Source organism: Clostridium sp. DFI.5.61 (assembly GCF_024462915.1).
Classification (GTDB): domain Bacteria; phylum Bacillota; class Clostridia; order Oscillospirales; family Oscillospiraceae; genus Lawsonibacter; species Lawsonibacter asaccharolyticus.
In genome coordinates this window covers 1-91527 of record NZ_JANGBZ010000009.1, presented here as the reverse complement: position 1 = coordinate 91527, position 91527 = coordinate 1, and the positions used below count along the sequence as shown (strand labels likewise).

The 91527-nt window shown below is 53.7% G+C and carries 127 protein-coding genes and 1 tRNA gene; 9 read left to right on the top strand and 119 right to left on the bottom strand.

Annotation, left to right across the window (positions count from 1 at the left end; all coding sequences use genetic code 11):
- The 20 genes from NE584_RS06990 to NE584_RS06895 all read right to left on the bottom strand — a co-directional run.
- Window positions 1-6301 (bottom strand): tape measure protein (locus NE584_RS06990; RefSeq protein WP_256182420.1); only part of this gene is annotated, 6301 nt, incomplete at its 3' end.
- Window positions 6298-6675 carry an HK97 gp10 family phage protein gene (locus tag NE584_RS06985; RefSeq protein ID WP_024723656.1) on the bottom strand — a complete coding sequence of 126 codons (378 nt, stop codon included), beginning with the start codon at window positions 6673-6675 and terminating at the stop codon, window positions 6298-6300. The genes NE584_RS06985 and NE584_RS06990, both read right to left, overlap by 4 nt.
- Before the next feature lie 21 nt (window positions 6676-6696).
- The gene (locus NE584_RS06980; protein WP_024723657.1) at window positions 6697-7002 is read right to left on the bottom strand and encodes a hypothetical protein; all 306 of its coding nucleotides are present in this window, start codon (window positions 7000-7002) and stop codon (window positions 6697-6699) included.
- Between the two features lie 12 nt (window positions 7003-7014).
- On the bottom strand, window positions 7015-7368 hold the full coding sequence (locus NE584_RS06975) for a hypothetical protein (RefSeq protein ID WP_024723658.1): 354 nt from the start codon (window positions 7366-7368) through the stop codon (window positions 7015-7017).
- A complete protein-coding gene (locus NE584_RS06970; protein WP_195324451.1) occupies window positions 7368-8669 on the bottom strand; it encodes a phage tail tip lysozyme in 1302 nt (433 codons plus the stop codon). Before NE584_RS06970 ends, NE584_RS06975 begins: the two co-directional genes overlap by 1 nt.
- A gap of 4 nt (window positions 8670-8673) precedes the next feature.
- A complete protein-coding gene (locus tag NE584_RS06965) occupies window positions 8674-9216 on the bottom strand; it encodes a hypothetical protein (protein ID WP_256182417.1) in 543 nt (180 codons plus the stop codon).
- 21 nt (window positions 9217-9237) lie between these two features.
- Window positions 9238-9627 carry a hypothetical protein gene (locus tag NE584_RS06960; RefSeq protein WP_256182415.1) on the bottom strand — a complete coding sequence of 130 codons (390 nt, stop codon included), beginning with the start codon at window positions 9625-9627 and terminating at the stop codon, window positions 9238-9240.
- Window positions 9628-9703: 76 nt separating this feature from the next.
- Complete coding sequence (locus NE584_RS06955; protein WP_256182413.1) at window positions 9704-10738, bottom strand: hypothetical protein; 1035 nt, start codon at window positions 10736-10738, stop codon at window positions 9704-9706.
- A gap of 15 nt (window positions 10739-10753) precedes the next feature.
- Window positions 10754-11059 (bottom strand): hypothetical protein, encoded by a 306-nt coding sequence (locus tag NE584_RS06950; RefSeq protein WP_256182412.1) that lies wholly within the window; start codon window positions 11057-11059, stop codon window positions 10754-10756.
- The gene (locus tag NE584_RS06945; RefSeq protein WP_024723663.1) at window positions 11052-11366 is read right to left on the bottom strand and encodes a hypothetical protein; all 315 of its coding nucleotides are present in this window, start codon (window positions 11364-11366) and stop codon (window positions 11052-11054) included. Before NE584_RS06945 ends, NE584_RS06950 begins: the two co-directional genes overlap by 8 nt.
- A 14-nt stretch (window positions 11367-11380) precedes the next feature.
- On the bottom strand, window positions 11381-13327 hold the full coding sequence (locus NE584_RS06940; RefSeq protein WP_195308472.1) for an HK97 family phage prohead protease: 1947 nt from the start codon (window positions 13325-13327) through the stop codon (window positions 11381-11383).
- Entirely contained in the window at window positions 13311-14558 is a 1248-nt protein-coding gene (locus tag NE584_RS06935; RefSeq protein ID WP_256182411.1) for a phage portal protein, read from the bottom strand. Before NE584_RS06935 ends, NE584_RS06940 begins: the two co-directional genes overlap by 17 nt.
- A 114-nt stretch (window positions 14559-14672) precedes the next feature.
- Entirely contained in the window at window positions 14673-14891 is a 219-nt protein-coding gene (locus NE584_RS06930; protein WP_195308473.1) for a hypothetical protein, read from the bottom strand.
- A 15-nt stretch (window positions 14892-14906) separates the two neighbouring features.
- Entirely contained in the window at window positions 14907-15788 is an 882-nt protein-coding gene (locus tag NE584_RS06925) for a hypothetical protein (protein ID WP_256182410.1), read from the bottom strand.
- A gap of 16 nt (window positions 15789-15804) precedes the next feature.
- Window positions 15805-16362, bottom strand: coding sequence for a hypothetical protein (locus tag NE584_RS06920; RefSeq protein WP_119345248.1), 558 nt, complete (start codon window positions 16360-16362; stop codon window positions 15805-15807).
- A gap of 20 nt (window positions 16363-16382) precedes the next feature.
- Window positions 16383-18131, bottom strand: a complete 1749-nt coding sequence (locus tag NE584_RS06915) for a terminase TerL endonuclease subunit (protein WP_119345247.1) — start codon at window positions 18129-18131, stop codon at window positions 16383-16385.
- An 18-nt stretch (window positions 18132-18149) separates the two neighbouring features.
- On the bottom strand, window positions 18150-19034 hold the full coding sequence (locus tag NE584_RS06910) for a hypothetical protein (protein ID WP_130849670.1): 885 nt from the start codon (window positions 19032-19034) through the stop codon (window positions 18150-18152).
- 11 nt (window positions 19035-19045) lie between these two features.
- Complete coding sequence (locus NE584_RS06905) at window positions 19046-19561, bottom strand: hypothetical protein (RefSeq protein WP_024723671.1); 516 nt, start codon at window positions 19559-19561, stop codon at window positions 19046-19048.
- Window positions 19551-19934, bottom strand: a complete 384-nt coding sequence (locus NE584_RS06900; RefSeq protein WP_256182409.1) for a hypothetical protein — start codon at window positions 19932-19934, stop codon at window positions 19551-19553. Before NE584_RS06900 ends, NE584_RS06905 begins: the two co-directional genes overlap by 11 nt.
- Window positions 19935-19944: 10 nt before the next feature.
- Window positions 19945-20175 carry an SH3 domain-containing protein gene (locus NE584_RS06895; protein WP_024723673.1) on the bottom strand — a complete coding sequence of 77 codons (231 nt, stop codon included), beginning with the start codon at window positions 20173-20175 and terminating at the stop codon, window positions 19945-19947.
- 113 nt (window positions 20176-20288) lie between these two features.
- Between NE584_RS06895 and NE584_RS06890 the strand changes: the two genes are divergently transcribed.
- Entirely contained in the window at window positions 20289-20411 is a 123-nt protein-coding gene (locus tag NE584_RS06890; RefSeq protein WP_256182407.1) for a hypothetical protein, read from the top strand.
- Between the two features lie 38 nt (window positions 20412-20449).
- Here the strand turns inward: NE584_RS06890 and NE584_RS06885 are convergent, their stop codons facing one another.
- The 70 genes from NE584_RS06885 to NE584_RS06540 all read right to left on the bottom strand — a co-directional run bounded on the left by NE584_RS06885 (window position 20450) and on the right by NE584_RS06540 (window position 60309).
- Window positions 20450-20866 carry a hypothetical protein gene (locus NE584_RS06885; protein WP_024723674.1) on the bottom strand — a complete coding sequence of 139 codons (417 nt, stop codon included), beginning with the start codon at window positions 20864-20866 and terminating at the stop codon, window positions 20450-20452.
- Window positions 20856-21194, bottom strand: a complete 339-nt coding sequence (locus tag NE584_RS06880) for a hypothetical protein (protein ID WP_024723675.1) — start codon at window positions 21192-21194, stop codon at window positions 20856-20858. The genes NE584_RS06885 and NE584_RS06880 overlap by 11 nt, the downstream gene beginning before the upstream one ends.
- Window positions 21195-21633: 439 nt before the next feature.
- Window positions 21634-21891: a hypothetical protein gene (locus NE584_RS06875; RefSeq protein ID WP_243264037.1), complete on the bottom strand. Its 258-nt coding sequence runs from the start codon at window positions 21889-21891 to the stop codon at window positions 21634-21636.
- Window positions 21892-21915: 24 nt separating this feature from the next.
- Window positions 21916-24636 carry a winged helix-turn-helix transcriptional regulator gene (locus tag NE584_RS06870; RefSeq protein WP_256182403.1) on the bottom strand — a complete coding sequence of 907 codons (2721 nt, stop codon included), beginning with the start codon at window positions 24634-24636 and terminating at the stop codon, window positions 21916-21918.
- A 3-nt stretch (window positions 24637-24639) separates the two neighbouring features.
- The gene (locus NE584_RS06865; protein ID WP_195308475.1) at window positions 24640-25194 is read right to left on the bottom strand and encodes a DUF2800 domain-containing protein; all 555 of its coding nucleotides are present in this window, start codon (window positions 25192-25194) and stop codon (window positions 24640-24642) included.
- A complete protein-coding gene (locus NE584_RS06860; protein WP_034565728.1) occupies window positions 25166-25465 on the bottom strand; it encodes a hypothetical protein in 300 nt (99 codons plus the stop codon). Before NE584_RS06860 ends, NE584_RS06865 begins: the two co-directional genes overlap by 29 nt.
- Window positions 25466-26025: 560 nt before the next feature.
- Entirely contained in the window at window positions 26026-26607 is a 582-nt protein-coding gene (locus NE584_RS06855) for a hypothetical protein (RefSeq protein WP_256182399.1), read from the bottom strand.
- 719 nt (window positions 26608-27326) lie between these two features.
- Window positions 27327-27596 carry a hypothetical protein gene (locus NE584_RS06850; protein ID WP_256182397.1) on the bottom strand — a complete coding sequence of 90 codons (270 nt, stop codon included), beginning with the start codon at window positions 27594-27596 and terminating at the stop codon, window positions 27327-27329.
- A gap of 217 nt (window positions 27597-27813) precedes the next feature.
- Window positions 27814-28011, bottom strand: coding sequence for a hypothetical protein (locus NE584_RS06845; protein WP_256182395.1), 198 nt, complete (start codon window positions 28009-28011; stop codon window positions 27814-27816).
- Between the two features lie 222 nt (window positions 28012-28233).
- Entirely contained in the window at window positions 28234-28572 is a 339-nt protein-coding gene (locus NE584_RS06840) for a hypothetical protein (RefSeq protein ID WP_024723684.1), read from the bottom strand.
- A gap of 48 nt (window positions 28573-28620) precedes the next feature.
- Complete coding sequence (locus tag NE584_RS06835) at window positions 28621-28944, bottom strand: nucleotide modification associated domain-containing protein (RefSeq protein ID WP_256182384.1); 324 nt, start codon at window positions 28942-28944, stop codon at window positions 28621-28623.
- Window positions 28945-28968: 24 nt separating this feature from the next.
- Window positions 28969-29499, bottom strand: coding sequence for a hypothetical protein (locus NE584_RS06830; protein WP_256182380.1), 531 nt, complete (start codon window positions 29497-29499; stop codon window positions 28969-28971).
- A complete protein-coding gene (locus NE584_RS06825) occupies window positions 29496-29792 on the bottom strand; it encodes a hypothetical protein (protein WP_130849661.1) in 297 nt (98 codons plus the stop codon). The genes NE584_RS06830 and NE584_RS06825 overlap by 4 nt, the downstream gene beginning before the upstream one ends.
- Before the next feature lie 19 nt (window positions 29793-29811).
- Window positions 29812-30138 carry a hypothetical protein gene (locus NE584_RS06820; RefSeq protein WP_256182377.1) on the bottom strand — a complete coding sequence of 109 codons (327 nt, stop codon included), beginning with the start codon at window positions 30136-30138 and terminating at the stop codon, window positions 29812-29814.
- On the bottom strand, window positions 30131-30307 hold the full coding sequence (locus NE584_RS06815) for a hypothetical protein (protein ID WP_256182374.1): 177 nt from the start codon (window positions 30305-30307) through the stop codon (window positions 30131-30133). The genes NE584_RS06820 and NE584_RS06815 overlap by 8 nt, the downstream gene beginning before the upstream one ends.
- Window positions 30308-30419: 112 nt before the next feature.
- Window positions 30420-31466: a hypothetical protein gene (locus tag NE584_RS06810; RefSeq protein ID WP_256182371.1), complete on the bottom strand. Its 1047-nt coding sequence runs from the start codon at window positions 31464-31466 to the stop codon at window positions 30420-30422.
- A 23-nt stretch (window positions 31467-31489) separates the two neighbouring features.
- Window positions 31490-31714: a hypothetical protein gene (locus NE584_RS06805; protein ID WP_256182368.1), complete on the bottom strand. Its 225-nt coding sequence runs from the start codon at window positions 31712-31714 to the stop codon at window positions 31490-31492.
- A 79-nt stretch (window positions 31715-31793) separates the two neighbouring features.
- Window positions 31794-32996: an RtcB family protein gene (locus tag NE584_RS06800; protein WP_256182365.1), complete on the bottom strand. Its 1203-nt coding sequence runs from the start codon at window positions 32994-32996 to the stop codon at window positions 31794-31796.
- A 24-nt stretch (window positions 32997-33020) separates the two neighbouring features.
- Window positions 33021-33257 (bottom strand): hypothetical protein, encoded by a 237-nt coding sequence (locus NE584_RS06795; RefSeq protein WP_024723692.1) that lies wholly within the window; start codon window positions 33255-33257, stop codon window positions 33021-33023.
- Window positions 33254-34150 carry a DUF5662 family protein gene (locus NE584_RS06790; RefSeq protein ID WP_256182362.1) on the bottom strand — a complete coding sequence of 299 codons (897 nt, stop codon included), beginning with the start codon at window positions 34148-34150 and terminating at the stop codon, window positions 33254-33256. Before NE584_RS06790 ends, NE584_RS06795 begins: the two co-directional genes overlap by 4 nt.
- A 10-nt stretch (window positions 34151-34160) precedes the next feature.
- Window positions 34161-34361 (bottom strand): hypothetical protein, encoded by a 201-nt coding sequence (locus tag NE584_RS06785; RefSeq protein ID WP_024723694.1) that lies wholly within the window; start codon window positions 34359-34361, stop codon window positions 34161-34163.
- 16 nt (window positions 34362-34377) lie between these two features.
- The gene (locus tag NE584_RS06780) at window positions 34378-34569 is read right to left on the bottom strand and encodes a hypothetical protein (protein WP_024723695.1); all 192 of its coding nucleotides are present in this window, start codon (window positions 34567-34569) and stop codon (window positions 34378-34380) included.
- 14 nt (window positions 34570-34583) lie between these two features.
- On the bottom strand, window positions 34584-34748 hold the full coding sequence (locus NE584_RS06775) for a hypothetical protein (RefSeq protein WP_165449802.1): 165 nt from the start codon (window positions 34746-34748) through the stop codon (window positions 34584-34586).
- A gap of 11 nt (window positions 34749-34759) precedes the next feature.
- Window positions 34760-35374 (bottom strand): nucleoside triphosphate pyrophosphohydrolase family protein, encoded by a 615-nt coding sequence (locus NE584_RS06770; RefSeq protein WP_256182359.1) that lies wholly within the window; start codon window positions 35372-35374, stop codon window positions 34760-34762.
- Window positions 35375-35378: 4 nt separating this feature from the next.
- Window positions 35379-35549, bottom strand: coding sequence for a hypothetical protein (locus NE584_RS06765; RefSeq protein ID WP_256182356.1), 171 nt, complete (start codon window positions 35547-35549; stop codon window positions 35379-35381).
- Window positions 35550-35560: 11 nt separating this feature from the next.
- Entirely contained in the window at window positions 35561-35752 is a 192-nt protein-coding gene (locus NE584_RS06760; protein ID WP_024723697.1) for a hypothetical protein, read from the bottom strand.
- Window positions 35739-35918, bottom strand: coding sequence for a hypothetical protein (locus NE584_RS06755; protein WP_130849654.1), 180 nt, complete (start codon window positions 35916-35918; stop codon window positions 35739-35741). The genes NE584_RS06760 and NE584_RS06755 overlap by 14 nt, the downstream gene beginning before the upstream one ends.
- 2 nt (window positions 35919-35920) lie before the next feature.
- Window positions 35921-36088, bottom strand: a complete 168-nt coding sequence (locus tag NE584_RS06750; protein WP_195308489.1) for a hypothetical protein — start codon at window positions 36086-36088, stop codon at window positions 35921-35923.
- Between the two features lie 69 nt (window positions 36089-36157).
- Window positions 36158-36361: a hypothetical protein gene (locus tag NE584_RS06745; RefSeq protein WP_009258481.1), complete on the bottom strand. Its 204-nt coding sequence runs from the start codon at window positions 36359-36361 to the stop codon at window positions 36158-36160.
- A 235-nt stretch (window positions 36362-36596) separates the two neighbouring features.
- A complete protein-coding gene (locus tag NE584_RS06740) occupies window positions 36597-37442 on the bottom strand; it encodes a hypothetical protein (protein WP_256182345.1) in 846 nt (281 codons plus the stop codon).
- Complete coding sequence (locus NE584_RS06735; protein WP_256182343.1) at window positions 37429-37812, bottom strand: hypothetical protein; 384 nt, start codon at window positions 37810-37812, stop codon at window positions 37429-37431. Before NE584_RS06735 ends, NE584_RS06740 begins: the two co-directional genes overlap by 14 nt.
- Window positions 37813-37824: 12 nt before the next feature.
- Window positions 37825-38001, bottom strand: coding sequence for a hypothetical protein (locus NE584_RS06730; protein ID WP_256182340.1), 177 nt, complete (start codon window positions 37999-38001; stop codon window positions 37825-37827).
- A gap of 173 nt (window positions 38002-38174) precedes the next feature.
- Entirely contained in the window at window positions 38175-38360 is a 186-nt protein-coding gene (locus NE584_RS06725; protein WP_024723704.1) for a hypothetical protein, read from the bottom strand.
- Window positions 38360-38644, bottom strand: a complete 285-nt coding sequence (locus NE584_RS06720) for a hypothetical protein (protein WP_256182336.1) — start codon at window positions 38642-38644, stop codon at window positions 38360-38362. The genes NE584_RS06725 and NE584_RS06720 overlap by 1 nt, the downstream gene beginning before the upstream one ends.
- Before the next feature lie 36 nt (window positions 38645-38680).
- On the bottom strand, window positions 38681-39073 hold the full coding sequence (locus NE584_RS06715) for an FUSC family protein (RefSeq protein WP_256182335.1): 393 nt from the start codon (window positions 39071-39073) through the stop codon (window positions 38681-38683).
- 12 nt (window positions 39074-39085) lie between these two features.
- Window positions 39086-39271 carry a hypothetical protein gene (locus NE584_RS06710; protein ID WP_130849648.1) on the bottom strand — a complete coding sequence of 62 codons (186 nt, stop codon included), beginning with the start codon at window positions 39269-39271 and terminating at the stop codon, window positions 39086-39088.
- A 65-nt stretch (window positions 39272-39336) separates the two neighbouring features.
- Window positions 39337-40122, bottom strand: coding sequence for an ADP-ribosylglycohydrolase family protein (locus NE584_RS06705; protein ID WP_256182334.1), 786 nt, complete (start codon window positions 40120-40122; stop codon window positions 39337-39339).
- A 40-nt stretch (window positions 40123-40162) separates the two neighbouring features.
- The gene (locus tag NE584_RS06700) at window positions 40163-40780 is read right to left on the bottom strand and encodes a hypothetical protein (RefSeq protein WP_256182332.1); all 618 of its coding nucleotides are present in this window, start codon (window positions 40778-40780) and stop codon (window positions 40163-40165) included.
- Window positions 40781-40793: 13 nt separating this feature from the next.
- Window positions 40794-41120, bottom strand: a complete 327-nt coding sequence (locus NE584_RS06695; protein ID WP_243260597.1) for a hypothetical protein — start codon at window positions 41118-41120, stop codon at window positions 40794-40796.
- Window positions 41089-42363: a DEAD/DEAH box helicase family protein gene (locus tag NE584_RS06690; RefSeq protein ID WP_024723711.1), complete on the bottom strand. Its 1275-nt coding sequence runs from the start codon at window positions 42361-42363 to the stop codon at window positions 41089-41091. The genes NE584_RS06695 and NE584_RS06690 overlap by 32 nt, the downstream gene beginning before the upstream one ends.
- 6 nt (window positions 42364-42369) lie before the next feature.
- Entirely contained in the window at window positions 42370-42564 is a 195-nt protein-coding gene (locus NE584_RS06685) for a hypothetical protein (protein ID WP_256182331.1), read from the bottom strand.
- A 221-nt stretch (window positions 42565-42785) separates the two neighbouring features.
- Window positions 42786-43751, bottom strand: coding sequence for an N-6 DNA methylase (locus NE584_RS06680; protein ID WP_256182330.1), 966 nt, complete (start codon window positions 43749-43751; stop codon window positions 42786-42788).
- 118 nt (window positions 43752-43869) lie between these two features.
- Window positions 43870-44361: a hypothetical protein gene (locus tag NE584_RS06675; protein WP_024723714.1), complete on the bottom strand. Its 492-nt coding sequence runs from the start codon at window positions 44359-44361 to the stop codon at window positions 43870-43872.
- 14 nt (window positions 44362-44375) lie between these two features.
- Window positions 44376-44612, bottom strand: a complete 237-nt coding sequence (locus tag NE584_RS06670; RefSeq protein ID WP_130849642.1) for a hypothetical protein — start codon at window positions 44610-44612, stop codon at window positions 44376-44378.
- A 5-nt stretch (window positions 44613-44617) separates the two neighbouring features.
- Window positions 44618-48766: a DUF5906 domain-containing protein gene (locus tag NE584_RS06665; protein ID WP_256182328.1), complete on the bottom strand. Its 4149-nt coding sequence runs from the start codon at window positions 48764-48766 to the stop codon at window positions 44618-44620.
- Between the two features lie 8 nt (window positions 48767-48774).
- Window positions 48775-49023, bottom strand: a complete 249-nt coding sequence (locus NE584_RS06660; protein WP_119345237.1) for a hypothetical protein — start codon at window positions 49021-49023, stop codon at window positions 48775-48777.
- 1 nt (window position 49024) lies between these two features.
- The gene (locus NE584_RS06655; RefSeq protein WP_256182327.1) at window positions 49025-49582 is read right to left on the bottom strand and encodes a hypothetical protein; all 558 of its coding nucleotides are present in this window, start codon (window positions 49580-49582) and stop codon (window positions 49025-49027) included.
- 16 nt (window positions 49583-49598) lie between these two features.
- A complete protein-coding gene (locus tag NE584_RS06650; RefSeq protein ID WP_256182325.1) occupies window positions 49599-50210 on the bottom strand; it encodes a hypothetical protein in 612 nt (203 codons plus the stop codon).
- Complete coding sequence (locus tag NE584_RS06645) at window positions 50203-50367, bottom strand: histidine kinase (RefSeq protein ID WP_256182323.1); 165 nt, start codon at window positions 50365-50367, stop codon at window positions 50203-50205. Before NE584_RS06645 ends, NE584_RS06650 begins: the two co-directional genes overlap by 8 nt.
- Window positions 50368-50482: 115 nt before the next feature.
- Window positions 50483-51061, bottom strand: a complete 579-nt coding sequence (locus NE584_RS06640) for a cell wall hydrolase (protein WP_256182321.1) — start codon at window positions 51059-51061, stop codon at window positions 50483-50485.
- A gap of 10 nt (window positions 51062-51071) precedes the next feature.
- Window positions 51072-52037, bottom strand: a complete 966-nt coding sequence (locus tag NE584_RS06635; protein ID WP_256182319.1) for a DUF6353 family protein — start codon at window positions 52035-52037, stop codon at window positions 51072-51074.
- Between the two features lie 2 nt (window positions 52038-52039).
- Complete coding sequence (locus NE584_RS06630; protein WP_256182317.1) at window positions 52040-52564, bottom strand: hypothetical protein; 525 nt, start codon at window positions 52562-52564, stop codon at window positions 52040-52042.
- A complete protein-coding gene (locus NE584_RS06625) occupies window positions 52554-52679 on the bottom strand; it encodes a hypothetical protein (protein WP_256182315.1) in 126 nt (41 codons plus the stop codon). The genes NE584_RS06630 and NE584_RS06625 overlap by 11 nt, the downstream gene beginning before the upstream one ends.
- A gap of 15 nt (window positions 52680-52694) precedes the next feature.
- Window positions 52695-53309 carry a hypothetical protein gene (locus NE584_RS06620; RefSeq protein ID WP_130849639.1) on the bottom strand — a complete coding sequence of 205 codons (615 nt, stop codon included), beginning with the start codon at window positions 53307-53309 and terminating at the stop codon, window positions 52695-52697.
- A complete protein-coding gene (locus tag NE584_RS06615; RefSeq protein WP_256182312.1) occupies window positions 53309-53674 on the bottom strand; it encodes a hypothetical protein in 366 nt (121 codons plus the stop codon). Before NE584_RS06615 ends, NE584_RS06620 begins: the two co-directional genes overlap by 1 nt.
- A gap of 79 nt (window positions 53675-53753) precedes the next feature.
- On the bottom strand, window positions 53754-54041 hold the full coding sequence (locus NE584_RS06610; RefSeq protein ID WP_024723726.1) for a hypothetical protein: 288 nt from the start codon (window positions 54039-54041) through the stop codon (window positions 53754-53756).
- Window positions 54042-54113: 72 nt separating this feature from the next.
- Complete coding sequence (locus tag NE584_RS06605; RefSeq protein WP_256182309.1) at window positions 54114-54878, bottom strand: DUF6353 family protein; 765 nt, start codon at window positions 54876-54878, stop codon at window positions 54114-54116.
- A gap of 32 nt (window positions 54879-54910) precedes the next feature.
- Window positions 54911-55213 (bottom strand): hypothetical protein, encoded by a 303-nt coding sequence (locus tag NE584_RS06600; RefSeq protein ID WP_024723728.1) that lies wholly within the window; start codon window positions 55211-55213, stop codon window positions 54911-54913.
- 34 nt (window positions 55214-55247) lie between these two features.
- The gene (locus NE584_RS06595) at window positions 55248-55424 is read right to left on the bottom strand and encodes a hypothetical protein (RefSeq protein WP_256182307.1); all 177 of its coding nucleotides are present in this window, start codon (window positions 55422-55424) and stop codon (window positions 55248-55250) included.
- Window positions 55425-55487: 63 nt separating this feature from the next.
- On the bottom strand, window positions 55488-56306 hold the full coding sequence (locus tag NE584_RS06590; RefSeq protein ID WP_256182306.1) for a DUF6353 family protein: 819 nt from the start codon (window positions 56304-56306) through the stop codon (window positions 55488-55490).
- 13 nt (window positions 56307-56319) lie between these two features.
- On the bottom strand, window positions 56320-56892 hold the full coding sequence (locus NE584_RS06585; protein ID WP_195308509.1) for a hypothetical protein: 573 nt from the start codon (window positions 56890-56892) through the stop codon (window positions 56320-56322).
- A 21-nt stretch (window positions 56893-56913) separates the two neighbouring features.
- Window positions 56914-57378, bottom strand: a complete 465-nt coding sequence (locus NE584_RS06580) for a hypothetical protein (protein WP_256182302.1) — start codon at window positions 57376-57378, stop codon at window positions 56914-56916.
- Between the two features lie 17 nt (window positions 57379-57395).
- Window positions 57396-57707 carry a hypothetical protein gene (locus NE584_RS06575; protein WP_256182301.1) on the bottom strand — a complete coding sequence of 104 codons (312 nt, stop codon included), beginning with the start codon at window positions 57705-57707 and terminating at the stop codon, window positions 57396-57398.
- 4 nt (window positions 57708-57711) lie between these two features.
- Entirely contained in the window at window positions 57712-58170 is a 459-nt protein-coding gene (locus tag NE584_RS06570) for a Bro-N domain-containing protein (protein ID WP_024723733.1), read from the bottom strand.
- A gap of 15 nt (window positions 58171-58185) precedes the next feature.
- Window positions 58186-58749 carry a DNA-directed RNA polymerase subunit alpha C-terminal domain-containing protein gene (locus NE584_RS06565; protein ID WP_256182300.1) on the bottom strand — a complete coding sequence of 188 codons (564 nt, stop codon included), beginning with the start codon at window positions 58747-58749 and terminating at the stop codon, window positions 58186-58188.
- A 46-nt stretch (window positions 58750-58795) separates the two neighbouring features.
- Window positions 58796-58866, bottom strand: a tRNA-OTHER gene (locus NE584_RS06560).
- Between the two features lie 170 nt (window positions 58867-59036).
- The gene (locus NE584_RS06555) at window positions 59037-59252 is read right to left on the bottom strand and encodes a hypothetical protein (protein WP_024723735.1); all 216 of its coding nucleotides are present in this window, start codon (window positions 59250-59252) and stop codon (window positions 59037-59039) included.
- A 97-nt stretch (window positions 59253-59349) separates the two neighbouring features.
- Entirely contained in the window at window positions 59350-59499 is a 150-nt protein-coding gene (locus tag NE584_RS06550; protein ID WP_165449855.1) for a hypothetical protein, read from the bottom strand.
- A gap of 48 nt (window positions 59500-59547) precedes the next feature.
- Entirely contained in the window at window positions 59548-59907 is a 360-nt protein-coding gene (locus NE584_RS06545) for a hypothetical protein (protein ID WP_024723736.1), read from the bottom strand.
- Between the two features lie 66 nt (window positions 59908-59973).
- The gene (locus NE584_RS06540) at window positions 59974-60309 is read right to left on the bottom strand and encodes a hypothetical protein (protein ID WP_130850836.1); all 336 of its coding nucleotides are present in this window, start codon (window positions 60307-60309) and stop codon (window positions 59974-59976) included.
- A 142-nt stretch (window positions 60310-60451) separates the two neighbouring features.
- Between NE584_RS06540 and NE584_RS06535 the strand changes: the two genes are divergently transcribed.
- Window positions 60452-60658, top strand: a complete 207-nt coding sequence (locus NE584_RS06535; RefSeq protein ID WP_024723739.1) for a hypothetical protein — start codon at window positions 60452-60454, stop codon at window positions 60656-60658.
- A 39-nt stretch (window positions 60659-60697) separates the two neighbouring features.
- Here NE584_RS06535 and NE584_RS06530 read toward each other — a convergent pair whose 3' ends face one another.
- The 15 genes from NE584_RS06530 to NE584_RS06460 form a co-directional block, all read right to left on the bottom strand.
- The gene (locus tag NE584_RS06530; protein WP_130849631.1) at window positions 60698-60886 is read right to left on the bottom strand and encodes a hypothetical protein; all 189 of its coding nucleotides are present in this window, start codon (window positions 60884-60886) and stop codon (window positions 60698-60700) included.
- Between the two features lie 116 nt (window positions 60887-61002).
- Window positions 61003-61443 (bottom strand): hypothetical protein, encoded by a 441-nt coding sequence (locus tag NE584_RS06525; protein WP_024723741.1) that lies wholly within the window; start codon window positions 61441-61443, stop codon window positions 61003-61005.
- A gap of 394 nt (window positions 61444-61837) precedes the next feature.
- Window positions 61838-62005 (bottom strand): hypothetical protein, encoded by a 168-nt coding sequence (locus NE584_RS06520; RefSeq protein WP_165449854.1) that lies wholly within the window; start codon window positions 62003-62005, stop codon window positions 61838-61840.
- 27 nt (window positions 62006-62032) lie between these two features.
- Complete coding sequence (locus NE584_RS06515; protein WP_176927430.1) at window positions 62033-62254, bottom strand: beta-lactamase induction signal transducer protein; 222 nt, start codon at window positions 62252-62254, stop codon at window positions 62033-62035.
- A gap of 118 nt (window positions 62255-62372) precedes the next feature.
- Window positions 62373-62546: a hypothetical protein gene (locus tag NE584_RS06510; RefSeq protein ID WP_256182297.1), complete on the bottom strand. Its 174-nt coding sequence runs from the start codon at window positions 62544-62546 to the stop codon at window positions 62373-62375.
- An 82-nt stretch (window positions 62547-62628) separates the two neighbouring features.
- On the bottom strand, window positions 62629-62841 hold the full coding sequence (locus NE584_RS06505; protein WP_024723743.1) for a hypothetical protein: 213 nt from the start codon (window positions 62839-62841) through the stop codon (window positions 62629-62631).
- A 28-nt stretch (window positions 62842-62869) separates the two neighbouring features.
- Window positions 62870-63067 carry a DNA-directed RNA polymerase gene (locus NE584_RS06500; protein WP_334260280.1) on the bottom strand — a complete coding sequence of 66 codons (198 nt, stop codon included), beginning with the start codon at window positions 63065-63067 and terminating at the stop codon, window positions 62870-62872.
- An 11-nt stretch (window positions 63068-63078) separates the two neighbouring features.
- Window positions 63079-63501, bottom strand: a complete 423-nt coding sequence (locus tag NE584_RS06495) for a hypothetical protein (protein ID WP_195324380.1) — start codon at window positions 63499-63501, stop codon at window positions 63079-63081.
- Window positions 63498-63749, bottom strand: coding sequence for a hypothetical protein (locus tag NE584_RS06490; protein ID WP_024723746.1), 252 nt, complete (start codon window positions 63747-63749; stop codon window positions 63498-63500). The genes NE584_RS06495 and NE584_RS06490 overlap by 4 nt, the downstream gene beginning before the upstream one ends.
- Before the next feature lie 113 nt (window positions 63750-63862).
- Entirely contained in the window at window positions 63863-64060 is a 198-nt protein-coding gene (locus NE584_RS06485) for a hypothetical protein (RefSeq protein ID WP_024723747.1), read from the bottom strand.
- 80 nt (window positions 64061-64140) lie between these two features.
- Complete coding sequence (locus tag NE584_RS06480) at window positions 64141-64329, bottom strand: hypothetical protein (protein WP_130849626.1); 189 nt, start codon at window positions 64327-64329, stop codon at window positions 64141-64143.
- A 316-nt stretch (window positions 64330-64645) separates the two neighbouring features.
- Window positions 64646-64864 carry a hypothetical protein gene (locus NE584_RS06475; protein ID WP_024723749.1) on the bottom strand — a complete coding sequence of 73 codons (219 nt, stop codon included), beginning with the start codon at window positions 64862-64864 and terminating at the stop codon, window positions 64646-64648.
- Window positions 64865-64946: 82 nt separating this feature from the next.
- Window positions 64947-65183, bottom strand: coding sequence for a hypothetical protein (locus NE584_RS06470; RefSeq protein ID WP_256182293.1), 237 nt, complete (start codon window positions 65181-65183; stop codon window positions 64947-64949).
- A gap of 19 nt (window positions 65184-65202) precedes the next feature.
- Window positions 65203-65529 (bottom strand): DUF6431 domain-containing protein, encoded by a 327-nt coding sequence (locus tag NE584_RS06465; RefSeq protein WP_024723751.1) that lies wholly within the window; start codon window positions 65527-65529, stop codon window positions 65203-65205.
- A 139-nt stretch (window positions 65530-65668) separates the two neighbouring features.
- Window positions 65669-65869, bottom strand: a complete 201-nt coding sequence (locus NE584_RS06460; RefSeq protein WP_024723752.1) for a hypothetical protein — start codon at window positions 65867-65869, stop codon at window positions 65669-65671.
- A gap of 51 nt (window positions 65870-65920) precedes the next feature.
- On the opposite strand from NE584_RS06460, the gene NE584_RS06455 reads away from it, so the two are divergent.
- Together NE584_RS06455 and NE584_RS06450 are read left to right on the top strand one after the other, a co-directional pair.
- A complete protein-coding gene (locus NE584_RS06455; protein ID WP_256182287.1) occupies window positions 65921-66130 on the top strand; it encodes a hypothetical protein in 210 nt (69 codons plus the stop codon).
- Window positions 66124-67356, top strand: a complete 1233-nt coding sequence (locus NE584_RS06450; RefSeq protein ID WP_256182286.1) for a tyrosine-type recombinase/integrase — start codon at window positions 66124-66126, stop codon at window positions 67354-67356. The genes NE584_RS06455 and NE584_RS06450 overlap by 7 nt, the downstream gene beginning before the upstream one ends.
- 184 nt (window positions 67357-67540) lie before the next feature.
- Here NE584_RS06450 and NE584_RS06445 read toward each other — a convergent pair whose 3' ends face one another.
- The 9 genes from NE584_RS06445 to NE584_RS06405 form a co-directional block, all read right to left on the bottom strand.
- A complete protein-coding gene (locus tag NE584_RS06445) occupies window positions 67541-68656 on the bottom strand; it encodes a UvrD-helicase domain-containing protein (protein WP_256182285.1) in 1116 nt (371 codons plus the stop codon).
- Between the two features lie 14 nt (window positions 68657-68670).
- Window positions 68671-70659, bottom strand: a complete 1989-nt coding sequence (locus NE584_RS06440) for an ATP-dependent endonuclease (protein WP_256182284.1) — start codon at window positions 70657-70659, stop codon at window positions 68671-68673.
- Window positions 70660-70691: 32 nt separating this feature from the next.
- The gene (locus NE584_RS06435; RefSeq protein ID WP_256182282.1) at window positions 70692-71798 is read right to left on the bottom strand and encodes a restriction endonuclease subunit S; all 1107 of its coding nucleotides are present in this window, start codon (window positions 71796-71798) and stop codon (window positions 70692-70694) included.
- A complete protein-coding gene (locus tag NE584_RS06430; protein WP_256182281.1) occupies window positions 71785-73698 on the bottom strand; it encodes a class I SAM-dependent DNA methyltransferase in 1914 nt (637 codons plus the stop codon). The genes NE584_RS06435 and NE584_RS06430 overlap by 14 nt, the downstream gene beginning before the upstream one ends.
- 92 nt (window positions 73699-73790) lie before the next feature.
- On the bottom strand, window positions 73791-74942 hold the full coding sequence (locus NE584_RS06425; RefSeq protein ID WP_256182279.1) for a hypothetical protein: 1152 nt from the start codon (window positions 74940-74942) through the stop codon (window positions 73791-73793).
- 61 nt (window positions 74943-75003) lie between these two features.
- A complete protein-coding gene (locus NE584_RS06420; protein ID WP_256182277.1) occupies window positions 75004-76353 on the bottom strand; it encodes an ATP-binding protein in 1350 nt (449 codons plus the stop codon).
- 250 nt (window positions 76354-76603) lie between these two features.
- Entirely contained in the window at window positions 76604-77911 is a 1308-nt protein-coding gene (locus NE584_RS06415) for a plasmid recombination protein (RefSeq protein ID WP_256182276.1), read from the bottom strand.
- A 190-nt stretch (window positions 77912-78101) separates the two neighbouring features.
- Window positions 78102-80414, bottom strand: a complete 2313-nt coding sequence (locus tag NE584_RS06410) for a DUF3987 domain-containing protein (RefSeq protein WP_256182275.1) — start codon at window positions 80412-80414, stop codon at window positions 78102-78104.
- 145 nt (window positions 80415-80559) lie between these two features.
- Entirely contained in the window at window positions 80560-80793 is a 234-nt protein-coding gene (locus NE584_RS06405; protein WP_076917386.1) for a hypothetical protein, read from the bottom strand.
- A 159-nt stretch (window positions 80794-80952) separates the two neighbouring features.
- On the opposite strand from NE584_RS06405, the gene NE584_RS06400 reads away from it, so the two are divergent.
- Together NE584_RS06400 and NE584_RS06395 are read left to right on the top strand one after the other, a co-directional pair.
- A complete protein-coding gene (locus NE584_RS06400; RefSeq protein WP_076917385.1) occupies window positions 80953-81579 on the top strand; it encodes a helix-turn-helix domain-containing protein in 627 nt (208 codons plus the stop codon).
- Between the two features lie 98 nt (window positions 81580-81677).
- A complete protein-coding gene (locus tag NE584_RS06395) occupies window positions 81678-82694 on the top strand; it encodes a tyrosine-type recombinase/integrase (RefSeq protein WP_368670711.1) in 1017 nt (338 codons plus the stop codon).
- Between the two features lie 254 nt (window positions 82695-82948).
- Here NE584_RS06395 and rpsI read toward each other — a convergent pair whose 3' ends face one another.
- Together rpsI and rplM are read right to left on the bottom strand one after the other, a co-directional pair.
- On the bottom strand, window positions 82949-83353 hold the full coding sequence (rpsI, locus tag NE584_RS06390) for a 30S ribosomal protein S9 (RefSeq protein ID WP_050623262.1): 405 nt from the start codon (window positions 83351-83353) through the stop codon (window positions 82949-82951).
- Between the two features lie 18 nt (window positions 83354-83371).
- Window positions 83372-83800 (bottom strand): 50S ribosomal protein L13, encoded by a 429-nt coding sequence (gene rplM, locus NE584_RS06385; RefSeq protein ID WP_050623261.1) that lies wholly within the window; start codon window positions 83798-83800, stop codon window positions 83372-83374.
- Between the two features lie 266 nt (window positions 83801-84066).
- Here rplM and NE584_RS06380 point away from each other — a divergent pair, with 266 nt between their 5' ends.
- From NE584_RS06380 to NE584_RS06370, 3 genes are all read left to right on the top strand, one after another.
- A complete protein-coding gene (locus NE584_RS06380; protein WP_108980340.1) occupies window positions 84067-84831 on the top strand; it encodes an ATP-binding protein in 765 nt (254 codons plus the stop codon).
- Between the two features lie 155 nt (window positions 84832-84986).
- Complete coding sequence (locus NE584_RS06375; protein WP_256182272.1) at window positions 84987-85694, top strand: coenzyme F420-0:L-glutamate ligase; 708 nt, start codon at window positions 84987-84989, stop codon at window positions 85692-85694.
- A gap of 202 nt (window positions 85695-85896) precedes the next feature.
- Complete coding sequence (locus tag NE584_RS06370) at window positions 85897-88248, top strand: stalk domain-containing protein (RefSeq protein WP_256182271.1); 2352 nt, start codon at window positions 85897-85899, stop codon at window positions 88246-88248.
- A 151-nt stretch (window positions 88249-88399) separates the two neighbouring features.
- On the opposite strand, the gene NE584_RS06365 is transcribed toward NE584_RS06370, so the two are convergent.
- The 3 genes from NE584_RS06365 to NE584_RS06355 all read right to left on the bottom strand — a co-directional run bounded on the left by NE584_RS06365 (window position 88400) and on the right by NE584_RS06355 (window position 91356).
- Complete coding sequence (locus tag NE584_RS06365; protein WP_050623257.1) at window positions 88400-89725, bottom strand: hypothetical protein; 1326 nt, start codon at window positions 89723-89725, stop codon at window positions 88400-88402.
- Between the two features lie 2 nt (window positions 89726-89727).
- Window positions 89728-90636: a PstS family phosphate ABC transporter substrate-binding protein gene (locus NE584_RS06360; RefSeq protein ID WP_050623256.1), complete on the bottom strand. Its 909-nt coding sequence runs from the start codon at window positions 90634-90636 to the stop codon at window positions 89728-89730.
- A gap of 147 nt (window positions 90637-90783) precedes the next feature.
- Window positions 90784-91356, bottom strand: a complete 573-nt coding sequence (locus tag NE584_RS06355) for a prolyl-tRNA synthetase associated domain-containing protein (protein WP_050623255.1) — start codon at window positions 91354-91356, stop codon at window positions 90784-90786.
- Between the last annotated feature and the right edge of the window lie 171 nt (window positions 91357-91527).

The following is a 91527-nucleotide window of genomic DNA, read 5'->3' as shown; positions in this document are numbered from 1 at the left end:
CAAGGTCGTTGCCTCCGTTGAAGAATGCCATGACCCCGCCCACATTGGGCAGGTCGGTTTGCAGCTGTGCCAGCGCCTGGGCCGCCACAGCGGAGGCCGTGACCGCGTCGGCGTTGATGCCGGAAACCGCTTCGGCATAGGACTTCATAGCGGCCCCAAAGGGCACGATGCCCTCCGAGAATACCCCAAGGTCATTGCCGCCGGTAAAGAACTCCATAAGCCCGCCCACCTGGGGAAGGGCCGCCTGGAGCTGTGCCAGGGATTGAGCGGCAGTGGCAGAGGCCTCTACCGCGCTGGAGTCGATGCCGGCCACCGACTCGCCGTAGGCTTTCATCGCTTCGCCGAAGGGGATGATGCCCTCGGAAAATTTCCCAAGGTCATTCCCGCCGGTGAAGAATTCCATGATGCCGCCTACATTGGGGAGGGACGCCTGGAGCCGGGACAGCGCCTGAGCCGCAGTAGCGGAGGCGGATACCGCCCCGGCATCGATGCCGGATACGGCGTTTCCGTAGGAATTCATGGCCTCGCCGAAGGAGAGAATCCCCTCCGCGAACAGGCCAAGATCGTTGCCCCCGGTAAAGAAGCTCATCACCCCTCCCACATGGGGAAGAGATGCCTGGAGCTCTGCCAGGGCCTGGGCGGCGGTAATAGAGGCGGATACCGCCCCCGCGTCCATTCCGCTCACCGCGTCGGCATAGGCCTTCATGCCCTCTCCAAAGGGGAGAAGGCCGTTTGCGAAGGTCTCCAGGTCGTTGCCGCCGGTAAAGAAATCCACCACGCCGCCAATATTGGGCAGCGAGGCTTGCAGCTCCGCAAGGGCCTTCGCCGCAGTGGCGGAGGCGGTTACGGCTGCGCTGTCCATGCCGGTCACGCTGTCGGAGTAGGCCTTCATCGCCTCCCCGAAGGGCACCAGCTGTTCCCCGAAGGTCTCAAGGTCGTTGTCGCCTGTGAAGAAGGCCACCAGGCCCCCGGTGTTGGGCAAGGTGTTTGCCAGCTCCACCAGGGTCTGTCCGGCGACCGCCGAGCTGGCGACCGCGTCGGTATCTAGCCCCGTCACCTCCTGGGCATAGCTTTTGATGGACGCCCCGAAGGACACCAGCTGCTCGCCGAAGGTGGCAAGGTCGTTGTCGCCAGCGAAGAAGGCTACGGCTCCGCCGGTGTTGGGCAAAGTAGCCGCCAGCTCCGACATGGCCTGTCCGGCAATGGCGGAATTGGTGACCGCCTCCACATCAAGCCCCTTGACCGCGTCGGAATAGGCTTTGATGGCCGCTCCGAAGGGTACGAGCTGTTCGCCGAAGTCGTCCATGTCGTTGTTGCCGGCAAAGAAGCCCACCGCCCCTCCTGTGTTGGGGAGGGTGGCAGCCAGCTCCGCCATGGCCTTACCGGCGATGGCAGCATTTTGAACCGCGTCGGTGTCCAGCCCCTTGATGCTTGCGGCGAACTTCATCATGGAGCCGCCGAAGCCCACAAGCTGGTCGCCGAAGGACCCCATGTCGTTCTCTCCGGCAAAGAATCCCGCGATGCCGCCGCTGTTGGGCAGGGTCGCGGCCATCTCAGCCAGGGTCTTTCCAGCGATTGCCGCCGTGCTGACCAGGTCGCCGTCCAGTCCGGTAATGCTGTGGGAGAATTTCTTCATGGCCTCGCCGAAGGGCACCAGCTCCTCGGCAAAGGTGGAAAGGGACGAGCCGCCGGTGAGCCAGGAGGTCAGACCCTCCAGCAAATCGGCCGCCGTAATCAGCATGATCGCCCCGGTGAGGGCCTTGACGCCCTCCAGCATGGCCGGGTCGATACCTCTTGCCCCGTCGATAAAGGGCTGTATGTTGGTCATAAAGGCTGCCAGGTCCATGCCGATCTGGGGGAAGGAGCCGGATACCCCGCTCATAAATCCGCCCACGATGCCGCCGATAAAGCCGCCAATGGCGTTCCCGATGGTCTGCAAGAGCTGACCACCCTCGCTGATGAGCCACTCCAGGCCGGGGATCTGCGCCAGCGCGCCCACCGCCGCCAGAACAATGGCCAGCTCTGCGATGACAACGCCCAGACCAAGCACACCCACCATGGCGGAGGGGATCAGTCCGGCCAGAGCGCCCAGCGCCACCATAATGCCGCTCAGCAGGCCGATTCCGGCGATGCCCTTCAGCAGCGCGTCGGTGTCGATGCTTCCCAGCGCCGATACGATGCCGGAGAAGAAGGACATCAGCAGGTCCACCACCGACTGGATCAGGGTGGGCATGTTGCGGGCCAGCCCGTCGATCACCGCGATCAGGAACTGCATGATGGAGTCCACGATCTGGGGCGTATAGGCCACCAGGGCGTCCAGCACCCCGGCAACCAGCTCCAGAGCGCCCTCGGCGATGGCCGGGACACACTCCACCAGAACGTCCACCATGGTGAGGACAAGGGTCTTGACGGCCTCGCCAATGGCAGGAGCGCCATTCGTAATGACCTGTGCAAAGGCCACCACCGCCTCACCCAGCTTCTCCGCAATGGCCGGGATCAGCGCCGCGATGCCCGTGATGATAGAGGTCAGGCCGGCCACGATAATGGCTACGCCCGCTCCAAGGGAGGTTGCCAGGGCCGTAATGCCCACCGCAATGGCGGATAGGCCGGTTCCGACAAGGAGCAGACCTGCCCCAACGCCGGCAACACCAACGCCGATCAGAGCGAAGGCGCCGCCCAGGCCAAGAATCGTCGGCAGCAGCGGAGTGAGCAGTGCGCCGGCCGTTCCGATGACGGCAAAGGCGCCGGCCACCGTGACCAGCCCCTTGGCAATGGCTTCCCAGCTCATGCTGCCCAGCGTAACCAGCACCGGCGTCAGCACTGCCAGCGCGGCGGCAGCCACCAGCATGGCGGCGGAACCGCCCAACGTGCCGTTCATGAAGTTCAGACCAACGGCCAGCTCGGCCAGAGCCCCGCCCATGGTGACCAGGCTCTTTGCGACAGCCTCCCAGCTCATGCCGCCCATGGACCGCATGGCGTCGGCAATGATGTTCAGCGCGGCTCCCACCGCGATCAGGCCCGCCCCCATGGTTACCATGTTCCGGGGCATAAAGCGCATGGCCACGGCCACCTCTGCCAGGGCTCCGCCCATAGCCAGCAAGCCCTTGCCGATCTCTGCCAGAGACATCCGTCCGAAGTCCGCCATAGCGGAGGCAAATATCTTCATGGCCGCGCCAATCTCGATCATGGCGGCTCCGGTGGTGATCAGCCCCTTGGCGCTTCCGGCCAGCTTGGTAAAGGCCGTGATCTCCAGCAGGACCGCGCCGATGGCGCTCAGCCCCTTGACCAGCTCGCCAACACCCATCTGGGCAAAGTCTTTGCAGGCCGAGGCCAGCACCTTCATAGCGCCGGCCAGTACCAGAACGCCCGAGGCAGTGACCACCGACCTTCCGCTGAACTTGGCCGCGTTCATGAAGAGCGATACCTCTGCCAGCAGCACACCGACGCCGGTCAGACCCTTTGCCAGTCCGGCAAGGTCCAGCTGGGCCAGGTCGGCGCAGGCCGAGGCCAGTATTTTGATTGCCGCGGCAAAGACCACCATCTGGGCAGAACCCTTGATGATGGAGCTTGAACCGGAGCCCAGCACCTTCGCGGCTGCCACCAGGGCAGCCATAAGTCCGGCGATGCCCGCAAGCCCCGCCGCCATCTGTTCCGGTTCCAGCGTGGCAATGCTTTTCAGCGCGGAGGCCAGAATCAGGACCGAGGAGGAGAGGGCGATCATTGCCGTGGAGCGCTTCATTGTTCCGCGGACATTCAGGTCCAGCTTTCCGAACACCGCCATGGCCGCCATCAGCTCGGTAAAGAGTACCGTGATGGCCCCCAGGGACGCCGTCAGCTTTTCACTGTCGATCAGGGAAATGGTGAGAATGGATGCGGACAGCACCGCGACAGCGGCCGCGATCTTCAGCAGGGCCTTGGCGTTGACGTCATTCTGCCAGGCCTGGAAACAGCCCTTTACGCCGTCCAGAATCCCGATCACGCCCTCCTTGATGCTGCCGACGCTGTCTGTGACCTCCCGGAAGGAGTCCAGGAACTTCTTAATGCCCAGGGCGATAGCACCCAGGGAGACGCCGTTCAGCAGGTCGATGACGCCGCTGAAATTCGCGTTGCTCAGGCTCTCCACCAGTGCGCCGGCAAGGCCGCCGAATACGCCGATGATGCCAGAGACCAGGGTCTTTGCGCCGTTGAAAATGGTCTGGAGCATTTGCAGGAATTTGCTGTTCTCCAGGGCGGAATCCATAGTGTCCGCCGCGTCGCTGACCCCGCCGCCCAGGCCGCTCACCGCGTCGATGACCTGCCCAATGCGGGTCTGGATGCGTCCCAAAAGCGCCTGGAAGGATTCCAGGCCTGGGGCAGCAAAGGCGTCGGCGAGAAATCCGGTCAGTCGCTCGATCCCGGACACAACAAACTCCAGCGCCGAGGCGACCGTCTGGGCCACCGTTCCGAAGAACTCTCCCTGCTTGGCCGCCTCGTTGATGCCGACCAGGAAATCTCCGATCCCTGCGGTTATGGTGAGAATGCCGTCAGCCAGGGAACCGGCTCCGCTGCCCAGAGGCGCCAAAGCGTTGAAAATCGCCAGAGCGCCCTGCCGCACCAGGTCCAGCACCGAGAAAAGCCCCTTGAAGGTGCGCCCCAGCTTGTCCGCCGTCTCCTCGGAGAGGGTCAGCCGCTCAGAAAAGCTGCGGAGAGTCTCCGTAAGAGAGTACAGCTGGTCGGCGGTTGCGGGCGGAAAGATTTCGCGGAATGCGTCCTTGATGGGGGTAATGACGCTGACCAGGCCCTTAGCCGCATTCCAGACCGCCTGGATCAGGTTTTCCCGTCCGGAGGGGCGCAGGATCTTTTCCGTAAACTCCTCCATGGAGACCGAACCATTTTGAAGTCCCTTGTCCAGGGCTTCAATCTGCTCGATCATCTCCGCGGTGTATCCGGCCGCCTTGCGCTCCTCCTGGGACATGCCGGTCATCTTCTCCCGCAGGTTATGGACCGCCTGCGTCAGGGTCTCGGAGGATACGACCCCGTCCGTCAGCCCCTGCTTCAGCGCGTCACTGAAGCTCTCCGAGTCGGCCACCAGCTTGTCAAAGGCGTCGCCGCTCTCTCGGGCCACCTCCTGGATGGATTCAATGAACCCGCCCTCATCGGCGATGCCCTGGTCCAGCAGCTGCTTCCAGCCGGAGCTGAGACCGCCGCTGAGTAATTCGTTTCTCGCCTGGGAGGTCTCGCTGATCACGCCGCCAATGGCGTCGGACACCTCGGTCAGCACTTCCTTGGCTTCCTCAAAGTCACCAACCAGGATTTCCCATGTGGTGGTCCAGCCGGACTGAGCGCTCTCCTTCAGGGTGTCCCAGAGCTGGGTAAAGGTCTTGACCTTGGTAGCGGCGTCCTCCGCCGTCTTCGCCATTTGGGCGATGTCCCGGGCCTGGGCCTCCGAGAATCCCTGCTGGATCAGGTCGGCCTCGCTGTACGCGCCGGCAAACTGCTTCAGGGTCTCGGTAAGCACTTCTGTGGTGAGCCACTCGCCTCTGGTGAGGGACTCCCGGAAGGAGCCGTACATATTGATGGCGTTCTGCGCGCCGGTGCCCAGCAGCTCGGAGGTGCGTACCAGGGCATCCTGGAACACCTTGCCGCCCATACCGGCGTTGACCACAGAGTTCCAGTCCATCAGGGAGACCTTGCCTGCGGCCAGGGCCTGGGAGAGCTGGTACATGGCTGTGGATGCCTGCTGGGAGGTGGAACCCGAAATGGCCGCCAGGTTGGCGATACCCTTGATGGAGTCCACCGAGGTCCGCAGGTTGACGCCGGCCGCGGTGAACGTCCCGATGTTCCGGGTCATCTCGGTAAAGTTGTAGATGGTCTTATCCGCGTAGGTATTCAGCTCATCCAGGGCCCGGTTCACCTGCTGGAGGTTGGTCCCCTCGTGCTGGGTGTTGGCCAGGATGGTCTGCACCGCCCCGATCTGGGTCTCATACTCCTGAAAACCCGTTTTAATGGGGTCGATTGTCAGGGCGGACACGAGCCGCTTTCCCGTGTTCACCGCCGAATTGGTGATGTTGGAAAGAGTCGTCATGGCGACGACCTGGAACGCCGAAAATTTGGCCTGGACCGTCTCCACAGACTTGCCGAGGACGGACATGTCGCACCGCTTCGCCGCGTCCCCAAGCCCGTCAAGGCTCTTGGCGGCGTTGTCCAGGTCCAGTCCCCGCTTGAGTTTGTCCAGCGTAGACAGGCTGGTCTGCACGTTCTGCTCGAACTGCCGGTTATCAAACCGCATTTCAACGATTCTCTCGTCGATCGTCCTGCTCATGACCGAGTCACCTCCTTCCAGGCGTATTCTGCTATCTGGTCAAAAATAGGCTGGATCGCAGGGTTGATGTAATCTCTTCCCTGTACCCAGCCTCCGGTCCCCGTGCCATGCCCGTATTGGAGAAGGATGGCGATGGGGACTCCATTTTGAATGTTGGAATTGTGAAACGAGATGGTGATGGTGTTGTTCTTGTTGGTAATCTCGTAATACCAGGAGGCGGCCGTTTCTCCGGAGTCAACAGGGGTTGCGGACGAGAGGGCCGCCACCCCCGCCCGGCCATACTTGTTCAGATCGCCGAGACGGACGGCCTCCTTTGCCCGTTCCATAAACCGGGTCAACTTCGAGAAATCCCCCGTATGTCTGAAATGGATCACGTTCGGCCACCTCCTTCAAGATCAGCTTTTCTGTTTCCAGCCCTCGATGGCTTCCTTGAATTTATCGAAGCCGAACATGGCCGCGTAGGCGGACATCAGCCCCACCACGATGGCGGCCGCCACCATGTACCAGGCGATGTCGATGCCCTTTACCGAGGCATAGGCCCCTCCCAGGGCCAGCGTCAGCGCCTCTGATACGAACAGCGCAACCAGATTTGTGGGGATTTTGTCCCAGGTGATGCTCTTGACCACCTGCACAATGATGTTGGTCAGGATGGTGATCCCGCCCACAAGCATCAGCAGCGAGGAAATGATTTCCGCAGTCATTGATACTCCTCCTTAAATTGCCGGGCTCTCCACGGAGCCTACCGGCGTCTGTGAAACATTGGTGTTGAAATTGGCGGCCTTTGCCGTTTCAAAGGTGATGCCGCCCTCCCGGTGGTCGGATTTGCACAGGTTCAGATAAAAGCTGCACACCATGCCATGGGCGCCCCAGGGGAGCCCCACCATAGCGCCGATCCACGGAAGCGCGCCGGTGTATCCCTTGTAGACACAGTAAAAGGCCAGTAAAAAACCGCCGACAGTCACGACCCACAGCAGGGGACGAATGTCGGCGATCATCCATTTTGAAAACTGCGACAGGTCCGGCTTTCTTCCAGCTTTGCCTCTGGTTCGGCTTGTACGATTTCTCATCACGCAAGCCCCACCATCTTCGCAAGCCGGTAGAAGAGCTGGGCGGCCTGTTCACGGGTCAGCCCGGACGGCCACATCATGTTCGGCTTTCCGTCCACTGCGGTTCCGTTTCCGGCAAACAGCCCGACGCTTATACACCAGTCCCGCGCTTCCTGGGACCAGTCGCCGCAGTTGTTGTTCTGAAGACCTTTGAGATAATCCGTCATGGCGGCGGAGAACATCTCATTGAATTTTGTCTGGTCCATATCCTCGTCCTCCTCAGACAGTTTTGCATTTACCTCATCGGCGATCTGCCCGTGGCGGCTGTAAAGCCAGTCCCCTGGGCACGCCTTTGCCGCAAACCAGCGGTGGACGGTCATGTTCTGCTTATCCACCTGCCCGATCAGCGACTTGTCGCCCTTCCAGAGCAGCCGTTTGATCCCGTTTCTCCGGCAGATGTCCACCAGGAGGGCGATCAGGGACCGATAAGCCGCGTCAGATACCGGCCATCCCTGGTTGGCTCCCCCGTTGTTCGCCACCTCGATGGTAATGGCCCGGTTGTCGTTGGAGCTGGAGGAGGTGCACCAGGAGCGATTGCATTCCTCCACATAGAGTCCGATCCGGCCGTCGCTCCCGATCCCGTAATTGCTGCTGGCCTTCCGGCTTGGGCTGGCGAACAGGTTTCCGCAGCTCTCCACCGTCAAATCACCGGCCATACAGTGGATGGAGATGGTATCGATGGCGTGCTTGCGCCTACCGGAATGGTTAGGGGACAGCTTTGTGTAGGAGACCAATGGACTGTTGCTCATGGCGGCCGCCTCCTTTCCTGCAAATTGGTCGTAATACTTCTGCCCGTAGGCAGCCCGGCGGGCTTTGGCCGTCTCGCTCTGGTCGGCCGGGCGTTCAAACTGGAGCAGGACCGCGTCGGAGGCGGCCCGGACAGAACTGGCACTCAGCAGCATCTGCGCCAGGGAGGCGTAGCTTTCCGTCAGCTCCTTCCACAGGAACTCCAGCTGCGTCTCCAGATCGCCGATGCTCTTCTCCCTGCTTTTGGCAAAGGCCAGCAGGTTCTGCTTCCGGCTCCAGAAGGTCCACTGGGCAAGGCCGTAACCCGCTCCGTCATGGACAAAGTCGGCGTAAAGTCCGAAATCCACCTGCTGGGTGTATTCCTTGTCCGAGAGCCCCAGCTTCCTCTCATGGGTGTTCTGGAGATTGACGGGGTTCAGCCCGCTTTCGGCGTAGAGGTTTCCCATCAGTCCGGCGGCTCCGCAGTCGGAAAGCAGCTTCCCCTTCAGGAATCTCCAGATCCGTTCTTCATACATGGCGTCACCCCCTTGTGTTTCCTCTCTTCCTTCGCGCCGCGTTCAGGGCGCGGTTTTGTGCGAAAATATCCTTCTGGCTCATCTTCTTCTGCGGGCCAGTCTTGGCGCTGCACACGTTGATGAGCGTCATCAGCCGGTTCAAATGCCACTTCTGGCACTCGAAGGGGATTTGGTGGGAGATCATCCAGTAGTAGATGATCTCCGCCGTCACGATTTCCCTCCCCCGGCGGCCTCTCTGTTCCTTCGAGAAGGTGGTGGCCGTCACGGAGTCCTCGATGTAGTCCTTGACCACCGCCAGCAGCTGGGGTGTAATGGCGGTATAGACATTGGGGTCAACATTCTGGGTCAGGGTCATGCAGCGGACGTAGTCGATCTGCTCCTCCACCGTCTTCGACTTGGTGGACAGGTACGGCTTGTGCCACTTCGCCTCCCATTTTGAAAGGGAGACCAGAGAGTGCTCCAGACGAAGGGTCTGTTCCTTGGTCGTAATAAAGCAGCCGCTGTCGTCGTCATACTGCTCTGATTTAGGCACCACAAGTTCCAGCATCTCCGGCCCCCCTGTTCAAACTCAGTTCTGCGGGGCGGGCGCGGGGGCCTTCTTCGGCTGCTGGATGACGCCGTTGACGAATGCGGCCGCGGCTTTGGCGTCGGTGGCCAGCTCCATGAACAGGTCGCTGTACGCGTTGGTCTGGGCGAAGGCGTCCCGGATCTCCTGATTCTTGACGAAACGCTTGCCGTCGGGGGACTTTTCGCCATAGGCCCGCAGGATGATGTCCTTGAACACGTTGATGATCTGCTTTCCGTCCTGGGCCGCGACCACGCGGTTGATCATCTCCACCAGACCGCCATCCACGGAAAGCTCCATCTCCGTCACCTCAGCGGGGGTCAGATTGAAGTAAAAGTCCTCGGTGCGGGAAACACCGTTGTAGTCCTCGTAAGTCATGGTTTTCTTCAGCATTGCAGTTTTCTCCTTTCAAAAATAAAAAGAAAGCGGAGCCCTCGGTGAAGAGAGCCCCGCTTTTGGGTTGGGGTGGTTAGGATTCCAGGGTCAGGTTGGTCAGCGCGTAGGTCTTGGTGACGGAGGAACCGCCCTTGGTGGAGGTCACCTTGACGCTCTGGGTGTTGTTCTTGATCAGCAGGACGATGTTCTTGTCGGCGTCCAGGGTCACGGGGCCCTTGGTGCCGCCCACCAGCTCCACGGTGGTGACGGCGTCAGCCGGAGTCACGTCGAACTTCAGGGCCAGGTAATGGCCGGACTGCTCGGCGGGCTTGCTGCTGAACTCGGTGTAGCCGGTCACGTTCTTCAGCGTACCGGTGATGCTGTCCGCGCCCACTGCGACATTGGTCTGAAGGTCGGACACCTTCTTGCCGAACAGGGTGGCGTCGGCGCTCTCAGGAGAGGCGGTCACAGCCACGGAAGGCTTGAGCAGCTGAATGACCTCCTCAGGCAGAGGCAGGCGGGCGTCCTGATCCTCGGTGCCGTACAGGATGTCCTCCAGGGCCTTCAGCTTGGCGGGATCGACCTTGGTGGAGGTGATGATCAGGCGGGCAGTGGGCTTGTAGCCGGGAACGTCCACGGGAGTGGTGGTGATCTCCCAGCTGGGGTTGATGGGCTCGGGTGAGTCGTTGACGGTCTGATAGCCCCGCTCAGAGGGAGAGGCCAGGCCGCCGTAGACCAGGTGCAGCTTGTAGCCGTGGTCCTGACCGTCCACATCGTTGCCCAGCTTGGTGCGGTAGCTCAGGCCGAAGACCTTGCGGTTCTGCTGGCCGGCGACCACACCGGGGGCGATCTCGGCGGAGCCGTCGCACTCCTCCCACTCGTCGGGGTAGGTGTAGCACTCGACGGTCAGGCCGAAGTCCTCAGCGCCCACCAGCACCAGGTACTTGATGTTGTCGGCATAGAGGTTGTTGGGCTCCGCGCCGGAAGGGCTCTCGGTGATGCCGGTGATGCCGTTCCAGGGCACGCCCTTGTTGTAAAGGCCGGCGGAGCTGATGGGGTAAAGGACAGCGCGATCAACACCGGTTTCGTAAAAACGCTCACCGGTCTTGTCCCATACGATTCTACTCATTTCGGATTTCCTCCTTTAATAGTACAGGTTGAAAATATCGTGGTTCAGGTTGTCCGCTGTAAAATGGCGGTCATGGGTGCACATGGGCAGCATGGCGAGGCGGTGAGGGAGGTCGCTGTCCGGGTTCTTGTAGATGGCTGTCACCTGGTAGCGGTCCAGCAGGCGATAAGGGGCGTTGTCCGCGTGGACAGTTTCGATTTCGCTCCGCTCATAGACGATGCAGTCATACCGCACCTTCAGGTTCTCCGGCGGCTGGAAATACACATTCCCGGAGCCGAGAATGCCCTCCAGAACCGCCTGGAGCTCATAACGCCTATTCATGGTACAGCCCTCCGATGGTCAGGATCAGCCGCGGATAGCCCACCTCGACCCTTGAAATTTTCCACTTCGCCCCCATGAACGTCACATACCGCATTTTGTGGAAATTCTCCCTGGCGAACGGATCGGCGACTATGCTGATCTCGTTCGCGACATTGATGTCATCGTTGAACGACTCCCCAGACTGAAGCTGGCGTGCATTCCGGGTCAAATCGCCGTAGTACGGATACTCAACGATCTGCTCCTCATGCACGCCAGGCGCGGTCTGAATGGTCTCAGCATAGCCTACCGATCCATAAAATTTCGCCATTTTGAATCTTCTCCTCAGGGAGTGCCGGCCCCGCCGCCATCGCCGCCAGTACCGCCGGAGGCGAAAGCAGCCACGGGCTCCTCCAGAGCGATGGCAGAGTAGACGCGGGTCAGAGCACCGGACAGCCGAGTCTCGATCAGGTACTTCTGCTGGTTGAAGTCGATGTCGAACTGGTCGAACCGGGTGATCTCGCCGCCCTTGGTGGAGCCCACGGTGTAGTCGGTCAGGTTGACGAAGATGCCCAGCAGCTTGTGCTTGTGGCCCTCGTCATCCATGCGCACCAGACCCTCAAACTGCTCGGCAGTGTAGAGCTCGCCCACATTCAGGGCGGCGGCCAGGTCGGCCTTGGAGGTGTAAATGCGGCGGCCGTTCATGTCCCGGGCCAGCAGCATCACGTTGACCATATGGGGCGTGCAGAAGAAATCGGGGGTGCCGGTGCCCTTGTACTTCTCACGGGCATAGAGGGCGGCGGCGATGACTGCCTCAGCATAGATATAGTTCTCGCCGAAGCTCATGCTGGTCTTGCTGCCCTGGAGCTCGGCCTTGGCGGCCTCGATGTCCACGTCGTAGTGGATGGTGTAGAGGTCGTTGTCGTTCCAAATGGAGCGGATGTGATCCTCGGAAATCTTCATCTCATCATCCGGCTCACGGCCATCGCCCACCATGATGGCGGTAGCGACATCTTCATTGATGTTCTCCCGCATAACGGCGTACTGGTACTCCACCACATCGAAATCGGTGATGTCGATGATGTCGTCCCGGTGCAGGGCATCGGTGCGGTACACGGTCTGGGGATCGGTGGTCCGGGTGATGACGTTCATGTTGCCGGAGAGCTGCTTACGCTTGCCCTTCTGATAGCCGTGGGCCCGGATACTGTCCTTGCGGGTGTCCGTCTGGCGGGTGCGGATGCGGCTGATGGGGCTCTTGTGAACCTTGCGCATGACAACGCTCACCCAGCCCTGGTCACGAGCGACCCGCTCAGGAGCGCCGGGGCGCAGATCCTTGTAGTCGGGGAACAGGCTCTCGATGTTGTCGATGCCGTGCTTGAGTTCGTTCTGATCAGCGTAGATCTTCAGAGCAGTCCGAAGGCTGCCCACGCTGCTGCTCTTGGCCAGAGCAAGAATGTCAGCGCAGTCGGAGTGGCTCAGAACGGTGTCCTGAGTGTCTTCGGTGTCGAACACATTGTGCTTCATGGTCTTGTTTCCTCCCTTAGATTTGTCGGATTTGTTGTCGGGGTCATCGGGGTCCTCTTCCTCGTCATCCTCGGCGTTGTCGTTCACCTGCTCCGCGGCAGCAGCAATCAGAGCGTACATGACCTTCTTCTGCTTCTCGTTCATGGTGTTGACAACATCCTCGATGGTCTCCTCGTCCTCGGGCTTCTCTTTGCCCTTGGGCTTATCGCCATCCTTAGGTTTGTCCCCGTCTTCGCCCGCGTTGGGCTTGTCATCAGGCTTCTCCTTGGTATCGGCCTTGTGGATCAGCGGGGGCTTCTCATCGGGACGGTACAGGGAAATAGGCTCGTAAGCGGACAGGATCATCTCCTGCTCACCGCCTTCCCCATGAGCCATGTCCACGAAGTCAATGAAGGCGCCGGGATTCGCACCGGCCACTACCAGGCTGACCTCGCGGATGTCGCCGTGCATGACGTCCTTGTTCGGCGTCTGCCGGAGCCCATTGGCATAGATGGAGAGGGACACAATGTCCCCGTGCTGCACCAGCTCCTTGGCCGCTTTGCCGCTCTCACTCTCGTTGAACGTGCAGTATGCATAGACGCCGTCCTTGCGGTTCTCCAAGAGGGCGTGGCCCAGGATGTTGGTGGGTTCGTTGTGCTGGTGGTTCCAAACAAGAGGAACCGTCTTCCCGTCGCAGTGCTCGAATGCGTTGTGGCGAATGGTTCGCCCATCAGCGCAGACAAGATCGTTTCGGGTAGCCCAGCCACTAAAGTCAAACTTCAGATCCATTTTGAACATTTCCTCCTTCGGATTCAGATGGTGGCTGTTCGCCCTCCCCTTTCGGGGCGCTTAGGTTACTGTTCCGGAGCTCGTCCGCCTTGGGGTCCTTCGACGGCTTCATACCGATCTTCTGCCGGATCTCGTTGGAGGTCATGATCTCGTTGCGAGTCATCTTGTCGGCAATTTCGGCGATGTCGTTGATGGGCACCAGCCTGAACGGGTCTCTGAAGAACAGGATCGACTGCTTCTGTGACCGAGCAGTTTTGGTGAGGAATTTCCTCTTCATTTCGTCAACAATGGCGGACAGGATGGGTTCGATGGTCCGGTTGTCGTAGTTCAGCTTCGTCCGGTCATCAGCAGTGCCGTCCAATATCCCCTGGGTGATTCCCAACTGGCTGTAAAGCATACTCGTCAGGTATTCAATCTGGGACATCAGATTGTTGTCGATGGGCCGGTTCAGCTGCACCACATGCTCCGTGCCGTCGGTGTAAGCGACGCCATACTTGGAGCCGGACAACTGTTCCTCAATATCTCTACGGCGTTTTTCCGCCTGTTGACGTCTCGCTTCCGTCTTGATGACGTAGGGGAGCTGGATGATCAGATTGAGCTTTCCGGAGCCGCTCTGTTCGTCGATGGCGTCCAGAATGTTCAGCTTCCGGATCAGCCGCTGCATGGTGGAGTTGGGCTCGTTCATGATTGCGAAGAACGGGTTCTCTACCAGGGCCACTGTGCTCTTGGGCAGGATGATGTCCTGCTTTTCACCCCGCTGCTCGTTATAGACCCGCATCTTTACGTGCTGTGGATACCATTCCAGGACCTTGCCGACCCGCAGCTTCTCGATTTTGTAGGAGCCGTTTTCCGGGTCGATATCGGTGTCCGTGGGCACGATGGCCACGCAGCCCTCGTCCAGCATGGACATGACCACGTCCTGGATAAAGGCCCGTCCGGTCTGGTCCAGATTCGCCTCCAGGGACAAGCAGGAATTCAGCGAGGAGTCGATCACCTCGGTAAACCGCCCGTCCTCATCCAGCCTCGCGTGCTGGATGGCGATGGAGGACGCGTCCAGCGCGATCCGGTTGTAGACCGATGTGATGATGGACCGCTCATTGCCCCGGCTGAAAATGGGCCGGTCCGGACGGTAGGAGGAGCTTGGGCCAAGCGGGTATCGGAACCCAAAGGTTTCGTTACCCAAAAAAGCGTTCCAGGCATGTTTCAGCCTGGAACCAAATGCAATTTCCATAATCTCTCACCTCCAGTCCGCGCTTGATGAAATTATGTCGTTGCTCTGTGTGTTGAATTTTGGGCATAAAAAATCCGCAGACCCGGTTAAGAGTCTGCGGCATGGTCCATGGGATTACAGTTTCTTCATGTCTACAGGACTGAGGTTGCTTCTCATGGGGTTGGTCCCATAAATCTGTCCATCGTCTGTGACGAGATACTGGGCAGGGGCTGTCAGTCCCGCTGTGATAGACTGGGTGTTAAGAACGATGCCATTCGGCTTGTCCCAATACCCGACAACCGCCTTATCGGGGAACTGCTTTGCGAAAATAACAATGGCTTCCTTTACGGTCATGTTTATCCTCCCTCTTTACGTCTTTTTAGGTCGTTCAACCGCGGCCAAGGCATAGGTGGTTGGCTCGCAATTATCAAGGCGGTTATATGTGATGGTTTTCAGATTGACAAAGTCCATGAACGATCTGGTTTTCGACGGAGATTGAGTAATCTCTTCTCCGCTCTGACCGTCATAGATTCGAGTTCTGCCGCCCTCATTCTTCCAGAAAAGACTATGCTTCCCCCCGAGTTTCCAAGCCACGGTCAGATTGCCATAGGACCCGTCGCCGGTCTGCGAAAGCGTATCGAGAACGGCTTGCCCCGACTTTTTCCTTCCCATTTTGACCTCAGGGGAATTGAAAGTGGCTTTGAAAAAGTCATCAGAAAAGAATCCATCACTGACTTTTGTCGCCTGCACGTCATATCCCTTCTCTCGAAGGGCCATGGCGGTTGTGCAGAAGGTGCAATTCATGGTGGTGCCCAAATCAGGATAATCCGGATTGGTTACTTTGACGCTCTCTTCCGCTTTCATCTTCCGGGGGAGGCGGGGGCACTCGTCAAAGTCTTTAATATCCTTCTCCCGGTTGAGCCTATCCAGCTCTTTCATCCGGCCTTTCCGCAGCATTCGGTTTTGTACCGCTTTCACGGCGAGAACAGCGGCAAATGCGGAAACATATGTAACCGCCTGGATTGCGAGATCTTCATTTACAGAACCGGTCAATTCGGAAACCTTTTTGGAACTCACACTCTTCAGAAAAGAATCAACCCCGTCCTGCTGGTTCTGACTATACCGTTCTTTTCCGGCTTTTGTCAATGTACCATCCTTGTTCTGGTAACGACGTACGCCCCATTTCATACCCTTGACGCCGTAGTGCATCAGGTATTCTTGGGGAGAAAAAGGTTTGTCGTAAGGACCCATACTTTTCCTCCTTCGCTTAGTGGGCGTAGTACGCTCTCAGCCGTTTGTTCTCCCTGCTCGTCTTTGCCGCCAGTAAACCATTGACAATCGTTCCGCCGATCGCGATGGTCGATGCGGCAATATTGGCAACCTCCTGGTTGTTCAGTTGGTTCGCGAGAAGTCTGGACACCACGGTGCTTCCAGCAATGATAACGCCCTCGGCCAAATAGGTCGCTTGGGTGTTTCCCGAAATAGTTTTTCCACTCTGGTAAAGCTTCTTTCCTTCATCGGCCAGTTTGTCGGTTTTCAGCTTTTCATAAGCGTTTTCCATTTTACGCTTCTCGGTCTTAACAGCGCTCTTGGCATCCTTGACCTGCTGACGGGTAGCTTGACCGGATTTGTAGGCGGCCCTGGTTTCGTCTGCTTTCGACTTAGCGGTTTCGTAGTCCGACTCCGCTTTGCGATACCGTTCCAGACCCTTGCGGGTGTAAGAACCGTCGTAGTTCTGGTAGCGTCTTACGCCCCATTTCATACCCTTGACACCGTAGTGCATCAGGTACTCCTGCGGGGAGAGAGGCTTTTCATAGGGCTTCATAGTACCCCCCCCTTTTTTTTTTATTCAAATGCTTCTGGATTGTGCTTATAGGCCACATACGCATCCATCATGGCCGCCACAGCGTCGATTTTCTGGTCGGACCGTTTCTTCAGCAGCTTCCGGTTTCCATTGGTGTCCTCCATGGTGATGCAATTTCCCATGGAGAAAGTGAGCAGCTCCTCGTCAAAGAGCAGCATACGCTCTCCGGCCAGCTTTTTCAGCTCGCCCAGAGGGACAGATTCCGTCCGGGAACCCTGTCGGACCACTTCTACGCCGAAGGGGCCGTTTTCATCTGTCCACCGCTTGATGAACTCCTGGGCGTTGTATGGGTCGTAGCCAAAGCAGCGCACGTCATAGCCCCGGTTGATGATGTGCTCGTCCAGGTCATCGTAGACCTGCATCATGTCCAGAACAGTACCCTCCATGACGATCAGGCTCCCCTCCGCCATGAAGTCCTCATACTTCACCCGCATGGCCGCCGGCAGCTTGTGCAGGGTCAGCGATGTGATGTAGTTTCGGGTCTTGACGCCAAAGGAGCCATCCCGAAGAGGAAACAGGAAGGTAAAGGAGCAGAAGTCGTCGCCCTGGGAAAGGTCTGCCCCCAGGGAGCAGGGCATCTGCCAAAATCTCTGCCGGCGATGGGGGAGAGTCTCCTCATAGGTGAAGTAGTAGGTGTAGCCCTCCATGGGCAGCCCGAACCGCTTTGCCAGCATATCGTTGCGGGTGGCGGGGGCCGTTTCTGCCCGGTCAACGTCCTTCTGGTAGGTCTCGTAGGTCACGGTCTTTCCCAGATTGGGGTTTGCCTTGATCCACATGTCCGGATAGGCGACCTCTTCCACGGAGTCCAGTTTGTACCACCAGATGGATACGTGCTCCTGGGGAGGGCCGATACCCTGAAGAATGTTCATCAGCTCCATTTTGATGGTATCGCCCGCTCCGTTTCGGACCGTGCCCTCGGAGCTGGTGGCGATGATCAGGTAGTCGTCCAGCTTGGACGCGCCCTGCTCAATGGCGCCGATGACGTCCTCCCGGGCGTCCGCCGAAGAAAGCCACTCATCCACCGTGGCCACTTTGCAGCGGAGTCCCTGGAGCTTGTCCACCGACATGGGACGGACCTCCACCAGGGAGCCGGAGATGAAGTTCTCGATCCCCTTCTTTGTAGAGGCCAGCTTGACGCGGTTGGCTCTGGAGCCGGTGGTGTTCTGCAAGGAACCCTCGGTCATGAACTGAAACACAGGGCCTCTCGCTCTGGTGATGGCGGTCTTGATGGGGTTGACGATCTCCTCCGCCTGCTTCATGGTGGGGGCTGTCGTGATCTGATGGGTCGTCGAGCCGTCCACCACACAGAAATAAGCCTGGATGCAGGAGTCGTAGAGGGACTTGGCCGCGCCTCTTCCCACAATGAGGTACTGCTTCTTGGTCAGCCGCTGCTTGACCCGCTTCGTCACATACCGGCCGCCCCGTCCATCCGGGTTCGGCACATAGACAGAGCGGTCGTCGAAATAGTACCATCCAAACACCTGTTCGCCCCAGAGCTTGAAGGTATCCAGAAGATGCAGGTCGGAGCCATCGGTCAGGGTCAGCTCGTTCTCGCAGAACTCGATCCATCCCTCCACCGCCCGGTCATCGTAGTAATATCCCGGTGACTCGATCAGGCGGTCGATCCGCCACATCTCCATCGCCACTTCCTTGCAGACGTGAATATCCCCTCGGAGAACGGCGTCCCGAAATGCTCCATAATAACGGGGGACGGCGGTGTTGGATAACATGTACGCACCCGCCTCCCGTTACAAGCCCAGCAGCTTCCGGCCGACCAGGACCAGAGTGGAAAACTTCTGATCCGTCAGATTTGTGCGGTAGACGTCTTTCGGGACCACCTGCTCCATATCGAACACGATAATGGGTGACTTGGCCTTGAACCCGCCGTATATGGCGTCGTTCGTGTCCAGAACTGCGCCATAACCGGCCTCCTTGCACGCATGGAAGAACTTGGTGCGCTGGTTATACATATCGCGTCCCTTTCGGCTGTCGCCCTGACCGTCATAGGGGATGACGTAGTTGAACATCCGGTACACGGTCTGAAGGTCATCGGAGGTCGGCTTGTAGTCCGGCTCCCGCATCTTCCCAAGGACGGCCGCTGCTTCGCGGTAGCCCTTGAACTTGTACTTGTCGTTTACAAAGTACCCCTGCATCCGCTCCCGGTCAGTGACAAAGTTGTAGAAATCCCGGTCCTTCTTATAGAGGTCCATAAAGACCTTGGCTCCGGAATCCTCGCTGGCCACCTTCAGGTCGGTCTTGAGGGAATTGTCGATCCGGTACTTCATGAACGAACCTGTGCCGATCGCCTTTCCATCCTTATCATAGACCGTCTGGGGAATCGGCCGGTTGAACAGGGCGTTGTACTGGTGTTTATCCAGAGCATGGTGGGTGGCGTAGAACATATCGGCGTTCTTGGTCCGGTCCTTATCATAGGACAGCGTGCTCAGCGTGGTCTTATCAACCTTCAGCACCTCATCAAAGTGCTTCTTGTTGTAGATGCTGTTGCCGCTTTTGCGTTTGTTGGAAATGGCCTTCCGCTGGGACGGAGTATAGTCACCGCCGCTCAATGGATAGGGCGGGCCGTTGCGCACGCCCCATTTCTGGCCTAAAATGCCGTGGTGGCGCAGCTCCATACCGACTCACCTCAGCCCTTCAGTTCCTTGATGGCCAACGCGATGCCCAGTGCGCTGCTGCCAATGGCCAGAACGCTGCCGGCAACTTCCAGCGTGGTCTTGAGCGCTTCGCGGCCCTTGGAGACCTGAGCGGCGGGCACTTCCGCGAACAGCTGGTTATACTGCCGTTCCAGCAGCTCCCGGTTAATCTGATCCCGCATCTCCTTGTCGCTCATCTTGGACAGGTCCATCCGCTTTGGCGTCGGCTTGGAAGTGGTGCTCTCGTCCAGCTTCTTCAGCTCCTTGGCCAGGTTGGCGCTGGCGTCCACGGTGCGCTTGGTGCGCTCCAGGTCCTCCTTTGCCCAGCGCTTCGGATCAGGCTGGGAGAGGTCAATCCGGTTTTCCTTCTTCTTGGCCGCGTTCTCCCGCTTGTCACGGTCGTAGCGCGCCTCTCCTTTGGGGGTCAGCGAACCGTCTTTGTTCTGGTAACGGCGCACGCCCCACTTCATTCCTTTGATTCCGTAGTGCAGTAATGCATCATGCTCCACTTTGAAGTTCCTCCTTCCCGCTGGTGGGTTCGACTGGGTCTGCCGCAACGAAAAGCCGCCACTCAAACTCGCTGATCTGCCGGTTCATAGACTCGACGGCCGCAGAGCTGAGGGGCGGGTCAAACAGCAGGCGCACCTTCAGGCCGACATAGGATTTGACCAGGGGCAGGACGGCCCCGCCAGAAATGAAATCGGACCAGCCTTCGTCTTTCCCCGTAATGGAGAATCCGTTTGCCGGCCCGACCCCCATCTGTGTCAGAATCGAAAACACGCTGTTGATGTGCATTACAATGTCGGCGTCAAAGTGCGTGTAGCCTTCGTCGATCCCCAGCAGTTTCTTGACAGATGTCAGGACGCTTTCTGTGATCTCCATAGCACTCTCCTTACCGGCGGATCGCCACGTACTTCTTCGGACAGAACCCGGCGATGCCGTTTCTGGCGAGCACCCGGTAGAAGTCCTCCGTTGACTTGTCCATATCGACCAGAACTTCGGTCAGGACCGATAGATGCCCCGTGACCTCCGCCTCATTGCCGGGGCTTTTGCGGATGGTCAGGTCGAGGCAGTTCACCACGACTCCCACGAGCCTGGGTGCCCTTCCCGGATTACCTTCCATGGCGCCGCCTCCTTGCTTATAGCGAAAAGTTGTGTTGTCATAAGGTGCGCCCGTTCCATGCCGCTCCTGGGCCACATGATTGATTCATCCCTGCGAAAGGAGGTAGAAACGACATGAAACGGTTAAGCGCAAGAGCTGCTAAGTCCAAAAGTCAGGCCGGAAGCGTGAAGGTTGTCACAGTCCGCATTTCCAGCGGAACAACAGCGGTCACGGGGAAAGCCAAGATCAAGACTTAGCAAGCCGGAAAAGAGGGGCGGAGTGTCGTCCCTCTTTTCTACATTTTCCAGGGGCAGGTGTCGTTGGGCCTTCGTACGACCGGCTCCGGAAGCAGCAGGTTCTCATCGCCGTAGTGAATGGCCAGATGAGTTTCGTGGATGGTGGTGATCAGGTACTCCGGGTCGAGGATCATCTCCACCCGATCCCGGATGTCCTTTGGGCTGATGGGGTTCATGTGGTGAATGATGGGACGGCGGAATATCTCCCGTCCGGCCACACCCAAATCACACCCCAGGTCCCGGGCGATCACCGCGTCACGCACCTGCCGCCACTCCGGCGACTTGTAAAAAGCCTGATTCATATACCGGTCAAAGCCGAAGGTCTCCTCTCCGACAACGCCATCCAGCCGGAGGTACTGGTAGCGGTCCATAAAGGTAGGGAGTTGGATCAGCTCGGAGTAGCACCTAATACTCATCCTCGTCCTCCTCCTGTCCGCTGTATCGCTTGAACGCGGCCATGGCCTTCTCGTAAAGCTCATCCATCCGGACTCCGGATTTATAAGCCTCGGTCTTGGCCTGGACCAGCTCCACCTCCTTGGCCAGCCGCTCATTCTCAAGGCGGGCCCTCGTGGTCCCCAGCTTCAGGATGGTGGTGACCTCCTGAGAGGAGGCGGTCCCTTCCAGCAGCCGCTTTTCCACAAGGGATACCGCCAGGTCGATCAGTTGGTTCTCGCGGCCCTCCGGCGTCAAGGCGGCGCGGCGTTTCCCCGCCTGACTGCCGGAAGACTTGATGGGTTTTGCCACGCTTGACGCCCCCTCTCCATAACTTCTGTTTTGTTTTCCATGTGTTTATGGGTAGTTCAGGGCGGCATTTGAAGAAGCCCGCACAAACGATCCGCCGGCAAGTGGAGAAAAATGACATTGGAGGTAATGCAATGCCTCTGGAGGAAAAAGGAGGTTCCGACCAGATAAAAAGAGTCCTTGCCAGTGAGTGCTCGTCTTGCGGGCTTGTTCAAACGCCGCCCCAAACCGAACCCATTTTTCAAAAATATCCCCCGGAGAATTTTCAAAGACCAACGCGATGCAGAGGGGGTGCCATTTCGGAGGGACCCCCTATACCCTTTGAATGAGCTCGAGGCCGTGATCCGCAGCCGGTGGGTTGAATTTGTCCCATAAATGACAAAAAGAAACGCACTCCTGATGAGAGAACGTTTCTTTCCCAATGGCTACCATCGGTTTACCATCATGCAGTCACGGCAGGCTCGGATTGCACGATCTTCTTGACCTTTTTATAGATGCCAAGGGGGTCGTACTTGATGATGTCGTTGATTGCTCGCTCGATTTCTTCCTGGTTCTCCTTGTCAGAGAGCTGATCGGAAGTACGGGCGATGCGCGCTAAGAAAGCGCAGGAATGATAGCCGTTGTCTTCATCGAACCGATACCACGCTTCATACTGTGTAAAAGGGTCGTAGGGGTTATCGGTAGTAGTAAGCATACACATTTCCATTCGCTCTCACTTCCTTTCTTACTCATTGAGATACTTGGAAACGACAGAAGGCGAAATGCCCAAAGCATCTGCGATTTCGGAGTTGGTGCTTCCAGAATTGGCCATCGCTTTAATGCGATTGACACGAGCTTCAGACAACTGCGTCGATGCTCTTGGGGTTGCGCGCTCCCGGACGACATCGGGATCAGAGTAACGAAGAATCTCTTTCAAGGTTGTATCAGAGATCGCGCCAGCTTGGATTGCTTCCCATTCTCCATCGGAGATCGTAATGCGCGTTCCTTTTCCGCTTGCACCAGTGGAAACGCGAGCGTCACTGATCGCTGCACGACGAATCTTAGAGATTTCGTCTTTGTCGGTGACACTGTTCGCCTGAACCTTGGCCTTTACCTGAGCATTGGCGATGCGCTGGGCCTCACGTTCCTTAGGGGCGTTAAGCTGCGCAGTCTTCAGTGCACTGGTCAGCCTTGCGACTTCAGGCGCATATGTTTTTGCTGCGCTGGCGTTCCGTACCAATGTCGGCGTATCCAGATACTCAAGTCTCGCCTGGTTGGCGAGTGCTTTCATACGATTGGCATAGTCGGCATAGGCATCTTCCTGAACGGTGCCGGAGGACAAGGTGCGAATGTCCTTGGTTTTCTCCAGCAACTTGATCTTCGTCGTGGCCTGAACTGTTTTCCCAGTCTTAGGGTCTACATAGGTTCGACCAGACTCCTTATAGACGACTTCGCCAGTCTCCCGGTCAATGCGTCCACTGCCCTGACGCTCGGGAACATCGACGGTCTGCTTGCGCCTGGAGAGCAGGGTGGAGGCACCACCTTTCTCTTTGCCGGTTTCGGGGTCAGTGTAACCCTGCCACCGCTTACGAAGGGTGGGGATGTCGTTTTCAATCTCCGAACGCTTATAGTCGAGTTTGTGCTTTGCCGCATCGATAACAACCATGCTGTGTCTGACAGCTTTCGTGATGTCCTCGGTGGGGGCCCCTTTTAAGGTCATATCGGTGATGAGGTTGGAAATCTTCCCCATCTCGATCTGGGTGGCTTCTTTTGAGAGAAGCCGGATACCGGTCTTCCCCTCGGTGGAGTATTCCGTTTTCGGGTCGAAACCTTTCAACCCCTCCAGGGCGGGGGTTGATTTTACAGAAACCTTTCCGCCAACAGGAATGACAACAACCTGGTCACCATCAAAGTCCGCGCCGGACAGCCGTTCCGCCACCTTCGGATTGATGCCGACCGCATCCCTGATGTTCTTGCCGAGAACGGAGATGGCCGACTGATTCTTGTTGTTGACCGTCAACTCCGGAATTTCAAAGGTTCCGCCATGAGGGTAGCGGATCAGCACAACTTTCTCGCCGTTACGATAGTTGGGGGCATAGATTTCCGTTTCCTTCATTGCTGTGATAGGCAGGATGACCTGTGTGCTCTGCCGGGGGAGGGCGGCCGCTTTCAGATGGACGACGGCAGAATCACATTCATCTGCAAAGTCCATAAGAAGCTTCCGCTTGATAGTCGGGTTGTTCAGAGAGCAAATCTCGGCGAATTCATCGGCCGCATCGGCATAGGTCAAATCCAACTGCTTCTGGATCAGTTTGATGGGCTGCTTGGATAGGAACTGGGAGGACAAGTTCTTACTCATCTTGTCCCAGTCACCCTCCTCCTTCAGCTTATTGATGGCCGACAAAGATTTTTTCTCGCCGGTAATCGGGTCTGTGTACTTGCCATTCGGGTCGGGGTAGTAGCTCTGACCGTTGGCCTTGATGAATGCGCCGAAAGGATTGTCGGGGTCATCCTGAATCTTTTTGAATACATCCATCTTGGGCGTTCCGGAGTGCTTGTTCGTGTTAAACACGATGTCACACCCCTCCGGCATGTCATCAGAATACATGGCCATGCCCTTGAGGTAATGCGTCCCATCCACAAGAATGCGTACCTGCGCATAGTGAGCGTTTCCCAGGTCAAGGTCCGCAACGCCACGACGAATTTCAATGACTCCGTCCTTGTTCGAGCCGCCCTCATCCCCATAGAGCACCTTGACTCGGCTTGAATCGATGCTTGTTGGATACTCGCGCTTATCCCAGGATGCGCCTCCATCCGAAGAGTGATAGTCGCCCACCGACTTGATGATGTCGAGGTTCTGGTAGGCGTCTCTCTGCTCGATGTCGGGAACCGAAATAACCGGAGTGATTGTCCGCTTCTTGGGATCGTTCACCTGAGGGACTCCAACGCCATATCGGTTATAACCTTCTGTTTCCAGAATGAACAGAGCTTCCTGAAGAACTCCTTTCGAGACGCCAAGCTGCTGCTCTACGCCCTCGCCAACATCAAGAGCCCCTTTTACTGCCAGCTCTTTCTTCAATGCCTCGGCGGTAGCAAGGGCCTTGTTCTTGTTGCTGGCGGTGTTTTCATTGAGAAGCGCACGAACCGAGGAGTCGTTGTTGTACCCCATGATTTTGGCAATCTCATCGAGAGTCTTTCCTTCTTCACGAAGGGACTTGGCCCGTTCCGCCTGGAGAGCCCGTCGCTCATGCTTTGCCACCCGAACCTGCATACGAAGGTCAGTAGTGGACATCTTCAGCTCTTCGGCAATTTCTTTTTGGCTCTTTCCCATGGCTTCGAGTTCTTCCACTCTGGCCAGAAAGTCGCCGCCATGCTGATAGGGGTTTTCACCAGAACCCCAGGGGTAGCGCCCAGAGCGCCGCTTGACGCCATAGTGCATCAAAATATCTTCCGCGATGGGGTTCATGGCTTACTCCTCCTCTTTGATACTGTTGATGATTTTATCGAAGGTTATGATCCGGTCCATGATGGGGAAAATATCTTCGATCGTGGGCTGGTGACAAATGATTCCGTCATTCTGATAAATACGAAGCTCCATTTGAATCTCGTTCGGCTTGTAGTTATACTCCAAGCAAAAGAGCGCCGCATAAATCATCAGCTGTTCCATGTGTGTCGGACTTTCTCCAGTTTTCAAATCATGAATCCGGAGTATGTCGCCTCGAAATGAAATCGCGTCAGCGGTGCCGAAGCAGTTCGGGGAATAGTAGAGGATCTGTTCCGGAGTCATCTTGTAACCGATTGCATCGTTGACATACATGTTCAATGTCTTTTGCGACTTGGGTAGCCGCTGACCCAGCTTGATGCACTGGGCGGCAAAAGAGTGAAGGACTGTGCCGCGCTGGGCCGCACGATACTTGGCGTAGGCGTCGGCCACCTTCTCTTCCGTGTAGTTGATCCAGTGATAGGTGCTCGCGCCAAGAAAAGCATGTTGACCCTCAAGGTTGGAATGCTTTACAAAGTTCATCCAACACTTCCTCCTTGTTCTCCGGGGAGATGAATCTGGAGAACGACATCTCGTTCATCTTCCCAACGTAATATTCCTGGTTCGGCTGTCTCTTGGCTTTGTTAGATCTCTTGCATTCAAGGGAGGCCCATTTCTCGCCGTAAAGAATCAACAGGTCGGGAATGCCCTGGCGCTGGTCCATCTTAAATATCATGCAGCCAGGGAATCGTGCTTTCAGCGTGCTGATGAGCCGGTCTTGAAAACCGCTTTCCAGTCTTGCGCTTCGGGCCATCGAACGGCCTCCTTTCCGATAAAAGTGATAGAAAGAACAAGATATGCGCGACATATCTCTCTCCTCTCCATAAAAGAGTCTGTTTTTTTCGCGGAAAGAAAAACAGCCTTAAAATATCAATTTGGGCAAAAAGAAAAGAGCCGCGGCTGGCGGCTCTAATCTTTAATCGATACTAAATCCTATTTTCCGTTTTGGCTTGCTATTCTTCTCGGCAATCTCCTCGACCTTTGGTTTGCCAAACGATTGCCAGATCGTTTGGCTCCGGCGCATGATCCAATCGCCGCCGCCATCGAAGTGGTAAACGTTATCAGTAGTTGGGTCGAGTCTTTCATGTTCGGTTTCATAACATCGCCTCCTCATAAAGGCGACGGTTTTTCCTGCGAAAACAAAAACAGCCGAGACACCCGTAGGCACCTCGGCTAAACGCAGAATATCAATTTGTTTTCCATCAGCTGTTGTTCCGCAGATACCGAATCAGAATCCAAATCAGCCAAAGACCTCCCGTGCAGATGGTCAGGATAAGGTCCAGCAGCAATCCGCCGCCGCTGCGTTTCTTTCCACTACTCATAAGAATCCTCCTTGTCAAACTCTTTCTTTTTGTTGTCTCGATGAATGATCTTCTCAACGCCGGCCTTTGCTTTGACGGCAGTATCACCAGCATGGGTTTTTATGTGCTCCCATTTCTCGGCCCGCCTATCGGCTCTTTCTTGCTTCAAGGTGGCTTTCTGCCGCTCAGCTTCTTCAAATATCCGTAGACTCTCATCGATTACCTCACGAGTCACATACTGGATAATAACAACCTCTCCAGGCTTAAGTTTTGAGTTGGCCTTTTTATTGCAGGCAACGACCTGAAGGTCAAAACAATCCTTGTATCTAACATGCGCATCTCTGATGCGAACTTCGATAGGCAGCGCTTTCAGACCGTGGCTCTCTATAAGTTCTTTAGCTTCGTCCAGTTTCAAAGGGAACTTTTTGGAACAGAGCTCCGGCATGGATATCAATTCTTCAGAGGGCTCCGTTTCGTCTTTTCTGGGGATTCGGTCTATAAACTCAATCGCAACTGGAGTCACAGCACTAACGATTCCGGCGACAAGTCCGAGCTTCCCGCCAATATTGGGATTCGGTTTGTTAGATCTTCCCATCAGCCTTCCCTCCTTTGGGCAAAATAAAAGAGTGCGCCCCAATGAAGAGACGCACTCTGCAACTAAAGCGCATCTCTCATTGTTGCCACACAATCTCGTTACCCGGCTACGGGCGCATGAGTATAGAGAGAAGACACTTGTTGCCAAGATGTGTTCTCCGTAGCCGAATAATTCTTTATACGATTGTGTGGCGGATTCAGTATATCACAATGCGCCGCGAAATGGAAGAGTGAACTTTGCAGTCACGTCATCTTGTGAAAACGGCTCGAAACAGCCTCAAAACTCACTATTTTGCCCTTGCTGGCCCGTTGGCCACTTTTTTCTTCCACTTATATATAATTTTTAATATTTTTTTTTCGCATTTAATTAAGAAAAAAGTGGGCAAGTGGCCAGAAAACCCGCAAACCCTTGCGCCCCAAGGGTTTCAGCCTGGCCACTTTTGAAATAAAAGTGGGCAAAAAGTGGGCAAATGGCCAGTTTTTCACCAATTTTCCGTCCGTACACGGCTGTCCCACCTCCAAATTTTCGCAAAATCCGAACCAAAAGTGGGCAAATGGCCAGTTTTACAGACCAAAAGTGGCCAGCAAAATGACCTGCTACTAACAGTAATAGTAGCAGCTTTTGACCATCTGGGCAGAGATTTTCAAGCCGTGTACGGACGAATTCTATTCTAAGTTAGCCTGTTTTCTATCTTAGATTGGAAATATCCAGCCTCATTCTCAATAGGAACGCCGCTGGTAAGGCCTGTTTCGAGGGACAATGGGGCGGTACTGATAAGCCGGAAACGCCTGGTACGGACGCTTTTTGAGCAGAGACATGCCGTACTTTTTCGGCGGGACAGACTTCCGTCCGGGCCAAATATCAGGGCTGGAGAAGACCTCCTCCCACATCTTTGCAAATGCTTCGGCCGCATCCGATACCGATAGAGCCAAGGCGTCCCAGGCCTTCTGTATCTTGGCGACCGTTTCCAAAGTCTGTTCAAGTGTCATACTCGACCTCCACGTAATGCGTGTTTTGGAATCTGTACGGCTCGACTCAACTGATCAACCAGTTCCGCTGTTGGTGTGGCTGACAAATCTACCTTCACTTCAACATTTGCTTCCGGCAGTGGTAAATATCCAAGCGCCTCCATTCGCTTATGGTCGCAGGTGGATACGTACGGACACGCTTGGCATTTCTTCGCCAATCTTGATAGACCCATTCCACTCACCTCCAAACCTTTCCGGAACGCTTATCCACAAGAACGATCCGCCCCTCGATCTCGAAGTCCGACAAAGCGCAAATATCAAAGATCATATGGAGCAGCTTGTGGAACCGTTCCTCCTCGGCCTCAATATTCTTCAGGGCCTGATAGGCGGTCGGGTCAGAATATCCCTCTGCGTTTTTTCGGTCGTTCCAGGACAATCACTGTCACCCCGTTCCTTCATAAATTTGATAAGCGTTTGAGCGTGCATGTCGCAGATGCCGTATTTTTCTTGCAGCTTGGAGACGAACCAATCGGGAACAGGTTTTCTCCCGCACTCGATGGCAGACAGCTCAGCCGGTGAAATATTAAGGTCCTTTGCCATGTCATAGAGCAGGAGCGTCCTGACTAAGCGGATGTTCCGTACTGCTCTCTCAAAATCATCAAGTCCCATGCTCACTCTCCTTGTGCCACGCCTCCACATCGACGCCGATTCTCTTCAGCATCTGAGTGCAGAGCCAAATATCATCCTGGTCCTCCATCTCATAGCGGCTGACCAATTCTTTGATACGGTCGTGGAAGGCGTCGTAATAAGTTCGGAGCCGCTGAGCCCCGAACCCGAATTGCTCATGCAGCACCCATAAAATCGTCGCGTCGATCTCGGCGATATGTTTTCGGTCGTACTCTGCCAACTCCCGCTGGATCTCCAAGTCCATGGCTTTCTTCTCCGCCGCGGTAAGTACGGCCCCGTACACCTTTCCTCCGGCTTTCTTGACCTGCATAGCTGCCTCCCATCATTTCGTTGTTTTCGGTGAAGACCGGCCTAAATATCATTTCGCCATACAGGAAGCATTGGGATCGATCATTTTCTCCCCATCCATTTCCAGAATGGTCATAATGGCGTAGTTGGCCAGATCCATCAGGGTGTCCCGAATGGATTCGTCCGTAACCTGCTGCTGACCGGCGTCATTTGCAGAGAGGCGGGAGAGGGTCTTAAACCGGGAGAACTTGTCCCCCAACCGGATACGGGTCATAGCCAGCCCCTCCTCTACAAAGGTCTGATGGAAGCTGTCGCCGTAGTCATGGTTCTTCCTTTCGTACAAGCTGTTCAGCTCGTCGCAGATCGCCTTATGGCGCATCACTTTTTTGTTCATTGGTTTATTCCTCCCGAATAGTAGTTATCGAATTGCCCCTGTGTCCTGGCGGAAGTATATGCATTTCAACTCCACCGGCTCGATCCAGGGAATATCATGCAGGCGAATGCTGCTGATAGACTCGTCATCCTTCGAGGGCCGGCGGACGCTCACCTCATCCACAGCAGTTTGTGCCGCCAGATACTCCGACTTGTACTGGCACACGTCCCTATGGCTGCATCTGGTGCAGCAGGTTTCCTTTACTCCAAACATACGAACCATCTCCTCATAATTTCTATCAATCGTTGCCGCTTTGACATTCAGTTGATGTAGAGCCATTTGCAGCTCATCCACCAGGTAGGTTTTGTCATGGTCTTTAGGCTGACGAACCAGGCCTCGAATCCAATCGGCGACAGTAACGGGCGGAGGAATCTGCAAACCAAGGTCGCGAGCCATACTATCGATGTATCTCGCCATCTGGCAGGTCGGCGCCACAATGACCGCGCCTGTATCTGCGGATTGCCGAATCAGAAATGTGGTTTTGCCTGATTGTCTTCCTGAAACATAAATAGTCATGATGCGTTTTCTCCTTCGACAACAGATTCGACGATGGTTACGGTCCCCTCAAACACGCCGAATTCAGACGATTGCTGAAACGTGTGGGTTTCAGGCTCCTCGTCATCCCGCATGGGTCTGGTCAAATACCACAAGGAATCCTCTTTCCAGGTAATCATCTCCAGTTTTTGCCCGGGTTCAAGTTCTAATGTCATATCGCCACCGAGAGAGCGAGCGACGCCTTGGTCACATCCGGTCAAAAGTCCCAACGACAAAATAATGCACAAGAGTGTGCCAACGTAAATGCGTTTCATGTGTCCTCCCTTCAAAATATCAAAGGACCTCCGTAAGAATCCGGAATTCCTTGAACATACCATCTTCCAAAGTTACTTCAACGGGCTTCCCCAACAGCTCGGAAATATAATTCACCTTCGCATCCTTGAGGATTTTTGCCACGCGGTCGAGGGATTCCGCAAGATTAGTATGACGATTTCCAATTTCCCAGTGGCAGTCTGGAGACATGTTCACAGTGTATTTGCCACCATCCATGACGCCGCTGCCAGACATCGAGAAACCGAGTTGGAGCCCCAGCTGAAACGGGTAATCTTTCATACTGCCAAACTCGACAAAGTCAATTTTACCCAGTCTTTTCTCAAGCATTTTTCTCTTCCTCCCCGACAAGTTTCTGATATAGTTCCTTGGCCTCTTTGCCTTGGAACTGATTGATAATCCGGACATTATCGCCCGGAGCTTTTCTCCCAACGATCAATACCGCAGGGTCGCCGTGGCTGTGGTCGAATCCTACCAGCACAGTGTCGAAATTTTTCATAGAATCCACCTCAAAAAGTCGAACAGAAGTTTTACAAGGAATAGAACGCCGAGGATGGCCAGAACAGCGACCGAGTTGAAGATGAACCTTAGAATATCATCCCAACCGTTTTTCATTTCTTGGTCACCCGCTTCGCCTTCCGCTCCTCATACTCGGCCTTTTCAATCTGGACCATCTTGCCGTCCTCTTCCTTGAAGTAGCGGTTAAGCTCCACCTTCTTGTCATCGGGCGTAAGAATATAATGGTAGCCAACCGTATCGTAGTCGCCGTTCTTAGGATCGACCAGGAAGTCTTCCGAAAACACGCGATACTTCTTGCCGGCAGGCAGATAGGGCATGGTGATGGGGAAGATCTTATCCACGAGCCGGGTCATGAAGCCATTGCTGAAGGCCGCATTCGGAGCATTGATGTTTATGCCGCAGACCCGTTCGGTATCGGAATAGGTGGCTGTGCCATCCGGAGCAACCTCCTTGAACAGGGAGGACATGCGCTTGCACTGGTACTTCTGATATCCTTCTTTCCAGTTGCACTCACTGGTGATGTCGCTCCAAATATCAGGAGTGTCCTCAATGGGCGTCAGGCACTTGCCGTCAATCAGACGGTTCAGAATGCTCTTGGTGATCTGGATGCCGAAACCGCTGTGACCATCCCTGTAAAGGCACTCGTAGGCCCTCAGAGCGCTCTTGTAGCAGGCCACGCCATAGGCCCAGTCATCCGTATCCTCCGAAGCCTCTTTTTCCCGCTGACAGGCCATCTCGACCTCCTGAGAGGCCCAGCGGTTTTCCTCTTCGTCCATCAGCACCGCCCGGTCATCCCAATACTCATTGGCAAAGACCTTCCGACAGTCCCCGCCAAAGGCCTCGACGATCTCGGGCAGGTTCTCGTTGACTGCGTCCAGGTGAATATCATGCTCCTTGCAGAAGCTCACAGCCTTCTCCAGGGGCTCTCCGACACGGTTGGTCCAGAGGATGACCTTGGTGCCGTTGGCCTGCTCCTCTTTCAGCCGATTGATGTTCTTCCAGATGGGCTCTCCCACCTCCGGCCACTTGTTGACTGCAAGACAGCCGTCGAAGTCCACAGCAATGATCTTCGGAGGGGTAGCCGCCGTAGCGTTCTCGGGTTCCTTGGTTTCGACCGCATTTGCATTCATTTCGTTCATGGTGTTTTCTCCTTTTCAAAATATCAATCGATAATGGTGAGTTCACTCATCGGAACGGTTGCCAGTGCTCCGTTCGTTTTCTTGATAACGGCCTTGTCTGCGAAGAGACCGACGCCGAGTTGTAAAATATTAACCACTTCACGATTAAGCTCCATACATTTGGGGCAGAAGTTAGCGGGCTCCATGCCCAAATCCATACAGGCAATACAGGCAATACAGTCAGGCTTTCTTTGATAGACTGCTTTCATCGCGGCTCCTTTCCGGAAAATATAAATGCCCCGAACTGCTGTTACACAATTCGAGGCATTCTTTTTTTTCGTATTAGGTTTAGTCCGAGGCTTTGAAATTGTAGACGGGGCGGATACGCTCCACGATTTCCGCAGTTGGCCTGATTTGAGAGACGATCTCGTCCATGCTCTTATAAGCCATCGGAGATTCATCCAAAGTGTCGGGTACAACGCAAGTCGAATAGATGCCCACCATTTCTTTCTGGAACTCATCCATAGATAGCGTATTGAGCGCCGCCCGCCGGCTCATCAGGCGTCCGGCCCCATGGGGAGCAGAGCAGTTCCACTCTTCATTGCCCTTGCCGATACAAATTAAGCTGCCATCTCGCATGTTGATCGGGATGAGCAGCTTTTCTCCAGCTTTGGCGGAAACGGAGCCCTTTCGCAGGATCATGGCGTCCGTATCGATGTAGTTGTGAATGGTGGTGAAAATATCCACTGCGTGAAGTCCCATCCCCTCCAGGATGACATCAACCATGGCTTTCCGGTTGAGCACTGCAAACTGCTGCGTCAGTTTCATATCGTGGATATAGTCGTCAAACAGCTTGCCTTCCACATAGGCCAGATCCTTTGGAATATCCAGTGTATGCTCTTTCTTGAGAATAGCGATGGTCATCTGGATCTCCTTGACCCGGCCCTCAGCTTTCATCCGATCAATGATTTCCTGGATTTGATGCTTGACTTCACCCCAGAGCGCACGGCGGCCTTCGTTTTGATAATAGTCGGCCACTTCCGTTCCGAGATGTCGGCTCCCGGAGTGAACGACAAGGAACAGCCGTCCGTCCCCGGCTTGGTCTACCTCAATAAAGTGGTTACCGCCTCCCAAAGAACCGATGCTGTGAACTGCTCGGTCAAGATTGATCTGGTCGGCACAACGGAGCTGGGTCAAGTCGATTTCCGAGTTGAGCGGATGGGGAATATCACGAATTTCCCTGCCATAGGGGATCTTCTCCCGAATCAGTGCATCCAGCTTTGCAAAGTCGATCTCATGCTCAGCCAGTTCTACCGTTTCCATACCGCAGCCGATATCTACCCCTACCATACCCGGAACGATTTTGTCTTGGATGGTCATGGTGGTGCCGATGGTACAGCCTTTACCCGCATGGACATCGGGCATAATGCGGATTTTACAGCCTGCAAACTCAGGCCGGTCACAAACAGCTTGAATCTGCTCCCGAGCCGCTCCTTCCAGCTCGTTGGTGTAGCAAATAGCAGTGTTGTATTGCCCTTGAATTGTTATCACAGTTTTTCTCCTTTCCTGCGAGATTTAGAACCAGACGTCGATCGACGGGAAAATATCCTGGAGAGATTCTCCATCAAAGAACCCGTCCGAAAGAAGATCGTCAATGTTGTCGTAGTCTTTCCACACCTCGCCATACCACATAGTATAAGTGGTCTCTGAATCCTGAGTTTGCGGCTCTACGCCACATTGTTGTCCATTATACTCGAACTCGGCGGTGCCGTACTCCTCGGTCAGATTTCTTACAAATTCCTCCAAAGTCATAAAATATCATCGTTCTCCTTTCTGAGATCGGGTGGTATCTCTTCTTGTTTGTTACTAATCTGTTTGCCGGTTTCGTGGTCCCATTCATAATAATGAACATGTTCCCCATGTCTTCCGTATGAATGGTGTTTTGGGTTTCCGTGATCGGTTGTGTGTATCTCCTTTACTTTCCAACCATCGCCGTCATAAAAGGCACGAGTTTTAACGCTACCGTCAGAAGTAACATGGTCGACAACACTGTCCGGTTCATCTCGCTTAGAAGGAGCAGTGTGTCCTTTGATGGTTTCTGTCACTATTGTATCAGACTTCCCGGTTTTATCAAGCGGATACGGCGGCCCATTACGAACGCCCCACTTCTGACCTTTGACGCCATGATGAGCAAGGACATTAAATCCAAGCCGGCCCCGGAGTTCCCAGAGAATATCTTCCACGGTTTCGCGGGTCTTCGGGTTCAGTTTGATATAGTCATTATGTTCATCATACCACGAGAAGATCTCGCTCAGATTACCTTCCGCCCAGCTGAAGGCCCACCAGTCGCAGATCATCTCAATAATATAATTGTAAGGCATCTCCAGCAGGACTTCGCCTTCACCGGGGTCATCGTTGATTAGAACCCAGTGCTGCCAGTGATGGGGATTGCGGTGGATGTGCAGGAGCCAGGCTCTTTGGAACGCCTGGACAACAGCATAGGAGCGGTTGCCTCCATAGAAATAAGCGTCATAGGCCTCGTACTCATCCGGCTTTGATTTGGACGCATCATGCTCGAACTCGGTCTGCCAAGCAGCGTCCGGTTTCCCCTCAAAGAGCCAGGGCATGTTAGTCTGAAGCCAGTCAAAACCCTTTTTCACGTTGGCCTTGTGCTTTTGTAAATATAAATCGTATTGGTAACTCACGGGCCGCACCTCAATTCTTGATGCCAAGTTTCAGTTTGGCCTGCTTGAGTGTCAGCCCAACAAAGTCGTTCGGTTTGATGATGGCAGGCGCCTTGGAACGGGAAACGGCTTCCCCATACTCCAGAACACCTTGCGTTCCGTCGTCGTAGAGAAGCCGCAGCCGATCGTTCAAAATATCACGCTGAACCATCCTGATTCGCTTTTGTGCCATATTGCCCTCCTGTGTTTTAAGTGGTGTATGCCAGGTCCCAATTCTGGGCAAATGCCTTCGTAGAGGAGTAAGGGCAGGAACGAGTCATGAAACGCCCGACCTTCCATTCCACCCAAAGGAACTTCCCTCGAATATAAATGCGGGCGTCATAGGCTTCGCCGTTTTTCAGACCCATGGAACCATCTTCCCCAATGAATCGCAGTTTCATAGCGCACAGCCTCCTCATTCATCCGTACCCTCGTAGCAAACGGGTTTATGCGAGTGCAGGTTTACTGGATGCTCCAGACACTCGTCGCAGGGCGGTTCGTTTTCCTCCAGCTTCTCATGCTTGCAGGTTTTGCAGTATTTGTCAAACCGGACAAACAGGTAGTCATCTTGGATGCTCATGGCGGTGCCTCCTAAATATCATTGGCGCTGCGATGCAGGCTCTGCTCCGTGCTGAAACCGTCCGGATACCGCGCCTTGAGCTTATCCACATTCATTTGCAGGATGCTCTCCAGGTCGTAGCCAATGGCGTCAGCGCTGACAGCCAGATACCAGGCAATGTCGCCCAGTTCTTTGGCCATGTGCTCCCGGTCGAACTCGTGGCCTTGGAACAGCACTTTCTTCATCAGGTCAATGGCCTCGCCGGCCTCTCCGTTCAGGCCCATAAGCCCTTCCAGAACGCGAATATAAGGGACGGGGTCGGTGGTGATGCGTGACTCCGTGCGCAGCGCAAGCGCCTGGTATTCATTGATTGTCATGGTAGAATGCTCCTTTTCGTGTGTGATTGCTTGGTCAGTATGCGGTATTCTGGCGGCGAGTTGGTCGATGATGATCTTTTGGTTGATTGGCTCGACAATTTCATCCAAAATACGCTTTTCATACAGTTCCCGCCAAAATTTTTCCCTTTTCCAGAAGGATAGTTTTCGGATTTCCGCCATCAGGTCGATGCAGACCATTGCCTCTACCATGCCCCACCGTCCGTCACAGGCTCGTTCATTGCACCAGGCTGTGAATTCCTTAAAGGTCAAAATATCAATCCTCCCTCTCCACAAAATAGACGTTGCCGTTGTGCTCCACCTTCTCAAAGCCGTTGGGGAAGGTTGGAGCATTGATTGCATGGGAAATATCAGTGGTATGCCGGCAATCGGGGTAGTGACACCGGTCGCCGCATTGCTTGCGATCGCAAACATAGAGCTTTCGCATTGGAACCCCTCCTATGGCTCGATGATTTTGTGAAAATCAGGCTTCGCTTTCTCCTTAATTTCGGACCACAGAGCCTCGCTGGCCAGTTCATGCGTCCAGACCGGCCTGCCGAGGAGTTTTTCGATGTACTTGTGCACTTCGGAAAAGTCGCACATCAAAATGCCGGTGTAAGCCGATAGGACTACTTTTTCATGAAGCGTCATCTTTTTGTCCTTTCTCCGGGCGAAGCCGTGAAATATCAATATAGTTTGGACAGTGCAGAGATATGCCCATTTCTTTCGCCATCATTTCATACATGAGCAGGGTGGGTTTCAGCGAGCAAACTTTGATGTGGATGCAGGTCAAGCATCGTATTCCTGGAATGTCCATGCTCAACCCTCCTTGATATCAGCGCTCACTTCCGGAAACTGATGCTCGGTCGGGCCGTATCCCTCTGTCCTAATTTTGACCGTCAGGTTTACTTTGGCGCGATCCACATTGAAGTGGTCTGCAAGTGCCTGGACAATATCTTGTTCGTTTAGTCGAAGTATTTTTTCCATTCGATCGCCCCCTTTCAAATATAAAAGAAGAGAGCCCACGTTTCCGTAGGCTCTCTCTTTGGTCGAGGTTTAGAACTTCAGCTTTTCATTGATTTTGCGAATCTGTTTCTCGACCTTTTCCTGGATTTCGGTGTTCCCGGCCTTGATTGCCAGATCCAGGACTTCCTGCCAGTCTTCCAACTGGTCCAGAAGCATACCCTTATACTGGTTGTCTGTCATGCCCATGGGATCATCACCACCATCCAGAAGGTGAGAATTGTTGCGTTCAGCCATAGCTTAACAACCTCCTTCCATAATAGGAGCTGCACTTTTTGCGCATAGTCGATTTGGCTTATCCAAGTTCATCATACCATGCTTGGCCGAAGAGTGTCAATCAGAGGTGTATCGCCCACCACAAAAGCATACAGACAGAGAACTTGGCAAAGAACCACAGAAACTCCCCTATTTTCTGCATCAAAAGCCACGTTATGGGGTGCTTTTCGATCCACTTCTGTTCCTTATTCATCATTTAACCCTCATGTAATTTACAGAAATGATCGAGCTGGGTATTCAGCTCCTCATGGACTCTTCGTTTTGCCTCTTCCATGATTTCATTACTAATGGGGATATCTTTCAAACTGGGGCCAGTAATCAGCTCACTGTACGGCAAACCCTCGATCCAGTCGCAGAAGGTGTGCCACTCATCCAGCTGGTGATTCCGCCGGCTCTTGTAGATATTGGCCAGCACTTCATAGTTGAGCATGACCGTTCGCCGCTGGTTGTAGGAGGAAGGGAGAAGCTGAATCATCTGCCACCAAATTTCCTTGGCTTTCTCACTTGCTTTGGGGACTTTTTGTTTCTCCATGCTCAGATAGTATTTTCTGGCATTATTCAACAACTCAATGGTTGCGTTAAGTATCTCGATTGGGGAAAGACCTCTCCAACCACCTCCGAGAGGATACGCAAATACCTCTTTATCAATCAAATGCTCATAGCTGAAATCCTCCAGCGTAAACTCCTTCGCCGCAATTTTGTGCATTGTGGAGCAGGAATTGGCCACCGTCCCCACCTTGTAGGTATCGAACTCCTTCCACCAGTACAGAGGGCCAATCAGGTCTACATAGACCGGTATCATCCGCATGAACTTCCGGTGGTCGGTGCCGGCGTTGCGGAGACGGTTCATCAAATTCGCATCATTAGGGCCGATCCAAAATTCAGAATCATCAGAATAAAAAGCCAAAATATGACCTTCCCTCTGAGCTGAAGCGACATATCTCCAACTGGAATCGCTATTCGCCCAAGAGTTCATCGGATTGCGCATACCATGAATGGCGTGCTCCCAGCCCAGAACCTCGGTGTTTTCAATTTTCAGCATTGGGTCCAACTCCCCTAACTTTCAAATTTTCATCAGCGACATTATGCTCCGGAACGATACTCATGCTGACCAATCTACCAGAATCGATGACGGTGATGTGATCCTCCACATGCGTCTTAATCCTGGTATAATATCCGCCAACGAAATACTCGTTTCCAGGGAGAATATTCGTATCGAACAATGATACCACGCCTTTGAGTCCGTCCTCCACCTTGGAAATATCAGCATGTCCGATTATTTCATCCATATCGAAGTTGTAGGCTACCGGGATTTTCTCGGGGAACGTGATCTTGCAGTCCGGGGCAAATTTTCTATTGCATTTATCCACGGTGCCAAATTTTAAGACCTGACCTTCAAACTTAATACCCATTAGTTTCTCCTTTCAAACAGGCGTGGAGCCTTCTAATCGAATGAATACCCCATATTCATTAAAGTTCGGATCGCCGAGCGTTGCTCCTGAGAACAGGGCAACGACTTCTTCCATGGTCAACTCAACGATGATGTTGCCATAACAAGACGTGCAGCGTTCTCGGTCTTCCGCTGTCTTAATGATTAGCATCGTTTTCTCCTTTCATCTTTGCATTCCACTTTTGGATCGATTCCGCTCTGGACTTCTGTGACCTCTCTAAAGAGATGGCGCAGTCCGGATTGATGCACCCGCATAAATATCCATCCCGCGAATGCCAAATATGTGCCGGGCGTCCGCATTTGCAACGAACTGCCGCTATCTGCTCATTCTTCATAGATGATGAGCGCACGATCCACGATGATTGATTCCGAAGGAACCCCATTCGTAAACTTGAGCGTCAGGTTCATGCTCTGATACTTGATGTCGATGACCTTTTTGTCAGCGATAAAAGCATTGATCGAGCTTTGAAAGGCCGCGGGGTCATCATTCGATAAAATACAAACTTTCATTACTGACCCTCCAATTTACCGGCGCGATTGTGTTTCTCCATCTCCGCCAGAATAGCGTTTTCGTCGTCGCAGAACTTGATTTTTGCAGGGTCGATCCGCCGGACGCCGTCCTTAAACTCGACAATTCCATAGACTTGCCCAATCTGGCCTCCGGGATGACCACCCCGCAGCGGACTCGCATCTATCACATTGGACCAATTCTCCCAGCAATGGAAATATCCCAGCTCGCCATCTACCTCACAGAGCCGGGTTTCCCATCTGATTTCACAATTCAATCCAGCCATGGTCTTACCTCCTAAATATAATTTTTCGTCCGTACCCTACTTAATGTCCGCAATAGACTCCACAAAGCAGTTATAGTAGGTGTAGCGCTTCCCCTCATAGTCAAAGAGGACGTAGCCGCCGTCATTGCCCTCAATGTCAATTTTCCCAGTGTACTGTGCAATGATCTCGCCATCTGCCGTATAAATCGTCACCGTCCGTTCGAGCCCATTGTCCAGTTCGCTTTTCTGGTCGGTCATTGCCCGTTGACCGCTGGCGGTATTCTGATAATACCAGCGCATCCCGGCAAAGAGTCCGATGATGAGGAGCATGGCGGCTACAATGCCAAGAACCTTCCAGACAATCTTTTCAAATATAATTGCGCCAGAGATGCCAAATGAAAGAATAAAGAGAGCAAGAATCCCAAAGAGAACCCACCCCTGAATCGTCATAATGTTCTCCTTTCACTGCTCCGGAGTGGAGCTGCTGTTTTTGTTGCCGTAAAATATGGCCGCGATAAATGCCTGGGTCAACCGCATAGCCTCTTCCGGGGTTGCTTTCGCCGCCAGGGTGCTCCGATAAAAGAGAAGGGCCGTTTCCGCAATCGACCCAATGGCGCTGATAAACTCTTGTAGCTGCTTTTTATCCATTGGCAGTGCCTCCTAATAATAAGAAAAGACCACCCCCGAAGATGAGGGTGGCCTCGATTTGCGTTTCAACAATAGTTTTTCTCAAAGTCTTCCAGAATATCAATGAACTCTGCCGGCAGATACTCTATTGCTTTCAATCTGAGGTCGTTCGGGACGCCGTAATAGGCTCCCGCGATCCCGCCGGCAATGGCCGCAATTGTGTCGCTGTCCCCACCGAGGGAGACCGCGATGCGGATAGCATCTTCAAAGTCCTCGGACTCCAGAAACGCCTTGATTGCCTGCGGAACAGAGCCCTGACAGCTTGCGTCAAAGCGGTATTTAGGCCGGATCTCGTCAATGGTGAAATCCAAAATATAATACCACTCCTCGATGTGCGCCCGGATTGCTCCTTTTGGAATTCCACACATCGCACCCCAAGTAGCCAAAGCCGCAGCCTCCGCGCCTTTTATCCCTTCTGGATGATCGTGACTGACCTGCGTTACTGCCTTGGCAAGTTGGATACATTCTTTTTCCGTTTTGGCAACATAAGCCACCGGGCTTACCCGCATGGCGGAGCCGTTTCCGTAGCTCCGGTAGGGCCCCGGGTTCTTATGGTGAAGCCAGAGGTAGAATATCTGTCCGTACCCGGCATTGGGGTACTTTCGCCCAATCTCCTGCATACACCGAACCGTATGATCACTGAGCTCGGTATAGTCGCCTTTGCACTCCAGCAGAGCTTTGGCGACCGCTACCGTCATGGCTGTATCATCTGTAAACCGGCACCGGTCTGTGAATAGATCAAAGTCCTTGGACTTGTGGTTGTGCCGTTCAAATCTGGAGCCAACAATGTCCCCAATAATCGCACCAAGCATTCCTTTCACCTCTTTCGAGACAGAATATAATAAGGTATGGTCACTTGTCAACTTCCAGGATGTGCGCCGCAAGCATGTCTGCTGTATGCGTCCAGAGGACGTTCGGATACGCATGAATTGCCCTTGTGTAGTCGTTCCACTCTTTCTGGTCTACAAAGGCGCCCATGTGATAACGGATGCACAGGATTTCCTCCATGGTAAGGGACAAATGCTGGGAAAGCAGCATCACCGACTTCTCCCCGTGCCCTTTGAGAACCGCATCGGGGTCGTACTCCCACTTGCTTTCATCAACAAGAGGGATCGGGGCACCGCCACCATAGAAAGTCGCGTCAACCGGATGCCGGTATTGGTCCTGCTTGCAAATATCATGGAACATGCCGATGATGTAAGGCGATTCCGGGCGTCCCCACGCCAGGCTATTCTGCTTTGTGAGTTCTACCAGAGAGTTGGTCACATTCAGACTGTGCTCGAATAGACCGCCCTCGTATGCTCCATGGTATTTGGTGCTGGCCGGGGCCGTAAAGAAGCCGTCGCCTTTCAACCTCTCAACGATGTTCTCCGGAAACAGATGCAGAGCAGGCTCCATGCAACTGCGAAAAGCGAAAACGCGACTTTCAACATCGCTATGGTCTGACGCAAATTTATTTTCGTCATTCATCGTCTTTCTCCTTTTAGAGTTTAATTTCAAGCTGCTCACATTGGATGCAGAATCCTCTGTCCTTCATTGCAAGCAGCTGTCGGGCCTTATTGACGGCCCAGGGGTCATCCAAAGGCAGGTTCATGCCAGTCGAGTGGTCGAAGTCTTTGAATTCTTCCGCATAGGGAACCTTGGCGGCGATATCGGGATACTTCTTCTGGAGCTCTTCCAGCTCCGTAGCCCATGCCGACCAGGTGCTATCCGAAATGAGGTTATCGTCCATTTTGTAATAGATGATGCTGTGAACGAGAATTTGTCTCCGCCTGCGGTTAAGCAGCTCTGCGACGTCTTTCCTGTTCATGACTCTTGGGGTTCACCTCCAACGGCTTTGTGGCCCAACCGACAAACTTGCCCTCGTTGAAGTTCTTCTTCTTGGACAGAGCCTTGCTGATGGCGAGGTCAATCCCGGAAAAGCTCTTCAGGTGGTAGTAGTTGAGATCCCGGTAGGGCGTGTTCAGCCGGTCAATCCGTCCGGCCGCCTGCGTGGCAACCTTGTAGGAATACTGCTGCGAGTAGAATATAATAGTGTCCGTGGTGATGCAGTTCCAACCCTCGCAGCCGGCGGTGTACTGGACGAGGTACACCCACTTTTTTCCGGTAGGGATTTCCTGGTGCTTGTGACCGTTCCACTCCGCAACCTCCGTACCCTCCGGATACCCCAGTGAACGCAAAATATCCAGCTCATAGTCGTAGCTATAAAAGATGATGGCCCTGGGATGGTCCTCCATGATTTCCAGTATCGCGACAGACCGGGATTCATCCGAATTGGTCACCCGGCGAAGCGCCATGCAGAGTTCGGCTGCGGTTTCGATGGGCCTGTCCTCCCAGGGATTCCATCGCGTCCGCATGATGTCCTTGTATCTGGAAATATCATACGAAACCCGGATGTCCTCATGATGGGATACTGTCTGCCGCTTGAAATCCATGTTGACCAGAATCCTGTCCCGAAGCCGGATTAGCCTTCCGGTATTGCGGTAGCCGTCAACCTTCGGGTATTTGGCCCTCCAATCGTAGATCACATGCTGGTCCACAAAGTCGGTCTTGTTGCGGTAGAACCCGTTGGCGATGAAGACCGGAATATAATCCTGCCAGGTGTCGCCAGGCGTGGCCGAGAGCAGAAGCCAGTCATTCGACTTTACGATTTTGAGGAACGCCTTAGTCCAGGCGCCATACCCCACCACCCGCTGTTCATCAAAGATAAAGAAGGCGTCCTTGACGTCAACGTACTTACCGATGTTGTTCCAGGAGTCGATGACCACTTTGTTTTTGTAGTAGTTGGCTTCCGGAGTGGGGGAGAGCAGGAACGGAGCCAAATCGCCCTGCCATTCACAGGTGTCCCGTTTTCGTGCAGTGGTGATGATGTAGAGGTCTCTGGGATTCTTCATCGGAATATACTCGTCCGTACCCACTTTGCCGCCCTCTTGCACATAGTAATAAGCGAGGCCGGTCCGGGACTTCCCCGAACCAACCCCGCCGCAGAGGATACAGCCGTTTTTCATCCGATTCAGAGCTTCGAGCTGGTAGTCATATAACTGGATGGCCACGGGGCATCACTTGTCCTCTTTCTCAAGATACTCGTCCGTCCACTTTGCAATGACATTGTAGTAGTTGCCCTTGTTGCCGAGAGCTTTCTTCGCAATCGCCATAGCAAGCCCCTTCTCCGGATCGAACTCGTCGTAAACGGCTTTGACCACAGTCTTGGTGCCATCGGCCCAGAAGACGATAGTGGCTGGCTCGTTGAACATCACGTCCAGAATCTCCGGAACAAGAGCGCTATCGTCAAACCTCCGCAAGGCCTGAACCATAGCGCGATAAGCTGCCGGCGGCTGATTCATCTCCTGGACAGACTCGTAGTAAATCTTGCTGCGTCCCCGGGGCAAAAAGTTGCTTCCGGCAACGCAGGTTTGACAGACGGGCGCTCTAAGGTAATTGTCGCGCACGCAGTCCTCGCATCTTGGCCATTTATTCATGTCGCATCCTCCTTAAATAAATCCATAAACGTCCGAATGGTTCTTCTTGTGTGCCATACGTCAGAAAAATACATGGGCGTGAACCAGTAATTTTCCATGCTGTCGCCAGGGGTCATTGGCTCCGTAAGGGCGTTTCCGACCTTGATATAGCCAGCGACCCCGAGCAGGGAGATCTGAATATAACACATTAGCGCCACCAGTTCCTCGATGTCCTGCCCGATGATCAGAATGTGGTTCTGAAAGTTCAGGCCCGCATCTTCCAATTTGCGTCGGGCGGAATTGATTGCGGCAATTAGATTTGCTCCTGCTCCACAGCAGCAGTCATTGATGGAAACATAGCCCTGCTTGTCAATCTGCTCAACAAGGTCGTCCATCGTGATGTCCGCCATCAGTTGGCACACGTGGTATGGCGTAAATATCTGTTTCAGCTCCTCATAGTCGAGGTGCAGATCCATAAACATCTCGCCGAGAAAGTCCTGTTCCGGGTTTTCATCCAGAGCCAGGACTACAGCGGCATAGAGTTTGGGGAAAATATGCTGCTGAGATTCTTCGTATTTGTTGATAATTTCCAGATACCGTTTCTCTCGCTCATCATAGCGGGCTTTATCCACGGTATTGGACATTGCGCAGGCCGCCATGACGATGAAATCCCTCCAAATATCAATCGGGCGACATTTTGGAGAAAGCAGCTGCTGAAAATTAGAGCGAAACTCGTGATAATACTCGCTCTTTCGCGTCGACGGCCTGGCTGGAATGTACTCTTTCCGGACGGGACGAGCCGATTCCAGCATCTGTGTGATGGGTGTTCTTTCTTGCCCCATCGCTTTGGGCGGAACAGCCATGGGAGGTTGCCACGGTTCCTCCATGGACTTCGGTTTTGCCCGTGTTCTCGGTTTCTGCTGGGGAGGCGTGGAAGGGTTCTTCGTTTTCTTCTTCCGGGAATTTTTCCAGAATGGCTTCATTCCACACCCTCCTTAAATATCATGCGGCAATTTACCTCATTTGCCATGGTTTTTCTCCTTTCAAAAATAGGAGAGGGCGCCGGCTATCTCCTTATTCACCGACGCCCCCACATTGGTCTTACTCCTCCGGATACTCGTCGCCGGCGTACTTCTCGGCGAACTCATCCTCTTCGATGACCACGTACAGCGAACGCAGGTAGGCCTTAACGCCGCTCTTCTCGTTCTTGGTGCCCTCCTGAATCACCCAGTTGTAGGGGCGGATGGTCAGGTCCACATTGCGGATCTCCGCGAAGTCGAGGGTGTCGATGGACTCCTCATCCAGCTTTACCTTCTTGCGCTTGGTAATCATGTAGACCGTGGGCGGAATGTTCTCAAAGCTGACCGCCACCTGAATATAATAGCGGGGCTCCTCGCCGTCCTCACGGGGCGGACGAACACGGACATTCCAGCCGTCATCGATCAGCTTCTGGGCGTCTGCGGCATCTTCGATGTAGACGCAGAAGTTCCGCTGTCCGGCGCGGTTGTACTTGCTCTCTCTGCCGGAGAAGTTCCGGAAGAGCAGGCGGGCGTTCTCGATCACAAGGTTCTCATTCACTCTGGGATTAGCCATAATAAAACTCTCCTTTATTTATCGTTGATTTGGGAAAGGTGTTCGCAGATAATCGTGCCCCTGCGGAGCAATGCGACTTCCTCTTCCAGCTTCTTGACGCGGTTCAGCAGTCGTCCCTCATAAACCATGGCCATGAAAGCCAGCAAAACCGCCAACACGACATTGACGCCGCATAGGAAGAACCGCTCGGTGGCGGCGCAAATGAACGCAGCCAGAACGTCGAACCAGAATATAATCAGCACGATGCTCATCGTCTTCACCTCACATCAAAGGCGGTAGCGTCATCGCCATAGGGCTCCCCGGGGCCGAACCAGGGTGGCGTGTCATCGTCCGCTTTCACATAGGGGTCGTCGGATACGAACCACTCGAAGTCTCCGTATTGGGAAATATCCACAACGGCGGCGTCCACCATGGCATCGTAGTACCCCCGGTCGATGCCGTCTTCCTTACCCAGATGCTTGACCATCTCGGACTCCAGCCAACGGTAGCCCTTGGCCCCGCCAGCAGAGGCATAGCTCTTTTCGCCGGTCTTTTTGTCCACGACCTCCCGCAGCAGCAGACCGCCGTTGCAGCCGGGTTTCATAGGACAAAAGGAGCCAACCTTGCCGATGAAAATATAATTGTGGCCCGGTTCGATTTTGGCTTTCAGATCCGCAACGACCTCGTCATAATCCATGGGGTACTGTCCCTCTTTGTCCGGCCATTTTTTCCGCAGTGTTTCAAGCTCTTTCTCATACTCGGATACATCCGGCAGGGTCTCGTTCGTATCCAGGTACAGTGCGGTGGTGACCGACTTGGTCTCGCACATATCCTCGAACACGATCTCTTCCCTGGAGAACAGCTTCTTGAACACGTAGGGGATCTGGAACTGGGTGCCGGTGGCGTTCCATTCGCCGGGGTGTTTCCGAATATCACCGGGCACATAGCCGTAAGCCAGCTGGCATTTCTCCGCCGTGGCGTACTTGGCGATGTAAACGGCGTTGTTCACCAGGCACATCCGGTCGTAGGTAGCCTCGTGCTCAAAGGTATAGCCGTACTTCTCACCGTACTTCATCACAAAGTCGATGATGGCCGGCGTTGCGTCCGGGATTTTAATGGAGTCCGTCTTGATGTGGGCAACAGTAAAGCCCCGTTTCTGGACCTCGTGCTTGAGGTTGACCATAAACAGGGCTCCGCGCTTGGCGACGATATTGTCTTTGTTCCGGTTGTCCCGGAAGGGATTCTCGAAGTTGGCCGAGGTCAGGCCATAGACCGAGTTGATGGCGATTTTCAGTGCCTGGGCCAGAGCGTCCGCCGAACCCTCATCCGTCAGATACTTGGCCAGTGCGCCGTTCAGCATCTTCCGGGCCTTCTCAAAGTTCTTGTGTTTGATCTCCACACGGGCGTCCTTGATCTCCTGGAACCGCTTGGTGTACTCGGGGCCGAACAGCTCCTCCGCAATGATGCTGGAGGGGTGCATGGAGGCAATGTCCAGCAGGGCGATGTCGCCGTACATACCCGGCTCGGCATAGACGTAGCCGCCCTCGCCAACCTCCTCACCGCGATAGAGGGACTTCCCGCCCTCGAATTTGTATCCGGGGAAGATGGGGCGTCCCTTTTTGTCAAAGGCGGTGAACTCGTCGAACTCAGGTTCTCCCATGGTAAAGGGCAGGTCCCGGTTTGGATCATAGATCTGCGTCGTATCGCCCATATTCCGGTAATTGAACTGATCCTGGGGGCGCTTGTTGCCGCCAAATATAATTCTGGTGGTGAGTGAGTTGGTGGTGTCGTTCACCGTCATCCCGGCCACGTCTGCCAGGATCTCCCGGGCCACAAAGTCGGCTTTCCGGGCATTGAAGACGGCCTCGGTAGCAATGACATCGTTGTCGCAGTATTCCGCGACCTTCTGCCACATCTCCTCCGGAACCGGCTGGTCCCAGGGAAGACCCAGCTCCTGGTGATGAAGACCCAGCTCGATCTCCCATTTCTTCAGACTCTGTTTGACCGAGCAGAAGTCGTACACGTCCGTATAAGAGACGTTGTAGGCCTCCCCAAAGAAGCAGTTGGTGCTCCGGGCCTTCTTCTCGCTGTTGATGATCTTCTGGGACAGGTTGTAGAGCTGCTCGTTGGTGTAACCCATCAGCCGGGCGTACAAAATATGATTGTCGTACCGGCGGCAGTTGAACCCCACCAAACGGAACTTCATCAGCTCCTCGATCTCCGTGGGCTTGGGATTGATCATCCGGACCACGGTTTGTCCGGGTCCTTCGATCTTCCAGTTCACCAGGAACAGATTGGGGAATACCTCTACATCATAAAAGACCAGCTTGGCCTCGTCGTTTTTCACCCCCTGCCCGTCCTCGGCGGATTTGAAGGGCATCTTATTCACCAGCTTGATGCAGTATTCCGCCTGGTTGGTGCTGTTGGCGGCGAAGGCCAGGACCGCGTTGCGCATATCGGTGACGTCGTAAGGCATACCGCTCTCATAGGCGTCCGTCAGAATCTTGTGGATAAAGTCGATAGAGGGCTTAGTAGCCGGATGGATTTCCTTATTGAGGTTTCGCTTGATCTGAACTCTAAGCCCTTTTTCGCTTTGAATGACTTTGGAATTTACCACATTGTTTTCTCCTTTCAACGGTAATCCAGAGCTTATCGTAGCGATAGGCAGGTTGTTGCATTTGGAGAGCTTGCGGCGCAGGGAGCTGTTGCCGGTAAAGACCTTGACCTCGATGTGGTCGTCGTAAATCCGGTTGAGCCGCGCCGGGTCTCCGGAATAAATATAATGCAGGTGGATGCCGCAGCCACTCTTGCTTACCTCCGCATAAGTGGCCGGCCACTTGCTCGCCTCGGCCAGATTCCGCTCAAAGGACTTCTGGCCCTGCTCATCCGGAATATCAAAGTCGATGACGATGTGGTTTTCCGGGAGCTTGACGTAGTGCAGCTTGCTGGTGTCCAGGGCGGACAGCTTTGTCCGGACACGCTCCCATTTGTTACGGGGCGTGCCTTCTCCGCCTGCATACTGGGCGGGACAGTCGGCGCAGTCCTTGTCAAATGCCGAAGCCTGCCCATCCACAAAGTCGATGGTGGGGTGAGGGGGCGACACAGGTTTGTCCTCCGGCGCCTGTTCCTCAAATTTTTCCGTCCGAAACCCGCTGTAATAGTTCCGAACGCGGGACCCGTCCCCCATGCTGAACCGCTCCTCGTAACACCGGAAGTAGTTCTTCAGCTCCTCCTTAAATATCATGCGGGAGACGGGGTAGGGCACCTTGGCGTCCTCGCAGTAGACCTTATACATCTCCCAGGCCGACTTCAGGGACACGCCATCGTCCCGTTTGAACACATGATAGGAGTCCACGATGAAGTTATAAAAGTCATTGGAGGCCCCCATCATGGCGATGGGAATATAATCGTTGTAGTAGTCCGGGTCCTCCAGATAGACCTCCTGACAGTGATAGGCAATGCCGCCCAGCTCAAAGGGGATTTGCCGGGTCAGCCTCCGGTACTCGTCCGGCGGAACCTTGTCCCCGGTGGGCGTCACGTCGATCAGCCTTCGGATGACGCCGGATTTCGCGTCCGTAATCTTGACCGGCTTGTTGGTTCCCATGATGAGGAAGGTCTTAAAGCGGTTGGAGTAGGCGGAGCGGAACTTTTCGTTGACAGTCATCATCTCGTGGGACACCAGCGAATTGATGCGGGTGTTGTCCTCGATGCGGGAGAGGTCGCCGTCATGCTGAATGGCCACCAGCGGATTGGCGCGGAAGGCCTCCAGAGCAAAGGCGTTGCTGGAGGAGCCCAGGTCCTTGGCGCTGAAGCTGGTGTGGTATCCCTCGAAGAGCTGCATGATCACATTGATGATGGTGCTCTTTCCGGTGCCCACCGCCCCGTAGAAGACCAGAAACTTTTGCAGCTTCTTAGACTCCCCGGTAACGATGGCCCCGATGCACCACTCGATCTTGTGCCGCTCCTCGGGAGAATATAATGTGGAGACCAGACGCTCCCACGCCGGCGTCTCCCCCGGCTCCAGGGGGTAGGGGAGGGACTTGCTGGCGTAGTCGCGCTTGGTCACTTTCGTGTTGGAGAATATCAGCTTTTCATCGAGCATATGGAACTGGTCTTTCATCTGCTTCTGGCAATACTTGTGCCAGGTGTCGATCATGCCAGTTTCCGCGTCCCACATATGGAGGACGCGAATGTTGTCGTCAAAGCGCGTGCGGTTTTCTTCTGCGTATCGGTCCAGCTCACGGTCGATCAAGTCGACCGCGTCCTGTTCATCAGTCGACCACATACCCCGTTCGTCAATCCAGATTGCATAGAAGTCGCCGCCTCTGATCATGAGGTCGCTACTTTTCTTGATGATAAACTTGGGATAGATCTCGATGATGCCGCGTTTCCCGCTGCGCGTTGAAATCATCAAGAAGTCCAGCATCGGGTCACTTACTCTCCTTTATCATACTCCAGCTTTTTCACACGGACCGAAAGCTGGTAGACCTGTTCCTCCCGCTTCCGGTTCTCCGCCGCCAGGGCGTAAACGCCCACAACTGCGGCAACGGCGAGCACGGTCAACATGCTGCTTTTGCGGCTCAGCTTGGCCACCCGCTTCTCAAAGGCCTGGAAGTTGTGGTTTACCAGAGCCGTCAAGTCCTCCAGCGTGCAGATATCCACGAATTTCCCCTTTTTACTCATGCTAAATGCCTCCCTCCCTGATGATTTCGCGCAGGTAATAGTTCATCTGATACCAGATCTCCGTGTTCCGCATGTCGCGGCCGTTGTCCACGGTAAAGAGCCCGCCTTCGCCGTTGCGTCCGTACCCGCGTTCCAGGAACCGCTCCAGCGTCTGATCAACAAAATATCGGTCAAACTTCCGGTCGTCCATGGAGCCGAGCCCCAGGCTCACCAGCATACTCCAGAACCACTGCCCCGTCCGGTCTCCGGCGTCGGGGTCGTCCATGATGTGCTCCTCGCAGCGGATGGCGAGGGCGATCATCATTTCCAGAATGCTGCACGGGCGGTCGTCCAGGCAGGACGCGACCATGGCGTCAGAATATAATTGCTCGCGACCGAACCGATATCTAAGGTCGATGCCGTCTTCGGCCCGGTTGCCGTCCATCGGAATCGTATAGGTGAATTCCGTATCGTAAAGCCGCGCAAACAGCTTACGATAGGACTTGTTAGAATATCGGTCGTCGACCACGAGCTGATACATCCAGTCATAATACTGGTCAATCAGTTCATCCCGGGTCAAGCGTCAGACCTCCCTTTCAAATTTTCGGAGGAAGGGTGGAGCGGAATTCCGCGTAACTGCGCAGGTCCCGCAGGATCTCGTAGTCGCACCGCTTGGGGTCGCTCCTGACAAAGACGGAATCCTCCTCGTACTCCCCGAAGTGGTTCAGAGCGTCCCCGACGATATCCTCCGGTTCGTCGATGATGACCCCGTTCTCATCGGAAAGGATGCCGTCGTCAAAATAGGTCAGGCTGATCTGGGTGTAGCCATCCATCTCCCCAAATTCCTCCGGGGAGATGACATAGGGGGCCTCCACCTCATGCTCCGGCTTCGGGGGCACCGAGGTGCGGGAATATCCAACCCGGCTAACCATCCTGGCGTAGTCGTTGATGTCGCCCTTCTCCTGGTTCTTGTTGGCCGCCAAAACGGTTTTGGGCGCCTCCTCCGGCTCGTCCTCTTCGGCCAGATGCTCCTTCAGAGCGGCGATCTCCTCCTTCAGCTGCTGCTCCCTGGCGTAAAAGGCCTGCTTGGCGGAGTCAATCTCCTGCTCGGAGAGCTCGTCGTACCACGTTTTGGCGACGTACCATGCGGAAACGCCCCCCAGTGCGGCGCCTGCGAGAAAGGCCAGCGCTGTGCCAAGTTTACTCATTGTAGTCCTCCTCTTCGTCTTTGGTGCTCATGACGGTAATGGCAAGGCCCCCGAACAGCAGCGCCGCGCTGATCAGGAGCCCGCCGGTGATGTGGCGTTTTCTTTTGGTGTTGACCGCGTAGTCCAGCATGGACACCAGATTTGCAAATCCCTCCATACCGCTTACCTCCTGGACAAAATGGTGACGCCGCCGACCAGGCAGAGGCCCGATACGGTGGCCAGGGCGTAGGACAGCAGGGCTTTGATGCAGGTTTTCATAATGCGCGCCTCCTTTACTCATAACTGGAAAAATAATGCGCCCCCACCTGGAACAGGGGGACGCCGTAGGAATGATAGTGGCCGGTCCGGAAGAAGACCACCTCGCTGTTCGTGCGGTTCTCCAGCTCCTCCCGGACCAGCTGAACCAGCTCTTCCTTCACGTAGCAGCGCTCGATACGCTCTCCATACATGCCGGCAAACTGGTTCTTCTGATAAATCACGTCGTGGACATTGTCGGGAAACCGGGGGTCGTCCACCCGGTTCAAAATGGTGTCGATGACCAGCCGCTGACCCTCCTCCGGCTCGCCTTCCGCCTCCGCCATCACGCAGAGGGCGATCAGGTCGATCTCCTCCTGGGTCAGCGTGACGGCGTCGGGCTCTTCCACCGGTTCCTCCGGCTGGACGACAGGGGCCTTGGAGACCACAGGCTGAGGAATATCAGCCCGTTTCTCCGTCAGGTTGACCTGTTCCGCAACTGCATGGACCGGAGTGACAACCGGCTCCAAAGCGGCGGCAGGCTCATACTCCACGCAGAAGGACGCGCCGGTGAGCATCACAGCGGAAAGCAGCAGGGTCGCCAAAAATTTCTTCATGGCTCAGCCCTCACAGCGTCTGGTGGGTGGCCAGCGCGTCGGTGATGTCGCCCACCACGTTGAAGTCCAGGATAAAGGACCGCTCGTAGCCGTTCACGAAATCCACCGCCTTCTCGCGGCACACCTCGAACATGCCGAAGTCCACAAAGTTGTCCCCCATGGGCTCTCTGGGGTCATAGATCCAGCCCACCACGGCGCCGGCCTTGGTCAGGCGGAAGCCCAGCATCTCATAGACCTCGTTGAGGAACAGGTGGCCGCGGGACTTGAGCCGGTCGTTGGCCTGGGCCTGAAGGGCCAGCAGGTAAAATTTGTTCTGCTCGGCGTCCTTCATGTAGGCGGGGTGGCCTTCGTCAAAGATACGGGCATAGGGGCTGTATTTGGAGGGGTCCCAGCCCTCGGCGGCTACGTCCACCGTCTCCTTGACCTTCTTCTCCTTACCATTCTCGTCCACCACCGTGGTCTCGATCTCCTTGGCCTTGATGTTGTAGCGCAGCTCCTTCTCCACCTGCTCGCCGAACCGCTCCAGCACACGGCCGCGGTAATCCTTAAAGTGTTTGTCCAGGGTGGCATAGGCCGCCGCCAGCGCCATGTTGCGTTTTCTCATGATCTTGTGGCTGGTGAGGATGCAGGTGATGGACGCCGCGCCCAGCAGAACGGCGGGAGCATACAGCCTGATGTACTGGAAGCCGGTGTGGGAGTAGACCTGCATACGGTCGCTGCGGGCGTCCTCCTTGGTGTAGGTCTCTCCGGCCTGGGTAACGCCGGAATCCTCGGCGCTCTGAATCCGCCCGATGTCATCCTGAGTCTTCTCCGCCACCTTGAGGGCCTTGGGGGTGGCTTGACAGGCCATGACGGCGCTCACCACCACGCCGACCACGCCGGCGGCCACCAGGATTTCGGGGCTCTTCTTCTGAAGCTGGAACCCCACCTTGTTGAAGGTCAGGCTCACAGATTTCATGATCTCGTTGGTTTTCATCGTCAAATATCCTCCTTAGAAAATGATCTCGCAATGGATTTATAGATTTTCCCCACGTTCTGGAGATTTCCGTTGAACTCCTCCAGCAGGTCGTCCAGCTTGTCGTCGAATTTCTCGGCGATCTGTTCTTTGGCCTTCTGCACGACCTCCTTCTTGAGCTTGCTCTCGTCGATCCGGGCGATGTACGTGGCGATCTGGTCTGCCACGCCGTCCGAAATCGCGTCATACTTGGCTTTTACCGCCGTGCCCACCTGACTCTCGATCTCCCGCTTCGCGTCGGCCATGACCTCCTCCGTGGCCCGCTTGACCGCAGAATAGGACTCCCGCTCTACGGCCTTCTGAACCGCCTGGTCGATGACCTTTGCGGGAATATCGATTTCGGTGTTGTTGGCCAGATTGTCGATGCTGGTGTCCAGCCGGTCGCACATCACCTTCATTTTTGAGTGGACGCCGATGGCGTAGCCCACGCCCACAAGCCCCAAAATGCAGATGCCGACGCCTACAAACGAATCTGCGTTAATCCGCATGGCGCTCCTCCTCATGCTCTCTCATGTATTCGTAATACTCGGTGTCCGTGGCGAAGAGCATCCACCGGCCGCCCACCAGACCCTTGTAGCCGCTGGAGGTCAAATATCCATACATGGCTGTGGCCTCCTTTTAGTTGATCTGGACCGTCCTCGGAAGCTGCAAGGTGTAGCCTTCCCGGGTCCGGATGACCTTTGCCGACTGAATATCCGTCCAGCCATAGCGGTTGGCCGTGTAATTGCGGCAGGTGATGCCCGCCAGGTCGTAGAGGTCGGCCACTGACGCGATGCCGTAGTTGGCGATGGCCGATTCCAGCTGATCCAGCACCAGCTCGGCGTCCCCGCGGGTCTCAAATATAATGTCGTCATATTCAAAGCCCGCGGCAGCTCTGGGCCGTCCGTACTCTCTGCGGTCATCCCGCCTGTCGTCCCAGTAGGTGAGCCGGGAGCGTCCGTCCCGCTTGCTCCTGCTTCCGCCGATGCGCCCGGAGTCGCCGAAGAGCACAATGCTGATCACGTCGGCGATGGCGTTCTTGATGCCGGGGATAATCACGTCCATCATGATATAGGACTTGACGTTCTCCCCGTCCTCCGGGACAAAGATGTTGACGAATTTCCGGGCCTCACTCTTCTTCCGGGTCTTGGCCGCTCCGGTCACCACCTTTTCCAGCTTCTTTTCCGCTTTTCCCGGTGCGGTAGAATCCGTTCTCTCCCTTGCGCTGTGGGAGTTGTTGGGATACTCTGCCATTACGGTTCCTCCTTGTAAGTGATGGGCTTGGGCTGGGGGAGTGTGATGATATAGCCGTCGTCCGTCTGGACGATCTCCGCCCCGTCCACGGAGGTCCAGCCAATCCTTGTCATCTCGTATTTGAAATCGTGGATGCCGGCCAGCTCATACAAATCCGCCGCCGTTGCGTTGCCGTAGGTGCTGATGAGGGTCTTGAGCCCGTCCAGCACCTGCTCGGCGTCCTCCCCGGTCCCAAAGATGGGCTCTTCGTACTTCACACGGTCGTACCTGTTTTCCACGGCATACCGGATCGCTCTCCGTGTCGCCAGGCTCCCCAGCGCCATACCGCCCAATAACAACAGGGTGTTCTTCAAAATACCTCTCATGATGCAATTTTCTCCTTTCAAAAGCAAAAAGGGAAAGCACCTGAAACAGGTACTCTCCCCCGGCGAACCTCTCTTCTGCTTACTTTTCAGAGTTCCCCTCGTCGGAATCCTCCGCAGTCTCTTCGACATCGGTGTACTCGACGTCTACCGCGTCGGTCCCGGCCTTTCTGGCAGCCTTCCGCTCGGCCAGCTTGGCGCCCGCAAACCCCCAGAGCTTCTTCGCCCCGCCAATCACGGCGTAAGCCAGGAAGCCTCCGACGATTCCTGCGACCAGCGCGCCAGCGTTTCCGCTGTCAACGGCCTCATCGACCTCCACGGTCTCGTCCATAACCTCGTTCTCCATCACTCTTGCGTTCATCTCTTCCATGTCAAGTTCCTCCTTGTAAAGTTAGGTTCATTGGATGGTTCTCCATAATAGGAGATGCAATTTCTGCGGATGTCACCAGCCCAGATAGACCGGCGGGACCCGGTGCCCCAGCACCAGATAAGGGACGCCGTCCACCAGCTGGGAGCTGAAGTCCAGCTCGATGTAGCCCTTGTCGATGTCCCACCCCATGGTCTCTCCGATAGAGTCGTCGCAGGGCTCCAGGCCGATCTCCATCAGAAACTCATTGACGGTGATCTTCACCTCGTCCCGCATCCGCTTGTTCAGCGTGTTTTCCGCCCGGCGGAGGCTCTCGATGTCCGACTTGAAGCAGGTGTTGGTCAGCGGGTCGAAGCAGGGGGTCTCGCCCCGTCCGGTGGAAATGAATTCCCGCTCTTTGACATTGGCCTTCTCCAGCTTGTCCTTGGCCACCGCGTCCCGGATGGCCTGCTCCTTCTTCACGCCGACCACCTCAACCGCCTTGTCCCGGTACTCCTTCAACGCGGTCTCCGAAATGGTGTAGGCCGTGACCAGGGCCGCGTTGCGCCGTGCGCTGATGGAACTGGCCCCGATGATGCAGGCCGCGGAGCATACGCCGGTGATGACCGGGGGAATATAACATTTCCAGGTGGTCTTGACGATCTCGCCGGTGGTCAGGCGCTTTCCGTCCCGGATTTCCTTTTCATCCACCATCCGCAGGGCCTTGGGTGTGGCCTTGACCGCCATCACAGCGGCGGCGGTCATCCCGGCGATGCCGATGCCCGTCAAAATCTCCGGGCTGTGCTTTTTCACGGTTTTCTGCAACGCTTTCAGGGCGTTTGAAATTGCTTGTTTGTTCAAGACGCCATCTCCTCTCATAAATATCAATGTTTTCATCGCTCCAGCTTCTCGATCTCATCGAGGAATCCCCTCACGGTTTCGGCCGCGATCCGAAAGATCCGGTGCTGCTGGTCCGTGACGCAGGTCTCGGCGTATAGCCCCAGCTTCGCGGCGAAACGCTCTACCGTCTCAGAGGCCAGTGTCCACGGGTGGTCCCAGACCTGTTGCAGCAGCTCCTCCACCGCCCAGCGGGAAAAGCTGACTTCCTCCGCCTCGTGCCTGGGCCAGTCGGACCTTGGCGGCTCCTCAAAGCCGTTCAGGACCTCCATGAGAAAGAGGATCGCCTGTTCGTTCATGGACAGCGGCTCCTGCAAAAGCAAAGAGCCCCGGTCAGGGCTCTTTGCTTTCCTTTTCTCCATGTTCACGGGCGGCCAGTGCTTCATTTACCTTCTCCTCGATAATCGCGTCCTGCTCCCTTCCGTCAGCCCAGGCGGACAGCAGTGTGCCGATCCCGCCCAGGGCCATACCTACAAAGGACAATACCTTAAATATCGTTTTCGAGTCCATAAAGTCAAACCTCCTGTTAAATATAGATTCTCCATAATAGGAGATGCAATTTCTGCGGAGCCCTCAGAGCTCCATGTCCTCGTATTCACGCTCGCTTACCGGCGGGAAGGGTGCGTCGATGATGTAGCACTCCACCTCGCCGTTGAGCCCGTCGTCTACCACGGTCTTTTGGTGGTCAAAGTCCACCCAGTAGAGCCCGTCCGAAACCATCCAGCCCACCTCGTCCCCGCCGGGTACCGGCTCGATGCCCAGGAACTCGTAAAACTGGTTCAGGGTAATGAATCCTCCGCCCAGGGCAAAGTTCCGGTTGAGGTGGTATTCGGCCTGGAGCACCTGGCTGATGGTGGCCTGAAAATACCGCTCCGAGATGGCGTCGTAGAATAGCCGCTCTTCCTCGCCGGCGTCCTCAAAGTCCAGAGAGGACGACCCGATCAGGGTGCCCGCGTAGATGGGCTGCTTTTTGCTCTTTTCGGCAGCCAAGGCTTCCATGATCCTCCGGTGGGCGTCTATGCCGTGGAGCTCCTTGACCTTGCGCTGGTAATCGTTGTAGGACCGGCTGACCAGGGCGTAGGCGCTGACCAGAGCCGCCTGCTGACGCCGGTTGAGGGCATTTGCTCCGAAAATACACCCGATTACAGCGATTCCCGTGGCCGCCGCCGGTACATAGCATTGCCAGCAGGCTCCTATCGTCTCCATTCGGGTCAAATTTCCGCCATTTTCCGCCTTTTTGACCGCTTTTGCCGTCTCAATGCGCTTGAGGGCCTTGGGCGTGGCCCTGACCGCCAGAGCCGCCGTGGCCACCACCCCCGCCGCGCTGACAACGGTCAATATCGTCGGCGCCGCCTTCCCGGCTCTGTGGAGCAGGGTCGTTTTTGCATTCACGTCCGTATCCTCCTTAAATATAATCAAAGATGTGGTGCTTCCGGCAGATCTCGCAGAATTCCTCCTGCAAAGCCCGGCGCACCTCCACAACAACCGGGACTGCGGGCGGCTCCGGCGTCTGAATGGAATGACCCAGCTCCTGTTCCACGAAATCCACTACCTTTCCGGCCGTACCCTCCAGAACATAGCCGGTATAAGCGGTAATGACAAGCTTTTCCCGCTCTGTCAGCTTGGGCTTGCGGCGGAACCGGCGGTATTCCTTGAGAAGCTCCTGAATACCGAAGTCCTCGGCGGCCTTCTTCCAGTCCAAATGGCGTTTGTCCGCGTCGAGCACCACCATGCCATACTTGATGGACCGCACCAGCTCCTCCACGCTGGCTCCGTACCAGCACATGTCGCCGATCAGATTGGTGGTCTTGCCCAGCTCGATCTTGTGCTGGTTGGGGTGCTTGAAGACCGGCATTACCTGGCCGGGAATGGCGTACTGGCTCTTGTAGTCAAACTTCTGGAGCTCCTCAAAAGCCTCGTCGGTCAGGAAGGGGCGGATGCCGCGCTCGCTCAGAATATCAAGATAGGTCTTAACCATGATGTTTTCTCCTTTCGAACGTTAAATCTGAATCACTGCGTCGGGATTGAGGACCACAATGGAGTCACAGTCCCACCCATACAAAGCGAGATATAAATCATCGGCCCGCTGGTCTTGGTATTCCTCCCCATACCAGCAGAGTTCAACGGCGTCAATTCCTCGCCGCAAACATTCCACAAAGTCAATTTCCTCCCACATGCCGGACGGAACGTCTCTCACCATCGGAAGCTGTCGCAGATCGTTCAAATTATGAATGACCGCTACTTTTTCCGGATTTCGCATGATAAACTGAAATGAGGGTTCTGCGGCGCAATCCCGAAAGGAATTCTCCTCGCACCATTTGGCCCAGCCGTAGGACGCACGTTTTCTCGATGCCCATAGACCTCCGTGGGGCTTTACCCAGGAGTATTTCGTGTTTACCACCGGAAACCCATGGCTCGGGTCGAAGGCGTCCGCGCCATAATGAATGTAAACTTCTCCAGTCATTGTTTCTCCTTTTCCGTTTAGTCAAAATATAATCCGTCCAGGATGGACTGGGCCGCATCCCTGGAGATAGAAAAGACGAACCGTGGGTCGTCCTCTTTTGCTGTGGCAGACATCCTCTCCACAAATCTCGCTACTACGGCGGTGGGAGAGTCTCCTTCATGCCTGCCAATCTCCTGGAGCAGCTGTTGCAGGGTAAATTTCTGAATGCTGAGCTCTTCAAAATACTGGTCGTTGGGCGGAGCAAGCTGCATGTTGTATTCGATGTCGCCGATAAGATCCTGGATGAAATCTCCCATGACTGCGTCGGGATATCCAATTTCCGCTTTCATGGCGTCAGGGCTCGTAGGGGACCTGCTCCACGTCCCCGCCGGGAACGGTCACCGACCGCATCAGCCGCCCGGTCACCTCGTCAAAGTAGATGGTGTCCGCCATGTGGTCCCAGTCCTCGAACTGCTCCGAGATATTTTTGCCACGGGACCGCCGCAGGGCAATCAGCTCCTCGGCAATGACCCGCCGCCACGCCCTGGCAACCGGCTTCCGACTCTGGGCGAGGACGTTGTAGAGTCCGCTCTCGGTGAGGAACGTCACCCGCCGATGTTGACCCGCCACTTCCGATGACAGCACCAGCCTCTCGTCCTCTTCGCAAAGGTTGGTCAGGTTCCAAATATTGTTCGGCCCATAGTCCATCAGCTCGGCGACGTCCCCCGCCTTGAACAGGGGCTCGTCCAAATCCCGATACACCGGGAGGGTACAGGTCTTGAACTTGATCTCGCCCACAATTTTAACTTCCATGCTCATTTTCTCCTTTCAAATATTGCTCCGTTTGTATTCTTTTGCCCGGTCCCGCAGCTGTTGGAACAGAATATCCGTGAGACCCATCGCAAATTCATTGATTTCCGCCTGCTCCCCGTCTGGCAGAGAGGCAATGCTCGACACGTTATAGGTGGCGAATATGGCCCGCTTTACAATATCCCAGCCCGTCTCTCCGGAAATCCGGTTTGGAAACACAAAGGCGCGGTCCTTGGGATGATGATACGAGCGGTTGAACTCCCTTGCCAATTTGAGAAAGTGCTGATGCGCCGGCCGCAGGAAATCCCTCTGTTTGCACTTTTTGCAGTCCGGACCGGCGTCCGTGAATCCGTTCAGTTCGTATCCGCACGACCGAACCAGCTTCGCAATGTCGTCCAGGGTCTTTTTCCCCGCGCCCCTCGCCTTTGCAATGTCGTCGCGGGTCAAATTCAAAATATCCCCTAACGTGCGAAGACCGAGACGATGCACCAGAACATTGTAGGCGCGTACTGAGAACACATCGTCTTCGAGGTGCTCTCTCCAAAGAATTTCAAGCTCCGTGTCCAGCGGTCGTTTCTCCATGGTAAACTCCTTTCCAAACTTGTTTTTTCTCCATACAAAAGCGAAAGAGAAAGTGCCGGACTCGAACCGGCGGCCTCAGGCATTTCAGCCTGCGCTCTACCACTGAGCTAACTTCCTCTCCATAATAGAAATTGCAAAATCTGCGAAAACCTAAGAGAGGCAGGTGGGTTTCCGTCTTGCGTTGCCTACTACCACCCTCGCTTCGTAGCTCGCTGTATGCCTCTCCACAATAGAACCTGCGGAATCTGCGGAAGAAAGACAAAAGCCCCTGTTATGGGGCCTCTGCCTCAGAGCCCGATGCTCTTCAATAATTTGTCAAGCTCTTCCTTTGTGAGCTCCAGATCGACGTCCAGATGTACGTGTGTCTTTTCATCAACCACCGTTGTCCGCAGCCGGTTGAGCCGAATATCCATATCGTAGCCCAGCTTCTTACGCACAACGGTCCTTGCGATTTTTGATACAAGTCCTGTTGTAAATTTCGATTCCAGTCTCATTTCGTCCATGCCCCTTTACCTCCTTTTACGAGCATCGTTCTCCGTAATAGGAGCTGCGAAATAAGCGCAAAAATAAAAGGAAAAGCCCTTGTCTGGGCCGTTCCCTTTAATAAATCCAGTTTTCTTTTGCAAAGAACAGCGGAACTGCAATCATCCCGATAAATACCAGCGCCGTGGCGTCCTGCTCCAGGAATGTCGGAACACTCCCGCAGAGCATCAGCCCCACAGCGTACAGCTTGTTCTTGAATGTTTTCATAAACCGCAACCCCTTTCAAAATCAGTTGGTTTCTCATAAAGGAGGTTGTCAAATCGGCGTATGGTCGAAGACCGTCTCCCAGGGCTGCTTGGGCAGGGGCTTCATCTTCAGCGCCCACATGATCTGCCGGATAGTCACGGTGGGGTAGAGGCCGTCCGTACCCGTCCCGGCCCGGCGGTCAAAGAACGCCCGAAACCGGGGGTGCAGATATAATGGGTCCGTCAGCCACTCGTCTACCTCGGCCCAGAAGGTGTGCTTCGTCTCCGGGTCGTACCGCTGCTGAATCACCGCCAAGCCCCGTTCGCCGACAAGGAACAGGGTGCAGTGGTTATAGACCGGATGGTCGCAGCAGTAGCGCTGTCCGTACATGGAAAGATAAATGGGCGGCTTCTCGTAGTGATAGCGCATGTCTGCCTCCAAATATAAAAGAGGAAAAGCCCCTGTTACAGGGCTCCTCCTCTACGTTGGTCATGCTTAGTCGTCGAACATTCTGCACGACGGCTTGCAGTAGGGGTATGGGCCTCCGCACGCTCTGCACCCGGCGGGCGGCATGTCGTTCCGGAAGACCAGGTAGTCATCGCCTCTTTCATCCTGTACGAGCTCCATCGGATCTCCGCTCTCATACTCGTACTCCATCTCGTCAATCTCCCATCCGCAGGACGGGCAGGCGTAAATATCACAACCTCCTCTTGGGTCTTCTCTCCGGTCCATCACCGCCCCGCACCGGTTGCAGATCGCGAACCCCCGGTTCAGGTAGTCCATCAGTTCGTCTCCTGCCGGCCGAATGACCTTTTTACCCTTCTTACGCATTTGCATTACCTCCTAAGTCGTCCGGGCCTTGCGGCTCCGGCTGATATTGAGGTAAAGAGCGCTCTCTCCTCATAAAACGCCTTGTAAATTTGGCGAGGACTATGGTAAAATGGAGACATCCTTTATGTATGGAGGGGCGAATATGGCTGTTTGTATAGAATGCGGCAAAGAGTTTGATGTTGCCGCCGTGAGACGAAAGCTCAGTCGAGAATATTATAAGGGTGTTTACGACGATCAATACCCAGACGCCAATGTTTGCTATGATTGCGCTCTTCCCGACATCAGCGCCAGTTGGGGGACAGGAGAAGACCAAATCAAAGACATGGGCTCCGGTTGGGACCCTGACTAAAAAAGCAAGAGTCTTCGTCAGACCCTTGCTATTGCGGAGTTATCCGTTTGGAGTGCGTCTTTTCTCGTCAATGATTTTGAAGTTATTGATCCATTTTTCCATCAACGCGATGGGCTCTCGCATAACCGCCGCAATTTCTTCTGCATTTTTCCCAGCGTCATATAAGCGGCGTGCACGCCCAATGCGTAGAATCAATTTTGAACGTTTCAATTCTTCTGTCATTTTCATTTGCGAAACCTCCTTAAATTCAGATTTCTCCATAAAACACCATGCCGAATATGCGGATAAAACGAAGAGACTGTGCTGTCTGCACGGCCTCTTCATTTTCTTTTCGAGCCTATTCGTTACTTTGTCGGCCGAAAACGGCTGAACAGATTCCTGAACGTGGTGGACGAGTAAACCCCGGACTCCTCAAACTTGAATCCCCGTCTCATCCAGATGCCGTAGAACATCAGCGGCAACACCAGTTCCGCGCCGGCCACCGCAATGCGCACATACCGGTCGATCTTCTGCTCCCGAAGCTGACGGTTCTGAAGCTCCTCCTCACGGGCGCGGTCGGCATCCTTGCAGGCAAGCTCCTCCCTGCGCTGTCTGCCGTCCATCTCCCGCCGCTCGGACTTCTCATCCACGTCGGCCTGGGCCCTGATCTCCTCGATACGCAGCTTGTGCAGCGCCGCCAGATCCCGGATCGCTTTCGCTCTCTCCTCGTTTCCGGACGGAAGGGTCCGCAGATTCGCGAGCTCCGTCTCGATCACATCATCCAACAACGTTTTAATCTCTGCCATATGCTTTTTCTCCTTTCAAAAATCAGAATTGGCTCCATAATAGCCGATGTTATTCGTGCGTACCCGGCGTTCGATGTCTCTTGCGGCCGCAGGGCTGTGGTGCTATACTCATAAAAAGAACTATTATTCTTCGGAAAGGATGGCTTATACCCATGACGATTTATGCTACGCAAGAGAGACCTGGCCGTGTCACGCATAGTTATTATTGGAATGAGTATCGCCTGGAAGATGGCCAAATTGTCCTTTACAGATATGGACGGAAAAGGATTTTCGATGGTCGGGAAAACGAATGGGTCCATTCCGAACGGCGAAAGACCTCCTGGACCATTGACGATCCTGATTTGCCGGATTGGTTGCACAAGTATATATCGAAATGAAAAGAAAGGGGCGCCCGTTATCGGACGATCCCCTTCTTTTTCGCGTATTTCAACAATTCATCGTCATCTCTGAGAAGGTCGTCGCCCATATCGACCCCTTTCCAAATCATACGGTCTCCCAGTTCCGTCAAGCAGGAGCCGATATCGACCAGCCACTGTGTCATCCAGAGTTTCAATTTCTTCATTACAATACACTTCCATAAAGGCCTATGTCATTCGTGCGGCAGGAAGTCCTTTACCTTGACCCGGAAGACCACCCGTTTCTTCCGCATAACGGTTCGTATATCCGTATCCAGCTCAAGATATAAATGAGGGCCTTCGTCCGCAAAATCGGAATGGTCCACCCGCAGGTCGCCGACCGGACGATCCTGGAACAGACGCATACCGATCAAAATTCCGATACAAAGCGCCGCAATCGCTGCAATAATCTCCAAATTCAACCCCTCCTTTGACACTGTTTTCTCAAATTTTCCACCCGGGAATTTTTCAGGATATCACTCTAACACGCTTTCCGGCCGGCTGCGTATGGAAAATAGAAAGCAAAGGGCCTGCTCAGCCCTTGCTCTTGGATTTGAGTTTCCATTTCAGCTGTTCCAGCTTTGTGGAAGCCGCGTTCCTGACCTCCGGAATGGACGCCAATGCGACCGCCATCGTAACGGTGGGCACGATCACCTGTCCGATCCAAAGCCTCAGCTCCCGGCTTGCCTCGATTTGCTTGTAAGTCATAATGGTATCACCTCCATAATAGCCGCTGCCGTTTCTGCGAAATACAAAAAGGAAAGAGCCCGCGTTTCCGCAGGCCCAATCCTTACTCTTCGTATTCTTCTAATGCTTTTTCCAATTCGATGATGTGCGCTATCCGAAGTATGATTTCATCTAATTCGTCCTCAAGCGCAAAACTGTTTTCCCATAAGTCTTCAAATCCACCCGGGTTCTTGTCATTTTCCCGAATGAATCGGACTAACTGTTTCACAGCATTGAACTTGTTGTCCGCCACCTTTTCCAAAATCGTTTTCTTCATGGCATTTCACCTCCATAAAGGAGCCTGCCTATTCCGCGGACTTGTCCTCGTACACAACCCGTTTCCTTAGGGCACTCCATGGAACATACCGCTCCTTCCGGCAGACCGGGCACCAGAACCGGCTTGTCTTTCCGCCGATGTCCACCAGATCGCCGCAGTCGGCCTCCAGCCTGCTCCCGCAGTTCGGGCAGTTGAACCGGTAGCATTGCCGGACAGCCACGTCCACAACCCGCAACTTCAATCCCTCCTCTTGCTCAGCAGCCAGAAGAACCGTCTGTACGCGGCGTAATAGACGTCCCGGCAGCAGGGAATATCGTACTTCATCTTCAGCGCATCGTAGGACAGCCCCTCGGTCACGCCCCGCAGCAGATAGGAGTAGAGGTCGGGCTCCGCCTCGATGGCCGCCTGCTCCACCATCTCCATGCGCTCCCCGAAGAATATCCGGGACTGGGCGCACCGCTCTGTTGGGTCGCCCTTCATCTGCCCGCAGCTCACAAAGACCTGGAGGTCGGCCGGCCGCCTGCTCAGCCCATCCAGGGCCAGTCGTGCCTTTTTCCAAATGGGGTATTGCAGGCAGAAATGCTTCAGCTCGTAGTAGCGGTGCTTGCCGATCCAGTAGGGGTTCTTCTGCGAAAGCTCCGGGCGCATGTCATTTCTCATCGTCGTTCTCCTCTCCAGAAATATCCGGTTTCCTCGTACAATCGTTTTGGCGAGATGTAGAAATTGATCCGGCCGTACCGGGAATCCATCTCCTCAATGCTGGCCACCAGATTGCCGTTCCGGGTCGCCTTGCCGATGGGCAGCCAGCCGGAGATAATTCCGGCCCTCACCCAGGACGCGTCTTTTCCATAAACACGGGCCACCACCGCCACAGGGACGGAGCCCGGATGGAACTCTTGTTCATTCATCGGCGTCTTCCTCCTTTCAACGGCTATTCTAAGGGCGCAGCCCCGTTTTCGTAAAAACAACCTCGGTGGAAAGAAAAAGAGAAGGAGCCGCCTGTTACAGCGGCTCCCGCCCTTTAGAAACGATTCCTTTTCCGGGCCCAATGGTTGAACGTCTTTCCAACCGTCTTCCGAATCCCGATCCACCAGGCCGGCTCAAACATGGCAATGATATACACCGCGCTGAAAATCGCGCCGATGACTGTCACAATGCCGCTGAGTTTGAGATATCCGCCCCAGGTGACCGGCTTCTCTGTCCATTTCTGCTTGTTCATCCTTGATTACCTCCTAAAAAGTTTTGTCTCCATAAAGGAGACGGCCTTTTGTGCGGATGAAAAAAGGAAGAGCCGCTGCGTCAGCGGCCCCTCTTTGCCTTCTTGAAGTCGACGAATATGATTTTGTCTGACTTCGGGTGTGTCAGTTTGAGCTGTACCATTTGAAACTTCCTGTTCAGAACCTTCGTCCATAGTGCCGCGCCTGCCGTGGATACCGCGCCCACAACCGCGAATGTTCCGATCGCGCTGAGAATTTTCCTGGTGTTCATAACCTTCACCTCCATAAAGGCCCCTGTTGAATCGGCGCGAAAAAAGAAAAGGAAACGACTTCAGGGTCGGCCCAACGAAAACCGTTGCCCGGTGGGTGCCATCTTTTATTAAGTTATTACTTGGCGGCACGCCTTCGTGTCTCACCGCTGGATTTCCACCAGCATCTATCCGTTTCCTTTCCATAATAGGAATTGCAAAATCTGCGGGGCCCGTTTTCTAACTTAGGTTAAACCGGGCTAATCTAAATTAGAAATATAACCGCCGGAGACAAAAGAAAGAGCCGCCGCGAGAGCGGCTCAATCTGTTTTGGCCTGTTCAATGGTCCTGTTCCAGCATATCAGCGACCTTTTCCGTCATGCTTTCGTATTCGTCCGGAAACGTCTCGCACATCCAGCGTTGGCAGCCGCGCACACCTCTGCCGTACAAAAACTTGCCCCACAGAAATGCTCCGGCTGCAATGGCCAGTGTGCCCAAGCCTACCCGTCCGAAGTCTTTTGCCATGACTTTGGTGTTGAGTGCTTTGATTTTGTCCATTGAAATCACCTCCATAAAGGGCTGTGCAATTCCTGCGTCCGAAAAAGAAAAGAGCCGCCTGTTACGGCGGCCCGATCCTTTGTCAAACATCCCTGCTCAGGAATATCTCATTTCCACGACGCCATACCTTGACCGGACGCTTCGACCGCTTGATGGCCGCAGCCAGACAAGACCGGCAGACCGCCGGGGATTTATAATCGGTCTCGCTAAATTCCACCTTTACGATTTTAGCGTCGCCGTTCGTAAACTCCTCGATCAGCTCTTGCAGCTTGTGATAGCCGTTCATCTTCGGTATCTGGTCCACAGGTATCAGTTTCATGCTCATTTACTCCTTTCGCTTATGGATTTCTCCATAATAGGAGCTGTGCTTTCTGCGAAAGCCACCGGAGCATGGTCATCTCGCAGGGGTAATCCTCGAACCCCAGGGTCTCGCAGGTGATAAGCCCCTCCAGTACGCCGAATATCACTTCGGCCTCGTACTGCTTGTAGGGGAAGAACAGACCGCCCAGTTCCCGGTGGATTGCCCCGCAGCCGGAGCACCGCAGGCGGCGCATGGGAACTCTGGAGGTTTGCCGCCCTTTCGTCCGTACCAGTCTGGGCACGCTGTCGTAGTATTTCAACCGTCCGCCGCACCGGGGACAGGCGGAGCACTCGTTCATCACCATATCCAGCCCTCAAATCTTAATCAAAAATATTGTGTAGGAATATGCTTGACAATTCGTACACTTATCATATATGATTAGAGCGGGCGGCGCAAGGGGCAAAAAGAAAAGGAGCCGCTGATTAAGCGACCCCAATTCCTATTTAGTTCTTTTGCTTGTGTGCTCTGATGATTGCCCTTGTGATCTGAACGCCAGCAATAATCGCCGCGCCAATCATCATACCATGGATCACATTTTTGGCGCCTTGTCTCATTCCTTCGTTATAAAATGCTGTCAAAGCCGCCCCATGCTTATCCAAAAGCAAATTAAGCTCGTCGATTTGTGCATTCGTCATGTATTTCATATAGAACACCTCCATAAAACCCACTGTAAATCTTGCGAAAGGAGACACCCAATGAAGAAACACGTGAACCCAGCCAAGCATTTGCATGAAGTCTATACTATGCAGGGCGGCGTAAAAGAGTACAACAAAAATCAGCGAGCCTGGGGTGCGCTACTATTTGCGGGCAGCGTTTTTCTACTCCATGCGGTAGGCGGCCGTATCGTTGACAAAATCGAACGCCGAGAAATTAAAGCCTTGAAAAAGAGGGATAACCTATGCTGACCCAATGCCCAGAGTGCGAATTGCCAGTGAGCGATAAGGCAAATGCCTGTCCTCATTGCGGATATCCTCTGAAACCTTCTGAAAAAATAAAAAGACCTCGCAAATCCAACAAGCGACGGCGATTGCCGAATGGCTTTGGTCAGATCAGTGAGATCAAAAATCGTAATTTGAGAAATCCATTCCGAGCCATGGTAACTGTGGGGAAAACTTCTGATGGCCGACCCATTTGCAAACCGCTCAAGCCAGAATCATACTTTGCCACCTATAACGACGCTTATGCCGCTCTGGTGGAATATAACAAGAATCCGTATGACCTCGGAACAGCCATCACCATGCAGGAGCTCTATGACAAGTGGCTTCCAGAATACGAAAAGACCGTCAAGAGTACAAAGGCGGTGACCAGCGCCTGGTCTTACTGTTCGGCAGTTTACAAGATGCGAGTTATGGACATTCGAGCCCGTCATGTAAAAGGCTGCATGGAAGAGGGCGTGGCCACTGTTCGAGGCAGAGAGCAGCATCCAACAGCCACCATGAAGAACCAAATCAAATCCATGTTTAACATGATGCTGGACTATGCGTTGGAATATGAGTTAGTGGATCGAAACTATTCCAGAACCTTCAACCTCACGGAAGAAACCGTCAAAGAGATCCAGAAAGTAAAGAAGGGGCATATCGCTTTTACAGATGATGAAATGGAATTACTCTGGAATAATATCGATGAGAAACATGGTATCGACATCCTGCTTATCCAGTGCTACTCCGGCTGGCGCCCTCAGGAACTGGGACTACTGGAACTAAAGGATGTGGATTTAGAGAGCTGGACATTTCAAGGCGGCATGAAGACGGATGCCGGTGAGAATCGTGTTGTCCCCATTCATTCCCGTATTCAGGACCTGGTACTCAAAAAATATCGAGAAGCAGAAGCAATCGGAAGCCCGTATCTGCTTAACTGGGCAGACCCCAACAACCGAAACAAGAAGAACTTTGAGTTGACCTATGCTCGGTATCAGAAAGCCTTCGAGCGTATCCGTGATGAATTGAAACTAAACCCCGAGCACCGTCCTCACGATGGTCGCACCCACTTTGTGACCATGGCAAAACGCTATGGGGTGGATGAGTATGCCATCAAATATATGGTAGGTCACAAGATCTCCGACATCACAGAAAAGGTCTACACTCGCCGCGAATTTACTTGGCTTCGAGAGGAGATTGAGAAAATAAAATAGACCTTGCCAAGCTCGCTTTCAGTATAGGAATATAGGTGTAGAAATAAAACCAACCACATCAAGAAGTGTAGGAATATGGTTGTATGAATGGTACAGAAATAATATACGAATTACCTACACTTACCCGCTTTTAACTACTCGTATCTGTTCTAAAAACCATTGGTATTACAGCAGTTAACAGCACTTAGAAGCAGGTAAAAGTGTAGTTAGTTTCTATTATAAAGAATAAGAGAAAAGGATCCTCTTTGTTGCGAAGCCCATCACCCAAAACATCCAAAAGTTGTTCATACCCCTGTTGTGTTGCAAGAACCTTATGCGTAATCATTAGAATTTTAAGGGATTCATCATTTGGGATGTCCTTCTTTATTTTTGCTTCTATTTCATCCAATCGTGATTTTAATACCTCAGGAGGCAGCTCTCCCTTGAAATTGCGGTCTGTGCGCCGAGCGCCGTTGTAATCCTCGCAGGTAATTACAACAACCTCTCCGTCAAATCCATCAATCGCAGATTTTTGGGGTAAGTCTGGACGAATATCATTGAGAAGTTGTACTATTCTCGGTGCGGATCTAAAATTCGAACTTTTCTTGATTACATCGATATTGTCATGTTCTATTGCGCCACAAGCCTTATTGGATTGGTAGATTGTTTGCCAAGCATCACCGAAAAAACCGAATTGCGGGCCAATACCATTTGCAATAAAATAATCAACAAATCGGTCAATTATAGGCTTATAAGAGTCCTGATATTCATCAATTAGAATTAAAGGATACTTGTCCGCAAACACACGGCGAAACTTAGCGTTATCTAAAAGTAGGCAGAATAGTTTTAGAACATCGTCGTGATAAAGGTACTGAATTCCATTTTCTTTGTAGCGATGTCCCAAAGTGTATGCAACTTCTATAACCTTATTAAAATCGCCCTCATCCGTTAGAAAGTCAGGATTAGTTGTGACAGCATCAATCAAAACGCTCTGATATTGTTTGATAGCATTCCATGCAAAGGAGTGGATTGTGGAAGGGAGAATAAACGAATCTTTTGCAAGTCGCTCTGCAATCACGTCTACTGCTGCATTTGTATAGGTGATACAGACCACATTCTGTTTTTTTCGACTGTAATCAGACCATTTATTTGCCTGTATCCATTCAATTACTCGATTCAGAGAGTAAGTTTTGCCAGAACCCGCACCTGCTTCGACACGAAAACTGTGCCCGGTCTTAAGTGTTTCAATAATCTGTGCATCAACCTTGTCAGCTTCAGCTTTTGCAAGATCATAGTTTGCACCTGTATGCTTTCCACCCATGTACTGGCACCTCCTTACTCAAGAACTCGTTGGTTATTTAGCCATGTTAATCCCGATTTTATGTACGCCGGAACGCAATAATCGGCGCATTCACAAATAAGATCGAGAGCAAAATCCGTTTTGCTTTTGCCCTTAAATTCAAGATCTTCTTCGCTTGTGCTGTCGCCTAAATCGTAGTGCTTTCGGTTGACATTACGAACCGCTTCCTCCAACGAGTGTCCACACAATCCGTTTTCGGCCGTTTGGAACTCAATATGGCATTTGCCCCTGGTCTTGTCATCCGGAGACATCGAGGTGATTACTGTGAGGTCGATTTTTGATGTGTCGTTCTCTGGAAGACCCTTATTTCTGCGGATCCACCATTTTATGGTTTCGTTCGATGTTGTTTCCCCTTGGCTAACCACTACGGACTTTTTTACTACTTTTCCACCTTTGCTTATTCGGTCTGCTACAGAATCCAAATCAGTAAGAATCAGACATGGTACTCCCAAAAATTCAATAAATGGAATGAATTTATGTGCATAGGCTCCACCGATCTCAATCAACGCATAATACTGTGCAGATAAAGGATACTTACCGGAACCAAACACTCCGGTCGCTTCACACTTCTCAATCATGTCCGGCAGCAACAAACGCTCGGAAGCACCTTCAACAAAAATCGCTTTATCAGCAAATAACAAATCACATTTGGTCAAAGTTAAATACTTCCGAATGAAATTTACATTATCAGAGTTGGTCTGAGCAAAGGTGTTCAAATTCTTGTAAATCACACCGGCATTAGACTTTTGCGCATAGCGAACCTTTGCGAACTCCATGGTGTTTGCTATGTGAGCAGAATGCGAGGTTAGAAAAGTCTGGATTTGGACATTAGAGAGCTTGCCAAGAAACTTTTCCAAATATGTGGCAAAAGCGGTCTGCATTTGCGGATGCATATGTGATTCCGGTTCTTCAATGAAGAGCAGTGGAACACACGCAATACCACGTTTTTCAATATCCCTGGCAAATGCAGCAAGGAGGAACTCCATTTTGATCAGATTTTTATAGCCAAGGCCATTGTGAGAACTCGGCAAACTTTCGTTTGCTGTGCCGGAAATATACGATAGCTTGGTTTGATTCTTGATCTGATCGTCGATGCTGAGCTGCGTTGTAACCCCAAGCTTTAATTCCTCTATGTTGGGATAACCAAAGCCAATAGAACTGTTCACAACGGAACTCAGAATTTCATCACTTTGCTTTTGAACATCTTTATTGGCTTTTTCGACTATTGTACGCAACATCTTGATTTCTTCTGCAACTTCCGGATCCAAATCTGCTTCGCTCATATCAAAGAAACCAGAAATTAGCGAGCCAAGAGAACTGTTATGCGTGTCATCTTCACCAAGAACTCGTTCGGCAGGAATGGTATGGAATGGGAACAAATCATGTAATTCTTTTTGGCTTTTTACTTGTTTGTCCTCCATGTTGTTTGGATTGATGGCATATACGGTTAATCCAAATAATTTATCGAAGTTATCAGCAAGTACCTCGTGCGCTTCTTCACTCGGTGAAAAAGCGCCGTCCTTATAATAGCTGCTTTCCAAGAGCGCCCACAAGGTTTTTTCGTCGGTTTTTAGCCGATACTCTGCACGAATCAGAGCTGTTGTTGTGTTCACATCGACATCGATAATGAAAGGTGACAAAGCCCCCAAATTATCATCCGGGTCATCTAACGAATAGTCTACCAGGAAGTCTATGGAGACAACTTCGATCTGCTTACAAAGTTCCTCATAAGAGAGCTTTTTCTCCATAAACAGCGCAATTTTGGTGTAGAAATCTTCCCGCCTGAATAGTGGATAGTCGTTGAAAGATACAGTCTTTCCCTCCAGTACATTTCCAATACAGGAAAAACACGATGTTTTGGCTGTATTGTTTCTACCCACAATTAAGGTTGTCTTGGGATCGACCTCTAGCTCGGCATCAATAAGCAATCTGTAATTTTTAATTCTGATTTTTGATAATTGCATATTTGCCTCCGTTTTTTATCTGTAGTAAGCTGTCAATTGTCTGTAGCTACCGTATCAGTTTTTTCTTTTGAATCAAGATATGACAAATACTGCTTATACTTCCGGATCATCAGATTTTTGGCATACTGCTCCATATACTCGTAGTCAGGAACACCATCATCGGTAACTGGAAGCATGATTCTGGTGTTAGCCATGCGTTCTGCGTTAAATTTATACAGGTAGCCAAACTTGCTTTTCTGCTGCAGAATGGCAACCTTCATAAACAGTAACACAAACACATTGTCTTCATGGTGCTTCAAATGGAATCTTTTAACATCATCTGAGAAAATGCACTCATAGGGATGGTAGAAGCCAATAACCATACCGTTTCCATTGTAATTGACACCGAGTACATTTTTATCCAGGGATGCATTAGTGTCATTCACAAAGCGTGCAACGCCGTTATTTTTATCCAAAGCACCAATAAAAGGGCGATTGCCAGAGGTCGAGTGTGCAGATACTAATCTTTTTCCAGGCAGGATACTAAATATATCAGATATCAAAAAAGAATCCCATTTCTTTTGGGCAATAGATGGAATTTCGCCGCCTTCACCCAGCTCCTTAATTCGCTGAACGAGGTGATTCCGGTATTTTCCAAGTAAAGTCTTCCTCTTTTGAAATATATATTCTGACATATATTCATAGTCTGGAATTCCCGCATCAGAAACAGGAAGCATTGCTTCAAGTCGTTTCATACGACTTAATGTTGCACCATTACCACCCCAGTTGAACTTCGCATCCATTTGTTTTTTAAGAATAGTGACGTAAAAATGTGCACTATCCTCATTAAGCGAGTCACCAGTTACTATTTGAATATTCTGACCTGTAACAAATTTATGTGGCTGATAGAATACGGTTTGAGTGTCAAGACCGACCGTAATGCAGCCAGCCTCATCAGAACCGAATTCATAGTTGTTTTCGCTAACAAATTGAGCTATTCCATTTACAGCTTCGGAGCGTGTAACATATGGAACACGTTTCTCATTTCCGTCTAATAAACGAATGCTATCTATACTGCTATCAGTTGTAGCAATGCGTAAAAAGCCTTTTTTGCCAAATACGTCAAATTTTTCCCACTTCTTCTCATCAAGTTCCTTCACTAACATCACCACCTTCAAAAAGGTATTCTCGATTCTGCATAATCATAGAGAACTCAAATGTTAAATAGTCCCCAATAGATTTCTCAAAATCGGCATCAGTAGGTATTTCGTCATTAAAATAGAAGTAAGAATGTAACCATTCATCTGAAGCTTTTACAGTGGACTCAACACAAAATTTTGATGCAGCCTTTGTGCGTCCAAACCAAACATCCAACAAATGCTGTTTTTTATCTTTAGCAGAATCTCCTTCAACAAGACCAACATGAGCACGCACTTCATAACCATCATTTCTGAAATCAATAAATTTGCAAATCTTATCATCAGGATGTGGCTCATGGGCTGTAAAGACTGCAATAACAGGGTTAGTGCCTACGCCATAGAAAGTATCTGTATTGCAGGTAATGACACCCTCCAATGTATGGTGTTTCAGAATATTTTCCTTAAAGGTTTGTTCGTCTTTGGTCTTGCCGGTCATGGACGATTGAGGAACAATTACCGCAGCCCTCGCTCCTTCGGTCAAGGAATCGAGCAAGTGCTCCACGAAAGATAATTCATACTGCGACGGATCGGCTTTGGTCCCCTGAGAATAAGGCGGATTCATCATACCAACAGTTGCACCTTTAAGCTGTACTTGGGCAGGATTTTGACGTAGGAAGTCCTCACATTTGATGTTGCTGTTGCCGTCATCCCGGAGGATCATGTTGGTTGCAGCGATTGCGAACATATTACTCTGGAGTTCAAAGCCGTGCAGCTGCTTCTTTTTAATGTTCTTACGCTTGACCTGATCGGTACCGGCCTTTTCAAGCATATGGTGCATTGCAGCAACCAGAAAACCGGCAGTGCCGCAGCAAGGGTCAAGAACAATATCAGAGGGCTGAACATTTAGTAAATCACAGAATAAATCACAGATATGACGTGGGGTTAGAACGATGCCTAATGTCTGGCCGTCACCGCCAGAATAGCTCATAAATTCGCCATAGAATCTTCCAATGAAATCCTCGCTGGAACTGCGATACTTAATGTTGTCAAAGACATTCTTCTTCAAGAACTCGGTGTAGAATTTAAGCGGCGTTTTGCCCAGCTTGGCATCGATTTCATTCAAACGAGCGCTTGTGCGGATGATAGAAAATTCACTCATCAGCTTGTCACGTTTTGCATCAGGCCCAACATTGGATGCTTTGAGGCGACGCTGAATCGCATCGTAAATCAACTGGCCGTCAGTGGTTGTTTCGTCACCGAGCAAATCATCGGGTTTGAAGAATTTGTCATCCAGTGCCAGAAGAATACCGGAGACCACCAAAGGCTTGTCCTGATCCTTCAGGGAGCCATAGGTGCGCAGATATTCGTGCAGCTCTGCCGCATCTTTCAGAATTTCCTCCGTAGTCTTTTCAACATCGGTCTTTTCTGCCAGAACGTAACGAGTATAGTATTCGTTGATATTGGCAGCAGTGAAGGATGTAAAGGATTCAATATCGGGGAGCTGCTTATAGCCATCTCTATCATCCACATACAGTGGAGTGATTCTATGGTGCTTTTCATCGCCAGAAACGCCGATTGCAAAAATCTTATGGAAGCTGCTATTCTGTGCAATGTGCTTGGCGTAAAAATATGCCCCATTAACAGCGTAATCTGCAATATCTTTCTGATCGACAGACAGGATTCCCGTACTGGTCAGCTTCTGGTGCTTGGCAAGATCAGCTTTATCCTCAATGACGATAACAAAGTCTTTTACAACTGCAACATACTCCGGATATCCGGCATTGCCAGTACCTCGCTTTGATGCACTCTGTAAAGCATCGTTAATTTCCTTAACATCACTGCCTTGCGCATCATATTTAATTTTGGAGTCGTCGAGTTGACGAGCGACCCACAAATCGGTTTTAACTTCTTTCTTTGCCATTTCATTTTCGCCCTTTCTAAGTATCTGTAAGGACATATTGCCTAATTTCTGAGTATCTAACTGAGTTTCTATATCAAGCTTGTATGTTTTTTCTAAAAGAGAATATAGTTTGAAATGTCATCATTAGAAAAACCTATCCATTTCAAGCTCATGCATTTGATCAATTTATCGAGAAGAATCATCAAATATTTGGTGTTGGAGTCATTTTTGAAATCATAGTAATACGCATATCCATGGGCAATAGTACGCCTAATTTCCTTAATTTGATCACTAATCATCTCTGAAGGAATCTTCGTTCGTGATAGTAATTGTGGGAATTCATTAAACATACATTCCAATTCTTTTTTTAGGGGGAATTTAGGGTTTTGAGCATTCTTGTGATCCAGCTTGTCGAATAAATACTCAAACGCCATAACTTGTTCTACAAATCGCTGCGGTGTATACATGGAGTTAAAATCCCCTAAATGCCCCAGGGGAATGCTTTGTGTTATTTTATTGCCGGAATCTAACGCTATGTTATTTAAGATTTTCGGGATGTATTTCATAACATCAAATTCGTGGAAGAAACCGCCATACCCACCAACTATATCTTCTGAAATGAGAGAACAGTAGAACCACCCTGCTTTCAATCCTTGCTTATAAAGTGTAATCCGTTTGAAAGGGACTTCTGCATTGGATGTCATAAACATTGCAAGCCTATGTAGAACATTAGTTATATCATAGCACTCTTGTATCTCGTTGGTGTGTAGTGGCAGAATCAATTCGCCCTTTCTGTCGAGGTCTTCCAAAAGCCCGAGCCGGTTATCGTGACCTATCCGGAATTCTAATTCATACTTCTGATCGTTCATACCAAACGGAACCTTATATACAACCTTAGGCTCTACAGCCAAATTGATTCCCGCTCGCACCATGTCAATGTATTCATATTCGTATCTAAAAACTTCATCGAGGGACGGTGATTGAAGGCCTATGGAGTCATACTCTTCATCTTTGTCGAACATATTGATAATATAGCAACGTAAATAGCAGGTACTACCCATAGAGTTTTCTACTAAAAAAGTTGCTTTCCGTCCACGAATTCCGATATCAAAACATTGTCCATGCAGGATATAGTTTTCTTTAAAATTATATTCTTTACAAAAATCATCCAGCAGCGAGTCATCCGTAAATAATTCCATGCGGTAGTTTTCGATTACGAATGGTATCTTTCCGTCTCTGAAGAAAATGAAGCCTTTGACCATCATATCACCTTTCTATTTCTTTCATTCTATAGGTCAAATTGTTACTTTTTATATTGATGAACCATTACTGACCAAAGCTATTCTTCTTTTCTAATGCTAATCCAATCAATCTATCTGCTTGATCAGCCATGAACAAAGGGATGTTCAGTACATCATCATCCAGCTTCAGATTATCCAGAGAGAACCGCACACGGAGCTTGACTTGATCCGGGAACAGCTCCTTAAACTTCTTGAGGCTCTTGCTGGTGGTATTAGCCTCGGATTTGACCTCCACAGGGAAAATGTCATTTTCCCGTTGAATGAGGAAATCCACTTCATAAGGTGGATTATTCTGGCTCCAATAGCGGGGAACCACTTCAAACTGCGTGATCAGGGTCTGCAGCACAAAGTTTTCAGTCAAAGCGCCCTTGAACTCGGTAAACAGTCGGTTTCCCTCTCCGAAGGCGGTAGGAGCCAACTGCGCTAGGCGGCGAAGCAGGCCTACGTCCACCAGATAAATCTTGAAAGCAGAGAGGTCATCGTAGGCAGCCACCGGCAGGCCGGGAGCCGTGCTGCGGTAGATCTTATGCACCAGTCTTGCATCCACCAGCCACTGCAAAGCATCCTCGTATTCTCGGGCTCTTGCGCCTTCTTTGACAACCTTGTAGATAAACTTCTTATTCTCCCTTGCCAGCTGAGACGGTATAGACTTCCAGATCATAGAGATCTTTGGGAACTCACTGATATTGGGGTGCTTGGCAAAGTCACGCTCGTAGGCACCGATAATCCCAGACAGGGATTCCTGCATGGCGGAGACATCCCGTGCTTCCGTCCACATGAGCACAGGTTCCGGCATGCCGCCGGTGACATAGTACATCTTCAGTTTTTCATAGAGCGGATTGAAAAAGGCATCGGGAATCGGCTCGATGGTATCTACGCTCTCCAGATACTTGGCCAGATTTTCGTCGCCATTGGCAAGCAGAAATTCTGTGAAAGTCATAGGGTCAATCTGCATGAAGTTAACCTTGCCCACCGGGAAAGAGGATGGTTTTGCCAGGGCAATGCCCAGCAGAGAACCGGCGCAGGCGACATGATACTGCGGAGCGTTCTCGCAGAAATACTTCATGGAGTTGATAACCTTCGGGCAGTCCTGCACCTCGTCAAAAATGATAAGTGTCTTTTCCGGGACAATCTTCTGACCACTGGCCAACATTAGATTTTGCAAGATGCGATCCACGTCCTTGGTGGTTTCAAAGAACTGCTTATATTCTTCGTTTTCGTCAAAGTTAAAATAGGCAGTATTTTCATAATAACGTCTGCCAAATTCTTTGAGAACCCAAGTCTTGCCCACTTGACGCACGCCCTTTAAGATCAGCGGTTTGCGGTAGGGTGAATTCTTCCAATCCAGCAGCTTATTCAAAATCAATCGTTCCATAGATACACTCCTTCACGCTTTTATTGGAGTTTCAGTGTTTCTCAATCACATTTTTATTATATGCGGAAGCCTTGGAAAATACAACCCCAATCACAAAATTATGCAGATTTTATGTCAGTTCATTCACGCTTTTATATCAATATTAGAAGAAGTTCTTGTAGAGCAATAAAGGAGGGCTGGATTTCACGAAAAGTGAAATCCAGCCCGAAGTCCAAACCTGTACCAGCAATTGCATTTATTCTTTAAACACTTACCGGGTATCATCCCTCATGTGCGTCTTTCCTCTGCGTTGGGCAAAGTACGACCACAGATTATTGCGGTCAATTACCGCTTCGTAGCTACGGAGCTTGCTTCGAAGGTTATCATTTTCCTGCTCCAGTTCCGCTGTACGGAGTTTTCCACGGACAGATTTATACTCCGAGAGTTCTTTTGCAGCCGCAGCCAGCTGCGCTTTGAGATCGGCAATGGTGCTTTTCAGTTCAGCAATGGTTTTCTTTGCTTCCTTCAGGAGCTTTTTGAGTTTTCCGTCCTGCTTCTCCTGCACAACAAATTTCTGCGCAGCCGTAACAAGGGTCTGATAATCCTCCCGTTCCAGCGCCACCTTGGAGGATAGCGGCAGGGGCTTGGCTTCAATCTGTTCCACCGCCTTGATGGAAACCTGCTGCTGTTGAACACGCTCAATCGTCTGCTCCAGCTCGGCCAACGCCTGCGTGCGCTGTTCCCGTTTATATTCCAGAACGCTCAGGTGTTCCCGGTGTTCGCCTTTCTGCTCCCACTCGATACCATACTCCAACATGATTTCAGCCAATGCTTCTTTTTCTTTCTGCACCCATACGGCACGCTCTGTCATGGAGCGTCCTTCGCCTGTGATGCCCTGATCGGCAAGCGCCTGTTTCAGAGATACACGGGTGGAAAGACCTCGCTTGCTTCTGGTGGTATATGGAATGAAGTCAATGTGAAGATGGGGCGTGGCTTCGTCCATGTGCAGATGGGCAGAGAACACATGAAGATGGGGATTTCGCTCTTGGAAACTCCGCATGAATTTGTCCAAAATAGCTCTTGCCAGGTTCCCGTTCTCGCTGGCGGCAGACATATCATCCTTGTTTCCGATCTGAAAGATTACTTCATAAAATGGCTTTTCCTGATCTCCGTCACAGATTTTTTTGTAATAGTTTTCGATGCACCGGTCTTTACGTTTCTGTTTGGCGTTGTACGCTGCCAGAGCTTCATCGAACAACTCATGATACGCCTGTTCGATGGGCGTATAGCAGTATTCGATGTTCAGATGCGTTCGTTCCGGGTCTACATTTTCAGCGATATAGGTGCGGCGATTATGCTCAATCACACCCTTGCCCGACATAGCACTGATAGTCCGTTTTATATCTGTCACCTCCGATTTTACAACAGTAGTTATAATAAGAATTCCTTTCGCCACGCCAGCGGCGGGTTTTGTTACTTTTGTCAAAAGTAACGCAAAAGCACTTTTGACAGCAGAGCCATCAAAAGTTTTGCGCTCTCCGAGGGGGAGTGCGGCTCCTGCGGGAGCCTCAACCGCCATTTGTGACGCAAATGACGGTGCGGGTGGTAACTCATTCGCAGCCTGTATAGCTCATGATTTCCCGCCCGTTGGCAGGGAGAAGTCCGTAATATTCTCCCTGCCGGTCCACACTGAACTCTGCGGATTTCAGTGTGGGGACGGGGGTCACGAGGGTTAAGCAGGAAATGCAATAAATGCAGTATATTCCTGCTCACGCTGCGGCGGGATTTACGAAGATCCTCACGTCCGCTGGCCTGCCAGCTGACTTCCGCTCTGGTTCTTCCATCCGGAGGTAGCCGTGTCCTTCCAGAAGCTCCAACGTGGGAAAGATTTCCTCCGTCTTCTTGAAAAACTTGCCCCGGCACATCTGAAAAAGATCGGAACGCTTTATCATGGTGACGTTCTTCTTTTTCAGCTTTGCCATCACGAATTTGGCTTTCTGGATACTGAGATCAGTTCCCATCATGGAATAAGCGTAGGTGGAATGAGCCAGAAAGTATTTTCCAATTTGAATTGCACGGTTTACAGTCGATACGGAAATCTCGTACTGTCCATCGTCCATATCAGCGCCGTGGAGCAATCCTGCAATCCGGAGAACGGCGCCAATATACTTGCTGGCCCAGTCGGAGATGGCCTGCCCTTCACCAGCCAGAAACCTTTCGTGTTCCAGGAAGTAGTCGGCCATCAGGTCAAAGGCTTTCTCGGAGAGATACAGCGTTTGAGTGTCCTCGCTGATTGGCAATGCCATCAGGTGAAATATCAGATTGCGATAGGCGGCGCTGACTTCGGGAGGAACGGATGGAGTTCGGAATGTCCGCCCGCCAATTCTGGACGGCGGCGACGCATACAGGAATCGTGCAATCAGCCCCCGGCCTGTCATGGTGCTGTTGGACATGATCTCATCCAGCACACTGGGCTGGATGGAGAGAATAGCGGAAAGGGCCGGGTGCATGATGCACTCTGAATCACGGGTCATTCTGTCTACATAGATGGTATCGCCGCAATGACCCTTCAGGCAGATGTCGATATTAGCCTTGTTGGAATACCGCCCGGCCATAATATCAAAGATGCCGCCCTCGGTGGAGATTACGGAGAACACACCGCCGTTGGCAGCCATCAGGCTGGTCAATGCTTCGCTGGAACAGTCATCGGCAAAGAAGCGGACCGGCTTCAACTCGGGTATATCTTCAAGCTGCTCTTGCAGATGCCGAAGCTCCAGTTCTGTTTCACGATCTTCCCTATGTTCCAGCTTCTTTTGCAGGCCGGAGATTTGACGCTCCAACGCTTCCCGCTGTAAGCGGTTTTCCCGAATTTCAGAGCTGCGGGATTGATTGTATTCCTGCTCGTATTCGTAGAGATACTTGGTCATATCCCGCATGACGCTGGATTTGCGCTCGCCGGGAGCAGCAATCACCACTGTGTAAAGGCTCAGAGGTTCATAATAGCCAGGTATGCCTTCCACCTTGTATTTGCCTTGCAGGCAGACTGCCAGGACGCCAAGGCTGATCACGGCCGCCATGTCCGGTGCTGTCTGGCTGTGCTCTGCAACTGCGCTGACATATCTTCGGATCGTGTCAGGCAACGCATCCACCGGGAATGTCGGAAGCTCACTCCACTGTGGCGTCAATGGCATCAATGGTGGAAATTGCGGTGTAGTCTCTTGCTTTGGCGTGTAGACCTCTTTGCAATTTTCGATGGCTTTCTGGATGGTAATGGCTCCGTAGGTTGTCCCGGATTGCTGCCGATCCCATTTGTCACGCATCAGGCCGGATTGGCGGAACATGGCATCCATTTTTGCTGCATCTTTTCCTGTCCAGAATGCCAGATAACTGCATAATGCCAAATCTGCCTCGGACTGGGAAGCGTATCCCATTGTGGATCCATCCCAGAGGGAAGTAAAAGCTGCTCCGTTTTTGCTGGACTTTGCCATGCTGAGAAGCTGTGCTGTGTCCATATCGGGATTTCCTGCATTTATTGCATTTGCTGCATTGGTTTCCGGTCTGACCATGAATCGCTCCAAAAGGATTTGCAGTTCCTTTGTGCGATCTCCAAAATCATATTGCTCACATACTTTTCCGGTCACTGTCACATACTTGTTGGTTGCGCCTGCCACATAGACTTCAATACCGGCCTGATGATTCATGATATAAAATCGTTTGGTATCGTACTGGAAGCCGTCTGCCCGGAACAGAATGTGTAATCCGTTCCCGCTGGGGCTGTACTCGGTGTAGCTGTGCATCAGCGTAACGATCTCTGCGGCGACCCCGGTGTAGTAGCCGCTGTCCGTTACGCAGTTGTCCAGGTCAATGGCGCAAATCCCGTTGAAGATACCAAGACCGATACCATCGTAACCCTTTGCCTGTACTGCGATATCGTAGGACACGAAGCTGCTTGGATCATTGCTTTTGGCTCCAAGCCCGGTATCCGGTTGATAAGGAACTTTTGTTTTCCTTCCGTTTCTTTCTTCATACCGCCAACAGCAGAACAGACCGTCTTTCCTTAAAATGTCTGGTAACGCTGTCAAATTCAAATAACCTCCTGAAAATCGTTGTTGAAATTGGCAGCTGCCGTGTTATAATATCCATGCGAACGGATCGTTCACACGGCAGCTGCCGTAGGGACTGTCTCGAAAGAGTTCTCATCTGCCAGGATGAGGGCTCTTTTCTTTTTTAGGCTGCCTCCGGCTGGAAATATCCGATTTCTTCCCACACTTTCCGGTCAGGGCAGTAGTAGTTGTACTCGTTGGAATTGTCCAGCTTGATGGCATAGCCGAATTTCAGAATGCCTTTTTGCAGGCCGACTCGTACATACTGAGCATCCTTGTGCATTGCTGCGGCAATCTCAGTAATGGGAACATTCCGCCCAGTGAAGGGCGGCAGCTCAACATAAACCTTTTTCTCCATGTTTCTCACCTCCTTACCTCTAAAATACGAATTTTTAATTCGCATCCTTATTATATCCTCCCTATGACGCCTTGTCAAGAGCAAATACGAATAAAAAATTCATATTACGCTCTTGCAATTCGCAGGACTCCGTGTTACAATACAGGCGAGGTGATTCAAATGAACAGCAATCCAGCTGAAATCGGCGAAAGGATTAAGTCGGCACGAAAAGCGGCCGGTTTAAGCCAGACAGAGCTTGCCACTCGGCTCGACAAGACCCTGCGTACCATCCAGAAATATGAGAGCGGCGAGATTGAACCGTCCATTGCCATGATCAACGCCATAGCCAAGGAGCTGAACGTTTCTCCGGCAGATTTGATCGGTTACAGACGGCCCAGTATCGAGCTGAACAGCCTGTCTGATGTGATTGCGGTGCTTTACCAGCTCAACAAAAAAGCGGGCATCCGGTTTGAGATTGATGTGCAGCGTCCGCCCCACAGTGAGGAATGGTCTTGCTCCCTGCGGTTCAAGGGGAACGACTCTTCAGCGGAGATGAATGACTCCCTGTGCCTGATATTGGAGGATTTCCGGGACGAACGTGAGAAGCTGGAAACTTACTGGACAGATCAGGAGGGCTTCGACCGCTGGATGGAAAAAGAGTTGGCCTACTATGCGGAAGCCAAGCTACAGGACAGGGAAGTGGAAGTTCTCACCGAGATGGAGCGCATCCAGCGCCGCAACGAACTGGATCGCCAGCGGCTGGAGCAAATGAAAAAGGCTGCCGAGGAAAGCGGCAGCCAGCAGTGATGAAGGGAAAGCACCTTCAAATTTTATCTTTAGTCACTGGGAGAAAGGAAGTTTGATACTATTTGAGATTACCCAACGGATATGGAAGCGTCAAGAAAATGTCCGGAAAACGAAGAAGACCCTATGCTGTCAAAAAGACCGTAGGCTGGCATTGGGACGAAGCGAAACAGAAACAAATTCAGGAGCAAATCACCATCGGTTATGCGGCCACCAGAGCGGAGGGCCTTCAAATGCTGGCGGAGTACAACAATAACCCCTTCGATGTGAAAGCGTCCAAGGCCACCTTCCAGGAGGTCTATGAGTGCTGGTCCAAGGGGAAGTATCCCACCATCTCGGCCTCCAATGTGAAGGGCTATGAAGCCTCCTACAAGGTGTGCGGGACGCTGTACCATAAGGTGTTCCGGGAGATCAAGCTGGCGGATTTACAGCTTGTGGTAGACACCTGCGGGAAGAACTATCCCACCTTGAAGAAGCTGAAGGGCCTGTTCAGTCAGCTGTATGACTATGCCATGAAGAATGACATCTGCAACAAGGACTATTCCGAGTTTGTGGATATTGTCCGGTACAAGGACAAGAATCCTGACAAACGTGATCGGAACAAGTTTACCAAAGCCGAGATCAAGCGGCTGTGGGAGCTGGCGGAGGACCCGTTCTATCAGATCGTGCTGATGCTGATTTACAATGGCTGCCGCATCTCGGAGTTTCTGGACTTGAAAAAGGAAGATGTCCATTTGGAAGAACAATACTTCGATGTGATTGCCAGCAAGACGGAAAACGGTCTGCGGAAAGTCCCGATTGCAGACAAAGTGCTTCCGTTTTACAAGGCATGGTATGAAGGCTCCAAATGCGAATACCTGCTGCATACCCCTGACCAGAAGCACTTTGACTACAGAAACTATTATGACAGCTATTTTACGCCCCTGATGGAGCAGATCGGCTTCAACCACACACCCCACGACACCAGACACACCTGTATCTCCATGCTGACAGAAGCGCATGTGGATCAGACCATGATTAAGAAGATTGTCGGACACTCCGGCGCCATGACGCTCACCGAACGTGTTTACACCCACTTGGACATTGAGCCCCTGGTGGAGGCAATCAACCAAATTTAAGAGAGTACACCATGAAAACAGCTGATAGCAAAAAAAGCAGGAGATGTTCTCCTTGCGGATACATCTCCTGCTCATCAGGTTTCGGTTTTCGCTTGCGAAATTTGTTCCTTGCTTGCTCCTTGCTCGCTCCTTACGCAGTCAAGCACAGCACAATCCAGGAACGCTCAGAACTCCAAAAACTTCGATAAATCCGGCAAAACAGCGTCCTAAGACGGACTGAAAAGCGGTGGAATTTATCTCTTGGGTAAGTGAGATTAGCGCTTGCTGAACTGGGGCGCACGGCGGGCGGCCTTCAGACCGTATTTCTTGCGCTCCTTCATACGAGGATCACGGGTGAGGAATCCGGCGGCCTTCAGGGCGGCGCGGTTATTCTCGTCAGCCAGCAACAGGGCGCGGGCCACACCGTGGCGGATGGCACCGGCCTGGCCAGTGACGCCGCCGCCGGAGACGGTGGCCACGATGTCGAACTTGCCCTCGCTACCGGTGGTCACCAGGGGCTGGCGGACCAGCAGCTTCAGGGTCTCCAGGCCGAAATACTCATCGATGTCGCGGCCGTTGATGGTCACGGCGCCAGTGCCGTTGGGGAACAGATGAACGCGGGCCACGGAGGACTTCCGACGGCCAGTGCCATAGAAATAAGGCTTCTTGCTCTTATACATGCTCGTCTACCTCCTTGCTTACAGAGCCCACAGCTCAGGCTTCTGAGCGGCGTGCTCATGCTCACCGCCGCGATAGATCTTCAGGCGGGACATGGAATCCTTGCTGATCACATTGCGAGGCATCATGCCGCGGACAGCCAGCTTCATGGCCAGCTCGGGGCGCTCCCGCATCAGGGTGCTGTACTGCACTTCCTTCAGGCCGCCGATCCAGCCGGAGTGGGTGCGGTAATACTTCTGCTCCAGTTTCTTGCCGGTGAGGACGGCCTTCTCCGCATTGATGATGATGACGAAGTCGCCGCAGTCGGCGTGGGGGGTGTACTCAGGCTTCAGCTTGCCCCGCAGCAGGTTGGCGGCGGCGGCAGCGGTCTTGCCCAGAGGCTTGCCAGCAGCATCGAGGACGTACCACTTACGCACGATGTTCCCCTTGTTGGCCATAAAAGTGGACATAGGTGAGACCTCCATTTTCTTTCCTTATCTGAAAAATCATTTTGCAGACAAAATCAGTCGCTCCCCTGTACAAGCGGAGCGTTTTGTATTATAGTATTTGGGAATCCCAATGTCAACGGGTTTTTCCATCTTTTTTAATTTCTATTTCATAATCTCCTGTTTTCTCTCGTTTCCTGTTATTATCTCTTTTTATCTCATTTTCAATTTGAATTTTATTTTTTGAAAAAAGTTGTGAAAATGAGGAAAAAACCTAAAAAGGAGGCCCTATGAACCGAATCCTTTCTCTGGTCCGCCGCTGTGTGGAGGACTACGACATGATACAGCCTGACGACCGGGTGGCGGTGGGGGTCTCCGGCGGCAAGGACTCCCTCACCCTTCTGGTGGCGCTGGCCAAGCTGCGGGAATTCTACCCCATCCCCTTCACAGTGGAGGCCTTCACCCTGGACATGGGGGCGGCAGAGGGCCGGCCCGGGATGGACTTTTCTCCTATTGCCCAGTTGTGCCGGGAGATGGAGGTCCCCTACACCATCCTCGGCAGTGAGATCCAGCACATCATTTTTGATGTGCGGAAGGAGAAAAACCCCTGCTCCATGTGTGCCAAGATGCGGAGGGGGGCCCTCCACAGTGCCCTGCTGGAGCGGGGCATCCACAAGATCGCACTGGGCCACCACTACGATGACGCAGTGGAGACCTTTTTCATGTCCCTCATCTTTGAGGGCCGCCTGTCCTGCTTCCAGCCCGTCACCTGGCTGGACCGGACTCAGATCACCCAGATCCGCCCCCTGCTTTACTGCGGGGAGAATCTGGTGCGTCACACCGCCCGGCGCCTCTCTCTCCCGGTGGTGGAGAACCCCTGCCCTGCCAACGGCAACACCAAGCGCCAGGAGATCAAGGAGCTGATCTACGAGCTCCAGGGCCGCTACCCCGGACTCAAGTCCCGGGTCTTCGGCTCCATGCAGCGCCTCCCCCTGCCCGAGTGGGGCCCGGTGGAGCACCGCCGCCGCCCTCTGCCGGAAGAGATCGGCGAATAAGCGGGAAAACTTGCGCCAAAGCGTGGAAAACAGGAGCCCCTGGTGATATAATAGAAAAATCAAATCAACGCACAGGACTGGATGCCCTGGAAAACTGGGCATCCTTACCTTGATACAACGCAGCGGCAGGACTGCCGCCTGAGAGGAGCATCTCCATGAGCGAAGAACAGAGCACCTATTCCGCAAACCCCGGCAAGCAGCTGGTCCGCACGGTGGACGGGGTGGACTACCAGCGTATCCCGGTAAAGACCCACCTGATCACCAACACTGACGACATGGCCGACGTGGTGGTCCGCTACGCCAAGGACCGGATGCAGGAGGGGGACATTCTTTTCATCTCCGAGAAGGCGGTGGCCTGCACCCAGAACCGGGCCATCCCCATGGAGGACATCAAGCCCCGGAAGCTGGCCGTCACCCTCAGCCGCTATGTGACCAAGACCCCCGCCGGCATCGGTCTGGGCATCCCGGAGACTATGGAGATGGCCCTGCGGGAGTGCGGCACCCTGCGCATCCTGTTCGCCGCCTTCTGCAGCGTCATTGGCAAGCTGTTACGCCGGAAGGGCTGGTTCTACATCGTGGCCGGGCCCAAGGCCCGGGGCATCGACGGTCCCACCGAGGGCACTATCCCTCCCTATGACCACTACGTGGTCCTCACCCCCGCCGACCCCATGGGTACCTCCCGCAGGCTGGCCCAGGCTCTGGGCCACCCGGTGGCGATCGTGGACATCAACGACCTGGGGGCCAACATCCTGGGCTGCTCCCAGAAGGAGCCCTCCATGGCCCTGCTGGCCAGGATCCTGGGGGACAACCCCTTGGGTCAGTCCAGTGAGTGCACCCCCATGGGCATCATCCGCAAAGTATGACATACGAGCCCGCGCCCCGGAGGGAATCCTCCGGGGCGCCGCTTTTTACTCCCTCTTTGTCTTAAATCCATTTATATCTTTCATGAATTTATGCAAAAATTAGAGTTAAAGTTTATTTTATCCGTGATATAATTTATTTATATCTCTCCACTTTTTATTTAAACAGCACAAATCCAGGGATCTATCTGAAAGGAGCATCTTCATGAGGAAATCGATCAAACATCTCTTTGGCCTTACCCTCGGTGTGTCTCTTGCCCTGGGGCTCATCTCCTCCGCCTCGGCAGAGGGCAGTGTTTCTGTGCAGGTAGACGGCAAGACGGTACAGTCCGCCGCATACATTGATCAAAACGACCGCACCATGGTCTCGCCGGATATCGCGGACGCTCTGGGACTGACTCAGAAGCAGGAAGGCTCCAGAGTACAGTTCACCCGGAACGGCGTCAGCACCTATTTCACCGGCAGCGATGCCACTTTTTCCGGCTCTGAGATGGACACTGTCCCTGCTCTGCGGGATGGGACCTTGTACGTCCCCCTCGCTTATCTGGCCCAGGCCTACAACATGCCGGTCTCCTGGGATGCAGGTTCCAAGGCAGTCTCTGTGTCTACCACCTCCACAGGCCCCATCTCGCTGGATGGCGTACCGGCCCCCGCCTTTGATTACTCCGATGCCAACCAGCTGCCCATGACGGGCTATTTCAGCAAGACTTTGACCTATCCCGATCTCCAGGGGAACTCGGCCCAGCGAGAGGCCTACATCTATATCTCCGAGCATGCCTCCTGTCGGCCCTATTTTTACGTGATCGCCCTGCCCGACAAGGTCGATCCCACCCAATTTCTGATGGAAAATGGCTGGTTCGATTTGGCGGAAGAAAACGGCGAATGTCTGTTTGTGCTGGCCCCCGGCAGCAGCGGCTGGGGGTCCGTGGAGGAAGAGTTGCCTTTCTTGACTGCCGCTCTCTCCTGGCTGAACACGCCTGTGGCCGATGAGGCCGATCCCAACGCGCCTGACAAAAACAAAAATTACTGGTCCGCCTTTGGCGAGTGGTATTTTGTAGGCTATGGTGAAGGGTGTGCCCCTCTGGAGGCTTGGTCAGCCAAAAATCCCATCTTCGTCATCGCTCAGGTGTATCTGAACGGCGTCAGCGCCGGCGAGGCATATCTGTCCGAAGTAGGCAGCCAGGTCTATGCGGTAGGCACCAACGGCTATGACATCACAGAGGATGTGAAGAGCCGCCTGGCGGCCCGCGGCGATCAGATGATCACCAATCAGGACATCCCTGTTCCCACTTGGTTCGTCAACTATGATGCCGCGGACCACAGCCTTCAGTATTGGAAGACTGCCAACGACTGCTCCCCTTCCGGCACCCAGAACGCCGACTACGGCACCGTATATGTCCAGGCCGGGGACTCTGACGCCTGGCAGACCCAGTATGCGGGCCCCATCTCCAAGGTGGCTGTGGACAGCCGACAGTCCCTCTCCGGCCGGGAGATTCATGATTTCCTGACCTGCTACACCCGCTATGACAACACTTCCGCCTACGGAAATGCCCTGATGCTGCGGGGGGATTATACCGACGTAATCGTCAACGCCCACAAGTCCCCTGACCGCTATGCTGAACAGAAGGTCACTATGCCCGATGGCGCGACCGCCACAATGATCTGCACCATCGTGGACATTGAGGGCGAGCCCCGCGAGATCCTGTTCTACATCCCTGACAACGCATCCGAACTCCAGCCTGACGGCGCCCCTGTCATCACCGCCTGGGCTGGCGGCAGCCAGACCAATATCATCTTTTTTGACTCCACCTGCTGGTGGGAAACTGCAAACCAAAACGGCATCGCGCTGATTTTTACCAATGAAGCCTACAACACCTCTGTCGCTGTCACCCCCGCCGATGTGGATGCCTGCTACCACGCCATGCTGGATCTCCTGGAGGGTTGGAATGACTCCGGCAAATTCCAGTTTGATCTCAGCCGGATCTACAGCACCGGCCAGTCCATGGGCTCTATGGAATCTCAGCAGTTTGCCCAGGAGACCCCGGATTACTACGCCGCTGTAGCCTCCACCTCTTTCTATCAGGACTATCCCGACGCCCACTCTGACAAGCCCATCCCCACTTACCTGATCAATGGCGAGGGCAATGGCAAAGATGACACCGGCACCCCCTATGACGACCGCTGGAACCGCACAGACGACTGGGCACAGTATTTCCTGCGAGTCAACGGCTTTGTGTACACCCCGGCGGTTTACGCCGCTGACGGAACAGTCACCACCTTCGGCGTGCCTGTCTCCGAGCCTGTTTTCACCGTCACAGGCCCCTATGACCGTTTCGAGACCTATACCTGGATCAATGGACAGGACATTCCCCTGGTCCAGTACACCAACAGCTTGTACCGCCCCCACAACTGCCTGACCTCCGAGATCCCCATGCTGTGGGACTTCTTGGAGCACTACCGCTGTGAGCGGGACGAAGACGGCGCTGTGACCGCCCGCTACTACAGTGCCTCCGCCTTCGAACGGGACGATCAGGTCCTGATCCAGTTTGGCGCCTGATCCTCTGGCACTGCGTCCCGCTCCGCTGATCCGCCAAAGCGTCTGATGATCATCCGCAAAGTATGACACGCGCGCCCCGGAGGCTTTCCTCCGGGGCGCGTGATCTTATGCAGCCAGAATGGATCCCTCCTGTCCGTCCCCCTGTCAGGGCTCACCAGTCCTCCAAGGGCTCCTGCTGGTCGTCCCCCAGGCCCAGAGTGCGGCGGTAGAGGAGCTCTCCCGTCCTTGTGTCATAGCAGCTCACCACCTGCCGGCCGGAGACCTTCTCCTCCAGCTGCAGGATCTCACCTGTAAGGTAAGGGTAAGTATAGGAGGGCACATCCTCCATCCACAGCGCTCCGTCCTCATCCAGCAGGTCACAGCTCCCGTCAGTCCGCTCTCCCATCAGCAGGACGGGCCCCTCCTCCCCCATCTCGTCCCGCACGAGGGAGATGGATGTATAGGTCCCGGCCTCCACCACCGGCATGCCGTCCAGGCGGTAGACCGCCCCGGACGGAGAGCTCTGCCGGGAGCTGCTGTCATTGAAAAAGAGCAGGCCCCGCTTCAGGGTGCAGTAGAGCTCGGTGCCGCCGTAGGGGATCTCACAGATCTGTCCGCCGATCTCCAGGCGGGTGCAGCTGCCGTCGAAGGTATCCTCCCCGTCAAAGTAGGTGTAGCCCTCCCCCCGGCCCACGAGCCAGGTGTCCTGGATGGCACGCCACTCCCCCGGCTCCTCCTCCCGCACCCGGCCCAGAGACAGGTCCAGCAGCCGATTCCGGCTCCGGCTCTCGTCGGTCCAGCCCATCCACACCAAGTCATCCCGCCAGGTCGGCTCGAACATCAGCCGCTCCCAGTTCATCACCTCGGCCGCCATCTCCGGAACGGCCACCAGCTCCTCCCAGGGCCACTCCCCCTGGACGGTCCCGTCCGTGCCCAGCCAGCAGCACCCCTCCGGCCCGTAGAGGATCAGGCCCTCCGCCCCGGCGGCATAGGTCCACCACCGGGCGGGGGTGCGCCAGCTGCCGTCCCGGGCGGCCACCGCCAAAAGGGTGCCGTCCCCATAGGGCCAGCCTCCCTCTCCCACCGACTTTTTCAGCACCAGCAGGGGGAGAAAGACATCCGTCCCCTCTCTGTCGTAATAGGTAGGGACCTCCACCCGGGTGTACACCGACTCCGTCACCAGCTCCCCCGCCCGGGTCATCAGGCCGTAGGTCAAACTGTCATAGCGAAAGGGACCCCCCTCCCACTCTGCCGCATTGATGACTGTCCCCGCATAGGGGTAGAGGGGGCCGTAGTCCTCCCCGGGGATCAGATCCTCCCCGATCCCGCCCGGCCACGGAGTCTCCACGTCGGGGAGGGACCCCGCCCGGGTCTCCAGAGCCTCCCAGTGGGTCCGCACCCGGACCTCCGGCTCCTCCGGGGGTTCCGCCGCCGGGGCGGGGGCGCACCCCGCCAGCAGCACCAGGGCCAGGACCCAGGCCGCGCCGCGCCCTCTCATATTCACCCCTCCTGTTCCAGAATGGACACATAGCCCTCCTGGGCCACCAGGGACTGGCCCTCCTCTCCCAGCAGCCAGTCGTAGAGGATGCGGGCGGGGCTGTCCTCCGCCTCGTCCTTGTCCATGACAGCGTAGTAAGGATTGAGGAAAGGATATTCCCCGCTGCGGATGGTGTCCGGGCTGGGGGCAGTCCCGTCGATGGAGAGCAGCTTCAGTCCCTGGGCCATCTCCATATCGTGGGCATAGTAGTAGACGGTGTAGCCGATGGCGGCGGGGCTGTTGTCATACTGCCGCACCCCCTCCAGCAGAGAGGACATGGAGCCCGCCGTGTAGTCCACCGGAGGCTCCATCATCTCCAGGCCGTCCATCACCAGCTTCTTCATCAGGGCCTGGCTCCCTGCCTCCGGGTTGCGCTGGAAGGGGATGATGTCCCGGTCCTCGCCCCCCACCTGGCTCCAGTTGGTGATCTCCCCGGTATAGATCTTTTGGAGCTGCTCCGTGGTCAGGCCGTTCACCGGGTTGTCCGCGTTGACTACAAAGACCAGTGCGTCGGTGGCGAAGGGGGTCAGGAGCCACCGGTCCCCCGCCTCCAGCCGCTCCATCACCGCCTGCTCTGGCTCGCCGGCCAGCAGCAGGTCGGCCTCCCCCGCCATAAGTGCCTCATAGGAGGCGGTGGTGCGGGAGAACTGGACCAGATCGGCCACCTCTTCCCGGCTCTCTCCCAGCAGGACGGAGCACACCGCCTCCGCCAGGGGGACGGCGGAGGTGGACCCGTTGAGCCGGGGCATATTCTCCCGGGTAAAGACGAACTCCTCTGTCGGCGGATCGCTCTCCTCCGGCGGAGCGGCGGCGCATCCCGCCAGGATCACCAGGGCCGCCAGCAGGGCGGGCCATACGCGGGTCTTCTTCATCCTGATTCTCCTCTCTTCCAGCATGGCTCGGGGCAAAAGGAAAGCCCCTTTTTCCTTCTGCCTCCATCATACCAGAGCCAGGGGAAAAAGGGGTTGCGAAAGGTTTGCAAACCGGTGGCAAAGAGAGACAAAACGGCTACGATTTCGTTACAGACCTCCGCCCTGCTCCGACAGGCGCGGGTCCGGCAGGTCCAGATAGGTGGGGGTATGGCCGGTGGCCTCCACGAAGCGGATCATCTCCTCCCGCTCCAGGCACAGGGTGGAGGTGGAGATCCCCGGGTGTCCGCTGAGATACCGGTCCTTCAGCAGGTCCCGGTCGATGACCAGCCGTACCTGTGCCTGCGTATCGAACATCAGCTCCAGGGCGCTCACCGAGCCGGGGATGGTGCGCAGCAGGCGCTCCATATGCTCCGGGCCGGCAAAAGAGAGTCGGGAGCAGCCCAGCAGCGGGGAGAGGTCCTTGGTCTTGAAGGGCTTGTCCCCCGGCATCATCAGCAGGTAAAAGTCAGTCTGCTGCCGGTTGCACAGAAACAGGTTCTTGCAGATGCGGGCCCCCAGGGTCCGCTCGATGAGCAGGCAGTCCTCCATGGTGTCGGCATGGTCGTGATCCACCCGGGTGAAGGAGATGCCCAGCTCTTCCAGTTTGTCATAGACAGCCAGCTCCTGGGGGATACGGTCATCGGAGGGGCGTCCCTGGTAGACGGTGGGGTCGATGTACATAGCGGTCCTTCCTTTTCTTCAATGGTCTTGCTGCATCATACCACAGCCGGAACAAAAAGTACAGTCCGGCGGCACAGAAGGGACTGGATGGCCGTCGCCGCTTCCCAGTGCACGGCGCGGGGGGGGGGGGGGGGGGGGGGGGGGGGGGGGGGGGGGGGGGGGGGGGGGGGG

What these genes read in the sequence shown, in the direction of transcription:
- NE584_RS06980 (WP_024723657.1), bottom strand. Translation starts at nt 7,002, where the DNA reads ATGACTGCGGAAATCATTTCCTCGCTGCTGATGCTTGTGGGCGGGATC.
- NE584_RS06975 (WP_024723658.1), bottom strand. Translation starts at nt 7,368, where the DNA reads ATGAGAAATCGTACAAGCCGAACCAGAGGCAAAGCTGGAAGAAAGCCG.
- NE584_RS06970 (WP_195324451.1), bottom strand. Translation starts at nt 8,669, where the DNA reads ATGTATGAAGAACGGATCTGGAGATTCCTGAAGGGGAAGCTGCTTTCC.
- NE584_RS06965 (WP_256182417.1), bottom strand. Translation starts at nt 9,216, where the DNA reads ATGCTGGAACTTGTGGTGCCTAAATCAGAGCAGTATGACGACGACAGC.
- NE584_RS06960 (WP_256182415.1), bottom strand. Translation starts at nt 9,627, where the DNA reads ATGCTGAAGAAAACCATGACTTACGAGGACTACAACGGTGTTTCCCGC.
- NE584_RS06955 (WP_256182413.1), bottom strand. Translation starts at nt 10,738, where the DNA reads ATGAGTAGAATCGTATGGGACAAGACCGGTGAGCGTTTTTACGAAACC.
- NE584_RS06950 (WP_256182412.1), bottom strand. Translation starts at nt 11,059, where the DNA reads ATGAATAGGCGTTATGAGCTCCAGGCGGTTCTGGAGGGCATTCTCGGC.
- NE584_RS06945 (WP_024723663.1), bottom strand. Translation starts at nt 11,366, where the DNA reads ATGGCGAAATTTTATGGATCGGTAGGCTATGCTGAGACCATTCAGACC.
- NE584_RS06940 (WP_195308472.1), bottom strand. Translation starts at nt 13,327, where the DNA reads ATGGATCTGAAGTTTGACTTTAGTGGCTGGGCTACCCGAAACGATCTT.
- NE584_RS06935 (WP_256182411.1), bottom strand. Translation starts at nt 14,558, where the DNA reads ATGGAAATTGCATTTGGTTCCAGGCTGAAACATGCCTGGAACGCTTTT.
- NE584_RS06930 (WP_195308473.1), bottom strand. Translation starts at nt 14,891, where the DNA reads ATGACCGTAAAGGAAGCCATTGTTATTTTCGCAAAGCAGTTCCCCGAT.
- NE584_RS06925 (WP_256182410.1), bottom strand. Translation starts at nt 15,788, where the DNA reads ATGGGTCCTTACGACAAACCTTTTTCTCCCCAAGAATACCTGATGCAC.
- NE584_RS06920 (WP_119345248.1), bottom strand. Translation starts at nt 16,362, where the DNA reads ATGAAGCCCTATGAAAAGCCTCTCTCCCCGCAGGAGTACCTGATGCAC.
- NE584_RS06915 (WP_119345247.1), bottom strand. Translation starts at nt 18,131, where the DNA reads ATGTTATCCAACACCGCCGTCCCCCGTTATTATGGAGCATTTCGGGAC.
- NE584_RS06910 (WP_130849670.1), bottom strand. Translation starts at nt 19,034, where the DNA reads ATGGAGCTGCGCCACCACGGCATTTTAGGCCAGAAATGGGGCGTGCGC.
- NE584_RS06900 (WP_256182409.1), bottom strand. Translation starts at nt 19,934, where the DNA reads ATGGAGATCACAGAAAGCGTCCTGACATCTGTCAAGAAACTGCTGGGG.
- NE584_RS06895 (WP_024723673.1), bottom strand. Translation starts at nt 20,175, where the DNA reads ATGGAAGGTAATCCGGGAAGGGCACCCAGGCTCGTGGGAGTCGTGGTG.
- NE584_RS06890 (WP_256182407.1), top strand. Translation starts at nt 20,289, where the DNA reads ATGAAACGGTTAAGCGCAAGAGCTGCTAAGTCCAAAAGTCAGGCCGGA.
- NE584_RS06885 (WP_024723674.1), bottom strand. Translation starts at nt 20,866, where the DNA reads ATGAGTATTAGGTGCTACTCCGAGCTGATCCAACTCCCTACCTTTATG.
- NE584_RS06875 (WP_243264037.1), bottom strand. Translation starts at nt 21,891, where the DNA reads ATGTGTATGCTTACTACTACCGATAACCCCTACGACCCTTTTACACAG.
- NE584_RS06870 (WP_256182403.1), bottom strand. Translation starts at nt 24,636, where the DNA reads ATGAACCCCATCGCGGAAGATATTTTGATGCACTATGGCGTCAAGCGG.
- NE584_RS06865 (WP_195308475.1), bottom strand. Translation starts at nt 25,194, where the DNA reads ATGAACTTTGTAAAGCATTCCAACCTTGAGGGTCAACATGCTTTTCTT.
- NE584_RS06860 (WP_034565728.1), bottom strand. Translation starts at nt 25,465, where the DNA reads ATGGCCCGAAGCGCAAGACTGGAAAGCGGTTTTCAAGACCGGCTCATC.
- NE584_RS06855 (WP_256182399.1), bottom strand. Translation starts at nt 26,607, where the DNA reads ATGGGAAGATCTAACAAACCGAATCCCAATATTGGCGGGAAGCTCGGA.
- NE584_RS06850 (WP_256182397.1), bottom strand. Translation starts at nt 27,596, where the DNA reads ATGACACTTGAACAGACTTTGGAAACGGTCGCCAAGATACAGAAGGCC.
- NE584_RS06840 (WP_024723684.1), bottom strand. Translation starts at nt 28,572, where the DNA reads ATGCAGGTCAAGAAAGCCGGAGGAAAGGTGTACGGGGCCGTACTTACC.
- NE584_RS06835 (WP_256182384.1), bottom strand. Translation starts at nt 28,944, where the DNA reads ATGAACAAAAAAGTGATGCGCCATAAGGCGATCTGCGACGAGCTGAAC.
- NE584_RS06830 (WP_256182380.1), bottom strand. Translation starts at nt 29,499, where the DNA reads ATGACTATTTATGTTTCAGGAAGACAATCAGGCAAAACCACATTTCTG.
- NE584_RS06825 (WP_130849661.1), bottom strand. Translation starts at nt 29,792, where the DNA reads ATGAAACGCATTTACGTTGGCACACTCTTGTGCATTATTTTGTCGTTG.
- NE584_RS06820 (WP_256182377.1), bottom strand. Translation starts at nt 30,138, where the DNA reads ATGCTTGAGAAAAGACTGGGTAAAATTGACTTTGTCGAGTTTGGCAGT.
- NE584_RS06815 (WP_256182374.1), bottom strand. Translation starts at nt 30,307, where the DNA reads ATGAAAAATTTCGACACTGTGCTGGTAGGATTCGACCACAGCCACGGC.
- NE584_RS06810 (WP_256182371.1), bottom strand. Translation starts at nt 31,466, where the DNA reads ATGAACGAAATGAATGCAAATGCGGTCGAAACCAAGGAACCCGAGAAC.
- NE584_RS06805 (WP_256182368.1), bottom strand. Translation starts at nt 31,714, where the DNA reads ATGAAAGCAGTCTATCAAAGAAAGCCTGACTGTATTGCCTGTATTGCC.
- NE584_RS06795 (WP_024723692.1), bottom strand. Translation starts at nt 33,257, where the DNA reads ATGACTTTGGAGGAATTTGTAAGAAATCTGACCGAGGAGTACGGCACC.
- NE584_RS06785 (WP_024723694.1), bottom strand. Translation starts at nt 34,361, where the DNA reads ATGGCACAAAAGCGAATCAGGATGGTTCAGCGTGATATTTTGAACGAT.
- NE584_RS06780 (WP_024723695.1), bottom strand. Translation starts at nt 34,569, where the DNA reads ATGAAACTGCGATTCATTGGGGAAGATGGTTCCATGGGTCTGAAAAAC.
- NE584_RS06775 (WP_165449802.1), bottom strand. Translation starts at nt 34,748, where the DNA reads ATGAGCATCCAAGATGACTACCTGTTTGTCCGGTTTGACAAATACTGC.
- NE584_RS06765 (WP_256182356.1), bottom strand. Translation starts at nt 35,549, where the DNA reads ATGCGAAAGCTCTATGTTTGCGATCGCAAGCAATGCGGCGACCGGTGT.
- NE584_RS06760 (WP_024723697.1), bottom strand. Translation starts at nt 35,752, where the DNA reads ATGACGCTTCATGAAAAAGTAGTCCTATCGGCTTACACCGGCATTTTG.
- NE584_RS06755 (WP_130849654.1), bottom strand. Translation starts at nt 35,918, where the DNA reads ATGGACATTCCAGGAATACGATGCTTGACCTGCATCCACATCAAAGTT.
- NE584_RS06750 (WP_195308489.1), bottom strand. Translation starts at nt 36,088, where the DNA reads ATGGAAAAAATACTTCGACTAAACGAACAAGATATTGTCCAGGCACTT.
- NE584_RS06745 (WP_009258481.1), bottom strand. Translation starts at nt 36,361, where the DNA reads ATGGCTGAACGCAACAATTCTCACCTTCTGGATGGTGGTGATGATCCC.
- NE584_RS06740 (WP_256182345.1), bottom strand. Translation starts at nt 37,442, where the DNA reads ATGCTGAAAATTGAAAACACCGAGGTTCTGGGCTGGGAGCACGCCATT.
- NE584_RS06735 (WP_256182343.1), bottom strand. Translation starts at nt 37,812, where the DNA reads ATGGGTATTAAGTTTGAAGGTCAGGTCTTAAAATTTGGCACCGTGGAT.
- NE584_RS06730 (WP_256182340.1), bottom strand. Translation starts at nt 38,001, where the DNA reads ATGCTAATCATTAAGACAGCGGAAGACCGAGAACGCTGCACGTCTTGT.
- NE584_RS06725 (WP_024723704.1), bottom strand. Translation starts at nt 38,360, where the DNA reads ATGAAAGTTTGTATTTTATCGAATGATGACCCCGCGGCCTTTCAAAGC.
- NE584_RS06720 (WP_256182336.1), bottom strand. Translation starts at nt 38,644, where the DNA reads ATGGCTGGATTGAATTGTGAAATCAGATGGGAAACCCGGCTCTGTGAG.
- NE584_RS06715 (WP_256182335.1), bottom strand. Translation starts at nt 39,073, where the DNA reads ATGACGATTCAGGGGTGGGTTCTCTTTGGGATTCTTGCTCTCTTTATT.
- NE584_RS06710 (WP_130849648.1), bottom strand. Translation starts at nt 39,271, where the DNA reads ATGGATAAAAAGCAGCTACAAGAGTTTATCAGCGCCATTGGGTCGATT.
- NE584_RS06705 (WP_256182334.1), bottom strand. Translation starts at nt 40,122, where the DNA reads ATGCTTGGTGCGATTATTGGGGACATTGTTGGCTCCAGATTTGAACGG.
- NE584_RS06700 (WP_256182332.1), bottom strand. Translation starts at nt 40,780, where the DNA reads ATGAATGACGAAAATAAATTTGCGTCAGACCATAGCGATGTTGAAAGT.
- NE584_RS06695 (WP_243260597.1), bottom strand. Translation starts at nt 41,120, where the DNA reads ATGAACAGGAAAGACGTCGCAGAGCTGCTTAACCGCAGGCGGAGACAA.
- NE584_RS06685 (WP_256182331.1), bottom strand. Translation starts at nt 42,564, where the DNA reads ATGTTCAACGAGCCAGCCACTATCGTCTTCTGGGCCGATGGCACCAAG.
- NE584_RS06680 (WP_256182330.1), bottom strand. Translation starts at nt 43,751, where the DNA reads ATGAAGCCATTCTGGAAAAATTCCCGGAAGAAGAAAACGAAGAACCCT.
- NE584_RS06675 (WP_024723714.1), bottom strand. Translation starts at nt 44,361, where the DNA reads ATGGCTAATCCCAGAGTGAATGAGAACCTTGTGATCGAGAACGCCCGC.
- NE584_RS06670 (WP_130849642.1), bottom strand. Translation starts at nt 44,612, where the DNA reads ATGAGCATCGTGCTGATTATATTCTGGTTCGACGTTCTGGCTGCGTTC.
- NE584_RS06665 (WP_256182328.1), bottom strand. Translation starts at nt 48,766, where the DNA reads ATGCTGGACTTCTTGATGATTTCAACGCGCAGCGGGAAACGCGGCATC.
- NE584_RS06660 (WP_119345237.1), bottom strand. Translation starts at nt 49,023, where the DNA reads ATGAGTAAAAAGGGGAAATTCGTGGATATCTGCACGCTGGAGGACTTG.
- NE584_RS06650 (WP_256182325.1), bottom strand. Translation starts at nt 50,210, where the DNA reads ATGAGTAAACTTGGCACAGCGCTGGCCTTTCTCGCAGGCGCCGCACTG.
- NE584_RS06645 (WP_256182323.1), bottom strand. Translation starts at nt 50,367, where the DNA reads ATGGAGGGATTTGCAAATCTGGTGTCCATGCTGGACTACGCGGTCAAC.
- NE584_RS06640 (WP_256182321.1), bottom strand. Translation starts at nt 51,061, where the DNA reads ATGAAGAAATTTTTGGCGACCCTGCTGCTTTCCGCTGTGATGCTCACC.
- NE584_RS06635 (WP_256182319.1), bottom strand. Translation starts at nt 52,037, where the DNA reads ATGAAAACCAACGAGATCATGAAATCTGTGAGCCTGACCTTCAACAAG.
- NE584_RS06630 (WP_256182317.1), bottom strand. Translation starts at nt 52,564, where the DNA reads ATGCGGATTAACGCAGATTCGTTTGTAGGCGTCGGCATCTGCATTTTG.
- NE584_RS06625 (WP_256182315.1), bottom strand. Translation starts at nt 52,679, where the DNA reads ATGTATGGATATTTGACCTCCAGCGGCTACAAGGGTCTGGTGGGCGGC.
- NE584_RS06620 (WP_130849639.1), bottom strand. Translation starts at nt 53,309, where the DNA reads ATGGCAGAGTATCCCAACAACTCCCACAGCGCAAGGGAGAGAACGGAT.
- NE584_RS06615 (WP_256182312.1), bottom strand. Translation starts at nt 53,674, where the DNA reads ATGAGAGGTATTTTGAAGAACACCCTGTTGTTATTGGGCGGTATGGCG.
- NE584_RS06610 (WP_024723726.1), bottom strand. Translation starts at nt 54,041, where the DNA reads ATGGAAGAGATGAACGCAAGAGTGATGGAGAACGAGGTTATGGACGAG.
- NE584_RS06600 (WP_024723728.1), bottom strand. Translation starts at nt 55,213, where the DNA reads ATGAACGAACAGGCGATCCTCTTTCTCATGGAGGTCCTGAACGGCTTT.
- NE584_RS06595 (WP_256182307.1), bottom strand. Translation starts at nt 55,424, where the DNA reads ATGGACTCGAAAACGATATTTAAGGTATTGTCCTTTGTAGGTATGGCC.
- NE584_RS06585 (WP_195308509.1), bottom strand. Translation starts at nt 56,892, where the DNA reads ATGGTTAAGACCTATCTTGATATTCTGAGCGAGCGCGGCATCCGCCCC.
- NE584_RS06580 (WP_256182302.1), bottom strand. Translation starts at nt 57,378, where the DNA reads ATGACTGGAGAAGTTTACATTCATTATGGCGCGGACGCCTTCGACCCG.
- NE584_RS06575 (WP_256182301.1), bottom strand. Translation starts at nt 57,707, where the DNA reads ATGAAAGCGGAAATTGGATATCCCGACGCAGTCATGGGAGATTTCATC.
- NE584_RS06570 (WP_024723733.1), bottom strand. Translation starts at nt 58,170, where the DNA reads ATGGAAGTTAAAATTGTGGGCGAGATCAAGTTCAAGACCTGTACCCTC.
- NE584_RS06565 (WP_256182300.1), bottom strand. Translation starts at nt 58,749, where the DNA reads ATGGAGAAACGACCGCTGGACACGGAGCTTGAAATTCTTTGGAGAGAG.
- NE584_RS06555 (WP_024723735.1), bottom strand. Translation starts at nt 59,252, where the DNA reads ATGGACGAAATGAGACTGGAATCGAAATTTACAACAGGACTTGTATCA.
- NE584_RS06550 (WP_165449855.1), bottom strand. Translation starts at nt 59,499, where the DNA reads ATGAAAACATTCAAGAACAAGCTGTACGCTGTGGGGCTGATGCTCTGC.
- NE584_RS06545 (WP_024723736.1), bottom strand. Translation starts at nt 59,907, where the DNA reads ATGCGCTATCACTACGAGAAGCCGCCCATTTATCTTTCCATGTACGGA.
- NE584_RS06540 (WP_130850836.1), bottom strand. Translation starts at nt 60,309, where the DNA reads ATGCGTAAGAAGGGTAAAAAGGTCATTCGGCCGGCAGGAGACGAACTG.
- NE584_RS06535 (WP_024723739.1), top strand. Translation starts at nt 60,452, where the DNA reads ATGGCTGTTTGTATAGAATGCGGCAAAGAGTTTGATGTTGCCGCCGTG.
- NE584_RS06530 (WP_130849631.1), bottom strand. Translation starts at nt 60,886, where the DNA reads ATGAAAATGACAGAAGAATTGAAACGTTCAAAATTGATTCTACGCATT.
- NE584_RS06525 (WP_024723741.1), bottom strand. Translation starts at nt 61,443, where the DNA reads ATGGCAGAGATTAAAACGTTGTTGGATGATGTGATCGAGACGGAGCTC.
- NE584_RS06520 (WP_165449854.1), bottom strand. Translation starts at nt 62,005, where the DNA reads ATGAAGAAATTGAAACTCTGGATGACACAGTGGCTGGTCGATATCGGC.
- NE584_RS06510 (WP_256182297.1), bottom strand. Translation starts at nt 62,546, where the DNA reads ATGACTTACAAGCAAATCGAGGCAAGCCGGGAGCTGAGGCTTTGGATC.
- NE584_RS06505 (WP_024723743.1), bottom strand. Translation starts at nt 62,841, where the DNA reads ATGAAGAAAACGATTTTGGAAAAGGTGGCGGACAACAAGTTCAATGCT.
- NE584_RS06495 (WP_195324380.1), bottom strand. Translation starts at nt 63,501, where the DNA reads ATGAGAAATGACATGCGCCCGGAGCTTTCGCAGAAGAACCCCTACTGG.
- NE584_RS06490 (WP_024723746.1), bottom strand. Translation starts at nt 63,749, where the DNA reads ATGAATGAACAAGAGTTCCATCCGGGCTCCGTCCCTGTGGCGGTGGTG.
- NE584_RS06485 (WP_024723747.1), bottom strand. Translation starts at nt 64,060, where the DNA reads ATGAACAAGCAGAAATGGACAGAGAAGCCGGTCACCTGGGGCGGATAT.
- NE584_RS06480 (WP_130849626.1), bottom strand. Translation starts at nt 64,329, where the DNA reads ATGAACACCAGGAAAATTCTCAGCGCGATCGGAACATTCGCGGTTGTG.
- NE584_RS06475 (WP_024723749.1), bottom strand. Translation starts at nt 64,864, where the DNA reads ATGGACAAAATCAAAGCACTCAACACCAAAGTCATGGCAAAAGACTTC.
- NE584_RS06470 (WP_256182293.1), bottom strand. Translation starts at nt 65,183, where the DNA reads ATGAAACTGATACCTGTGGACCAGATACCGAAGATGAACGGCTATCAC.
- NE584_RS06465 (WP_024723751.1), bottom strand. Translation starts at nt 65,529, where the DNA reads ATGGTGATGAACGAGTGCTCCGCCTGTCCCCGGTGCGGCGGACGGTTG.
- NE584_RS06460 (WP_024723752.1), bottom strand. Translation starts at nt 65,869, where the DNA reads ATGAAATACATGACGAATGCACAAATCGACGAGCTTAATTTGCTTTTG.
- NE584_RS06455 (WP_256182287.1), top strand. Translation starts at nt 65,921, where the DNA reads ATGAAGAAACACGTGAACCCAGCCAAGCATTTGCATGAAGTCTATACT.
- NE584_RS06450 (WP_256182286.1), top strand. Translation starts at nt 66,124, where the DNA reads ATGCTGACCCAATGCCCAGAGTGCGAATTGCCAGTGAGCGATAAGGCA.
- NE584_RS06445 (WP_256182285.1), bottom strand. Translation starts at nt 68,656, where the DNA reads ATGGGTGGAAAGCATACAGGTGCAAACTATGATCTTGCAAAAGCTGAA.
- NE584_RS06440 (WP_256182284.1), bottom strand. Translation starts at nt 70,659, where the DNA reads ATGCAATTATCAAAAATCAGAATTAAAAATTACAGATTGCTTATTGAT.
- NE584_RS06430 (WP_256182281.1), bottom strand. Translation starts at nt 73,698, where the DNA reads ATGGCAAAGAAAGAAGTTAAAACCGATTTGTGGGTCGCTCGTCAACTC.
- NE584_RS06425 (WP_256182279.1), bottom strand. Translation starts at nt 74,942, where the DNA reads ATGATGGTCAAAGGCTTCATTTTCTTCAGAGACGGAAAGATACCATTC.
- NE584_RS06420 (WP_256182277.1), bottom strand. Translation starts at nt 76,353, where the DNA reads ATGGAACGATTGATTTTGAATAAGCTGCTGGATTGGAAGAATTCACCC.
- NE584_RS06415 (WP_256182276.1), bottom strand. Translation starts at nt 77,911, where the DNA reads ATGGCGGTTGAGGCTCCCGCAGGAGCCGCACTCCCCCTCGGAGAGCGC.
- NE584_RS06405 (WP_076917386.1), bottom strand. Translation starts at nt 80,793, where the DNA reads ATGGAGAAAAAGGTTTATGTTGAGCTGCCGCCCTTCACTGGGCGGAAT.
- NE584_RS06400 (WP_076917385.1), top strand. Translation starts at nt 80,953, where the DNA reads ATGAACAGCAATCCAGCTGAAATCGGCGAAAGGATTAAGTCGGCACGA.
- NE584_RS06395 (WP_368670711.1), top strand. Translation starts at nt 81,678, where the DNA reads ATGTCCGGAAAACGAAGAAGACCCTATGCTGTCAAAAAGACCGTAGGC.
- rpsI (WP_050623262.1), bottom strand. Translation starts at nt 83,353, where the DNA reads ATGTATAAGAGCAAGAAGCCTTATTTCTATGGCACTGGCCGTCGGAAG.
- rplM (WP_050623261.1), bottom strand. Translation starts at nt 83,800, where the DNA reads ATGTCCACTTTTATGGCCAACAAGGGGAACATCGTGCGTAAGTGGTAC.
- NE584_RS06380 (WP_108980340.1), top strand. Translation starts at nt 84,067, where the DNA reads ATGAACCGAATCCTTTCTCTGGTCCGCCGCTGTGTGGAGGACTACGAC.
- NE584_RS06375 (WP_256182272.1), top strand. Translation starts at nt 84,987, where the DNA reads ATGAGCGAAGAACAGAGCACCTATTCCGCAAACCCCGGCAAGCAGCTG.
- NE584_RS06370 (WP_256182271.1), top strand. Translation starts at nt 85,897, where the DNA reads ATGAGGAAATCGATCAAACATCTCTTTGGCCTTACCCTCGGTGTGTCT.
- NE584_RS06365 (WP_050623257.1), bottom strand. Translation starts at nt 89,725, where the DNA reads ATGAGAGGGCGCGGCGCGGCCTGGGTCCTGGCCCTGGTGCTGCTGGCG.
- NE584_RS06360 (WP_050623256.1), bottom strand. Translation starts at nt 90,636, where the DNA reads ATGAAGAAGACCCGCGTATGGCCCGCCCTGCTGGCGGCCCTGGTGATC.
- NE584_RS06355 (WP_050623255.1), bottom strand. Translation starts at nt 91,356, where the DNA reads ATGTACATCGACCCCACCGTCTACCAGGGACGCCCCTCCGATGACCGT.